General features: G+C 33.0%; 112 protein-coding genes and 1 pseudogene (1 of these 113 running past the window's edge). 50 read left to right on the forward strand and 63 right to left on the reverse strand.

From position 1 onward, the window contains the following. Nucleotides 1-207: 207 nt before the first annotated feature. The 5 genes from BLV84_RS08250 to BLV84_RS08270 form a co-directional block, all read right to left on the reverse strand. Entirely contained in the window at nt 208-639 is a 432-nt protein-coding gene (locus BLV84_RS08250; RefSeq protein WP_093244203.1) for a hypothetical protein, read from the reverse strand. Nucleotides 640-847: 208 nt separating this feature from the next. Continuing rightward, nucleotides 848-1,342 carry a hypothetical protein gene (locus BLV84_RS08255; protein ID WP_093244204.1) on the reverse strand — a complete coding sequence of 165 codons (495 nt, stop codon included), beginning with the start codon at nt 1,340-1,342 and terminating at the stop codon, nt 848-850. After that, on the reverse strand, nt 1,306-1,671 hold the full coding sequence (locus BLV84_RS08260) for a hypothetical protein (protein ID WP_143521341.1): 366 nt from the start codon (nt 1,669-1,671) through the stop codon (nt 1,306-1,308). The genes BLV84_RS08255 and BLV84_RS08260 overlap by 37 nt, the downstream gene beginning before the upstream one ends. A gap of 142 nt (nt 1,672-1,813) precedes the next feature. Continuing rightward, a complete protein-coding gene (locus tag BLV84_RS08265; RefSeq protein WP_093244206.1) occupies nt 1,814-3,352 on the reverse strand; it encodes a glycine--tRNA ligase in 1,539 nt (512 codons plus the stop codon). Nucleotides 3,353-3,430: 78 nt separating this feature from the next. After that, nucleotides 3,431-5,785 carry a S9 family peptidase gene (locus BLV84_RS08270; RefSeq protein WP_093244207.1) on the reverse strand — a complete coding sequence of 785 codons (2,355 nt, stop codon included), beginning with the start codon at nt 5,783-5,785 and terminating at the stop codon, nt 3,431-3,433. Between the two features lie 74 nt (nt 5,786-5,859). Between BLV84_RS08270 and BLV84_RS08275 the strand changes: the two genes are divergently transcribed. After that, entirely contained in the window at nt 5,860-6,726 is an 867-nt protein-coding gene (locus tag BLV84_RS08275; RefSeq protein ID WP_093244208.1) for a ChaN family lipoprotein, read from the forward strand. Nucleotides 6,727-7,188: 462 nt separating this feature from the next. Further along, nucleotides 7,189-8,676 carry a T9SS type A sorting domain-containing protein gene (locus tag BLV84_RS08280; RefSeq protein ID WP_159429407.1) on the forward strand — a complete coding sequence of 496 codons (1,488 nt, stop codon included), beginning with the start codon at nt 7,189-7,191 and terminating at the stop codon, nt 8,674-8,676. Between the two features lie 321 nt (nt 8,677-8,997). Here the strand turns inward: BLV84_RS08280 and BLV84_RS08290 are convergent, their stop codons facing one another. The 3 genes from BLV84_RS08290 to BLV84_RS08300 all read right to left on the reverse strand — a co-directional run bounded on the left by BLV84_RS08290 (nt 8,998) and on the right by BLV84_RS08300 (nt 11,441). Continuing rightward, a complete protein-coding gene (locus BLV84_RS08290) occupies nt 8,998-9,240 on the reverse strand; it encodes a hypothetical protein (protein ID WP_093244210.1) in 243 nt (80 codons plus the stop codon). 82 nt (nt 9,241-9,322) lie between these two features. Further along, nucleotides 9,323-10,492, reverse strand: coding sequence for a PepSY-associated TM helix domain-containing protein (locus BLV84_RS08295; RefSeq protein WP_093244211.1), 1,170 nt, complete (start codon nt 10,490-10,492; stop codon nt 9,323-9,325). Between the two features lie 178 nt (nt 10,493-10,670). Further along, nucleotides 10,671-11,441: a hypothetical protein gene (locus BLV84_RS08300; protein WP_093244212.1), complete on the reverse strand. Its 771-nt coding sequence runs from the start codon at nt 11,439-11,441 to the stop codon at nt 10,671-10,673. Between the two features lie 80 nt (nt 11,442-11,521). Here BLV84_RS08300 and BLV84_RS08305 point away from each other — a divergent pair, with 80 nt between their 5' ends. Continuing rightward, the gene (locus tag BLV84_RS08305) at nt 11,522-12,298 is read left to right on the forward strand and encodes an amidohydrolase (protein ID WP_093244213.1); all 777 of its coding nucleotides are present in this window, start codon (nt 11,522-11,524) and stop codon (nt 12,296-12,298) included. Here BLV84_RS08305 and BLV84_RS08310 read toward each other — a convergent pair. Together BLV84_RS08310 and BLV84_RS08315 are read right to left on the reverse strand one after the other, a co-directional pair. Continuing rightward, nucleotides 12,285-13,889 carry an Ig-like domain-containing domain gene (locus tag BLV84_RS08310; protein ID WP_093244214.1) on the reverse strand — a complete coding sequence of 535 codons (1,605 nt, stop codon included), beginning with the start codon at nt 13,887-13,889 and terminating at the stop codon, nt 12,285-12,287. The two genes, BLV84_RS08305 and BLV84_RS08310, sit on opposite strands and share 14 nt — an antisense overlap. A 36-nt stretch (nt 13,890-13,925) precedes the next feature. Beyond that, the gene (locus BLV84_RS08315; protein WP_093244215.1) at nt 13,926-14,603 is read right to left on the reverse strand and encodes a ComF family protein; all 678 of its coding nucleotides are present in this window, start codon (nt 14,601-14,603) and stop codon (nt 13,926-13,928) included. Nucleotides 14,604-14,778: 175 nt separating this feature from the next. Between BLV84_RS08315 and BLV84_RS08320 the strand changes: the two genes are divergently transcribed. The 7 genes from BLV84_RS08320 (at nt 14,779) to BLV84_RS08350 (ending at nt 19,622) form a co-directional block, all read left to right on the forward strand. Beyond that, on the forward strand, nt 14,779-16,176 hold the full coding sequence (locus BLV84_RS08320) for a M20/M25/M40 family metallo-hydrolase (protein WP_093244216.1): 1,398 nt from the start codon (nt 14,779-14,781) through the stop codon (nt 16,174-16,176). Nucleotides 16,177-16,301: 125 nt separating this feature from the next. Beyond that, nucleotides 16,302-16,712 (forward strand): BrxA/BrxB family bacilliredoxin, encoded by a 411-nt coding sequence (locus BLV84_RS08325; RefSeq protein WP_093244217.1) that lies wholly within the window; start codon nt 16,302-16,304, stop codon nt 16,710-16,712. Nucleotides 16,713-16,868: 156 nt separating this feature from the next. Next, nucleotides 16,869-17,615 carry a lysophospholipid acyltransferase family protein gene (locus tag BLV84_RS08330; RefSeq protein ID WP_093244218.1) on the forward strand — a complete coding sequence of 249 codons (747 nt, stop codon included), beginning with the start codon at nt 16,869-16,871 and terminating at the stop codon, nt 17,613-17,615. Further along, a complete protein-coding gene (gene hemF, locus BLV84_RS08335; RefSeq protein ID WP_093244219.1) occupies nt 17,612-18,541 on the forward strand; it encodes an oxygen-dependent coproporphyrinogen oxidase in 930 nt (309 codons plus the stop codon). Before BLV84_RS08330 ends, hemF begins: the two co-directional genes overlap by 4 nt. Nucleotides 18,542-18,643: 102 nt before the next feature. After that, the gene (locus tag BLV84_RS08340) at nt 18,644-18,982 is read left to right on the forward strand and encodes a YtxH domain-containing protein (protein ID WP_093244220.1); all 339 of its coding nucleotides are present in this window, start codon (nt 18,644-18,646) and stop codon (nt 18,980-18,982) included. 6 nt (nt 18,983-18,988) lie between these two features. Next, nucleotides 18,989-19,390, forward strand: coding sequence for a phage holin family protein (locus BLV84_RS08345; RefSeq protein WP_093244221.1), 402 nt, complete (start codon nt 18,989-18,991; stop codon nt 19,388-19,390). Nucleotides 19,391-19,400: 10 nt separating this feature from the next. Further along, nucleotides 19,401-19,622 (forward strand): DUF6327 family protein, encoded by a 222-nt coding sequence (locus tag BLV84_RS08350; RefSeq protein WP_093244222.1) that lies wholly within the window; start codon nt 19,401-19,403, stop codon nt 19,620-19,622. A 1-nt stretch (nt 19,623) separates the two neighbouring features. Here BLV84_RS08350 and BLV84_RS08355 read toward each other — a convergent pair whose 3' ends face one another. Continuing rightward, nucleotides 19,624-20,574, reverse strand: coding sequence for an SPFH domain-containing protein (locus BLV84_RS08355; RefSeq protein ID WP_093244223.1), 951 nt, complete (start codon nt 20,572-20,574; stop codon nt 19,624-19,626). Between the two features lie 66 nt (nt 20,575-20,640). After that, nucleotides 20,641-22,158, reverse strand: a complete 1,518-nt coding sequence (gene gltX, locus BLV84_RS08360) for a glutamate--tRNA ligase (protein WP_093244224.1) — start codon at nt 22,156-22,158, stop codon at nt 20,641-20,643. Nucleotides 22,159-22,348: 190 nt separating this feature from the next. On the opposite strand from gltX, the gene BLV84_RS08365 reads away from it, so the two are divergent. From BLV84_RS08365 to BLV84_RS08385, 5 genes are all read left to right on the forward strand, one after another. After that, complete coding sequence (locus tag BLV84_RS08365; RefSeq protein WP_093244225.1) at nt 22,349-25,750, forward strand: coiled-coil domain-containing protein; 3,402 nt, start codon at nt 22,349-22,351, stop codon at nt 25,748-25,750. Beyond that, nucleotides 25,743-26,165: an rRNA maturation RNase YbeY gene (ybeY, locus tag BLV84_RS08370; protein WP_192869876.1), complete on the forward strand. Its 423-nt coding sequence runs from the start codon at nt 25,743-25,745 to the stop codon at nt 26,163-26,165. Before BLV84_RS08365 ends, ybeY begins: the two co-directional genes overlap by 8 nt. A 5-nt stretch (nt 26,166-26,170) precedes the next feature. Beyond that, on the forward strand, nt 26,171-28,042 hold the full coding sequence (gene mnmG / locus BLV84_RS08375) for a tRNA uridine-5-carboxymethylaminomethyl(34) synthesis enzyme MnmG (RefSeq protein ID WP_093244227.1): 1,872 nt from the start codon (nt 26,171-26,173) through the stop codon (nt 28,040-28,042). A 30-nt stretch (nt 28,043-28,072) separates the two neighbouring features. Beyond that, nucleotides 28,073-28,879 carry a class I SAM-dependent methyltransferase gene (locus BLV84_RS08380; protein WP_159429408.1) on the forward strand — a complete coding sequence of 269 codons (807 nt, stop codon included), beginning with the start codon at nt 28,073-28,075 and terminating at the stop codon, nt 28,877-28,879. A gap of 195 nt (nt 28,880-29,074) precedes the next feature. After that, the gene (locus BLV84_RS08385; RefSeq protein ID WP_093244229.1) at nt 29,075-29,593 is read left to right on the forward strand and encodes an OmpH/Skp family outer membrane protein; all 519 of its coding nucleotides are present in this window, start codon (nt 29,075-29,077) and stop codon (nt 29,591-29,593) included. Nucleotides 29,594-29,645: 52 nt separating this feature from the next. On the opposite strand, the gene BLV84_RS08390 is transcribed toward BLV84_RS08385, so the two are convergent. Then, entirely contained in the window at nt 29,646-30,770 is a 1,125-nt protein-coding gene (locus BLV84_RS08390; RefSeq protein ID WP_093244230.1) for a DNA polymerase III subunit, read from the reverse strand. A gap of 92 nt (nt 30,771-30,862) precedes the next feature. Between BLV84_RS08390 and BLV84_RS08395 the strand changes: the two genes are divergently transcribed. The 3 genes from BLV84_RS08395 to BLV84_RS08405 all read left to right on the forward strand — a co-directional run bounded on the left by BLV84_RS08395 (nt 30,863) and on the right by BLV84_RS08405 (nt 34,128). Next, nucleotides 30,863-32,044 (forward strand): phosphoglycerate kinase, encoded by a 1,182-nt coding sequence (locus tag BLV84_RS08395; protein ID WP_093244231.1) that lies wholly within the window; start codon nt 30,863-30,865, stop codon nt 32,042-32,044. A gap of 115 nt (nt 32,045-32,159) precedes the next feature. Then, on the forward strand, nt 32,160-32,540 hold the full coding sequence (rnpA, locus tag BLV84_RS08400) for a ribonuclease P protein component (protein WP_093244232.1): 381 nt from the start codon (nt 32,160-32,162) through the stop codon (nt 32,538-32,540). Beyond that, entirely contained in the window at nt 32,515-34,128 is a 1,614-nt protein-coding gene (locus BLV84_RS08405; RefSeq protein WP_093244233.1) for a S41 family peptidase, read from the forward strand. The genes rnpA and BLV84_RS08405 overlap by 26 nt, the downstream gene beginning before the upstream one ends. Before the next feature lie 63 nt (nt 34,129-34,191). Here BLV84_RS08405 and BLV84_RS08410 read toward each other — a convergent pair whose 3' ends face one another. Together BLV84_RS08410 and BLV84_RS08415 are read right to left on the reverse strand one after the other, a co-directional pair. Then, nucleotides 34,192-34,869: a metal-dependent hydrolase gene (locus BLV84_RS08410; protein WP_093244234.1), complete on the reverse strand. Its 678-nt coding sequence runs from the start codon at nt 34,867-34,869 to the stop codon at nt 34,192-34,194. A gap of 51 nt (nt 34,870-34,920) precedes the next feature. Further along, entirely contained in the window at nt 34,921-35,373 is a 453-nt protein-coding gene (locus BLV84_RS08415; protein ID WP_093244235.1) for a 6-pyruvoyl trahydropterin synthase family protein, read from the reverse strand. Between the two features lie 158 nt (nt 35,374-35,531). Between BLV84_RS08415 and BLV84_RS08420 the strand changes: the two genes are divergently transcribed. Continuing rightward, entirely contained in the window at nt 35,532-36,176 is a 645-nt protein-coding gene (locus tag BLV84_RS08420; protein WP_093244236.1) for a 2OG-Fe(II) oxygenase, read from the forward strand. On the opposite strand, the gene BLV84_RS08425 is transcribed toward BLV84_RS08420, so the two are convergent. Continuing rightward, nucleotides 36,177-37,952 (reverse strand): ABC transporter ATP-binding protein, encoded by a 1,776-nt coding sequence (locus BLV84_RS08425; protein ID WP_093244237.1) that lies wholly within the window; start codon nt 37,950-37,952, stop codon nt 36,177-36,179. 165 nt (nt 37,953-38,117) lie between these two features. Here BLV84_RS08425 and BLV84_RS08430 point away from each other — a divergent pair, with 165 nt between their 5' ends. Further along, nucleotides 38,118-38,591 (forward strand): CBS domain-containing protein, encoded by a 474-nt coding sequence (locus tag BLV84_RS08430; protein WP_093244238.1) that lies wholly within the window; start codon nt 38,118-38,120, stop codon nt 38,589-38,591. Between the two features lie 8 nt (nt 38,592-38,599). On the opposite strand, the gene BLV84_RS08435 is transcribed toward BLV84_RS08430, so the two are convergent. Together BLV84_RS08435 and rnr are read right to left on the reverse strand one after the other, a co-directional pair. Next, nucleotides 38,600-39,508, reverse strand: coding sequence for a histone deacetylase family protein (locus BLV84_RS08435; protein WP_093244239.1), 909 nt, complete (start codon nt 39,506-39,508; stop codon nt 38,600-38,602). 18 nt (nt 39,509-39,526) lie between these two features. Continuing rightward, nucleotides 39,527-41,746, reverse strand: coding sequence for a ribonuclease R (gene rnr / locus BLV84_RS08440; RefSeq protein WP_093244240.1), 2,220 nt, complete (start codon nt 41,744-41,746; stop codon nt 39,527-39,529). A gap of 194 nt (nt 41,747-41,940) precedes the next feature. Between rnr and BLV84_RS12505 the strand changes: the two genes are divergently transcribed. The 7 genes from BLV84_RS12505 to BLV84_RS08470 all read left to right on the forward strand — a co-directional run bounded on the left by BLV84_RS12505 (nt 41,941) and on the right by BLV84_RS08470 (nt 46,690). Then, the gene (locus BLV84_RS12505) at nt 41,941-42,111 is read left to right on the forward strand and encodes a hypothetical protein (RefSeq protein WP_159429409.1); all 171 of its coding nucleotides are present in this window, start codon (nt 41,941-41,943) and stop codon (nt 42,109-42,111) included. Nucleotides 42,112-42,137: 26 nt separating this feature from the next. After that, nucleotides 42,138-42,380 carry a DUF2007 domain-containing protein gene (locus tag BLV84_RS08445; RefSeq protein ID WP_093244241.1) on the forward strand — a complete coding sequence of 81 codons (243 nt, stop codon included), beginning with the start codon at nt 42,138-42,140 and terminating at the stop codon, nt 42,378-42,380. 655 nt (nt 42,381-43,035) lie between these two features. Further along, nucleotides 43,036-43,467 (forward strand): ribose 5-phosphate isomerase B, encoded by a 432-nt coding sequence (gene rpiB / locus BLV84_RS08450; RefSeq protein WP_093244242.1) that lies wholly within the window; start codon nt 43,036-43,038, stop codon nt 43,465-43,467. Between the two features lie 13 nt (nt 43,468-43,480). Further along, nucleotides 43,481-44,383 (forward strand): cation diffusion facilitator family transporter, encoded by a 903-nt coding sequence (locus tag BLV84_RS08455; protein ID WP_093244363.1) that lies wholly within the window; start codon nt 43,481-43,483, stop codon nt 44,381-44,383. 2 nt (nt 44,384-44,385) lie between these two features. Next, complete coding sequence (locus BLV84_RS08460) at nt 44,386-44,835, forward strand: GNAT family N-acetyltransferase (RefSeq protein WP_093244243.1); 450 nt, start codon at nt 44,386-44,388, stop codon at nt 44,833-44,835. Next, a complete protein-coding gene (locus BLV84_RS08465; RefSeq protein ID WP_093244244.1) occupies nt 44,832-45,485 on the forward strand; it encodes an HD domain-containing protein in 654 nt (217 codons plus the stop codon). The genes BLV84_RS08460 and BLV84_RS08465 overlap by 4 nt, the downstream gene beginning before the upstream one ends. A gap of 86 nt (nt 45,486-45,571) precedes the next feature. Then, entirely contained in the window at nt 45,572-46,690 is a 1,119-nt protein-coding gene (locus BLV84_RS08470; protein WP_143521342.1) for a MauE/DoxX family redox-associated membrane protein, read from the forward strand. A gap of 81 nt (nt 46,691-46,771) precedes the next feature. Here BLV84_RS08470 and BLV84_RS08475 read toward each other — a convergent pair whose 3' ends face one another. The 5 genes and pseudogenes from BLV84_RS08475 to BLV84_RS08495 all read right to left on the reverse strand — a co-directional run bounded on the left by BLV84_RS08475 (nt 46,772) and on the right by BLV84_RS08495 (nt 51,251). Further along, complete coding sequence (locus BLV84_RS08475; RefSeq protein ID WP_093244246.1) at nt 46,772-48,310, reverse strand: S41 family peptidase; 1,539 nt, start codon at nt 48,308-48,310, stop codon at nt 46,772-46,774. Between the two features lie 24 nt (nt 48,311-48,334). Next, the gene (locus tag BLV84_RS12460) at nt 48,335-48,544 is read right to left on the reverse strand and encodes a hypothetical protein (protein ID WP_143521343.1); all 210 of its coding nucleotides are present in this window, start codon (nt 48,542-48,544) and stop codon (nt 48,335-48,337) included. Nucleotides 48,545-48,986: 442 nt separating this feature from the next. Beyond that, complete coding sequence (locus tag BLV84_RS08485; protein ID WP_093244247.1) at nt 48,987-49,541, reverse strand: hypothetical protein; 555 nt, start codon at nt 49,539-49,541, stop codon at nt 48,987-48,989. A 122-nt stretch (nt 49,542-49,663) separates the two neighbouring features. Next, nucleotides 49,664-50,111 (reverse strand): annotated as a pseudogene (locus tag BLV84_RS12610) (IS1595 family transposase); the annotation flags it as partial. A gap of 261 nt (nt 50,112-50,372) precedes the next feature. Continuing rightward, nucleotides 50,373-51,251 carry a type II toxin-antitoxin system death-on-curing family toxin gene (locus BLV84_RS08495; RefSeq protein ID WP_093244248.1) on the reverse strand — a complete coding sequence of 293 codons (879 nt, stop codon included), beginning with the start codon at nt 51,249-51,251 and terminating at the stop codon, nt 50,373-50,375. Nucleotides 51,252-51,572: 321 nt separating this feature from the next. On the opposite strand from BLV84_RS08495, the gene BLV84_RS08500 reads away from it, so the two are divergent. Further along, nucleotides 51,573-51,914, forward strand: a complete 342-nt coding sequence (locus BLV84_RS08500; protein ID WP_093244249.1) for a single-stranded DNA-binding protein — start codon at nt 51,573-51,575, stop codon at nt 51,912-51,914. Nucleotides 51,915-51,982: 68 nt separating this feature from the next. Here the strand turns inward: BLV84_RS08500 and BLV84_RS08505 are convergent, their stop codons facing one another. Both BLV84_RS08505 and trpS read right to left on the reverse strand, forming a co-directional pair. After that, nucleotides 51,983-52,987, reverse strand: a complete 1,005-nt coding sequence (locus tag BLV84_RS08505) for a LacI family DNA-binding transcriptional regulator (protein WP_093244250.1) — start codon at nt 52,985-52,987, stop codon at nt 51,983-51,985. 118 nt (nt 52,988-53,105) lie between these two features. Next, the gene (trpS, locus tag BLV84_RS08510) at nt 53,106-54,074 is read right to left on the reverse strand and encodes a tryptophan--tRNA ligase (RefSeq protein ID WP_093244251.1); all 969 of its coding nucleotides are present in this window, start codon (nt 54,072-54,074) and stop codon (nt 53,106-53,108) included. Between the two features lie 76 nt (nt 54,075-54,150). On the opposite strand from trpS, the gene BLV84_RS08515 reads away from it, so the two are divergent. Further along, the gene (locus tag BLV84_RS08515) at nt 54,151-54,888 is read left to right on the forward strand and encodes a lysophospholipid acyltransferase family protein (protein ID WP_093244252.1); all 738 of its coding nucleotides are present in this window, start codon (nt 54,151-54,153) and stop codon (nt 54,886-54,888) included. A gap of 21 nt (nt 54,889-54,909) precedes the next feature. Here the strand turns inward: BLV84_RS08515 and BLV84_RS08520 are convergent, their stop codons facing one another. From BLV84_RS08520 to BLV84_RS08530, 3 genes are all read right to left on the reverse strand, one after another. Next, entirely contained in the window at nt 54,910-55,671 is a 762-nt protein-coding gene (locus BLV84_RS08520) for a YebC/PmpR family DNA-binding transcriptional regulator (RefSeq protein ID WP_093244253.1), read from the reverse strand. 43 nt (nt 55,672-55,714) lie between these two features. Next, on the reverse strand, nt 55,715-56,758 hold the full coding sequence (locus BLV84_RS08525) for a ferredoxin--NADP reductase (protein WP_093244254.1): 1,044 nt from the start codon (nt 56,756-56,758) through the stop codon (nt 55,715-55,717). A 63-nt stretch (nt 56,759-56,821) separates the two neighbouring features. Then, a complete protein-coding gene (locus BLV84_RS08530) occupies nt 56,822-57,421 on the reverse strand; it encodes a hypothetical protein (protein WP_093244255.1) in 600 nt (199 codons plus the stop codon). 138 nt (nt 57,422-57,559) lie between these two features. On the opposite strand from BLV84_RS08530, the gene BLV84_RS08535 reads away from it, so the two are divergent. The 3 genes from BLV84_RS08535 (at nt 57,560) to BLV84_RS08545 (ending at nt 60,784) form a co-directional block, all read left to right on the forward strand. Then, nucleotides 57,560-58,963 carry a nicotinate phosphoribosyltransferase gene (locus BLV84_RS08535; protein ID WP_093244256.1) on the forward strand — a complete coding sequence of 468 codons (1,404 nt, stop codon included), beginning with the start codon at nt 57,560-57,562 and terminating at the stop codon, nt 58,961-58,963. 3 nt (nt 58,964-58,966) lie between these two features. Further along, nucleotides 58,967-59,557, forward strand: coding sequence for a bifunctional nicotinamidase/pyrazinamidase (gene pncA / locus BLV84_RS08540; RefSeq protein ID WP_093244364.1), 591 nt, complete (start codon nt 58,967-58,969; stop codon nt 59,555-59,557). A gap of 81 nt (nt 59,558-59,638) precedes the next feature. Then, nucleotides 59,639-60,784 carry a cystathionine gamma-synthase gene (locus BLV84_RS08545; protein WP_093244365.1) on the forward strand — a complete coding sequence of 382 codons (1,146 nt, stop codon included), beginning with the start codon at nt 59,639-59,641 and terminating at the stop codon, nt 60,782-60,784. Nucleotides 60,785-60,820: 36 nt separating this feature from the next. Here the strand turns inward: BLV84_RS08545 and BLV84_RS08550 are convergent, their stop codons facing one another. Next, complete coding sequence (locus BLV84_RS08550) at nt 60,821-61,240, reverse strand: CBS domain-containing protein (protein WP_093244257.1); 420 nt, start codon at nt 61,238-61,240, stop codon at nt 60,821-60,823. A 190-nt stretch (nt 61,241-61,430) separates the two neighbouring features. Here BLV84_RS08550 and BLV84_RS08555 point away from each other — a divergent pair, with 190 nt between their 5' ends. Together BLV84_RS08555 and BLV84_RS08560 are read left to right on the forward strand one after the other, a co-directional pair. Further along, a complete protein-coding gene (locus tag BLV84_RS08555) occupies nt 61,431-63,233 on the forward strand; it encodes a GNAT family N-acyltransferase (protein WP_093244258.1) in 1,803 nt (600 codons plus the stop codon). A 1-nt stretch (nt 63,234) separates the two neighbouring features. Then, the gene (locus BLV84_RS08560; protein ID WP_093244366.1) at nt 63,235-63,627 is read left to right on the forward strand and encodes an HIT family protein; all 393 of its coding nucleotides are present in this window, start codon (nt 63,235-63,237) and stop codon (nt 63,625-63,627) included. A gap of 63 nt (nt 63,628-63,690) precedes the next feature. Here the strand turns inward: BLV84_RS08560 and BLV84_RS08565 are convergent, their stop codons facing one another. From BLV84_RS08565 to BLV84_RS08590, 6 genes are all read right to left on the reverse strand, one after another. Then, nucleotides 63,691-66,009: a penicillin-binding protein 1A gene (locus BLV84_RS08565; protein ID WP_093244259.1), complete on the reverse strand. Its 2,319-nt coding sequence runs from the start codon at nt 66,007-66,009 to the stop codon at nt 63,691-63,693. Then, complete coding sequence (locus tag BLV84_RS08570; protein ID WP_093244260.1) at nt 65,999-66,508, reverse strand: gliding motility lipoprotein GldH; 510 nt, start codon at nt 66,506-66,508, stop codon at nt 65,999-66,001. Before BLV84_RS08570 ends, BLV84_RS08565 begins: the two co-directional genes overlap by 11 nt. After that, on the reverse strand, nt 66,495-67,763 hold the full coding sequence (locus BLV84_RS08575; protein WP_093244261.1) for a PSP1 domain-containing protein: 1,269 nt from the start codon (nt 67,761-67,763) through the stop codon (nt 66,495-66,497). Before BLV84_RS08575 ends, BLV84_RS08570 begins: the two co-directional genes overlap by 14 nt. Before the next feature lie 148 nt (nt 67,764-67,911). Continuing rightward, entirely contained in the window at nt 67,912-68,391 is a 480-nt protein-coding gene (locus BLV84_RS08580) for a regulatory protein RecX (RefSeq protein ID WP_093244262.1), read from the reverse strand. A gap of 75 nt (nt 68,392-68,466) precedes the next feature. Further along, complete coding sequence (locus tag BLV84_RS08585) at nt 68,467-70,008, reverse strand: Rne/Rng family ribonuclease (RefSeq protein WP_093244367.1); 1,542 nt, start codon at nt 70,006-70,008, stop codon at nt 68,467-68,469. Between the two features lie 251 nt (nt 70,009-70,259). Continuing rightward, the gene (locus tag BLV84_RS08590; RefSeq protein ID WP_093244263.1) at nt 70,260-70,550 is read right to left on the reverse strand and encodes an HU family DNA-binding protein; all 291 of its coding nucleotides are present in this window, start codon (nt 70,548-70,550) and stop codon (nt 70,260-70,262) included. A 126-nt stretch (nt 70,551-70,676) separates the two neighbouring features. On the opposite strand from BLV84_RS08590, the gene mutY reads away from it, so the two are divergent. From mutY to BLV84_RS08615, 5 genes are all read left to right on the forward strand, one after another. Then, on the forward strand, nt 70,677-71,732 hold the full coding sequence (gene mutY, locus BLV84_RS08595; RefSeq protein ID WP_093244264.1) for an A/G-specific adenine glycosylase: 1,056 nt from the start codon (nt 70,677-70,679) through the stop codon (nt 71,730-71,732). A gap of 37 nt (nt 71,733-71,769) precedes the next feature. Further along, nucleotides 71,770-72,219 (forward strand): single-stranded DNA-binding protein, encoded by a 450-nt coding sequence (locus tag BLV84_RS08600; protein ID WP_093244265.1) that lies wholly within the window; start codon nt 71,770-71,772, stop codon nt 72,217-72,219. Between the two features lie 22 nt (nt 72,220-72,241). Further along, a complete protein-coding gene (locus tag BLV84_RS08605; protein WP_093244266.1) occupies nt 72,242-73,561 on the forward strand; it encodes a gliding motility-associated protein GldE in 1,320 nt (439 codons plus the stop codon). Beyond that, nucleotides 73,551-74,120 (forward strand): gliding motility lipoprotein GldD, encoded by a 570-nt coding sequence (gene gldD, locus BLV84_RS08610; protein ID WP_093244267.1) that lies wholly within the window; start codon nt 73,551-73,553, stop codon nt 74,118-74,120. The genes BLV84_RS08605 and gldD overlap by 11 nt, the downstream gene beginning before the upstream one ends. 72 nt (nt 74,121-74,192) lie before the next feature. Beyond that, nucleotides 74,193-75,086: a DMT family transporter gene (locus tag BLV84_RS08615; protein ID WP_093244268.1), complete on the forward strand. Its 894-nt coding sequence runs from the start codon at nt 74,193-74,195 to the stop codon at nt 75,084-75,086. Nucleotides 75,087-75,155: 69 nt separating this feature from the next. Here BLV84_RS08615 and BLV84_RS08620 read toward each other — a convergent pair whose 3' ends face one another. Then, nucleotides 75,156-77,219 (reverse strand): M16 family metallopeptidase, encoded by a 2,064-nt coding sequence (locus BLV84_RS08620; protein WP_093244269.1) that lies wholly within the window; start codon nt 77,217-77,219, stop codon nt 75,156-75,158. A 5-nt stretch (nt 77,220-77,224) separates the two neighbouring features. Next, nucleotides 77,225-78,553, reverse strand: a complete 1,329-nt coding sequence (locus BLV84_RS08625; protein ID WP_093244270.1) for a M16 family metallopeptidase — start codon at nt 78,551-78,553, stop codon at nt 77,225-77,227. A gap of 179 nt (nt 78,554-78,732) precedes the next feature. On the opposite strand from BLV84_RS08625, the gene BLV84_RS08630 reads away from it, so the two are divergent. From BLV84_RS08630 to rpmA, 3 genes are all read left to right on the forward strand, one after another. Next, entirely contained in the window at nt 78,733-79,176 is a 444-nt protein-coding gene (locus tag BLV84_RS08630) for a DUF4199 family protein (RefSeq protein ID WP_093244271.1), read from the forward strand. A 66-nt stretch (nt 79,177-79,242) separates the two neighbouring features. Beyond that, nucleotides 79,243-79,734 (forward strand): 50S ribosomal protein L21, encoded by a 492-nt coding sequence (rplU, locus tag BLV84_RS08635; RefSeq protein ID WP_093244272.1) that lies wholly within the window; start codon nt 79,243-79,245, stop codon nt 79,732-79,734. A 17-nt stretch (nt 79,735-79,751) separates the two neighbouring features. Further along, complete coding sequence (gene rpmA / locus BLV84_RS08640) at nt 79,752-80,012, forward strand: 50S ribosomal protein L27 (protein WP_093244273.1); 261 nt, start codon at nt 79,752-79,754, stop codon at nt 80,010-80,012. A gap of 169 nt (nt 80,013-80,181) precedes the next feature. Here the strand turns inward: rpmA and BLV84_RS08645 are convergent, their stop codons facing one another. From BLV84_RS08645 to recA, 6 genes are all read right to left on the reverse strand, one after another. Further along, on the reverse strand, nt 80,182-80,619 hold the full coding sequence (locus tag BLV84_RS08645) for a hypothetical protein (RefSeq protein WP_093244274.1): 438 nt from the start codon (nt 80,617-80,619) through the stop codon (nt 80,182-80,184). A gap of 23 nt (nt 80,620-80,642) precedes the next feature. Continuing rightward, nucleotides 80,643-81,146: an acyl-CoA thioesterase gene (locus tag BLV84_RS08650; RefSeq protein ID WP_093244275.1), complete on the reverse strand. Its 504-nt coding sequence runs from the start codon at nt 81,144-81,146 to the stop codon at nt 80,643-80,645. 57 nt (nt 81,147-81,203) lie between these two features. Further along, nucleotides 81,204-82,163, reverse strand: coding sequence for an HU domain-containing protein (locus tag BLV84_RS08655; RefSeq protein WP_093244276.1), 960 nt, complete (start codon nt 82,161-82,163; stop codon nt 81,204-81,206). A gap of 54 nt (nt 82,164-82,217) precedes the next feature. Further along, nucleotides 82,218-83,477 (reverse strand): outer membrane beta-barrel protein, encoded by a 1,260-nt coding sequence (locus BLV84_RS08660; protein ID WP_143521344.1) that lies wholly within the window; start codon nt 83,475-83,477, stop codon nt 82,218-82,220. Beyond that, complete coding sequence (locus BLV84_RS08665) at nt 83,477-84,019, reverse strand: RNA polymerase sigma factor (protein ID WP_093244278.1); 543 nt, start codon at nt 84,017-84,019, stop codon at nt 83,477-83,479. Before BLV84_RS08665 ends, BLV84_RS08660 begins: the two co-directional genes overlap by 1 nt. A gap of 146 nt (nt 84,020-84,165) precedes the next feature. After that, complete coding sequence (gene recA / locus BLV84_RS08670) at nt 84,166-85,188, reverse strand: recombinase RecA (RefSeq protein ID WP_093244279.1); 1,023 nt, start codon at nt 85,186-85,188, stop codon at nt 84,166-84,168. 326 nt (nt 85,189-85,514) lie between these two features. On the opposite strand from recA, the gene trhO reads away from it, so the two are divergent. Further along, nucleotides 85,515-86,564: an oxygen-dependent tRNA uridine(34) hydroxylase TrhO gene (gene trhO, locus BLV84_RS08675; protein ID WP_093244280.1), complete on the forward strand. Its 1,050-nt coding sequence runs from the start codon at nt 85,515-85,517 to the stop codon at nt 86,562-86,564. 28 nt (nt 86,565-86,592) lie between these two features. Here trhO and rfbD read toward each other — a convergent pair whose 3' ends face one another. Genes rfbD through BLV84_RS08710 form a run of 7 tightly spaced genes read right to left on the reverse strand, consistent with a single transcriptional unit; the run spans nt 86,593 to nt 94,052 of the window. Next, nucleotides 86,593-87,438, reverse strand: coding sequence for a dTDP-4-dehydrorhamnose reductase (rfbD, locus tag BLV84_RS08680; protein ID WP_093244281.1), 846 nt, complete (start codon nt 87,436-87,438; stop codon nt 86,593-86,595). Further along, nucleotides 87,435-87,986 (reverse strand): dTDP-4-dehydrorhamnose 3,5-epimerase, encoded by a 552-nt coding sequence (gene rfbC / locus BLV84_RS08685; protein WP_093244282.1) that lies wholly within the window; start codon nt 87,984-87,986, stop codon nt 87,435-87,437. The genes rfbD and rfbC overlap by 4 nt, the downstream gene beginning before the upstream one ends. Beyond that, on the reverse strand, nt 87,983-88,999 hold the full coding sequence (gene rfbB, locus BLV84_RS08690) for a dTDP-glucose 4,6-dehydratase (protein ID WP_093244283.1): 1,017 nt from the start codon (nt 88,997-88,999) through the stop codon (nt 87,983-87,985). The genes rfbC and rfbB overlap by 4 nt, the downstream gene beginning before the upstream one ends. Further along, nucleotides 88,989-89,972 (reverse strand): copper transporter family protein, encoded by a 984-nt coding sequence (locus BLV84_RS08695; protein ID WP_093244284.1) that lies wholly within the window; start codon nt 89,970-89,972, stop codon nt 88,989-88,991. Before BLV84_RS08695 ends, rfbB begins: the two co-directional genes overlap by 11 nt. Beyond that, a complete protein-coding gene (locus BLV84_RS08700; protein WP_093244285.1) occupies nt 89,959-91,653 on the reverse strand; it encodes a DUF6909 family protein in 1,695 nt (564 codons plus the stop codon). Before BLV84_RS08700 ends, BLV84_RS08695 begins: the two co-directional genes overlap by 14 nt. Nucleotides 91,654-91,697: 44 nt before the next feature. Beyond that, the gene (locus BLV84_RS08705) at nt 91,698-93,176 is read right to left on the reverse strand and encodes a GH3 auxin-responsive promoter family protein (RefSeq protein ID WP_093244286.1); all 1,479 of its coding nucleotides are present in this window, start codon (nt 93,174-93,176) and stop codon (nt 91,698-91,700) included. A 3-nt stretch (nt 93,177-93,179) separates the two neighbouring features. Next, entirely contained in the window at nt 93,180-94,052 is an 873-nt protein-coding gene (locus BLV84_RS08710; protein ID WP_093244287.1) for a M23 family metallopeptidase, read from the reverse strand. A gap of 109 nt (nt 94,053-94,161) precedes the next feature. On the opposite strand from BLV84_RS08710, the gene BLV84_RS08715 reads away from it, so the two are divergent. Then, nucleotides 94,162-94,359, forward strand: coding sequence for a Sec-independent protein translocase subunit TatA/TatB (locus BLV84_RS08715; protein WP_093244288.1), 198 nt, complete (start codon nt 94,162-94,164; stop codon nt 94,357-94,359). A gap of 59 nt (nt 94,360-94,418) precedes the next feature. Here the strand turns inward: BLV84_RS08715 and BLV84_RS08720 are convergent, their stop codons facing one another. Continuing rightward, on the reverse strand, nt 94,419-95,174 hold the full coding sequence (locus BLV84_RS08720; RefSeq protein WP_093244289.1) for a UDP-2,3-diacylglucosamine diphosphatase: 756 nt from the start codon (nt 95,172-95,174) through the stop codon (nt 94,419-94,421). Between the two features lie 157 nt (nt 95,175-95,331). Here BLV84_RS08720 and BLV84_RS08725 point away from each other — a divergent pair, with 157 nt between their 5' ends. Continuing rightward, nucleotides 95,332-96,012, forward strand: coding sequence for a head GIN domain-containing protein (locus tag BLV84_RS08725; protein WP_093244290.1), 681 nt, complete (start codon nt 95,332-95,334; stop codon nt 96,010-96,012). On the opposite strand, the gene BLV84_RS08730 is transcribed toward BLV84_RS08725, so the two are convergent. Further along, nucleotides 96,005-96,925, reverse strand: coding sequence for a DUF6427 family protein (locus BLV84_RS08730; RefSeq protein WP_093244291.1), 921 nt, complete (start codon nt 96,923-96,925; stop codon nt 96,005-96,007). The two genes, BLV84_RS08725 and BLV84_RS08730, sit on opposite strands and share 8 nt — an antisense overlap. 45 nt (nt 96,926-96,970) lie before the next feature. Here BLV84_RS08730 and BLV84_RS08735 point away from each other — a divergent pair, with 45 nt between their 5' ends. Continuing rightward, the gene (locus BLV84_RS08735) at nt 96,971-97,219 is read left to right on the forward strand and encodes a DUF6341 family protein (RefSeq protein WP_093244292.1); all 249 of its coding nucleotides are present in this window, start codon (nt 96,971-96,973) and stop codon (nt 97,217-97,219) included. Here the strand turns inward: BLV84_RS08735 and purD are convergent. After that, the gene (gene purD / locus BLV84_RS08740; protein WP_093244293.1) at nt 97,211-98,491 is read right to left on the reverse strand and encodes a phosphoribosylamine--glycine ligase; all 1,281 of its coding nucleotides are present in this window, start codon (nt 98,489-98,491) and stop codon (nt 97,211-97,213) included. The genes BLV84_RS08735 and purD overlap by 9 nt on opposite strands. Before the next feature lie 89 nt (nt 98,492-98,580). Here purD and BLV84_RS08745 point away from each other — a divergent pair, with 89 nt between their 5' ends. From BLV84_RS08745 to BLV84_RS08755, 3 genes are read left to right on the forward strand one after another with little or no spacing between them, the layout of a single operon-like run. Next, nucleotides 98,581-99,918 (forward strand): AMP-binding protein, encoded by a 1,338-nt coding sequence (locus BLV84_RS08745; RefSeq protein ID WP_093244294.1) that lies wholly within the window; start codon nt 98,581-98,583, stop codon nt 99,916-99,918. A gap of 22 nt (nt 99,919-99,940) precedes the next feature. Beyond that, entirely contained in the window at nt 99,941-101,038 is a 1,098-nt protein-coding gene (wecB, locus tag BLV84_RS08750) for a non-hydrolyzing UDP-N-acetylglucosamine 2-epimerase (protein WP_093244368.1), read from the forward strand. Then, a complete protein-coding gene (locus BLV84_RS08755; RefSeq protein ID WP_093244295.1) occupies nt 101,028-102,215 on the forward strand; it encodes a glycosyltransferase family 4 protein in 1,188 nt (395 codons plus the stop codon). Before wecB ends, BLV84_RS08755 begins: the two co-directional genes overlap by 11 nt. Here BLV84_RS08755 and BLV84_RS08760 read toward each other — a convergent pair. From BLV84_RS08760 to BLV84_RS08780, 5 genes are read right to left on the reverse strand one after another with little or no spacing between them, the layout of a single operon-like run. After that, nucleotides 102,212-103,561, reverse strand: a complete 1,350-nt coding sequence (locus BLV84_RS08760; RefSeq protein ID WP_093244296.1) for an undecaprenyl-phosphate glucose phosphotransferase — start codon at nt 103,559-103,561, stop codon at nt 102,212-102,214. The genes BLV84_RS08755 and BLV84_RS08760 overlap by 4 nt on opposite strands. Before the next feature lie 4 nt (nt 103,562-103,565). After that, complete coding sequence (locus tag BLV84_RS08765; protein WP_093244297.1) at nt 103,566-104,555, reverse strand: UDP-glucuronic acid decarboxylase family protein; 990 nt, start codon at nt 104,553-104,555, stop codon at nt 103,566-103,568. Beyond that, on the reverse strand, nt 104,556-105,863 hold the full coding sequence (locus BLV84_RS08770) for a UDP-glucose dehydrogenase family protein (protein ID WP_093244298.1): 1,308 nt from the start codon (nt 105,861-105,863) through the stop codon (nt 104,556-104,558). Then, complete coding sequence (locus tag BLV84_RS08775; protein WP_093244299.1) at nt 105,860-106,990, reverse strand: glycosyltransferase; 1,131 nt, start codon at nt 106,988-106,990, stop codon at nt 105,860-105,862. The genes BLV84_RS08770 and BLV84_RS08775 overlap by 4 nt, the downstream gene beginning before the upstream one ends. Next, the gene (locus BLV84_RS08780) at nt 106,983-108,161 is read right to left on the reverse strand and encodes an O-antigen ligase family protein (RefSeq protein ID WP_093244300.1); all 1,179 of its coding nucleotides are present in this window, start codon (nt 108,159-108,161) and stop codon (nt 106,983-106,985) included. The genes BLV84_RS08775 and BLV84_RS08780 overlap by 8 nt, the downstream gene beginning before the upstream one ends. Nucleotides 108,162-108,283: 122 nt before the next feature. Between BLV84_RS08780 and BLV84_RS08785 the strand changes: the two genes are divergently transcribed. Beyond that, nucleotides 108,284-109,090, forward strand: coding sequence for a glycosyltransferase (locus tag BLV84_RS08785; protein WP_093244301.1), 807 nt, complete (start codon nt 108,284-108,286; stop codon nt 109,088-109,090). Between the two features lie 12 nt (nt 109,091-109,102). Here the strand turns inward: BLV84_RS08785 and BLV84_RS12510 are convergent, their stop codons facing one another. From BLV84_RS12510 to BLV84_RS08810, 5 genes are all read right to left on the reverse strand, one after another. After that, nucleotides 109,103-109,885, reverse strand: coding sequence for an O-antigen ligase family protein (locus tag BLV84_RS12510; protein ID WP_159429410.1), 783 nt, complete (start codon nt 109,883-109,885; stop codon nt 109,103-109,105). A 623-nt stretch (nt 109,886-110,508) separates the two neighbouring features. Next, nucleotides 110,509-111,732, reverse strand: coding sequence for a glycosyltransferase family 4 protein (locus tag BLV84_RS08795; RefSeq protein ID WP_093244303.1), 1,224 nt, complete (start codon nt 111,730-111,732; stop codon nt 110,509-110,511). 11 nt (nt 111,733-111,743) lie between these two features. Further along, the gene (locus tag BLV84_RS08800; RefSeq protein ID WP_093244304.1) at nt 111,744-113,051 is read right to left on the reverse strand and encodes a flippase; all 1,308 of its coding nucleotides are present in this window, start codon (nt 113,049-113,051) and stop codon (nt 111,744-111,746) included. 19 nt (nt 113,052-113,070) lie between these two features. Next, complete coding sequence (locus BLV84_RS08805) at nt 113,071-114,972, reverse strand: amidophosphoribosyltransferase (protein ID WP_093244305.1); 1,902 nt, start codon at nt 114,970-114,972, stop codon at nt 113,071-113,073. 41 nt (nt 114,973-115,013) lie between these two features. Beyond that, nucleotides 115,014-115,343 carry the 3' end of a PfkB family carbohydrate kinase gene (locus tag BLV84_RS08810; protein WP_093244306.1) on the reverse strand. The gene runs 594 nt beyond the window's last position, so 330 of the gene's 924 nt are visible here — the last part of the coding sequence; its start codon lies beyond the right edge, outside the window; it ends in the stop codon at nt 115,014-115,016.

Raw genomic sequence — 115,343 nt, forward strand, 5'->3', positions numbered from 1 at the left:
TGTGTGTGTGTAAATTAAACATTGACAGTATTATTTAAATTGTTAATAAAAAATAAATATATAGCAAATTTTGTTAAAAAAGCACAAATAAATAAATTATTTTCAAATAACCAACAAAAAAATCCCTCAACAGCTTGACTCTTGAGGGATTTTTATTTAATGTAAAATGATAAGCTACGCTTAAATGTTAATTAAATCTCTGTGATTCTACTTTTTAATAAAAACCATTTCAGGGCAATCCATACACAAATTATCATTTACAAACACAATATTTGAAGGTGTAAAATTTAAAAAATACTGACCTGCCTTAACTTTAAAATAATCTTCATCTCTATAACTATAAGAATGATATAAATTATATTTGAATAACTCTACCCTATTATTTATCATCATTTCAATGCTATCCTTTTTAAGAGTAAAACTCTTTAATCTTTGATTTTTTGTGTTTTGTGCATCATAATGACCCATATAATTAGTTAAAAAATCTTCTTGTATTTTATTTATATTTTTACTCTTTATAAGATTAAATTTAATTTCTTGAAGATGAGAATTTGTTAAATCTAAACTTTTTAGTTTTTCAATATCTATACTGTCTGATTGTGTAATAATGTTGACAAGTTTAAACTTTGGTATTTCCATTATCGAATCAATCTTATCATTACATGAAGAGTCTTTTATTTTCTTATCATTTTGACAACTTATTAGGAAAATGATACAAATACTGAAGTAAATTTTAGTTATTAACATTGTTGACTTGGATTATTATATTCTTGATTAATAATATCTATATAAACATTGTAAGATCTCTCCGATTCAAGTAAATGAGATGTAGATGTTTTCTTTTGTATTAACTGATACGCTTAAAATAACTTTCCTGCTCTTCAATTAAATAGGTTACGTACTTGCCGTTCTTATCATGAGGCGGGAAGATTTTACCCCATTTTTTTTGAAGTAAATTCAAATTTTTTCTATACCATTGTCTCCCCAGACTATCTAGATGTTTTAACTCGGTAAAATGATAATCCTGCAAATCTCTAATTTCTAAAGTTTCAGAATCTCCTTTATGAGGATAAAATAAAATTGCTTCTCCACATAAATTGAACTGTATGCCATTTTCTTTTTTCCATTTTAGTTTGTCTAAAATATCTGAATGTTGACAATTTTTGAAATAGTAAGAATAATCGAGATATAAGGTATCCTTCGGGATAACAATTTCCTGAGCAAAGCCCTTAAAACCTCCAAGTAAAAGAAAACTAATTAGGACAATTATTTGTCGTTGTAAAAATATACTGTTGCAAAGCTTAATTAGTATTCTACTGAACTCAATATCTTGATATCCCAACAACCGTTGATATCTTCTAAACATTCAAACTCTATGTAAACATTTTCAAAAGGTATAAAAACACCTACTTTGTAAAGTTCTTTATTGGATTTTATTTTCTTTAAAGCTCTGAGCACTAAAATATCTCGATATTCTTTATCAGCTGTCAAAGCTATATTTTGAAAGTTTTCACTTAATTCATTTTTATAAATTAAAGGAGCGTCTACATAAAGTGATATTTCTTTATGAGTAATTAGATTTATCATTAATTCTTCTTGACTAGTGTTTTGAACAATAAATGAGTTTGTTAGAAAAATCAATGCGTTAATCATTACAAATATAGTTTTCATAGGTTATGCCATTATTTTTCATTGAATTAACATAACATCAAAACATATACCAGTAAATTCATCACGCAATAAACCCAACAAAAAAATCCCTCAATAGCTTAACTCTTGAGGGATTTTTTTTTTAATGTAAAATAGTCTGTTTTTAAGACTCTAAAACAGTTCTAAAATCAACTTCTTTTTGAATAATTGCTTTTAAATCTTCTATCTTCACGCGTTGTTGCTCCATGCTATCGCGATGTCTGATGGTCACTGTGCCATCTTCTTTTGTGTCGTGGTCAACTGTGATACAGAAAGGTGTTCCCGCTGCGTCTTGACGACGATAACGACGACCTACTGCATCTTTTTCATCATAAATCACATTAAAATCCCACTGCAATTCTTTCATAATCTCTTTAGCAATTTCTGGTAAACCATCTCGCTTCAGTAATGGGAAAATCGCTGCTTTATGCGGTGCTAAAATCGGAGGAATTTTCAAAACGGTTCTGCTCTTTCCATCGCCTAAATCTTCATCTTGAAGTGCTGCTGAAAATACCGCCAAAAACATTCTGTCTAAACCGATTGAAGTTTCAACAACAAAAGGCGTATAGTTTTCTTTTAACTCAGGATCGTAAAACTGAAGTTTCTTTCCTGATAATTCTTCGTGCGCTTTTAAATCAAAGTCCGTACGTGAGTGAATGCCTTCAAGTTCTTTAAATCCGAATGGAAATTTAAACTCAATATCCGTCGCTGCGTTGGCGTAATGTGCTAAGTTTTCGTGATCGTGAAATCTGTAATTCTCTTCACCTAAACCTAATGATTGATGCCATTTGTAACGTGTTTCCTTCCAGTGTTCAAACCATTTTAGCTCTTCACCTGGTCTCACGAAATATTGCATTTCCATCTGTTCAAATTCACGCTGACGGAAAATAAATTGTCTTGCCACAATTTCATTACGGAACGCCTTCCCGATTTGCGCAATTCCGAAAGGAATTTTGTGTCGGCTTGTTTTCTGAACGTTTGCAAAATTCACAAAAATACCTTGTGCCGTTTCTGGACGTAAATATAAATCTGAAGCTGATTCTGCCGATGCGCCTAACTTTGTTCCGAACATTAAGTTGAACTGCTTCACATCTGTCCAATCTCGTGAACCGCTAGCGGGACAAGCGATTTCAAGTTCGTCAATCAAGTTTCTGACATCGACTAAATCACCATTGTTGAGCGATTCGCCAAGGCGTTCTAGTATTTCTTTAGATTGTTGACGATACTTCACCACACGTGGATGTGTTGAAACAAATTCTTGCTCGTCAAATTTATCTCCAAAACGTTTTTCGGCTTTTTTGATTTCTTTTTGCGCTTTTTGCTCTAGTTTTTCAACATAATCTTCCACCAAAACATCAGCGCGATAACGCTTTTTAGAATCTTTGTTATCAATCAACGGATCGTTAAATGCGTCAACATGTCCTGAAGCTTCCCAAGTTTTTGGGTGCATCAAAATTGCAGCATCAAGTCCCACAATTTCTTCATGCATTTGCACCATTGATTTCCACCAATAGTTTTTGATATTATTTTTGAGTTCAACACCATTTTGACCGTAGTCATAAACCGCGCTTAAACCATCATATATTTCACTTGATGAAAATATGTACCCATATTCCTTAGCATGGGAAATTACTTGTTTGAATTTGTCTTGTTCTTTTGCCATAGTGCAAAAATATAAAATTTAAAGATGTTGCGAACACCTTTTGAGGTGAATGCGAGTTTTAAAAAATCGACTGTAAACTTAATCTTTTTTACCGATAGTTTCTTGAAAGAGTTTTAAGATGCGTTTATACTCATCCGTCCAACTGCTTGGCTGAGTAAATCCGTGTCCTTCAACTGGATAAACGGCCATTTCCCAATCGTCTTTTCCGAGTTCAATTAAACGCTGAGATAAACGTACAACATCTTGAAAATGCACGTTTGTATCAACAATACCATGAGCAATCAGTAAACGATTCTTTAAACCTTCAGCAAAATAAATAGGTGAGGAGCGACGGTATGCAATCGGATCGAGATGTGGCTCGTTCAAAATATTTGATGTGTAAGCATGATTGTAATGCGCCCAATCTGTCACAGAACGCAAAGCCGCACCAGCTTGAAAAGTGTCTGGCGAATTGAACATTGCCATTAAAGTGATAAAACCGCCATAACTTCCGCCATAAATACCAAGTTTATCAGGGTTGATGCCATGTTCTTGCACAAGAAAATCAGCTGCGTCAATTTGGTCAGACAAATCTTTTCCGCCCATTTGTCTGTAAATTGCAGTTCGCCAATCGCGGCCATAACCTGCGCTGCCACGGTAATCAATATCTAAAACGGTGTAGCCTAAATCTGTTAGCAAATTATGAAACATATATTCTCTGAAGTAAGTTGACCACCATTTGTGCGCATTTTGTAAATAACCTGCGCCATGTACAAAAATAACAGCCGCATGCATATCTTTATCTGCATCTGGTTTATACAATCTTGCATAAGGTTTTTCGCCATCGCTGGCTTCAAACTGAATCAATTCAGGTTTTCTCCAGTTATAAGCTTGAAATTCTTTAGATTTCCCGTCTGTTAATTGCTCTGCTTTTGCATTTTTTTTATTGCGCTTTAAGTAAAGTTCCCAAGGTTGATTTTTTGAAGAAAAACGAATCGCTAAGTATTTTTCATCAGGCGATAAAGTCACTTCATTATTTCCTTCCATTGAAGTTAGCTTTATTTTATTTCCACCAGAAATTGGCATTTTATAAAAATGACGTTCACCAGGATGAACTTCTGATGATGTGAAATACCAATGCTTCTTATCATTTGAAAGTTGCGGATTAAAAACTTCAAACTCTCCTGAGGTTAAAGCTTTTTCTTTTTTTGAAGAAACATGATAAGTATAAAGATGAGAATAACCTGTTTGTTCTGATTGGTAGTAGATTGTTTGAGAATCAACCCAACCTAAAGTTCCGCCGTTGTAATATCCATTAATGCCTGGGCCACCAATCCACGCCTCATCATGTTGATGACTGATTGTTTTTAATTCACCTGAAGTTAAATCAATTTCACAAATCCAACGGTCTTTATTGTCTTGTGAGCGCACATCAACAACCGCATGTTTGTCATTTGGAGAGAAATAAACTTCAGAATAAGTGACAGCTCTTGGTTCTTTTTTCCAATCTCTGTCTGGATAATCCTTTGTGTAAGCTGGTAATCTATCGATTTCTGGAAGATTTGTCGGATCGATTTTCATCACAGAATCATTTGCTGTGTTGTATAAGTAAAGTGTTGTTTTGCGTTCTTGATCGCCAACTTTTGAGCGTGCATTTAAATTTTTGGTGTAACCAGAAGCATCAGCATAATTTGGAACGCCAGTATAATCTGAACCTGTTGGATTATAGGTTTGAAAGCTTAAATAATCAGCCTTATTGCTGACATTAAAATTGTAAGCTCTTGCTTTTCCTAAATAAAATTTCTTTTGATTTTCATCAAAATTATCGCGATACTCTTTTTGTTTTTCCTTTCTTTCTTCTGCTTTATTAACCTCAGCCAAAAGCTCCAGATTTTCATTTTTCAACCATTCTTCTCTTTCGCTTAAATTATTTTTATCGCTTGATTTTTTCCCTTTCTGTATAAAACTCAACTGATTGATTTGCGCTGTTTTTAAATTGTAAACATAAAGATTGGAATCCATCATAAATGAAATACGCTCGTCTGATATAAATTGAGGCGAAATAATAGATTTCCCTAAATTCAATAACATTTTTGATTCTCCACGACGAACGCCATAAAGCATCAATTGACCATTTTTTGTATAAACTTTTTCACGCTTCTTTGAATTATAATCGCCGCTTTGAGGAATGAGATGTCGCTTCTCATTTAAGCTGACTTTTTCAATGTGATTCTTCTTTTTTAAACTGATTTTATAAAGCGAATCTGAAATGTTTTTTTCAGGATTGTACTGAAAGTAAATCACATCAGATTGTTCATTCCATTGGATATTTGAAGGGAAGGTTCCCATCCAATTTGGGTCTTGCATAATTTTTTCGACTGTCAATTCAGATTGTGCGAAACCTAAAAATGACAAGAAGAAAGTTAAACTCAAAAATAATTGTTTTGTCTTCATCAAGTAATTGTTTTATGTCCTACGTAAAATCGCTAATTTAGCTAATCTTTTCACCTTATTAGAAACTTTTAGTTATGACTTTAAAACTTCGTTTGTGTTTAATATTAAGCCTCTTTTTTTCGATATCTTCTTTTGCACAACATAAAGCGGCCTACAAACTCGTTGATCAAACTGGAAAAGAAATCGCTTTCCAAGATATGATTGAAGTTTTGGAAGATGTTGATGTCGTTTTGTTTGGTGAGTTTCACGACAACCCAATTTCGCATTGGTTACAATATGAAGTTGTGAAAAGTCTGCATGACGAAAAAATCAATATCAAGCTTGGCGCAGAAATGTTTGAAGCTGATCAGCAAGAAGCTTTAAATGCTTATTTATCAGATGAATTTTCTGCTAAACAGCTGCAAGATTCCATTAAATTATGGCCGAATTATAAAACAGATTATAAACCTTTAGTTGATTTTGCTAAAACGAATTCTTTAGAATTTATCGCAACAAACATTCCGAGAAGATTTGCAAGTGATGTTTACAAAAAAGGCGGATTTAAAGCCTTAGACGAATTAAGTTCAAAACAAAAATCATGGATTGCACCTTTACCAGTTCCTTTTGATATTGAGTTGCGATCTTACCAAGATATGCTCAAAATGATGGGTGATCACGGCGGCGTTGATATCGTGAAAGCGCAAGCGATTAAAGATGCAACAATGGCGCATTTTACACTAACAGATCTTCTGCCTAATGAAGTTTTTATTCATTTTAACGGCAGTTATCATTCTAATTATTTTGAAGGGATTTTTTGGTATTTAAAACAATACAGAAAAGAAGTTCGCATCAAAACAATCACAACAGTAGAGCAGGAGCAACTCAAAAGGCTGGATGAAAAGAACAAAAACTTAGCCGATTACATCATCATCGTTGATGAAAATATGACAAAGACTTATTAAAGAAAATCAACAATCTGAAAATAATAAAGTGTTAAGCGAAGATGAACTTGATAAAGAAATGAGCAAATGCTTTTAAGAAGTTAGATAGTGATAAATAAATTCTTTTTTAAGAAAATCAAGATTCTTTATAATTTATCCTAAATTTTCTTTAAATTCATCACATAATACTCTATATAACAAACTATTATGAAACCAAAAAGAATAACCAATCGTCCGCTTTTTTCATATTTTATATTATTTTTAGCTATCATATTTAACTCACCTTCTTTTGCCCAAGAAAATCTACCTTTCCCCTACGACAGAGAGTGGGCGACCTACTATGGTGGCTACTGGCTTTGGTCTTTTGGGATAGCGGTAGATTCCCGTGAGAATATATACATACGATCCAACGTAACCGCTCCAAATGGTTTGACGGGAACGCCTGGCACCCATCAACCTAATTTTGCTGGCATGCAAGATGACATGCTTACAAAATTTGATACTGCTGGTAACCTTGTATGGTCCACTTATTTTGGAGGACCAGATGGTGAACATGAGGCTGGTGAACTGGTCATGGACGAAGAAAACAACATATATATAACAGGCTACACTAAGAGTAACACGAATATTGCTACGCCAGGGGCTCACCAAGAAAGCATTAACAACTCTTCTCCTGTTAACAATGGAAACGGCGATTGTTATATTGCAAAATTTGACACGAATGGTAACTTGGTTTGGGCAACCTATTTTGGTGGCGAAAATTTAGAGAAAATTCAAAGCATAAGCCTAAAAGATGGATTTTTTTATGTAGTTGGTGTTACACAATCTAGTACCAACATAGCCACTCCTGGTAGCTATCAATCAACTGTAAATCCGCAACCACCCGGAAGTATTCTATACACAGTACCGTTCATCGCTAAATTTAGTTTAGATGGTGACCTTATATGGAGCACTTATCATGGTCAGTTTGTAGATAGTTTGGGAGCGAATGCTGTTGGCATAGATGCCAATAACAATATTTATGTTGTAGGGCGCGCAAGACCTACTGCCGCTTACCTTACAACCGCAGGTGCCTACCAAACTGTAAATAATGGGGAAGGTGACTTAATGGTAACTAAATTTAATGAAAATGGAGACAAAATATGGTGTACCTATTATGGTGGCGAAGAAAATGACACTCCAAAAGATATAGTTATTGCCAACAACCATCTTTATATTACCGGATATACTGCAAGCTCAACTAATATTGCCACCACAGGTGTTCACCACGAAAACTTAACAGCACCCAACGATGCATTTCTGCTTAAAATGGATTTGGATGGTAATCCAAGTTGGGGCACTTATATGGGTAGCCAGGGTGCCAATTCCTTAACAATTGCCAAGTCAGTTTCTTATTCAGACAACAGCATTTGGATTTCTGGAGAAACTAATGCCACCAATGGTATTGCTAGTCTTGGTGCGCATCAAGAAAGTTATGGCGGTGGTGATAAAGATGCTTTTTTTGCAAAATTTGATGAGAATGGTCAACGCTTATGGGGAAGTTATTATGGTGGCGAAAAAAGAGAAACCAATTTTATTGCAAACCAAGGAGATAATTTTTACTTAGCTGGTCACAGTATGAGTACTACAGGAATTGCTACAGAAAGCGCTTACCAACCAAATATAGGAGCTGGTAATAATCCACAAAATGTGTATTTAGCTAAGTTTGTTCCAAAAACCCTGAGCACACCTTCAAACCAAGTTAAGGCTTTTTCAATCTATCCCAATCCAGCTGAAAAATACTTTCAAATTGGTGGCAACAATACTGGTGATTTAAAGATAAATGTTTACACAAGTACAGCAAGGCTAGTTAAAACATTTAACGCTGCAAAGCTTTACCAAAAATTAGAGTTAAACCTTGCTACTGGTGTTTATTTTATAGAAATTATGAGTAATGAAAACAAAGAAACTATTCGTTTGGTGGTCAAGTAAAAATCAAAGTAATTAAGACATCTTTTAATTAGAATTAAGCCAACACTTTCAATAACATTTTAGGATCTTGCCTATTATCCCAAAAAGCAGTGATTAAAATATGCTTTTCAGATATTTTGTAATAAATGCTAAAATTCCCTAATGATGCAACACGAGTCTCTTTAAAGTCGGTCTTTTTATAAATAAAAGGTGAAGTTGCTATTTGTTTCGTTCGTTCAGCTACAATTCTAATCAGTTTTTTTGAGAAAGATTTAGATTTATTGTGCTTGACCCAATATTCAAGGATTCCAACTTATTGAATATCCGCTGTACGTGTCCACTTTACAGTTCGTTGATCCATTCCAGATCTCTTATATCCATCTTTTCTTGAGAAATCAATCTTTCATTTTCGATATCTCTTTCGCTCAATTCTAACATGGCTTTTTGCTCTTGAGATAATTCGATAATTTCAGGATTTGATGAATTAGAGGAAATAAGTTGATCAAGAGCTACTAAAAAATCTTTATTTTCAATAGACATAATTTTGTCAATCAATTCGTTTTTTAAATTATCTATTGTCGCCATTTTTCTTGGAATTTATTCTAAATATCAGCAAATAATTTGAATTTATCCAATTTATTATTGTGGTATTCTTAGATATATAAAGTTAAAACTTCCTATGCCAATTCACTTTTAGATTTTGCTTCAACATTTTCTGGCGTTTAAGTTTAAGCTTGTTTGCAAAAATAATAGATCCCGTGATCGGCAAGCTTGTGGCGATGAGACAAGCCAAAAAGTAAATCCATTTTGAAAGCCAACCATAAATTTCACCTGTATGCAAAGCTTTGATGTGAGAAGCGATTTGGACATTTAAAGCATGATCTTTAAAAGCTTGTTTATAAAGAACCTCAGCATTTTGATCAATGATTAATTGGTCGTAAAACACTGGAGATAAACTTTCTGCATGGTATTTTCTGATTTTAAATACATCATTTTCAGTTGAAGGAAAATTGATATCAACATCGCCTGGAAAAGGAAATTCTGTTTTTGATTGTTGATAAATTTCATCAAAACTGACTGCTTCATCTTTAAGTGAAGTTGTTTTATAAGCTGATAACGCATTTCTATTAAACACTTTTTCACCTAAAACAAAGCTGTTTAAATCTCGGCACCATTCGAAAGACCAATTCAATCCTGTGAGCGCCATAATGATCAAAAATAGACTTGCGTAAAAACCTAAAGTGTTATGCAAATCATGGTTTAAACGTGAACTTTTGCCTTTGTATTTTATTTTTAAACCGCGTTTTAGTGATTTCCATCTGATGCGTTTTTTAGGAAACCAAAGAATCAATCCGCTGAAAGTCAGTATTAAAAAAATGAGAGTTGCAATCCCAACAATTGGTCGACCTATAGAAGAGTCGAATAGAAGCCAGCGGTGCATCTTAAAGAAAAACAACATCACAGCGTCTGCGAAAGTTTTTTGTGGCTTTAAAACTTCAGCCGTGTAAGGATTCACTTTAAAAATTTCGCCGCGGCGTTTTTCTGGTGAAGTTTTGATACGGAATTCGTAAGCTTTATCATCAGATTCGGGAATTTTCGCACTCTGAACTTCTCCAAATTTTTCCAACTTTGAAGACAAATTGTCTAGTGAAATCTTCTTTTGATCAGTGTTTTCAATGACAAGTTCTTCTTGAAAAAAAGCTCTAATTTCTTTATCAAAAACCAAAATTGTTCCGCTCAGACAAATCAAAAAAAGAATGAGACCACTTGCGATGCCAAGCCACAAATGAACATCGTTGGTGAACTTACGAAAAACAGAATCTTTATTTTTTTTCATAGAAAATGACAGTTCAAAATATAAAAAACAATCTCAAAATCAACGAAGTCTCGAAGAAGATTGACAAAATTTACTTTTTGAAACAGCTTACAATTTTTCGCAAAGATAGACTTTAAGTTAGAGATTAATAACTTGAAAAAGTGAAGGTGTTTTATTCATAAAACTTCCGAATTCCTGGTCATGTTCTTCTGTTCACAAATGCATGGTATGAAATTGCAAAACCAACAATAATCGCACAAACCAAAGCTGTAATTGCTAGTGTTCCTTCAGCGTTTTGATGTCTGATATAGATTGCAAAAAGCGCCCAAACACCAATGGCTGCATACTCTCGCATATTTCTGTAATAAACCATCCCAACATTGATAAGTGTTGCGATAACAATCATGATGATCGTCCAGTTTTGCTCTGAAAAAATAAAGTCACGAAATCCCGATTTGGTTAAAAAAGCTGCTGTGTTTGCAATGCTAGCAACAGTTAACCATCCTGAATAAAAACAAATCGGCCACCAATTAAAAGCTGCAAATTTAACTGGTGCGTCCCAGCGTTCCATGTTTGTATTGACAATAATTCTAAGCAATGAAAATAAAGCCAAAAACATAAAAATGACTGATAAACCTGTGTATTCATATAGCCATGCGATCACCCAAAATGAGGTCAACAAATTAGCGCTAACAAGCCAATACTTCATTTTTTTTACAAAATCTAAATCTGATTTTTTATAAAATGCTTGATAAAGCTGATAGACAGTCATCAGAATTAAAGCAATGTAAATTAAACCCCAAATCGCAAATGCATAAGGTGCTGGCGTAAAAAGATTTTGATATTCAGGTTCTTTACTTAAGCTCCCAATTGTATTGCCATTGAGCTTAAATGCTTGTGTGTAATAGCTGGTTGCAATTGCAAAAATAACACTCAAAAAATTGAATACTGCGAGTCGTTTTGTTTTCATAGTTTAAAGTTACATAATTTCATCAGTATTTGATATTGAAGAATAAAAATGTCATCTTTGATTAACAAAATTTGAAGTTTATGTCAACCTTAGCCGTGAGTTATTTACAAACAGATTTGATTTGGGAATCACCTGAAGAAAATCGTCAGAAATTTGAAAAATATATTGCTGAAGAAGCTGCCAAAACAAATTTAATTGTGCTTCAAGAAATGTTTACAACTGGTTTTTCTATGCATCCCGAAGGTATTGCTGAAGAAGTAGGACCGACATTATCATGGCTTCAAAATTTGGCTCAAAAACATGATGTTGCGATCACAGGAAGTGTGATGCTTAAAGAAAAAAAGAACTATTACAATCGTCTTTATTTTGTGAAATCTGATGGTGAAACGCATCAATATGATAAAAAGCATTTGTTCAGTTTAGCAAAAGAAGAACGCGCCTATACAGCGGGAAGCAAAAAATTGATTGTCGAATACAAAGGCTGGAAAATTTGTCCGTTAATTTGTTATGATTTGCGTTTTCCGGCTTGGTCTCGCAATCTTGAAGATTATGATCTTTTGCTTTACGTTGCCAATTGGCCCGAAAAAAGAATCACGGCTTGGGACGCTTTATTAAAAGCGCGAGCGATTGAAAACATGGCTTACGTTGTTGGCGTTAACCGAACAGGAAAAGATAATAATGATTTTCCTTACGTTGGGCATTCAGCAGTTTATGATTATTTAGGCGAAAGAATTAGCACACACGAGCTTGAAAATCCGCATGTTGTAGAACATTGTACACTTAACAAAAACAAACTTCAAGAAGCTAGAGAGAAATTTGGTTTTCTTAAAGATCGTGATGATTTTATTCTAAATTAATTTTTTCAACATAATCAAAAAAGGCTCTCACTTTTAGTGATTTTTTGACATAAATAAGCTCTTCAGGTTTTTGCTTTTTTAGGTAATTTCCTGAATCCCATTTACCATTTTCATTATCATCATAAATCACTCGGAAATAATATTCGCCAGGTTTAATGAATTTGAATTTAAATAAATTAGCCTCTTCATGGTAGAGACTTTGCTCTACGAAACCATTTTCGTCAACCATTTCTACAATCACTGGAAAACGGGCTATATTATTCACTGTTAAATCTATATTTCCAAAATCTGAATATGATCTTGTTTTGAAATTGTAATCTAAAGTATCATTTGTTTTTCCATAAAAATCAGTAATTGCGGCAGGTAAAAGCCTTAATTGATAGCGTTGTTTTTCATCTTTATCAAAGCTCACTTTTAATTGATTAAGTGTTTGATCAAGATCAATTTTCAGGTCAACAGGAATTGAATCTCTCGTTAGCATAGAAAATTTAGTCGTGTCAATTTCTTCAATAGGCGTATTGGCGCGTAAAGTAAAATCTTCAAAAAAACCAATTCCTCCAGTTGGATTGGCTACCAAACTCAAAGAATCTTCCTCTATTTGTTTAGGTCTTATTTCTAAAGTGTCGCGATAATTTTTGTTAGTGATTTCAAAAAGTAAAGAATCTTTTTCTACAAAAGGTTTATACCAATAGTGTAAAGTATCTTTTTCAAAATCTTTATAAACACGGTATTCATAATCAGCAGGCGCATCCGATATCAAATCGATTTGGGTGCTATCGAGCTTGCCTTCATAGCCAAATTCAAAGTGTAATTGAGAAACTTGTTTTGGCCGATTAGCTGAAAAATCAATTTCTGATTTGAAGACAGATAATTCAAACTCTTCTTCAGTTGGCAAGTCGATTTCCTTTTCTAAAAAATCAATTTTATCTGATTTTGGATTAAAGAGATAGTTGTTATTTTTATCGGAAATAGCAATGAGTTTATAACGGCCTTCTTTGATGTTTTCTACATTAAAATTAGAAACAGAATCTGTATAAGCAATATAAGTTGGTAATTCATTATAAATGATAGAATCATTAAAAGTGCCATCAATTTGATAGAGAAGCACTGAAATATTTTCGTCAGGCTCACGCTCAAAAGCGTCTCTCACATGACCTTTGACCTGAAGCGAATCAAGCTGATCTCCAGTAGAAAAAACATATTTAAAATAAGGTAAAATGTTGCCTTCATTATTATCCTGAACGCTTAAGCCAAAGTTGATGGTGTATGTTGTTTCTTTTTGAAGTGAATCAACAGGCATATCAATCGTAAAACTCTTGCTTGCCATACTCATCGGCATAATAGTTGGGCGTGGCTCAATAGGAGGTGAAAAGATGACTTGCTGGCGCGGATTGTCAAGTTTGACGAACTCATCAAAATTAATTCTGATTTCGTTTTTATTATAGTTAACACTGTAATTTGCAGGAGAAGAACCTACAAACACTGGCGGATCAAAATCTTCAGGACCACCATCTGGACGACCACGCTGAGCGCATGATAAAACTAAAACAGTGATGCCGAGACAAAATATAAAACGTTGTAAATCTTTCAAAACTCTGATATTTAATGCAAAGAAACAACATTTTCTTTATCTAGCTAAGCAGATCGTAAGGATGCTCAATTTTAAGTTTTTGATTCTGTTTAAAGCCAAATAGCAAGATTCAATCGTGGAGCCTGTTGTGATTAAATCATCAACCAAAACAACATGTTTATTGGCTAGCTTCTCAATATTTTTAAGGTAAAAACCACCTTCGATCATTTCAATTCTTGCCAATCTATTTTTAAAAACTTGAGACGCAGAGTTGGATTGTCGGTATAAAACATCATCTACATAATTGAGATTTAGTTTTTCTGAAATGACTTGACCAAAGCCGGCAATTTGATTGTAACCGCGTTGACGCATACGTTGCGGATGCAATGGAACTGGAACAATACAATCAAAATCGTATGATGCTTTCTGTGATAAAAGCAATTGCGCCATCCATTGACCTACAAAATTTCCAATATATTTTTGACCTCTATATTTTAAATTATGAATAAGCTGTTGTGCAGAAGTTCCTTTTTGAAAATAAAAAAGTGTTTTTGCAAATTTATAATTCACCCGACCGTAGAAAGTACTTTCAAAAGCAGATTTCTGTAATTCTTCAGGATAAATTGCCAAGTTGTGAATACAGTAAGTACACAGAACATTTTCAGCTTCTATAAGCTGGTGCTCACATGAAGCACAAAACCTTGGAAATAAGAAATCTACAAATTGATTTATCATCTTTAAATTTATATATTATTTTTGAAAAATCAAAGGTTTTACTTTTTCAGTCATCTGAATTTCAAGATCATGTGATTCTATTTGGTTAAAAACACATCAACTTATTCATTATATCAATATTTATCATTTGTGGTTGAAATAATTTTGTAATTTTCAGCACAAAAAATCATAAATCATGCGAATTCCCCAAATAACACTCTCAGCAATTATTATTTTAACAACACAGCTCTCAGTTTTTAGTCAAAACCAAACTAATTTTCAAAAAGACAGTACAATGCTGCGTCAAATTTTTGATGAAACACTTGAAAATGGAAGAGCTTATGAAGATTTAAGAAGTTTAACCAAAGATATCGGCGCAAGATTGGCCGGTTCTGCAAGTGCTGATATGGCTGTAGAATGGGGTTATAATAAACTTAATTCTTATGGTTTTGATAAAGTCTATAAACAAGAAATCGAAGTCCCGCATTGGGAGAGAGGCACAACTGAAAAAGCTTGGTACACCGATACTGATGGTAATATCCATCAGCTCAATATTTTAGCTTTAGGTGGTTCTGTTGCAACTGAAGGACCTTTACAAGCTGAATTAATTCACTTTAAAACACGAGAAGATTTACAGAATGCTAAAAAGAAGGATGTCAAAGGTAAAATCGTTTTCATCTCGCAGCCGATGGATCAGAAAATGATTGAAACTTTTGATGCTTACGGTGCTTGCTACCCTATAAGAGGATTGGGGGCTATTGATGCCGCCAATAAGAGCGCGAAAGCTGTTATTATTCGTTCTTTAAGTTTAAGCGAACATCCACATCCACATACAGGAACGATGCAATATGAAGATGGTGTGACTAAAATTCCTGCCGCAGCAATTTCGACAATGGACGCAACAGCATTGGAAAAACACATGATAACAACACGTGGCGTTACAAAATTGATGATTGAGATGAATTGTAAAACTTTTCCTCCAAAAAAGTCACATAACGTTATTGCGGAAATTACGGGAAGTGAAAACCCAAATCATATTATCACCGTTGGAGGCCACCTTGACTCATGGGATGTAGGTGAAGGTGCACATGATGATGGTGCCGGAATCGTTCATTCAATGGAAGCGGCGAGAACCTTAATGGCTTTAAATTATCAACCTAAAAACACAATTCGTGTCGTCTTTTTTATGAATGAAGAAAACGGAAATATGGGTGGCAAAACCTATGCTGAATTAATGGGACAAAGCAATGAAAAACACATTGCAGCGATTGAAAGTGACCGTGGTGGATTTACACCCAGAGGTTTCAGCCTTGATGGAAATGATAGACAATTAAAATTGTTACTTTCTTTTACAAAGCTTTTTGAACCTTACCTTTTACAGCAACTTGAAGAAGGCTATGGCGGTGTTGATATCACACCACTTAAATCTGAATTTAAAGACATTGCGCTTTTCGGTTTTGTCCCTGATAGTCAGCGTTATTTTGAAATTCACCATAACGCAAATGATGTTTTTGAAACGGTTAATAAACGTGAACTACACCTTGGTGCAGCAAGTATCTCTAGTTTGATTTACTTATTGGACAACTACTTATAAAAAGTAAATGATCATTTTCTTACTGATAAAGGACATAGCACTCCTTAATAAAAGTTAATGCATTCTTTGTCTCTTCATTTTATTTTATATTTGTAAAAAATTGTTGAACATAAAATTATCAAGATATGTATCCACCAGAACTGGTTAAACCAATGCAAGAAGAATTAACTAGCGTTGGCTTTAAAGAATTAAAATCTAAGGATGATGTAACTCAAGCCTTATCTCAAAAAGGAACAACATTAGTTCTCGTGAACTCAGTATGCGGTTGTGCAGCAGCAAATGCACGTCCAGGTGCAAAAATGTCAATCGAGAATGCTAAAAGCCCTGACCATTTAACAACTGTTTTTGCTGGAGTTGATAAAGAAGCAACTGATGAGGCACGTTCTCAAATGGTTCCATTTCCACCAAGTTCTCCATCTATTGCTTTGTTTAAAGACGGTGAACTTGTTCACATGTTAGAAAGACATCACATTGAAGGACGACCAGCTGAAATGATTGCTGATAACCTTAAAAGTGCTTATGAAGAGCATTGCTAAACACTAGCATTGTCTCAATTATTGTACTAAAAGCTGTTTCAAAACTTCAACTTTATTTTCTGAAGCTTCAGAAAAAACAAAGTATATATCTTTTTTCATTGAGATTTTAGATACGTTTGAAGTCTTTTGAAACAGCTTTTTATTTAGGTTTAGCTTATGAAGATTATCGCTTATTTTTTATCAGTTATTTTTTACCTTTTTTTTGGTCTAACCTTAGTCGTATTTCAAGGTATTCAATGGATATGTCTCAAATTCGGTTATCAAGCGCATAAAAAAAGTGTTGATGTTTTTAATTTCTTCCTGCTTGCTTGCTTAAAGTTTTTAGGAAATTATGTCTCTTTTGATAATCCTTATCAGTTTACAAAAGACAGGCCTCATCTAATCATTGCCAACCACCAAAGCATGTTTGATATTCCTCCTTTAATTTGGTATTTACAGAAATTACATCCGAAATTTATCAGTAAAAAAGAACTGGGTCAAGGTATTCCAGGTATTTCATTTAACCTTAAACATGGAGGTTCAGTTTTAATTGACAGAAATGATTCAGAACAAGCGTTAAAAGCAATTTCTCAGTTTTGTGAATACTTGAATGAAACAAAAAACTCAGCTGTTATTTTTCCTGAAGGCACACGAACCAAAACAGGATTGCCTAAAGAGTTTTCAAGAAATGGTTTAAGAACACTTTTTAAAAGTTGCCCTGAAGCTGTGGTTGTACCAGTAACTATAAACAACTCATGGTTGATGCAAAAGTGGGGCATGTTTCCGCTTGGTATTTTTGTCAACTTGAAATTTAAAGTTCATCAACCTTTAAAAATAGAAGATTATTCTTCACATGAAGTGCTTATCGATAAAATTGAAAACCAAATTACATCAGCCATTAATCATCCAAAACAAAATTCATGACTAAAAAAAAAGATATATCCTCTAAGAAAGATGAGTTTTATAATTACATCCAAAACTTACAAGATAAGATTACATCAAGCCTTGAGGAAATAGATGGAAAAGCCAATTTTCAGGAAGATTTATGGGAAAGAAAAGGCGGCGGTGGCGGTCGAACACGTGTCATAGAAAACGGTGATGTTTTCGAAAAAGGAGGCGTTAATATTTCTGCTGTTCACGGCGAATTACCTCAGTCTATGCAAAAGTATTTCAATGTTTCAGACTGCGATTTTTACGCATGTGGCTTAAGTTTAGTCATTCATCCTAAAAGTCCAATGGTGCCGACAGTGCATGCCAATTGGCGCTATTTTGAGATGTATAACAAAAAAGGAGAATTGATTGATCAGTGGTTTGGTGGTGGTCAAGATTTAACGCCTTATTATTTATTTGAAGAAGATGCAAAGCACTTTCATCAGGTTTGTAAAGATGCCTGCGACAAACACGATACAGAGTTTTATAAGCTTTATAAAGAAAAATGTGATTCTTATTTTTGGAACAGCCATAGAGATGAAGCCAGAGGGATAGGAGGTTTATTTTTTGATTATCTTAAACCTGTTTCAGGAAAATCAATTCATGATTGGTATAATTTTGTCACAGAAGTAGGCAATTCATTTATCGACACATATTTACCTATTGTCAAGAAGAGAAAAGAAATTGAATACACTCAAAAACAACGCGATTGGCAAGAAATTAGACGTGGCCGTTATGTTGAGTTTAACTTGGTTCATGATAAAGGCACTTTATTTGGTTTAAAAACAAATGGCCGTATTGAAAGTATCTTGATGAGTTTACCTCCTCATGTGCAGTGGCAATATGATTATCAAGTTGAAGAAGGCTCAGAAGAAGCCAAGCTTATTGAAGTTTTAAAAAATCCAAAAAACTGGGTTTAAATGTTAAATATTTAAAAACAGATTCTATTATTAACCCTGTATTAACAGAATTAAGGCAATCTATTCTTAAATTTGAGTAGAACAAACCTAAATATTTAAAAAATGTCAAACAACACAGGAAACACGATAATCGCTTTATTAACTGGTGCAACTATAGGTGCTGGATTAGGGCTTCTTTACGCACCGAAAAGTGGTAAAGAAACACGCAAGCAACTTAAAGATGATGCTGGTGAATTAAAGAAAAGTTTGGGAGATCAATATGAATCTGTCACTAATCACCTTTCTGATTTTACTGAAGAAACAAAAAAGAAAATTGAAGCTCAAATCAATTCTACTTTAAAATCAGCAAATTCTAAGACTGATGAAGTTATTGCTAACCTAGAAAGTGATCTTAAAGATTTGAGAAAGAAAAATGCTGATTTACAGAAAAAATTGAAGTAAAATTTTATGAAAGTAAACATAGGTCATCATTTTAGTGAGCTTTCAGAAGACACTAAGCTTTATATTCAAAAGTTAATTGAATATTACAAGTTAGATGCTTTCAAAAAATTAAGCAAAAGTTTGTCCACCTCAATGCATTTATTCATTGTAGGTGGCATTATTTTGCTTTTACTTTTATTTTTATCCATCGGTTTAGCTTTTCTCATTGGTAAAGAATTAGATAGTGTCTCTAATGGTTTTTTTATCGTTGGAGGAGCCTATTTAGTTTTCTTAATTATTTCTTTGCTTTTCGGTCAGAAATTTATTGACAAAGTCGTTTTAGGCTACATGGTTAGATTGATGAATAGTCATGATGAAATTGATATTAAAAGTTCATTAGACGAAGAGAAACCAAACGAAAAAGCATAATTTCACAATCATGAAGAACTATACATCATTTGAAGAAATTAATCGAGATTTAAAAATTAAAAAACTCGAAGCCGATATTCATAAACATAAAGCTAATCTTAACTTAACGTATTTGAAAAAAGGCTTGAGTTTTACAAATTTATTGTCAGAGCTGATGGCTATTTTTGGGCAAAAATACGTTTATAAAAAAGCTGGTTTTAAACTTCTTTACAAACTAGGAATCTTAAAGTAAATTAAGATTCCTTATTTTTTTCATCCAAAGCTTTTTGCTCTCTATTTTGTCTTTTCATTTCCTCGCCAATTTGGCTTGAAGCTCTAAATGATGTAATCATTTGGTTAAGCATTTCACTTCCCGCTTCTGGAGAATTTGGCATCAATATCAAGTTTGAATTATTCTTCTCACCAATCGATTGTAGGGTATCATAATGCTGCGTCACCACAATTAAAGCAGAGGCTTCTTGTGAGTTGATTCCCACATTATTCAGTACATCTACACTTTCTTCTAAACCACGTGCAATTTCACGTCTTTGATCTGCAATACCTTGTCCTTGTAAACGCTTGCTTTCCGCTTCAGCACGTGCCTTAGCAACAATCTTGATTCTATCAGCTTCGGCTTCATACTCAGCTGCCACTTTCTCACGTTCAGACGCATTAATTCTGTTCATTGATTCTTTAACCTTTTCATCAGGGTCAATATCAGTGACAAGTGTTTTTATGATATCATAGCCATAATCAAGCATCGCATCATTTAATTCTGCTTTTACTGCATTAGCAACATCATCTTTTCTTTCAAAAACGTTATCAAGCTTCATTTTAGGCACTTCAGCTCTTACAACATCAAATACATAAGATGTAATTTGCGCACCCGGACTTTCCAATTTATAAAAAGCATCATAAACATTAGATGCCATCACTTGATATTGCACAGAAACTTTAAGATGAACAAAAACATCGTCTTTGGTTTTTGTTTCTACAATCACATCAAGTTGCTGAATTTTTAAATTAATTCGGCCAGCAATTCTGTCAATAATAGGAATTTTAATTTGTAAGCCTGAATTTCTGATACTATTAAATCGGCCAAAGCGTTCAACGACGGCTGAGGTTTGTTGCTTTACTGTAAATATCCCTGAGAGGATGATAAATACAATAAAAATAATAATCGCAACGGTAATTACTTGTCCCATAATTTCTGTTTTTATTTTTCTAAAAATAAGATAAAAAACAAGAAGATATGAGACAAATATAATTTATTATGAAAAGTGGTTTATCGCTGTTTTAAGACGTTTAAGCGTTTCTTCTTGACCAATAGATGTTGCTATATGAAAAACACTAGGACCTTGCATAGCGCCGACCAAAGAAAGTCTGAGCGGCTGCATCACTTTACCAAAACCTAACTCATGTGATGTAATCCAGTTTTTTATTTCTTTTTCAAGATTTTCTTCAGAAAAATCTTTTAAACCTGATAAAAACTCGGCAAACTCAGTCATTAGTTCTGAAGTTGTTGTCTTCCAAGCTTTTTTAGAAGATTTTTTATTAAACTCGCTAGGAGCTACAAAGTAAAAAGAAGATAATTCCCAAAAATCATCAACAAAAACTGCGCGTTCTCTAATCGTTGAAACAACCTCCTTAACGTATTCTGTCTCTGTTTGAAGGTTTTTTTCTTTTAAAATTTCTTCATATTCTTTCACTAAAAAATCCAAATCAGCTTCTTGTAAATAATGTTGCTGAAACCATTTTAGTTTTTCAGGATCGAATTTAGCACCAGATTTATGGACGCGTTTTAACTCAAACCTGTCAATGAGCTCTTCTATTTTATAAAACTCCTTTTCAGTCGCATCATTCCAACCTAAAAGAGCTAAAGTATTAATAAGCGTTTCTGGTAAGTAGCCACCTTCACGGTAGCCCGCGGCTTCTGAACCAGTTTTCGGATCTTTCCATTCTAATGGAAAAACAGGAATTCCGAGTTTATCACCATCACGTTTACTTAATTTACCTTTACCATTTGGTTTTAAGATTAAAGGCAAATGCGCAAATTTTGGTGGCTCCCAGCCAAATGCTTCGTATAAGGCAACATGAAGTGGAAGAGAAGGCAACCATTCTTCACCACGGATCACGTGCGTGATTTCCATTAAATGATCATCAACAATGTTTGCCATGTGATAAGTTGGTAATCCATCCGCTTTAAAAAGAATTTTATCATCTAATACTGAAGTGTCAACTTCAATATGACCACGAATTTCATCTTTCAAAAATAATTTTTGAGCTGGTGATGTTTTAAACCGAATAACGTAAGCCTCATTTGCATCTAAACGTTTTTGTAAATCTTCACTAGAAAGCTTCAATGAATTGTCAAGACTCAGTCTATTTTGCGGACCATAAGCGAATTTTTCTCCATTTGCTTCAGCCTCTTCTCTTAATTTTTGAAGACTTTCAGTTGTATCGAAAGCATAATAAGCTCTGCCATTATTGATGAGTTCATCAACATAATTTTTATAAATGTCTTTACGTAAACTTTGTTTATAAGGACCAAATTCACCTTCTTTTCCTGGACCTTCATCGTAAGGGATTCCGCTCCAGTTCAAGCTTTCAACAATATAATCTTCGGCGCCTTCCACAAATCGATTTTGATCTGTATCTTCAATGCGCAAAACAAAAGTACCTTGATGCTTTTTTGCAAATAAATAATTATACAAAGCTGTTCTTAAACCGCCAATATGTAAAGGTCCCGTAGGGCTTGGCGCAAATCTGACGCGTACTGATGTTGACATGATGCTCTTTTTTTTACAAAGATAAAATTTATGCGATGTAATAAAATCATCCAGGCTTATACTTTAGCTTTTTAGTTCAAAATTTATTGATATTTTTATAAAAATAGATTTAATTCTAATCATGTTAAACTTAAGAAGCTTTTCAAGACAATAGAAATTGAATTTATACATTCGCAATTCAATCCATAAAATGCAGAATTACAAACTTATAGAGGAAAAGTTAGAGCAATTTATCAAGAAATATTATTTGAATCAATTGCTGCGTGGAAGCATTTTATTTTTAAGTATAAGTTTATTATTTCTCCTCATTTTACTCGGACTCGAATATTTTTTGTGGTCGGGCACAGGCTTCAGACTTTTTCTTTTCTGGTGTGCTCTTGGTATTTTAGTTGGGATTGCAGTTCCGTTAATTTTAATTCCAATTTTAAAGCTTTTCAAAATTTCAAAAGGAATTGATTATGAAAAAGCCTCGGAAATAATTGGTCAACATTTTAATGAAGTCAATGATAAGCTAACAAACATTCTGCAATTAAAAAATCAAAATGTTTCAAATGCTTTTATCGCAGCAAGCATTGAACAGAAATCACTAGAACTGAAACCGATCAAATTTCAATTAGCTGTCGATTTTAAAACAAATCTGAAATACGCCAAATTCGCGATTATTCCAATTCTGATATTTATTGCCATTTGGATTTCAGGGCAAGGAGAGGCTTTCAGCGAAAGCTACACCCGAATTCTAAATTACGATAAGGTTTATACGCCGCCAGCTGCTTTTAGAATTGACATTTTAAACGAAAAGTTAGAAGTTATCGCTGGAGAAGATTTTCTTGTTAAAGTAAAAACTGAAGGTAAAAGTGTTCCTGAAAAGATGTTTATCAACATGAATGGAAAGGATTTCCAGATGAATAAAACTGATGCTAATCAATTCGAATTTGTCTTAAATTCTGTGAGTGAAATGACAGATTTCTATTTAGAAGCCAACGAAGTTATTTCACAGAAACATCGAATTAAAGTCTTGAAAACACCCCAAATAACAAGCTTTGACATGTATTTTCAGTATCCAAAATATCTAAATAAAGCTGATGAAAAACAAAGTGGAACTGGCCACGCTCAATTACCTGAAGGGACGCGCATCAAGTGGGAGGTGCAAACTGAGTTTACTGATCATGTAAACTTTGAAACCAATGATACAACTTTGAATTTTTCAAAAAATCAAAAGCTTTTTGAGTATCAAAAAACTGCATCAAATGATTTTGATTATGCAATGACCACGTCAAACCCTTTGTTTAAAAATCACGAGCGATTATCATATAAAATCAATGTTATTAAGGATGAATTCCCTGAAATTAAAGTTCAAAAAAAGAAGGATAGCTTAGATGAAAAACAATCTTATTTCTATGGACAACTGAATGACGATTACGGTATTCAAAAATTGGAATTGGTTTATAGAGATCTCAAAACAGATTCAGTTTTTCAAAAAAACATTAAAATCTCACGAAACACTTATGCAGATTTTACTTATGCATTTCCAAATATCGATTTAAAACTTCAAGGCGGACACGCTTATTCTTACTACTTTAAAGTATATGATAATGATGCTGTTAATGGATCGAAGTCGAGAAGATCAAAGAGTTTTCAATTCAGAAAATTAACTCAAGACGAAGAAAAGGAAGACAATCTAAAGCGTCAAAAAGAATCGTTTTCTGAAATTAATAAATCACTGGAAAAATCAAAAGAAGAGCAGAAAACATTAAAGGAATTACAGCAACTTAATAAAGAAAAAAGCCAGCTTAATTATAACGATAAAGAGAAGATCAAGCAATTTTTACAGAGACAAAAACAGCAGCAAGAGCAGATGAAAAAGTTCAGTGAAAAACTGAAAGAAGATCTTCAAAATCTAGATAATAACTCTGATCAAAAACAAAAACTTGAAGAGAGATTAGAGAGCAATCAAGAACAACTTGAGAAAAATCAAAAGCTATTAGACGAGCTCGATAAAATAAAGGACAAAATTAGAACTGAAGATCTCGATAAAAAGCTTGAAGAATTTGACCAATCAAAACAAAAGCAAGAGAAAAACCTTGAGCAACTTCTTGAGTTAACTAAGCGTTTTTATGTTGAGGAAAAGCAAAAACAATTAGCAGATAAGCTTAAAAAATTGTCTGAAGAACAAAAAGAATTATCTGAATCTGAAGAAAATAATACTGAAAAGCAAAAAGATTTATCTGAGAAATTTGAGAAGCTTACAGAAGAACTTGATGAATTAGAAAAGCAAAATCAAGACTTAAAATCACCCATGGAATTAGGCAATGATGAAGCTATAGAGGAAGAGGTGAAAGAAGATCAAAAAGATGCAGAAGAAAACTTAGAAAAATCTGAATTTTCAGAAGAATCTGGCGAGGAAGAAAATTCTAAAAAAGAAAAGCAAAAAGCTTCTGAAAAACAAAAAAATGCAGCTGAGAAAATGCAGCAAATGTCTCAGAAAATGCAAAAATCCATGAGCAGTATGCAAATGGAACAAGAAGCAGAAGATGCAGAAATGTTGAGACAGATCTTGAACAATCTGATTATTTTTTCATTACAACAAGAAAACTTGATGGAAGAATTTCGAAACATTGAAAACTCAAATCCTTATTTCGCTAAACATTTAAGACGACAATCGGAATTAAGAGAAAATTTCAAGCATATTGATGATAGTTTATTTGCTTTATCTCAACGTAACATTATGATTACTGAATCTGTCAATAACAAGATAGAAGACATTAACTTCAACACAGAAAAAGCACTTGAGCGCTTAGCTGACAATAAAGTTCGTCGAGGGACTGCAAACCAGCAATACGTGATGAAAGATGCTAATAGCTTGGCGAATCTTCTAGCCAACGCACTTGATCAAATGCAGGACAAGATGTCTGGCTCAGGCTCTGGGCAAGGAAAGCCACAACAAGGCGAAAGTCAAGGAGATCAGCTTTCAGACATCATTAAATCTCACGAAGAGCTGAAAAAAGAAATGCAAAAAGGACAACAGGAAGGCCAAAAAGAAGGCGAAGGTAAAGAAGGAAAAAGTGGTGAGAAAAGTGGTGATCAACAGGGTTCTGAAAGTAAAGGCAACCAATCTGGTGGTGAAAAAGAGGGAAGTGAAGGAGAAGGCAAAAATGGAAAGCAGAAAGGAAATGCTGAACAGATGAGTTCAGAAATTTATGAAATCTTTAAAAGACAGCAAGAGCTTAGGCAAGAATTAGAAAACAGAATTGAGCGTTTAGGTCTAGAAGATAATAGCAAAGAATTAGAAAAAAGCTTAGATGAATTAGAAAATGAACTTCTAATGAATGGTTACAGCAACAAACTTTTAAAACAAATGGAAGATGTACAACATCAACTCTTGAAACTTAAAAAAGCAGCTAACCAACAGTCAAAAGAAGAGAAGCGTCAAGCTGAAGCAAACACAAAAACTTACGACAAGCAATCTGAACAGTGGAAGAAAAAATCTAAAGAATATTTTCAGAGTACTGAAATATTAAATAGACAACAATTACCTTTGCAAACTAAATATAAAGAGCTGATTAAAGCTTATTTCAATAATTTATATGATTGAATTTTACAGTGAGAACAATTTCTCTTTAGATGAAAAAGAAAAGCATCAAATTTGGATTGAAAACGTAATTAATTCTGAAGGCTTTAAGCTTGAAGAAATCACTTATATTTTTTGTGATGATAATTACCTTTTAAAGATTAATCAAGAGTTTTTAAAACATGATACTCTGACAGACATCATCACTTTTGACAATAGTTTTGGTCTGTCAGTTGCTGCTGAAATTTATATCAGTACAGAACGCGTTGATGAAAATGCGATTAAATTTGGTAATAAATTCACTGAAGAATTGAGAAGAGTGATGGTTCACGGCGTGCTTCATTGCATGAAAATCGATGACCATACAGATGAAGAGAAGCGCAAAATGCGCCAGAAAGAAAATGAAAAATTGCAAATGTTCCACGTGGAACAAAATTAAAAAAGATGTTTAACAAAGAGTACGATGTGATCGTTGTAGGTGGCGGACATGCAGGAAGCGAAGCAGCAGCAAGTGCTGCTAACATGGGTTGCAAAACATTATTAATCACAATGAATTTGCAAAACATAGCACAAATGTCATGCAATCCAGCAATGGGAGGAATCGCAAAAGGACAAATATTAAGAGAGATTGATGCGATGGGCGGTTATAGCGGAATTGTTTCTGATACTAGCGCAATTCAATTCAAAATGCTTAACAAATCAAAAGGTCCAGCGATGTGGAGTCCACGAGTGCAAAGTGATAGAATGATGTTTGCAGAGCATTGGAGATTAAAACTTGAGCAAACTAAAAATCTAGATTTTTATCAAGAAATGGTCAGCGGCTTAATTATAGAAAACAATAAGTTAATAGGAGTGAGAACATCATTGGGATTAGATGTCAAAGCGAAAAGCGTGATCCTAACCAACGGAACTTTTTTAAATGGATTAATCCACATTGGAACCAAAAATTTCGGAGGAGGAAGAGCAGGAGAAAGAGCCTCAACTGGTATCACAAAAGATCTTATAGATTTAGGTTTTGAAGCTGGAAGAATGAAAACAGGAACGCCTCCAAGAGTTGATGGAAGATCTTTAGATTTCTCTAAGATGATTGAACAGCCTGGCGATGAAATCCCTTCTAAATTTTCATTCTCAGATGAGACAAAACCTTTAATAAAACAGCGTTCTTGTCATATGACTTATACTTCGCCAGAAGTACATGAATTATTAAGACAAGGTTTTGACAGATCACCAATGTTCAATGGTTCAATTGAGAGCACAGGGCCAAGATATTGTCCAAGCATTGAAGACAAAATACATAGATTTGCAGATAAAGATAGACATCAAATGTTCATAGAACCTGAAGGTTGGAACACAGTTGAATATTATGTGAACGGCTTCTCAACATCATTACCGGAAGATATTCAGTTCAAAGCTTTAAAATCAGTCAAAGGATTTGAGAATGTGAAATTTTTCAGACCTGGTTATGCAATTGAATACGATTATTTTCCACCAACACAGCTTAAGCATACTTTAGAAACAAAATTGATCGATAACTTATATTTCGCAGGACAAATAAATGGAACAACTGGTTACGAGGAAGCGGCTTCTCAAGGTATGATGGCAGGAATAAATGCTGCGCTTAAAATTCAAGAAAAAGAAGAATTTATTCTTCAAAGAAATGAAGCATATATAGGCGTTTTAATTGATGATTTAATAACAAAAGGAACAGAAGAACCTTATAGAATGTTTACATCAAGAGCTGAATACAGAACCTTATTACGACAAGATAATGCTGATTTTAGATTGACAGAAAAAGCGTATCAAATAGGTTTAGCTTCTGAAGAAAGACTTCATAAAATGGAAAAGAAAAAGATTCAGTCAGAAAGATTTGTTGAATTCTTTAAAAATACGAGTGTCACGACAGCAGAAATAAATCCGATTCTCGAAAAGAACAAGTCACAAAAAGTTGATCAACAAGGCAAGATGTTTAAAATTTTTGCACGTCCAAATATCACGATGGATGATATGCTTCAAATTGACAGTGTAAAAGATTATGTTGATAATCACGAATTAGATTCTGAAACATTAGAACAAGTCGAAATCCAAGTTAAATATTCAGGTTATATCGCTAAAGAAAAACAAAACGCAGATAAACTCAATCGCTTAGAAAACATCAAGATTCCGCAAAACTTTGATTATTCACAATTAAAGTCAATGTCTTTTGAAGCTAGAGAAAAACTCAACGAAATTCAACCACGAACAGTGTCACAAGCCTCAAGAGTTTCAGGAGTCAATCCGAGTGATATTTCAGTCTTGTTAGTTCACATGGGACGCTAATGTTCCACGTGGAACATGAAATAAATGAGAATGAAGATAAAGGATTTCGCACATACAAAAGAAGAATTTAAACTAAAAAGAGTAGAGGAAGGTTTATATAAAACACAAAATCTTCCTCAAAATCTTGACCCTTATTATGATTTCGAAGAATACATTTCTCATGATGAAAGTAAAAAAGGAATAATTGGGAGAGTCTATGATGTAGTGAAAAAATTCATGTTTTACCAAAAATTGAATCTCATTAAAAAATACTCAAATGAGAATCCGAAGGTTTTAGATTACGGATGCGGAACTGGTGATTTCTTAGATTATTTAAATCAAAAAAAATATAAAGTAGAAGGTTTTGAACCTACACAAAAAGCCAATGAGATTGCTTCTAGAAAAAATTTAAAGATGCATTCAGATATCAATTCAATCATTGGAAAATTTGATGTTATCACCTTATTTCATGTTTTAGAACATGTTGAGGATATTGATTTTTTAATTAAAAGCTTAAAACAAAAACTAAATGAAAATGGAATCTTGATCATAGCAGTTCCAAATCATGAATCTAAAGATGCAAAAATTTATAAAGAATTTTGGGCTGCTTGGGATGTGCCTCGACACGTTTGGCATTTTTCAAAAAGTAGTTTGATAAGAAAAATAAAATCATATTCACTGAAGTTAATTTCAGTGAAACCTTTATTTTTTGATGCAATTTATATTTCAATAGTTTCTGAAAAATATAAACAAGGAAATTCTATCAAAGGGATTTTGAATGGTTTATATGCCAATTTACATGCATTAAAGACAAAATCATGGTCATCTCACATTTTTATCTTCAAAAAAGAAATTTAAGCCTTTATAAAGCGATCTAAGAGCTAATTATCTATAATCATAGTCATATAGATTCAATTTTAAATAAATCGCTTAAAACACAATTTATAAAGCATTTTTGTAATAAGTAATAATTATTAATAATAAAATATCTATAATTAAATCTTATTCATATATTTTAATGAATAAATGATACATTTGCGCAAAATCAAAAACATGAAAAAATTACTTTTTACAGCTCTCATTGCTGCAAGCTTAATATCTTGCCAAACAGAAAGCATGAAAACAGCTTACGTTGATAATTCAAGATTAGTTCAAGATTATCACAAAATGGAAAAAACTGAGGCTAAATTTGAAAAGAAAAATAAAGAACTCTCAGACGAATTAGATGCTGTAGCTCAAGAATTTCAAAAAGAGGTTCAAGAATTTCAAGCTAAAGCAAATTCAATGAGTAAAGCTAATCTTGAAAAGAGACAAAACGAATTGATGCAAAAGCAACAAATGTTACAGCAACAACAGCAACAAAAAAGTGAGCAGATGCGACAAGAAAGTGATGCTGCTATCAATGAAATCATTGATGATGTCAAAACTTACGTTTCAAATTACGGTGAAGAAAATGGCTATACTTATATTTTTGGTTCAAATGAATCAGCAAATATTATGTATGCTAAAAAAGGGCTTGATATTACTGATGAAGTTTTAAAATCTTTAAATGCAGAAGACTCTTTAAAATAAAAAGAGACTGACAAATCAATACTAAAAAAAGTAGTTTTTATAAATATGAAAGCTACTTTTTTTTGTGTAATAAACGCGTGAGTTCAAATGATAAATCTGAAAAAATCATTTTACCAGAACCGTTTCTCTCAACATAATAAAGCGCATCTTCAAGAGCCTTAAAAATGTCATTAATGTTGTGTCCTCCTATAAACTGTGCAAAACCTGAAAATTTAAATTTAGGATCATCAACTTTCAAGTAAACCAAATCTTTAGCATCATAATTAAATAACAAAGCTTGCCTGAAAAATTGAATACAATATTGTAAAAAACGTTTCTGTGTTTCTCTATTTTCTGAAGCCAATTCATCAGACCAATCGATCAAATCTTTAACAACATATTTATTCCCTTTAGCCCTAAAGGCAGATCTCACCCAACGGATAAAAAGAGTTTCAAATCTTTGCTCATCATCACTTTGTTGTGATAAATGTATAGCAGCAGTATAATCTCCATCAGCTTGATGTGCAATAGAAGAAGCTTTAGTTGCTTCTAAATTAAAGTTATTTTGCAAAGCAGAGGAAATATCAGCTTCACTTAAAGGTGGAAAATTCAAGCGTTGACATCGCGATTTTATCGTATCAAGAATTTGATCTTCTTGATTTGTTATCAAGATAAAAAAAGTATTTTGAGGTGGTTCCTCAATCAATTTCAACAACTTGTTAGCAGCTTGTGTATTTAAACGATCCGCACACCAAATAATCATCACTTTTGCTCCACCGTTAAAAGCTTTTAAAGATAAGTCTTTCGTTATCTGTGTGGCTTCATCTACATTAATTAAGCCTTGCTTTTTTTCAATACCAATATGCTTATACCAATCAAACAAATTTCCATAAGGTGAAACTTGAATAAAATCTCTCCATTGCGGTAATAAATCTTTACTTAATGGTTTTTTAGAAGACTTTGAAACACTATTGATCGGATAAACAAAATGAACATCTGGATGCTCAAGAACATTTACTTTTTGAGAATTCTTTTGTGAGTTTTCAATCAAAAGCCTTGCATACGCCAAAGCCATTGGTAATGTTCCATATCCATGCTCACCAACAAATAATTGTGCATGTGCAACACGTCTATTTTCAATAGAGTTTACCAAGTGATGCTTGATATGCTCAAGCCCTAAAATTTCATCAAAATTCATAGCGCTAAAATATTAAAATTGCGTTTAAATTCGGCTGAATAGCGCGCAAAATGAATTAAATAATTATTTTTGAGAAAACAACACATTTGTATATGAAAACAACAGAAGACTATAATTTTGATGGTAAAAAAGCGATTATTCGCGTTGATTTTAATGTTCCATTAAATAAAGACTTAGAGGTAACAGATATAAGTAGAATCGAAGCTGCAAAACCAACAATTATCAAAGTTTTAGAAGATGGTGGATCAGCAATTTTAATGTCGCATTTAGGAAGACCAAAAGGTGTTGAAGATAAATTTTCTCTTGAAAACATCGTTAACACAGTTTCTGATGTGATTGGTGTCAAAGTCAAATTTGTAAAAAATTGTATTGGAGATCAAGTAGAACAAGCTGCAGCAGAACTTAAAAGTGGTGAAGTCTTGATGCTCGAAAATCTACGTTTTCATGATGAAGAAAAAGCTGGAGATAAAGAATTTGCTCAAAGATTAGCTAAACTTGCTGATGTTTATATCAACGATGCATTTGGGACAGCTCATAGAGCGCATGCTTCAACGACTGTCATCGCACAATTTTTTGAAGACAAAATTGTTGGAAAACTTTTACAAAAAGAAATAGATAGTTTAGATAAAGTTCTTCATTCTAATGAAAAACCTGTCACAGCCATTATTGGTGGTGCAAAGGTTTCATCGAAAATAACTGTGATAGAAAACATTCTACCAAAAATTGATCATTTAATTATTGGCGGCGGAATGAGTTTTACTTTCATCAAGGCACAAGGTGGAAAGATTGGAAAATCTTTAGTTGAGGATGATAAATTAGATTTAGCGTTAAAAATTATCGACAAGGCAAAAGCTGAAAATGTAGAACTACATTTACCAGTTGATGTGATTTCAACAACAGATTTTAATAATGATGCTGAAACGCAAGTCGAAAAAAGCAATGCAATTTCTGATGATAGAATGGGACTTGATGTGGGTCCAGAAACCAATAAACTCTTTGCTGAAGTTATTAAAGAATCAAAAATCATTTTATGGAATGGTCCGTTAGGTGTTTTTGAAATGGATAACTTTAAAGAAGGAACAATTTCAATCGGTCAAGCGATTGGTGAAGCCACTGAAAACGGTTCTTTTTCTCTTGTCGGAGGTGGAGATAGCGTTGCTGCTGCCAAGAAATTTGACTTAGCAGATAAAATGAGTTACGTATCCACTGGTGGAGGCGCGATGCTTGAAATGCTTGAAGGCAAGTCTTTACCTGGGATTGAAGCTTTAAAATAATTAAAACATTTAAAATATTTGATAAAGCTCGGTCAATTGATCGGGCTTTAATTTTTTAAAGTCGTTCAACAACAACTTAAAATTTTCTTAGCATCTTTGTCAGAGATAAATAACTATGTCCACACAAGGTTTTCCAAAATCAGAACATCTTAAATCAAAAAAAGCGATTGATGAATTGTTTCTTAAAAAACATTCTGTCAAAGGCTATCCGATTCGTTTAATGTTTCATCAAAATGAAGAAGAATCGCATAAAGTTGGTTTTGTTGTTCCTAAAAGATTGATTCGTTTAGCGGTAAGTCGCAACAAGATTAAACGTCAATTACGGGAAGCTTATCGCTTGCAAAAACATCATATCGAAAAACTTCCACCTCAAAATATGATGTTTGTTTTGATTGGTAAAAAACCATTATCTTTTCAAGAAATAGAAGCTTGTGTTTTAAAATGTTTGACGAAATTAAAAGTAAAAGCAGATGAAAAAGAAAATCATATTAAGTAGTTTAACACTTGTCGTTATAGGGAGTTTGGCTTTTAAGTCAGTTAAAAATGACTTTTTTGAAATCGCTAAACAAATAGAGATTTTTACAAATTTGTATAAGGAAATCAACATGAATTATGTGGACGAAGTGAGTCCGTCAGAGCTTATGAACACTGCGATTACAGCAATGTTAGCAGATTTAGATCCTTATACCGTTTATTGGAATGAGCAACAAGTGATAGAAGGCCGAATTCGCAATCAAGGTGATTACGCAGGTATTGGCGCTCATATTGAAAGTTATGCTGATAAAATTTTAATCAAAAGTTTAGAAAAAAATTCTCCTGCAGATAAAGCAAATTTGAAAATAGGTGACGAAATTATAAAGATAGATGATATCAATATTTCAGAATACAGCGAAGATGCAGGCCAGCTTTTACAAGGTGAAACGGGTTCAGAAGTTGAAATTACTTTTACAAGAAACGGACAAAAGCAATCGACTGTTTTAGAAAGAGAAAAACATGAAAAAAATGCAGTTATATTTCATCAACTTTTAGAAGATAAGTCAGGCTATATCGTCTTAGATCAGTTTACGAAAACAGCTTCAGCAGAGGTTATTAAAGCTTTTAAAGAACTCAAAAGAGAAGGCGCAACACAAATTATTTTAGATTTAAGAAACAATCCAGGCGGTTTATTGTCTGAGGCGATAAACATCACAAATATTTTTGTTGATAAAGGCACAACTATCGTGACTACAAAATCTGTGATTGAAAAGTATAACAAAACTTATGTGACTCAAAATAAAGCTTTAGACACTGAAATTCCATTAGTTGTTCTCATAAACCATAAAAGTGCTTCGGCAAGCGAAATTGTTTCAGGAAGCTTACAAGATTTAGACCGAGCTGTTGTGATTGGCGGTAGAAGTTTTGGAAAAGGTCTTGTACAAAGACCAAAGAAATTAAACTACGGAACACAAGCTAAAATAACGATTTCACGCTACTATACACCAAGTGGAAGAAGCATCCAGGCACTCGATTATGTAGACGGTGTTGCTGTAAGAAAGAGCGAAAATTCATATCAAAAATTCAAAACCAGAAATGGGAGAGAAGTTTATAGCGGAGGTGGAATCTTACCAGATATTTTGATTAAAAGTGAATCAACAAACGCTTTGACTGAAGAATTGGAAAAAAATAATTTAATATTCGGTTTTGCAAATCAATTTTATGCGAAAAATACAGACATCAAAATCAATCAATTTCAAAATAAAAATTTGATATCTGACTTCAAAAGTTTAGTCAAAAACAGCGATTTCAAATTTGAATCTGAAACAGAAAAAGAACTTCAGAAACTAAAAGTTATTGCTGAAAAAGAAAAGATTTATCAAAGTATCACTAATGATTTTGAAGCTTTAAAAAAACAAATGAATAAAGCTGAAGAAACTTTATTCAATCAATCACAAGCTCAATTAAAATTGAGTTTAACCAAAGAAATCATTAAACGTTATACTTATAAAGAAGGCGTTTTTGAGTATCTTATCAAAAATGGTGAAAGTATTTCTAAAGCCAAAGAAATTTTAAATAATCAGAAAGCATATCAAAATATTTTAAAATAGATAATCAAAAAACGCTCTTGAATTCAAGAGCGTTTTTTGATTCTGTTTCAACTTAAGTGGAAGTTAAAAATCTAAAGTTTCACCGATCTCAAGAAGCATTAAATCTTTATCTTTTTCATAAAATTTACGTTTAGCTTCATCATGGTCAATTTCAATAAAACCAAATGTATCATAGTGATAACCTAGTATTTTATCACAATTTACAAAATCACTTGCAATGATGGCATCATCCACATTCATTGTAAAGTTATCGCCAATAGGTAAAATGGCTAAATCAAGTTTTGTGTGCAGCGGTATCAATTTCATATCCATTGTTAAAGCTGTATCACCAGCGATGTAGATATTTTTGTGTTCGCCTTCAATGACAAAACCTCCTGGTTGTCCGCCATAGCTTCCATCTGGAAAAGATGATGTATGAATAGCGTTTACATATTTCACTTTTCCAAAGTCAAAATTCCATGAACCACCATGATTCATCAGGTGAACTTCAAATCCTTTTTCTTCGTAGTAATTTGCGATTTCAAAATTAGAAACAATCACTGCATTTGTGCGTTTTTCAATGGCTTCAACATCCAAAATATGATCTTGATGTGCATGCGTTAGCAAGATATAATCTGCTTTTAGCTCATCAATATTGATATGAGAAGCCTTTTCGTTTCCTGTAATAAAAGGATCGACAAGAATATGAATATCTTGCATTTGCAAGCCTAAACTTGCATGTCCATAAAATGTAATTTTCATAAAGCTTTGTTTTGCCTATGAAATTACGAAATTTTAAAAAGAAAGAAAAAATTAAGCATTATCAGCTGCATACCATTCCGCAAAAGCAGTTCCTGTTTCGCGCAATTTTAAGCTGTGGAGTTCTAAATTTGAATCAAGTTTTGATTTTATTTTATCAGCAAAATCAATCACCATATTTTCGCTTGTTGGCTGATAATCAACCAAAACGACATTATGATTTGCTTTTTTCAAATCTTGAGCAAGCTCAATATGCGGCGTATTTTTATTGAGCATAATGGCATGATCAAGAACATCAACAACTTCTTTTTTGACAATTTTTTTAAGATCGCCAAAATCAATCACCATTCCGCATTTAACATTTGAAGTGTCAGTAATTGGTTCGCCAATCACACAAACATCGAGCTTATAACTATGTCCGTGAATGTTTTTGCACTTACCATCATAACCATATAAAGCATGCGCAGTTTCGAAAGTGAATTGCTTTGTAATTCTGATTTTTGCCATTGTTCTAAATTCTGCTGCAAAGATATGAAAATTGCTTCTGAGAAATTATGCAATATATATTGAAAGTTTAAAAACTGATTTTGATCATTTAATTGAAAATCATATTAAAATTAGATGTAATTTTGCATGCCTTTCAAAACAATTGGCTTGTCAAAAAAATGCAAGAAAGATTAATTTCTGATGATATCTTTGCTGGGTATAATCAGACCTATGAAACAATAATTGAAGATCTGCAAAACAAGCACTTTAGTGTTGTAGATCATTTCTTCCCTTCACATCTCATCATTTCATTACAAAAAGAAATTTTGATAAAATACCAAGCTGATGATTTAAAAAAAGCAGCTATTGGGAATAAAACAAATGAAATTATTGAAAAAGAAATTCGTGGAGATTTCATTCAATGGATTAATGAAAATAATGTGAATGATATTGAAAAAGAATATTTTGATAAAATAAATGACTTTGTGACTTACCTTAATAGAACTTGTTTTATGGGTATTTTACACAAAGAGTTTCATTACGCAGTTTATCCTAAAGGAACTTTTTATCAAAGACATTTAGATACATTTCAGAATGATCAACGCCGCAAATTATCTATGGTTCTCTATTTGAATGACGAAAATTGGACAATTGATAATGGTGGAGAACTCGTGATTTACACTAAAGAAAATAAAGCTGAAACCATCATTCCTTTACCAGGAAGATTAGTCATTTTTGAGAGTCAACTTTTAGAACATGAAGTTAAACCTGTTTTAAAAAACGAAAAGCGTCTTAGTATAACAGGTTGGCTTAAAACACGTTGATTAACGCTCAATCTGTAATTGATTAAGCTTTCTGTACAAACCATTATCTTTAGTAAGTAGATCTTGATGTGTTCCTTTTTCGATGATTTCACCTTGGTCAACAACAATAATCTGGTCTGCATTTTTGATGGTTGATAAACGGTGAGCTATGACAATTGAAGTTCTGTTTTTCATCAATTCATCAAGTGCATCTTGTACCAATTTTTCTGATTCAGAATCTAAAGAACTCGTTGCTTCATCAAGGATCAAGATTTTAGGATTTTTAAGGACAGCTCTTGCAATCGCAACACGCTGTCTTTGTCCGCCAGATAACTGAACGCCACGTTCGCCAACTAAAGTGCCATAATCATCAGGGAAAGACATGATAAAATCGTGTGCATTAGCTTTTTTAGCAGCATCAATAATTTCTTCTTTTGTGGCATCTGGTCTTCCATAAGCAATGTTTTCTAAAATGCTTCCGCCAAATAAAAAAACATCTTGCGGCACAACAGCCATTTGAGATCTGAGCTCATATAAATCAAAATTCTCTGATGCTTTTTGATCAAATAAAACTTGACCTGAATTAGGCTGATAAAAATTTAAAACCAAAGCAGCCATGGTTGATTTTCCTGAGCCACTCGGACCTGCAATCGCAACAGTTTCTCCTTTTTTAGCTTCAAAATTAATATTTTTTAAAACCTGAAAATCTGGTCTTGATGGATAAGAGAAATTAACATTTTTAAAAGCCAATTCTCCTGATAATTTTTGTTGAATTTCTTTTTCTTCAATCTCTTCAGGATACTCATCAATTAAATCAAAAACACGTTCAGTCGCACCAATTGCTTTTTGTATTTGCGCATACTGAATCGGTAAACCACCAATTGAAGCACCGACAAAAATTGTATATAAAATAAAAGTAATCAGCTCTGACTGCGTCAATTCACCAACATTCTGAAGTTTAACGGCATACCAGACTAGTAAAACAATGGCTCCAAAAATACAAAAGATGATAAACGATGAAAAAGCGCCCCTGGCCAAACCGCCTTTAATCGCTATCTTTTTTATAGAATTAACGGCTTTTTCATAACGTAAAATTTCAAAAAGTTCGTTTGTAAAAGCTTTGACATTCGCAATACCATGTAAAGTTTCGCCAACAATTGTGTTTGAATCAGCAACTTTATCTTGCGCTTGCTTAGATAATTTTTTAATGAAACGTCCAAAAAAAACAGCGACAATAGCAAACACAGGAATGGTTGCGATCATTAATAATGAAAGCTTGACAGAGGTAAAAAACAAAGCTGCAATTCCGCCGATAATGATAATCGTTTGGCGTAAAAATTCAGCTAAACCTGTGGTAAATGTATCTTGAATTTGAGAAATATCTGCAGCCACACGCGAATTGAGTTCATTCACTTGACGATTAGAAAAAAACTGCATCGGCATTTTAATCAAATTATTATACGTGTCTTGCCGAATGGCTGAAAGCATATTTTCAGTGACATTAACAAACAAAACAACTCTAAAAAATGAAAAAATAGCTTGTGCTGTAAATAAGACTAAAAGCAAAAGTCCCATTTTGTTTATTTCTTCCGAAGAGAAATCAGCAGTTTCAATTAAATCGCCCATCAGTTTAGGAAACAATAAAGCTGTTACACCTGTTAAGGCTAAAAAAATGACACCAATAATGAGTTTCCATTTATGAGGTCCGATGTAATTAAAGAGTCGGAGGGAACGTTTAAGATTTGAACTCGTTAGTTTAACTTTTGGAAGATCGTTGTCTTTTTTTCGCTTAGCCATAAATCGTTTATCCTAATTCGGTTACAAAGTTAGACTTTCATAATAATTAAAAGACTTAAGCTTTTCAAAAAATAAGCTAAATATATATTTGTAATTAAAAGTTATTTTATTATAAATAAATTTACTATTTTAATAAAATTATGTTTAATATTTAAAATATAAATCATGGCTATTAAGAATTTTAAAGGAAATCATGTTGGTGATGTTAATGAAAAAGCTGAAGAAATAAAAGTAAGAGATTGCATGTCGAAAAATATTATTTTGTTTCAAAAAGGGCAAAGCATTATTGAAGTTGTAGAAACTATTATGCGATACAGAATTTCAGGCGGACCTGTTGTTGATGAAAATGATAAACTTATCGGTGTTATTTCTGAAGGAGATTGTATCAAACAAATTTCTGATAGTCGTTATTATAATATGCCTATGGAACTCACATTAATTGAGGATTATATGACGAAAGGCATTGATACAATTTCGCCAGACACAAACTTATTTGATGCAGCTCAAAAATTTATCACATCAAAACACAGGCGTTTCCCAGTGGTTGAAAACGATAAAATTTTAGGTATCGTGAGTCAAAAAGATGTTTTAAGAACTGCATTAATGCTGAAAGGTTACAGTTGGAAACACGATTCTTAAATTTAATTTTAAAAGAAAATATCTTGAACTAATCTATAAGTATTTGTGTGCGCATTGATTATGTCTTTGATGTCTTTTGAATATCCACCGCCCATACTGATTTGTACTGGTAATTGATGCGTTTTAATGACATCAAGCACAAATTCATCACGAGCTTTACAACCATCAATTGTACAGCCTAATTTACCGAGTTTATCTGTTTTTAAAATATCAACACCTGATAGATAAAATATAAAATCAGGTTTGATATCTTCTACCAATCGCGGCAATGTTTCTTTAAGAATGGATAAATAGGTTGCATCGTCACAATCATTTTCAAGCGGAATATCAAGATCAGATTCTTCTTTTTTAAAAGGATAATTACTTTTTCCGTGCATTGAAAAAATAAAAACCCGTGGATCATTCTGAAAAATTTTTGCGGTTCCGTTTCCTTGATGCACATCAAGATCAACAACTAATATTTGTTCAATATCAGTTTCTTCAAGCAAATAATAAGCAGCTGTGGCTTGGTCGTTAATCATACAAAAGCCTTCACCATGACTTGTAAAGGCATGATGCGTTCCGCCGGCGATGTTCATACCAACGCCATTTTGAAGTGCATATTTTGTGGCTTGAACTGTACCATTGGTTATTAATCGCTCACGTTTGACTAAAGCTTCAGATAAAGGAAAACCAATTTTACGAACAGCTTTTCTGTCGAGTTCTACCGCATACATCGCATCGAGATAAGCATCTGTATGTGACATCCGAATGTATTTTTCTGTAGAATCTTTGATTTCAGGTTCAAAAAAATTTTCTTGGTCACAGATTCCTTCCAGCAAAAGTTGCTTTGGTATCAAATCATATTTTTCCATTGGAAACCTATGATTTTCTTTCAGCGGATGTTGATAGCTTGGATGAAAAGCAATTTTAAGCATTGAAAAATAAAAAGAAAGTTAGTCGATCTGAATTTCATCAGCAGCTCCTAAAAGTTCAAAATCAATATTTCTTTTGATTAAGTCTGCTTTTTTAACACGTACATAAACTTCATCACCAAGTTGATACATTGTTTTTGTACGCTTACCAATTACAGCGTAATGCTCTTCATTAAAAAGATAATGATCACCAGGAATATCACGTAATCTGACCATTCCTTCACATTTGTTTTCAATAATTTCAACAAAAATACCAAAATCAGTTACACCACTTATCACTCCTAAAAATTCAGAATCTTCATGATTTTGAATAAATTTAACCTGCATGTATTTAATAGAATCACGTTCAGCATTTGTTGCTAAATTCTCCATTTCGCTAGAATGTTTACATTTCACTTCATAATCAGTTGCGCTAGCAGATTTTTGGCCATCAAGATAGTGTTGTAACAATCTGTGCGTCATCACATCTGGATAACGACGAATAGGAGAGGTGAAGTGAGAATAATAATCGAATGATAAACCGTAGTGACCTATATTTTCTGTAGAATAATAAGCTTTGCTCATCGTTCTAATAGTTAATGTGTCAACAAGGTTTTGTTCCTTTTTACCTTTAACATCTTCAAGAAGCTTATTTAAAGATTTGGAAACTTGCTTCTGATTTTTAAAATTTAATGAGTAACCAAATTTAGAAACGACTGTGTTTAAAGTTTCTAATTTTTCTTCGTTAGGTTCATCATGACAACGATAAACAAAAGTCTTTTCAGGTTTTTGTTTACCAATAAATTCAGCAACTTTTCTGTTAGCTAAAAGCATAAACTCTTCAATCAATTTATTGGCATCTTCAGAAGTTTTAAAATAAACCCCTAGAGGGTTGTTGTCTTCATCAAGGTTAAAATTGACTTCAACTTTATCAAAGGACAAAGCGCCTTTTTGCATGCGTTCATTTCGCATAATTTTAGCAAGCCTGTCAAGTTCCAGAGTTGCTTCAAGTATGTCGTCTGAAACAGGATAAGCTTTTTTAGTTAAAGAAACATCAGCAGGAATTGTTTTGTCTTTGGTCGTGATTAAATGTTGCGCTTCTTCATAAGCAAACCTTGCGTTAGATTCCGTCACAGTTCTACCAAACCATTCGTTGACAACTTTGGCGTTTTTATCAAGTTCGAAAACAGCTGAAAAAGTATATTTTTCTTCGTTTGGACGAAGTGAACACGCATTATTAGATAGAATTTCTGGTAGCATCGGAACAACACGATCGACTAAATAAATAGATGTTGCACGGTTGTAAGCTTCTTCATCTAAAATAGTATCAGGTTGTAAATAGTGTGAAACATCAGCGATGTGAACACCAACTTCAAAATTTCCGTTTTCTAATTTCTGAAAACTCAGAGCATCATCAAAATCTTTAGCCGAGGCTGGATCGATTGTAAAAGTCAAAACATCACGCATGTCACGACGTTTCTTAATTTCTTTTTCTGAAATTTTCGTATCGATTTGGTTTGCGTATTCTTCAACTTCAGCTGAAAAATGCTCTGGCAAATTATATTCAGCTAAAATAGCGTGCATTTCAGTATTATGTTCACCAGGAACACCTAAGACTTCGACGATTTCACCATTAGGTGAATCAGAATTTTTGGACCATTTCGTCAATCGAACTTTAACCATTAAACCATCGTCTGCCCCATTAAAATCATCTTTTGAGACAAAGATGTCTGTGTACATTTTAGGATTCTGGACAACGACAAATCCAAATTTTTCTTGTTTTTGAAGCACTCCAATGTATTCATCTTTAAAACGTTCAATGATGGAAGTGACTTCTCCTTCGGATTTCTTTTCACGCTTTTTAAACACGAAAATCTCAACTTGATCGCCATCTAAAGCGTGATTAAGATTCTTATTTTCAACAAAAATGTCATCATCAAGTTCTTCAACGACAACATAAGCATCGCCACGTGTGGTCATATCAACTTTACCAGTAAAAATTGAATCAGCGGTGTTGAATTTGAAATGATATTCGTCCTTTTGAATCAACTCATTTTTAGCAGTCATTTGTCCTAATAATCTGATCAAACGATTTCTGGTCTTCGTGTCTTTCAACTCTAAAATTTCGGCAATTTGCTTAAAAGTGTATGTTTTATCTTTATTCTTTTGAAAAACTTCTAAGACTCTTTTCTTAAAATTTATGTTGGGTTGGCGTCTTTTGCCTTTATTTTTTTTTGTTTTACTCTTTTTGTTTTTACTCATGTGTCATATTAAAATCTTGGATAAATGTACTATTTAAATCATTCATCGGTAATTATTAAAATTAAATTTATGTAAAACTTGTAAGTCTTGTTAAATATTGTTAAAACAAAGATTCAATTACAAGCGAAATTATATTTATTTTTAACATAAATATTTGTTAAGTTTTTATTATCTTGCCTAAGTAATCAACTTCTATGTTCAAGTCAAAATCAATCATATTGTTTCTCATCATCATCACAATCATTGGTTTTGTGGTGGTTTTCTTGTACATTAACTTCATGTTGAATGCGCCAGTTGGAAGTGATAATATGATTAAATCTGCTGAAGAACTGACTTCTTATAAGATATATAAAGCAAATTATTAATTGCTTAAAAAGTATTATTTTTAGGCATGCTAAATTACATTAAAATTGCGACGTTCACTTATGCGCATGAATACAGCATTCTGCAACATTTGTTAGAGCAAGAATCCATTCGATTTTATTTTCAAAACGAAACAGTTTTAGGCGTCTTGCCTTTTTACTCAAACGCAATGGGTGGTATTTTCCTTAAAGTGCATCCAGAAGATGTTTTAGAAGCTAAGGAGATTATAGAACGGTACAAATCTAAGTCAAATTTAGATATCATCGAGTAATTTTCTTTTCAAATTTGATTTTAAGAAATTTCTAGAGATCAGACTTCTTTTACTTTTCTTTACACTTATCAACAACTTATATATAATTATTTTTCTTCTTTAAATTTTTAAAAAACTAAATAGTGATGATTATTGCGTGTTGAAATCCTTATAATTCATTTGCTATTTATTTTGTTTTTTCAATTCTTCATTTATAGGATGACATTTATTAATAAAATGTTAATATCTTCTTGTTGATTTTGAATGCTTTAGATGAATTTATCAACAAATAGGCTTTTTGATTTTAGATGTTTTTGTTAGAAAATTTCAGCTTGAAAGCTGTTGATAAACTGTCAATAACTGCTGAAAACTTTTTACTAAATACATGAGTTATCATTTGCTTTTGAAGAAAAAAATTGCTGATAGAATTCTATTTCATTTATCAAAAGAATCTTATTGTTTTTTACTTTAAAGTTATTCACAGTCTTGTTGAAAGTTAACTGCTTGAAAATCAATCTTCGTTATTGAGTTATTCACAGCTTATTTTTATATTATTTAATAATTTGATAATCAATTATTTAAACTGTTTATTTGTTCATCTTTATAGATATTATGATTCGTGGTTGATTATAAATATAACTTCGTATTTTTGTCTAACAACATAAAACAAAACAACATGACAATTGCAATTGGTAATGATCACGCAGGAACAACTTATAAAAATGAAGTTGTCACATATCTTGAAAAACAAGGGATAAAAGTTATTAATCACGGAACAAATAGTGATGACAGTGTCGATTATCCTGATTTTGTTCATCCTGTTGCTTCAGATGTGAGCAACAAAAAAGCTGATTTCGGCATCATTATTTGTGGTAGCGGAAATGGTGCAAATATGACAGCAAATAAACACCAAGATATCAGATCAGCTTTATGTTGGAATAAAGAAATTGTTGCTTTAGCGAGACAACATAACAATGCCAATGTGTTGAGCATTCCGGCAAGATTTGTTTCAGAAAATCAAGCCATTGACTTTGTCAAAGTTTTTTTAGAAACAGATTTTGAAGGCGGCCGTCACCAAAATCGTGTTGACAAAATCGCTTGCCAATAAAAGACTAACTATTATGTCACATCACCACCATCATACGCATCAGCGGATTACTAAAAATCTGATGCTTACCATATTTTTGAACATCGGGATTACTGTGGCTCAAATTATTGGTGGATTGATCAGCGGAAGTTTATCATTACTTTCAGATGCGCTGCATAATTTTACTGATGTGATTTCATTAATTATCAGTTATTCTGCTTCAAAATTTAGTAAAAAGAAAGCGACATTAAAATATACTTTTGGCTATAAACGTGCCGAAATTATCGCTGCTTTTATCAATGCTTCAACATTAATTGTTGTTGCTTTTATTTTGATTTATCATTCTATCGAAAGATTTATCAATCCGCAAGTCATCGAATCTACGCTCGTTATTTATATGTCGATTTTGGCAATTTTAGGAAATGGTTTTAGTGTGATTTTATTGCTAAAAGATAGAAAGCAAAATATGAATATCACTTCAGCTTTTGAGCATCTGTTTACAGATATGATGGCTTCAGTTGCCGTTTTGATTGGTGGAGTTTTAATGAAATATTATCAAATTTATTGGGTTGATAGCGTGCTGACATTTGCCATCGCGATTTATTTAATTATTGTGGGATACAAGCTTTTTAAAGATTCATTCAACGTTTTGATGTTATTTACGCCAAATGCTGTTGAAATCAAGGAAATTGTTGAACGTATTGATAATTTTGATCACGTCAAAAAAATGCATCATGTGCATGTATGGCAACTCAATGAAGAAGAAACACACTTAGAAGCTGAAATTGATTTTGATAAAGATTTAAAATTGAGTGAATTTGAAGTTATCTTGGAAAAAATAGAAAAATTATTGAATGAAGATTATGCGATTAATCATGTGACGATTCAACCAGAATTTGAGAAAGACGATGATAAAAATTTAATTGTACAAGACTAATTATGACGATAAAAATCAAAGATTTTAACCACTTAAGTTCTGCTCAGCTTTATACTATTTTAGCTTTGCGATCTGAAGTATTTGTTGTAGAACAAAACTGCCCTTACCAAGATATTGACAATTTAGATCAAGAGGCGCAACATGTCTGTTTTTATAAAAAAGGTGAATTGGTGGCTTACGCTAGAATATTACCAGCCGGAACTACTTTTGATAGCATAAGTATAGGTCGTTTTTTAGTTAAAAAAACACATCGTCAAAAGCATTTAGGACATGATTTGATACAGACTTGTCTAACTTTTATCAAAGAAAATTATTCCTCTTCTTTGATAAAAATATCCGCACAACAATATCTGATAGATTTCTATGCACAACACGGTTTTCAAACTGTGGGAGAAGGCTATCTTGAAGATGACATTCCACATATAGAAATGCATTACGAAAGAGAAGAATGAGTGAAGAAAATTTATTAAAAGAAACACGAGAATTCGTTAAAATACAACTGTCTCAAGCTGAATCTGGCCATGATTGGCATCACATCAAACGCGTCTATCATTTGGCTTTACATATTGCTAAACAAGAAAATTACTCAGATTTATTATTGATTAAACTCGGCGCATTATTACATGATATTGCTGATGCTAAATTTCATGATGGCGATGAGGAAATAGGACCCAAAATAGCACGAGAATTTCTTCAAAAACAAAATGTAAATCAAGAATTGATTGATGAAATCGCCTTGATTATCAAACATATTTCTTTTAAAAACGCATCTCAAGATTACGCTTCAAAAGCCTTAAAGATACTACAAGATGCTGACAGACTTGATGCCATTGGAGCGATAGGCATTGCGCGAACTTTTAATTATGGAGGTTATAAAAACAGAGAAATTTACAATCCAGATATTCCACCGCAACCAAATCAAACCAAGGCTGAATATAAAAAATCAACTGCACCAACAATCAATCATTTTTACGAGAAGCTTCTACTTTTAAAAGACAAAATGAATACCAAAACAGGCTTTGAAATGGCAAAAGAAAGACATGATTTTATGATGAATTTTCTTGGGCAATTTTATGAAGAGTGGAATTTTTCAGGCGAATAACTTCAATGAAATATGACTGGTGATGCTTAAGATGTTTATTTTTATAAGTCCGTAAATTGATATTCTACATCTTCTAAAAGAATAATTTGAAAAATAATTATCAAGTCAAATCTCTTTTGGCGATCAATAATCTTTCGTTGATCATCAGCATTCTCATGTCATTTAAACTATGGACGACGCAACGCGATTTTCCAGTGATTCCTGTTTTTGAGAGCTTACTTTCTTTTGAAGTGCTTAACGGCTATTTATTGGTTAGCTTACTTTTTGGCTGCTTGGTTGCTCTTATTTTTTACCCTAAACCTATTCTTGCATTACTCACATTAAGTTTCATTGTTTTGCTTTTGTTGCAAGATCAAATGCGTTGGCAAATCTGGGTCTATTTGCATAGCTTGATGATTGTCCCTTTTTTATATGCTAAATTGAGAAAGCAAGATCTGACTATCTTTATAGCTATTTTATTAATTGGCGTTTATTTTTGGGGAGGTGTACATAAATTAAATCCTCATTTTTTTGATTTGATTTTTCATCCGATGATGATTGATCTTTTCAACATTAATCTTAGTCGTTATCAATTTGTGGCTTATTTTATTCCTATTGCAGAAATTTTAATTGCGATTGGTTTTCTATTTAAATCAACACGAAAGCTATCATTTTACTCTGCTATTTTTACTCACCTTTTGATTATTCTTTGGCTTTCTCCGATGTATAGAGACTCTAATTGGATTATTTTTCCAATGAATATAGCGATGATTTATTTTTGTTATTTCTGCTTTTATAAAGGAGATATCAACTTTTTTAAATTTACTAATAAATCAAAATCTGAATATTTATTACCCGTTTTAGCATTACTCGTGATCACATTACCGCTGCTGAATAAGATTGAGAAATGGCCTTATTATTTTTCTTTCCATCTCTATTCTGGACAAGGAAAAAGCCTTTATATCATTAAAGATGAATCAGAATTTTTAGAAGAATCTGATGATTTTATCAAATCTTGTCAGATTGTGAAAGACTTCAATAATAAGGAAAGCATACGCGTTACGAATTGGTCGTATAATGAATTAAACGTTCCCATTCCGTTAGATGAAAGAAGCCTTGTTTTGCTTTTAGAGCATTTTTGTCAACGCTTTTCTGATCAAACTTTTATATTAAGCTTTGACATTCAGTCTCCAAAAGGTGATTATAAGATTATTGAGTGTGATTAAAATATGGGGTATTAGTTGATGGTGGAGATTCACTTTCAAGTTTTAATCTGCTTGAAATTAGCATCATTTTGTCGATAGAGATTACTCAATTATATTTTTAATAGTAAATTCTTTTTTAGCGTTTTTTCCTTTTAAATAAGCGTCCCAAGTTTGTGGAACTTCATGATCTGGCATAACTCCTCGCCCTTTTATTTCTGGAGAAACATTCATTTGAAAATGCACAATAGGAATTTTAATCTTAATTTTTGAATTTGGCAACTTTAAATATTCAGAATATCCACTCACGTTTCCTTCATAAGTTCCGCCGGTTTCTTCTCCGATAAATAATCCTCTGTTGGTCATTTTTACCATACTGGCAAATTCTGCTCCGCCAGAGAATGTTCGACCACTTGTGAGAACATATAAATTTTCTTTATAAATCAGGTCTTTTAAAGGTTTCCGATAGCCTAAATCTGAATAGTAATCGCTGTATAATGTCAAATCTCCTCTTTTGGCAATTCTGTCTTGAATGCGCCATTGATCTTCAATATAACCACCATCTTCCTTGTTTTTGTGATAAGGCTTAGGAAGCATTGTGACTTGCTTGTATTTCTGAATCACTTCTTCTGATAAGTAACTGAAAAGTAAATTTCCGTTTCCTTCTGTTCCTCCACCATTGGCTTGAATATCAATAATGAGATGCTTGATATTTAGGGAATCTATTTTTTTAAAATTCGATTGAAGGAACTTTTCATACTTGTCATCATGATCGCTAAAACTCGGAATGCTCAAATAAGCAATGGAATCCTGGATGTGCTCGAATTTGAATTGAACATAATCAAAAGTTATTGATTTGAGCTTTGCGTTTTTCCTTTTAAATTTTGCGTAGCGAACTGCAGGAATCTTAATCGTCTGTATTTTATCACTCCCGAACTCCTGAACTTGAAGTTCAAACTCTTTCTCTTTGCCGTAAACCAATCTATAAAGTAAGGAAAAATTTATTCCGCCAATCCATTCCTTTTTTGAAGTTTCATTAAATCCGTCTGTCGTAATCAAAGGATATAATCGATCAAGAATATGATTTACTTTTTTATGATTAACGGAAATGATTTTAGAACCTTTTTTGAGTTTACCTATGTCTTTTCCGTAGTTCTGGGTTATAATCAGGTTTCCTTCTAAAACTTTTACTGTCAATGGTAAAAAAGATTTTGAAAGTCCCAATTTTATCCTCGACCATTTAGGAATTATGATGGATGTATGTCCTTCATTTGTTAGGCTGATGAGGTATCTTAACTTTTGGTAAAACTCTAATTTGGTGTGAGGTGTATTTAAAGTATTTCGAACGCTATCAATTTTTGCATTTGTTTGATTTTGATCTGTATATTGATAAAGTCCTTGATGCTCTAATTTTAACTCTGTGACGAGAATATCAAAATCTTCTTTAAGTTTTTCTGGTTTTAGCTTTCTTTGAGCATTTCCCTCAAAAACAAAAAGCACTGTGATGATCAGTAAAAATATTTTCATGAGTTGTTTTGGTTTCTTTTTCATCAAGGGATTTAAATTTCTTGTCGGTATTTTAACTTCTATATCAAGTACTTTTTCTGTCAGAAAAATACAAAATTGAATAGTTATTAACTTCATTTTTGAAAAAATATAGGATAACGATTAGTATATGACAAGTAGATCAGTAGAAAGCGATAAACTATCAGTTTTGCTCTGAGCCAAAACGTCGCATTTTGTTTTTAATTTATTCTTTGTTGGATTGATTTTTAAGTCTAATATTTCAATCATCTCACAATCTACCGAATATGTAGCTCCTTCTCTAAAATAGCCTTTCATTCCAATTTTTATTCTATCGTAGTGATGTGATCTCATTTGATTGCATATAATTCACATCTTTGCAGTTCCTGTATTTGGAACTGGTCTGTCATTGTCAAGTAAAACAACTACTTTCTAAACTAAACACTCCACCTAGACTGTCCTTTTCTAAACCGAGTACATTTAAAACTTTAACATAAATACCAATACTAACAGAACTTTTACTTTTCTCGATGGAATATAACGTCCTTCTGTTAGTACATGCCAGTTATGCAACTTGATTTGCACTTAGTTTTGGTCTTAGAGGTGTTACTTTAATTGCTCGCCCATTTCTTCAACCAAACGTTCTAATATTATTAAAGTGCTGCAATATAATTGTAGGGTTTAAAACCTTAACTTGAAACCAATAAAATTTATAGAAAAACGGTAAATTCTGTTAACAAAAAGGGGAAAGCTTTTAAAAACTTTCCTCTTTTACTAAAAAATATAATCTTTTTAATTATTCTAAAATTAGATCTCCCTTATACTCAAATGAAAAATTCTTCCCAGTAGTTGTAATTCCTTCAAACGAAAACACATAATCTCCTTCATCTTTAGAAACGTGCAGAGTTCCAGATTTTAAAGTTTCACTGTTGCTACTTGCATCATCAGATCTGATAATGAAACCAGATCCAAAATATGTAAATATTCGAGGATCAGTATACGGCTCGTCATTTTGATTATATGAACCTACAGACACATCAGCAAAACTACTAGAAACTATTTGAAAAGTAATCATAGAAAAATCGAAGTCTTCTGGAATAATGTTTCCATTCTCCTGCTTTAGTTCTGTTGTGAAAAATTTAAGGTAATTATTATAGAGTCCATTCTCCTCAGGTTCATCCTCGTAAGGTTCAAGAACAGCCGATCTTAAATCTTGAACTACGCCACCCTCTACCTGTAGAGAGCCTTTAGCAAGTGTAGTATTATCAGTAGCTTCATCATCACTAGTGCTGCATGAAATTAAAAAAATTGTAATGCAAGCATAAAATAACCTCGAATAAACATTTTTCATTTCTAATATTTTAAATTTTTAATTTGCGAATGTAACCAAACCAAAATAAATGGTTATGCTATTTGTTTAAAATTCTTAAATGTCATAATTCGTCCCATCCCTGAATAGAACAAGGTTATAGTTTATAATTGCGTTGTTATTAATTTTTCATAGTAGGACTGGATTTCAGCAAAATGCTTTAGAAGCCCTGAGCCCATTGTCTGCTGTATAAAGACAATAAGGTTGCCTCATCTTGGTTTTATCTTTTCTTTTAGCAAATGGCAGTTCAAGTATTGCTGTAGGTATTTGGTTGAGACGCTCCAGAAGGTGCTGTCAATCCATTTTTTAATCCTGTTATGCGTTGAATTTAAATGCTGGACGTGAAATGCACCCCCTGACTCTTTCGGCCTTGGAAACATTTATAGGGCAAAATCCTACTTCGGCATCTTTGGCGAAGCCCTTGCAATTATGGTGGGAGTCACTGCATTCCAATGGCCTGGTCAATTTCGTTTTTTCCTATCCGTCCATGAATGGCCACGCCATGCTAAGGTCAATCCCGGACTTCCTGACCTGGGTAGCGATAACTGTTATTAAGGTGGGAACAGTGTGGGCACACTCCCAGCTTGTTGTCGAACTCGTGCCGGTGTGAGGCTTTAGCGGCAAAATCAGGACATTTTGATGAAACCTTCGATTTCCTTCAATAAACGCTCATGCTGGGAACCGGCAGTGAAAGAATTTATTCTTTTATCTTTTTTATTCTAAAGCTAAATCAAAAAGATTAGGCGGTGTCCGCAATCAAACTCAGACATTTAAGCCAACATTACTGATATTCACTGTTGGCAAATATTTTTTCTACGTTTTTGAAAGTCTATAAATTAGTTTTTTAAATGTTTTTATTTCAAAATCCAAAAAAGAGTCTTCGTTATAAAAGAATGTATTATCAACTCCATCAGCTTTTGTTAATTTGAAATCTCTTCTTAAAGCCTTTAATGTTCCTTTACCTATCGAAGATCTATTATTTCCTATAGAGTATTTCTTTTTATTCACAATTTTTGGAGACAATTTAAAACCTAAAAATTTATTTTCTTTTTCGATGTAAACTTCTAGGTTAGATCCATTTAAATTTAATTTAATGCCTTTATTTACAAGTATTTTTTTTAAATCGGATATTTTCACTTCTCCTTTAAGAGTAGTCTGTTTTGGTTTTGAGTTTTTTTTAATCCAAAAGCCTATATACCTAATAACTGTATTTAATTCCCAATTTTCATTATTTTTCTTTTCAGTTTTAGATCTAATAAAAGAATACTTTTTTCTATACTTTTTGCTGAAACCCCTGATATTAGAGTCAGCAATTGCAATAAGAAACTCGTATATTTCATCAGAGTTAAGCTGGGGATTTAAAACATAACCATTAACATATAAATGTTTAATCAACGCCAACAATCCAGCTCTTTTATTTCCATTATGGAAAGAATGATTTTTTATAATTCCATAAACAAGTGTGGCACAATTTGAATGATAATCGGGGTATTTATTAAAATCTCCAAAACCGGTGTTTTGGCGTTCTACTGCACTTTCCAACATTCCTTCGTTTTTAACACCTGGTGGTTCAACCGGATCCATTTCTTCAAGGAGATGAGTGCTCTGAGATAATAAGTTGTGTAAATCTATTATACATTCTTTGTTTAAAGTATATACTTTGCCATTTTGGCTTTTAAAACTACTGATCATTAAGACTTCTTATTTAAATATTCAAAAGGCAAATTTAACTTTATTTTAAGTTTTGAAGTAATTTTTAAAATCGCATATAATTAGCCCCTATCTTCCAAATATACAATATTTTGTTAAATACTATATTCATCAAATGTTAACATAAATCTTATCTATTTATCACTAATAAACGTTTACAAACGTATTTAAACGTAATTAACTATTTTTTAGACGATTATAACTTGCTTTGTGTTTCATCTTTGCCATGTCACTTAACAACTAAACCGTGGCAGATTCAGAAAGTCTGAGTCTTTAATTTATTTTTATTTAATATTTATCGTTATGAGCACTTTAAAAAATTCAGTACAGTTAATGGGTCATTTAGGAAAAGATCCAGAAGTTTTAAATTTAGATTCAGGCAAAAAACTCGTTAAGTTTTCGCTGGCTACAAATGACAATTACACCAAAAAAGATGGTGAGAAAGTCACCACAACAGATTGGCATCAAGTTGTTGCTTGGGGAAAAACAGCAGAGATTATCGAAAAATACGTCACTAAAGGCAAAGAGGTAATCGTGAGAGGAAAACTCTCAAACAGAAGTTACGAAACTAAAGAGGGCGAAAAACGCTACATCACTGAAGTCAATTGCCAAGAAATTGTGATGACCTCTGCTTCAAACCAATAGATTAAAATTTGTTATAAAATCTTAAAAGCCCTTTTTAAATAAAGGGCTTTTTTGTTTTTGATGAGATTTTAACTCGTCGCTTTTAGAGTTAATGAGGTTGACAATTTAATGGTTCTGTATTTGTGTTTTTGGTTTTTGTCTTCAATTCGCTCAATCAAAATTTCAGTGGCTGTTTTGCCGATTTCCTCAGGGTTTTGATCAATATAAGATAATTGTGGATAGGTTAAATAAGAGGTTTCTTTATCACCAAAACCAATAACAGCAATATCTTTTGGCACTTTAAAACCGAGATCTTTAGCAGCGTTGATCATCATGATGCCAGATGTATTATCAGCAGAGACGATTGCATCAATCTTCTGGGACAACAAAAATTTAATCATCGACTGATGTGGATTTTCAATCGAGGTAAGTTTGAGAATTTTGTTTTCATCAAAACTGATATCGCTTTCTTTTAAAGCTTTTTGGTAGCCTGATAAGCGCAATTGACCAATTTCTAAATTTGTGATATTACTGACAAAAGCAATATTTTTTCGACCGTTTTCAATCAATTGTTTTGTGGCTTCATACATCGAATGCTGATCGTCAATGATAATTTTATCACAGTCGAGTTTTTCTGTCACTCTATCAAATAACACAATAGGTTGATCTGCTCTTTTTAAGGTTTTGATGTGGTTGACATGTTCTTTAGCCAAGGTTTCTGCAGACAAAGACATGATGAATCCGTCCACACGACCGTTGGTTAAAACTTCTAAACTGCTGACTTCATTGGCATATTTTTCATGACTGATGCAAACAATGGTGTCGTAAGATTGTTGTCTTGCTGCTTTTTCGATACCAAAAAGAACTTTTGCAAAAAAGTGATTGAGAATATTTGGGATAATCACACCGATGGTTTTCGTCTGATTGTTTTTTAAACCCAACGCCATTTGGTTTGGCTTATAATTATATAATTCTGCAGCTTCTTTGACTCTCTTTTTGGTTTTAGCGCCAATATCATTGCTGTCGCTTAAAGCTTTTGAAACTGTAGAAATAGAGACATTAAGTAATTTGGCAAGCTCTTTTAAGGTTGTCATAAATACAATTAATTAACTTCTGTAAGATAGCATAAAAAGAAAAAAGTCACTTCATGTTGATGCATAAAAGTGACTTTTAAACTTAGATTTATAAAACTTATATCAAATATTTTATGATTTAATAACCGATCTTCTGGCGGACGCGTTGTAAAACTTCCGAACCAGTTTCTTGCGCTTTATCAGCGCCGATTTGTAGAAGCCTGTCTATTTCTGGCTTATCATTGATGTAACGTTCAAATAAAGCGCGTTCAACTTCATAAGTTGTTGTAATTAACTCAAACAATTCTTGCTTGGCATGGCCGTAACCAAAGTTCCCAGCGAGGTATTTTTGTTTTAAAGTTTCTGTTTGAGCTTCTGTCGCGATGAGTTTATAAATATTAAAAACATTGCAAGTTTCAGGGTTCTTTGGCTCTTCAAGTGGCGTGCTATCCGTTTCGATACTCATCACTTGTTTGCGTAATTTTTTATCACTTTGAAAAATATCGATGTAATTCCCTTTAGATTTACTCATTTTTGCACCATCAGTTCCAGGCACGTATTTGACGTTTTCAGTAATTCCGGCTTCAGGTAAAACAAAAGTTTCTCCATAATGTGCGTGAAAGCGTTCAGCCACATCTCTTGCCATTTCTATATGCTGTAATTGATCTTTCCCAACAGGAATTATTTTGGCATCGTAGAGCAAAATATCTGCAGCCATCAACATTGGGTAAGTAAATAATCCAGCGTTAACATCTTTAAGTCTATCCGCTTTATCTTTAAAAGAATGCGCTAAAGTTAAGCGCTGATAAGGAAACATGCAGTTGAGGTACCAAGTTAATTCTGTCACTTGAGGGACATCGCTTTGTCTGTAAAAGGTTGATTTATCAACATCTAAACCGAAAGCGAGCCAAGTTGCTGCAGTTGCATAAGTATTGTTTCTTAATGTTTCTGCATCTTTAATTAGTGTTAGGGTGTGAAGATTTGCAATAAACAAAAATGAATCTTCCTTTGATTTGTTTGCCATTTCGATAGCAGGTATAATCGCACCTAATAAATTACCTAAGTGAGGCGTGCCTGTACTTTGGACACCTGTAAGAATTCTTGACATTTGTATGAATTTTTATATACAGCAAAGGTAAAATTTTTCGCATTCTAATTCATATAGTTTACTAAATTTGGCATCTATGAAATGGATCAAAATTCCTTTTGTTATTTTATGGCGTTTGTGGTTTTATATTTTGGTGATTGTCCCCATCATCATTATGATGCCTGCTTTACTTGTTACGACAGCCAGAGAAAAATATTATAAATATGTTTACGCTATTGCGCGCTTGTGGGCAAAAATTGTGCTATTTGGTATGGGATTTATACCAAAAGTGACGCATAAAACGCAATTAGAAAAAGGCAAAAGTTATATGCTAACGGCTAATCATACCAGTATGATAGATATTATGATGATGTTTTACCTTTCAAAATATCCTTTTGTTTTTGTTGGAAAAAAAGAATTAGCACGTTTTCCAGTTTTCGGATTCTTCTATAAACGCAGCTGTATTTTGGTGGATAGAAAAAACGCAAAAAGCAGACATCAAGCTTTTAAAGAGGCTGAACGAAGACTAAGTCAAGGCACAAGTATTTGTATTTTTCCTGAAGGTGGCGTTCCTGATGATGTTTCAATTAAGCTAGATCGTTTTAAAAAAGGCGCTTTCCGATTAGCGCTTGAACATCAAATTCCGATTGTCCCGATTAGTTTTTTAGATAATAAAACAAAATTTCGTTATCAATTTTTAACAGGTCGCCCAGGAAAGTTAAGAGCTGTAGTTCATCCTTTGGTAGAGACAGAAGGAATGCCGTTAGACACAGCCTCAAAAAAAACTCTCGAAGACAAAACGCGTGCTGCCATCGAGAGTTCATTAATTTGGTAAAAGCATTTTTATTTAAAAAAATTAATCTTCTTCTTCTAGTTTTTCAATCAATTCATCGGTGATTTCAAGTGTATGATAAACGTTTTGAACATCGTCATCATCTTCAAATTTCTCGATGAGGTTCATGATTTGGATGGCATCATCAACAGCTAATTCTGTTGTGTTTAAAGGAATGCGTTCCAATTCAGCTTTTTTAGGTTCGATGTTGAGTTCTTCAAGTTTTTGTGACATTTTTCCAAAATCTGTAAATTCAGAGTAAACCATCAGGAATTCATCTTCATTTTCAAATGCTGTTGCGCCACCATCGATGAGTTCGAGCTCTAACTCTTCAAGATCATGTTCTAAATTTTCTTTCTCTATGGTAAAAACACCTTGGCGTTCAAAAAGAAATTCTAAAGAACCATTTGTTCCTAAATTCCCTCCGTTTTTAGAAAAAATAGATCTAACGGAAGCTACAGTTCTGTTGGTATTATCAGTTGTACATTCCACAAAAATAGCGATGCCATGAGGGCCATAACCTTCAAAAGAAACGATTTCGTAATGATCAGCATCAGCGCCAGAAGCTTTTTTGACGGCGCGCTGAATAGTGTCTTTAGGCATATTAACGCCCTTGGCATTAGCGATCGCGTTACGTAAAGTTGGGTTTGTATCTGGATCTGGTCCACCAAAATCTTTAACTGCAACGGATATTTCTTTAATCGCACGTGTAAATTCTTTAGCTCTTTTTTTGTCTTGGGCGCCTTTTCTGTGTTTGATATTCGCCCACTTACTATGTCCAGCCATGATAATTTTTATTAGAAATTAAACTTTTTAATGACTTTTTAATTTATATATCATCATAATCAATCGTGATTTTACCAGTTTTTGGTAAAGATTGACAAGTTAAGACTAATCCTTCATCTAAATCTTCATCCGTAAGAATTTGATTTTTAACCATTTCAACTTCACCTTCTGTTATTTTAGCAACACAACTACTGCAAATACCGCCTTTGCATGAATAAGGTGCATCAATATCTTGATCTAAAACGGCATTTAGCACACGCTCATCTTTTTGCATTGTAAATTCAAACTCTTCATCATCAAGTATAACTTTTATTTGTGTTGCGCCATCGTGTGCTTCAGTTGGTTTGGCATCTTCAGATGAAAAGAAAAGCTCGAAGTTTATTTTTTCTTCGGCGATATCATTTTCTAATAAAACATTTTTGACTTGATCAATCATTTCTTCAGGACCGCATAAAAAGTAGTTACTAAAGTCAATTGACTTGTATTTGTTTTTCACCACATAATTGATGGTTGGTTTTTCAATACGGCCAAAAGTTGCATTGTCTTCTTTAGTTTCGCTGTACACAAACTCAATGAAAAAACGTTCATTATACTTTTTTTGAAGTTCTAAAAGTTCATTGATGTAAATAGTACTTTCTGGTGATTTATTACCATATACCAAAACAAATTTAGTGTCATCATTGTCTTTTAAGCTATGTTTTATCATCGACATAATTGGCGTGATGCCGCTGCCTGCTGCAAAAGCAATGAAGTTTTTACTTTCTGAATTATCGGGTAATTTAAAGAAGCCTTCTGGCGGGTGCACATCTAAAGTGTCACCAGCTTTAAGTTCTGAATTAACGTAATTTGAAAAAACACCATTTTCAATGGCTTTCACCACTACTGATTTATTTTCAGTATTATGAGAGCTAATGGAGTAGGAGCGGCGCTCTGTGTTGCCGTTTAATGTTTTTTCAAATGTTAAATACTGACCTGCTTTATGTTTAAATTCTTCTTTTAGATTTTCAGGAATATCAAGCGTTAGTTCAACAGCTTTTGGTGTTTGTCTTTTTATTCCTTTAACTTTGATTGTATGAAAGTTTGACATTTATTAACGATTTTGAACAAAAATACAATCTTCGCTTTAATAAAGACTTAATTTAATAAATGATTAATGATCGCTTAATATTTGGTCATTTTTAATGGCAAAAACAGATTGATAATCCTTTGCTTCAATCTTATTTGATACATTATTAGTTGCAAAAGTAGGTAAGCTGAAACCTGTTTTGGTTTCACAGAAGCAAGGCAAATTTTCTTGATTAATTTCGATGAAATTATCAGCCGAAAAAATAACTGTTTCGTCAGATTTATCATGGCGATAGGTGACTTTAAAATCTTTAAAATTCAATTCACTTAAACACTCTATACCAATATGTTTAAAATCTTCTAAGAACGCATTTTCTTCAGATGAGATGTAAAAGAAATGCGCCTTTTCAAATTTGCTTTTAAACTCTTTGAGATTTTCAAGCGCTTCGTTGATGTGAAATCTTAATCCACCAAGAAATATAATTTGTTTGGGTTTATAATTTTTAATACAAGCTTCTAATTGAATTATTATTTTGAGTTTACCAAAATCAGCTAAGCGTTTATCTTCAGAAATTGAAGATTGATAAAATTCGAAGTTAGGAATTATCAAAGCTTTTTGTTTTTCGTCATAAATTGAGCCTGTATGATGTAGCTCTATGTCGGCATTCTTAAATTTGTAATTCAAAATATATGTTTTATAAGATGAAAACCTAAGATAAGACTTCCTAGTTGAGATATTGTTGAAGTGATCCCTAAATTTCATTTAAACTCTGTTTATATCTTTATAAATCTTTTATTTTTACATTCTTAACACAGATATCTAATGCAGAAAATAACAGCATCTTACACCGACTTTTACCAGCTCACAATGGCACAAGTCTATTTTTTAAATCAAAACCATGAAGATCAATCTGTTTTTGATTATTTTTTTAGAAAACTCCCTTTCCATAGTGGTTATGCTATCTTTTCTGGCCTTGAAGTTTTGATCGATATTTTAGAAGATTTTAAATTTACACCTGAAGAACTTCAGTTTTTAGAAAAACAAGGTTTCCATAAAGATTTCATCAATTATTTATCTGATTTTCAGTTTAATGGTGAAATAAAAAGTGTTCAGGAAGGTGATCTCATTTTCCCAACACGACCAGTTTTACAAGTGAAAGCAACAATTATTGAAGCACAAATAATAGAAACACTTGTGCTTAATATTTTAAATTTTCAAACTTTAATAGCAACAAAAGCAAGTCGTATCAGGTTAGCAGCTCCGCATGATACTTTAATCGATTTCGGAATGAGACGTGCACAAGCTACTGGTGCTTATTATGCCAGTCGAGCTGCCTACATTGGTGGCTTTGATGCAACGAGTAATGTGAAAGCTGCAACAGATTTTGGCATTCCCGTCTCAGGAACAATGGCGCATGCTTTTATACAATCTTATGAAAATGAGCTTGATGCTTTCCGTGATTTTGCTGAGGTGCATCCTGATAATTGTGTGTTACTGATAGATACTTATGATACTTTGAGAAGTGGTTTGCCTAATGCTATAAAAATCGCTAAAGAATTAGAAGCAAAGGGACACAAGTTAAAAGCCATTCGTTTAGATAGCGGAGATTTATCTTATCTCTCTAAAAGATGTCGCAAAATGCTAGATCAAGAAGGATTGAGCTATGTGAAAATCGCAGCTTCAAATCAGTTGGATGAACATGTGATTAAGAGTTTAAAAGATCAAAATGCTTCAATTGATGTCTATGGCGTCGGTACCAATTTAGTGATCGGAAATCCAGATGCAGCGCTTGATGGCGTTTATAAATTAGCTTTTGCTGATGGAAAACCACGCATCAAGTTATCCGAAAATGTTGCAAAATCAACTTTACCAAGTGAAAAACAAGTTTACCGCATTCGAAATCAGAAAAATGAAATGCTAGGTGCCGATATTATCACACAAGTTGATGAAACAAATATCGAAAAAATGCATCACCCGTTTGATTTGACAAAATCTACGACTTATCATAGCCACATTCTTGAACCGCTTTTAAAAACTGTGATGAAGGACGGAAAACGTTATGAAAAGAAAAAATCTTTAGCTAAAATTAAGGCTTACGCAGCCGAGCGTTTAAATGAACTTCCTGAAGAATATAAACGATTTTCAAATCCGCATATTTATAAAATTGGTGTTTCAACTGAACTTTTAGAAACCAGAGAAAAATTAAGAGAAACTTTAAAGAAATAAATGATGAAAACACTTGTATTGGTCGATGTTCAAAATGATTTTATGCCAGGCGGTTCGCTTGAAGTGAAAGAAGGAGATCAAATTGTCAGCGAAATCAATAAAATTATTCAAAACTATGATTTAGTTGTCGCTACTGTTGATTGGCATCCTGAAAACCATATGAGTTTTGCTTCTAATCATGTTGATAAAAATCCTTTTGATAGCATTGATTTTAAAGGAAGCAAGCAAACTTTATGGCCAAATCACTGTGTTCAAAATACTGAAGGTGCTGCTTTTCATCCTGATTTAAAACAAAGCTATATAGAAACAATTTTCAGAAAAGGAACAAATCCTGAACTTGATAGTTACAGCGGTTTTTATGATAATATGCATGAAAAATCAACAGGTTTGGCAGGTTATCTCAAAGAGAAAGGCGTGAGCGAATTCGATGTTTGTGGTTTGGCAGGAGATATTTGCGTTTATTTTACCATTAAAGATGCTTTAGATGAAGGCTTTAAAGTGAATGTGATTGAACAAGCTACAAAAGCTTTAGAACCTGTGACTTTTGAGAAACAGAAAGCTGAGCTTAAAGAGAAAGGTGTTTCTTATTTTTAATATTCTGTTAAACGAAACAGAATTAAAGCAAAATATGAATTGAGATATTTTTGATTTCTTAATTTGATGAAAATTAAGAACATGAAATTTAATACGAAAACAATTCATGGTGGTCAAGAAGATATTGATCCTGCTTATGGTTCAGTAATGCCACCGATTTATCAAACCTCAACATATAAACAAAGATCTCCTGGTGAGCATCAGGGTTATGAATATTCACGAAGCGCCAACCCAACGCGGACAGCTTTAGAAAAAGCCATTGCTTCTCTTGAAAATGGAAAACATGGTCTGGCTTTTGGCTCAGGTTTAGCAGCGATCGATGCCGTGATGAAGCTATTAAAACCAGGTGATGAGGTTATATCTACCAACGATTTATACGGCGGAACTTACCGTCTTTTTAATAGCATTTTTAAAAATTTTGGTATCAAGTTTCACTTTATTGGTATGTCAAATCCCGATGAGATTGAAAGTTATATCAACACAAATACAAAAATGATTTGGACAGAAACACCGACTAATCCGATGATGAATATTATCGATATTGAAAGTGTTGCTCAAATTTCAAAAAAGCATAATCTCAAGCTCGTTGTCGATAATACTTTTGCTACAGCTTATTTACAACAACCTCTTGATTTGGGTGCAGATATCGTGATGCATAGCGCTACAAAATACCTTGGCGGTCACAGTGATGTTGTGATGGGAACTTTGGCTGTAAAAGATGATGAACTTGCCGAAAAGCTTTACTTTATACAAAACTCAAGTGGCGGAATTGCAGGACCAATGGATAGTTTTTTGGTGTTGAGAGGTTTAAAAACACTTCACGTCAGAATGCAACGTCATTGCGAAAATGGTCGCGCTGTGGCAGAATATTTAGCTCAGCATCCAAAAGTTGACAAAGTTTATTGGCCAGGTTTTGAAACTCACCCAAACTATGATATTGCTAAAAAACAAATGAAAGATTTTGGTGGCATGGTTTCATTTACCACAAAAGGAAATAAACAAAGTGATGCAGTTCAGTTTGTAGAGAATTTAAAAGTCTTCACTTTAGCTGAATCTCTTGGAGGCGTTGAGTCTTTAGCTGGTCATCCCGCAAGTATGACGCATGCGTCCATACCAAAAGAAGAGCGTGAAAAAACGGGTGTTGTCGATTCCTTAATCAGATTAAGCGTTGGCATTGAAGATGAGGAAGACTTGATCGCGGATTTAAAGCAAGCTCTTGAAGCATAAAAAGTCAATCGCCATATTTCAGGCGATTGAGGTTTTTTAATATTGTTCAAGTAAATATTTGATGATGTCCGTTGTGGTTACTATTCCAACAATTTTATCATATTTAATGACAGGAAGTGCGTGAAATTCTTTTTTGGCAAATATTTCAGCAGCTTCTTTTATTGTCGTGTGTTCAGTCACAACTTCAACATTTTTGGTCATTACTTGTTCTAAAGTGAACATTTCGTAAACCGTTGTTTCAATCTCTTGGCCGTCATCATCAGTGGCATCAGCAAAAGAGATGCGCATCAAATCAGTGTAACTCAACATCCCGATAATTTTGTCGTTTTTAACAACAGGGATATGTCTGATTTTGTTTTTCTTAAAGAGCGATTCAGCTTTGCTTAAGCTGTCATTGACATTTAATTTAATTAAATTATCTGTCATTATTTTGGAGATTTTGTCTGTTGCTTCCATGGTTATGTTGTTAAGATTATTAATGTAAATTTCTGATAATAAATTAGTAAGTTACATGATTAAAGTCATTTTTAGATGACTTCTTAATTTGCTCATTCAAAGAGTCAAATTTGAATAATTACTTTTCAGTCACTTATAGAAATATACAAAAAAATAAAGTTTTATCTTTACAAATTGCAATTTACACTCTATGGCAATCATCAGTTCAAAGGATATTTCAGAAGCATTAAATTTTAACCGATTCGGTTATTTCGGTCAAGTGCTTGGCAATGTCGTTTTACAACTTACAAAACTCAATAAGCTTAACGATATTTATGATAAATACCGTGAGCTTGATGGTGTTGAGTTTATTGATGCTATACTGTTAGAAGTTGGAGCAGAATTTCACATTCCAGAAAAAGATTTTAAAAGAATTCCAAAAGAAGGCCCTTTTATCACGGTTTCAAACCATCCGCTTGGTGCGATTGATGGCCTTATTTTGCTTAAAATAATGCTTGAACAAAGACCAGATTATAAAGTTGTAGCAAATTTTTTATTACAAAAACTAGATCCTTTAAAGCCTTACGTCATGCCTGTTAACCCTTTTGAAGATAGGAAGGACGTAAAATCAAGTGTTTCAGGTCTGCGTGAAGCCCTAAAACACATCAAAGAAGGCAAGCCATTTGGTGTTTTCCCAGCAGGTGAAGTTTCTACTTTTAAAGAAGATAAAAAAATAGTTGATAAACCTTGGATGCCAGAGGCAATGAAACTTATACAAAGGGCAAATGTACCTGTTGTTCCTGTATATTTCCACGCTAAAAACAGTCCTGTCTTTTATAAATTAGCGAAAATCAATCCTAATTTACGAACTGCCAAATTACCAAGCGAAATGTTGTCTCGTCCTAAAAACAGACCGATTAACGTGCGTATTGGCAATCCTATTTCGCCCAAAGATTATCAAGAATATGAAGATCTAGAAGATTTCACAAATTACATGCGTCGCAAAACATATATGCTCGCGAATGCTTTTGAGAAAAAGAAATTAATTAGTCAAATCCCAACTCAGATCAAGCTTCCGAGAGCTCCACAAAATATTATTGAGGAAGTCGGCAAAGACTGTATTTTAGAAGAAATAGAAAAATGTAGAAATAAAAGTGACCGTTTATTACAAAGCAATAATTATGAAGTTTTTCTTTCAAGAACGGATCACATCCCGAATATCATTAGAGAAATTGGGCGTCAAAGAGAAATCACTTTTAGGTCAGTAGGTGAAGGGACAAACAAATCTATTGATCTCGATAAATATGATGAATATTATCATCACATGTTTTTGTGGGATAATAAAGCAGAGCGTATTGCAGGTGCTTATCGCATGGGTTTTGGGAAAGAAATTTATAAAAATCACGGAATTGATGGTTTTTACTTAAATGAATTATTTCGTTTTGAGCCTGAGCTTTACAAATTAATGAGCGAGTCTATTGAAATGGGACGCGCTTACATCATTAAAGATTATCAGCAAAAACCAATGCCTTTGTTTTTGCTTTGGCGTGGTATAGTGCATTGTACATTGCGCTTTCCTGATCATAAATATTTAATAGGAGGCGTGAGTATTAGTAATAAATTTTCAAACTTCTCAAAATCAATGATGATTGAGTTTATGAAATCAAATTATTACGATCCTTATGTTGCGCAATTTATTCGACCTAAGAAAGAGTTTAAAGTTAAGCTAAAAGATGCGGACAAAGATTTTGTTTTCGATGCGACAAAAGCTAACTTGAACAAGTTTGATAAAATTATTGATGAAATTGAACCAGACAATTTACGCTTACCCGTTTTGATTAAGAAATACATCAAACAAAATGCAAAAGTTGTCGCTTTTAACGTCGATCCGATGTTTAATAACTCAGTAGATGGCTTAATGTATATCAGAATATCAGATTTACCAGAAAGCACCGTCAAACCAGTTTTAGAAGAATTTCAAGCAGAACTTGAACAACAAAATAAAGAAAAATAATATGTCAATTTTCACAAAGATTATAAACGGAGATTTACCAGCCTATAAAGTTGCTGAAAATGATGATTTTTTAGCCTTTTTAGACATCAATCCTAATACAAAAGGTCACACACTTTGTATTCCCAAAAAAGAAGTTGATAAAATTTTTGACCTTGATGAAGACACTTACAATGCGTTGATGACATTCTCTAGAAAAGTCGCTTTGGCTTTACGCAAAACGGTTGAATGCAAGCGCATCGGCATGTCAGTCATTGGACTTGAAGTGCCACACGTCCATGTCCATTTAATTCCTTTACACAAAATGGAAGACACGAGGTTTGATAAAAAAGTCTCACTTTTTGAAGAGGAATTTAAAAAGTTAGCAAAAGAAATTCAGGATAATTTTGAGGCTTGATTGAATTATAAAGTACTTAAACTAAAAAGCCGAGATCAAATTTGAATCTCGGCTTTTGTGTATTTAAAAATCAATCTTGACTTCTTCAAATTCATTTTCTTCTCCTTCTTCATCTTCTTTTTCAAGATCATCGCAATCAATTTTGATGCTGAGGTTATCAGGTTTTTCAAAATCATCATCAGAGACAATAATGTCTTCATCTTTATACAAAGATTTCATGTACATTCCCCAAATTGGCAAAGCCATTGTTGCACCTTGACCATAAGTAATTGTCGGGAAACGAACTGATCTATCTTCACCACCAACCCAAACGCCAGTTGCTAAGTCAGGAACCATCCCGATAAACCAACCATCACTTTGGTTTTGTGTTGTTCCTGTTTTTCCTGCAATCGCATTTTTAAAATCGTAAGGATAACCAGTGACTGCACGTTGATAGTGCGGTAACTTTTTAATATAATCGAAATTTGAACGTAAACGACGTCCAGAACCAAAACGCGTCACACCTTCAAGTAAGTTGACAGTAACATAAGCTGATTCTTCATTAAGGACATCACGTGTTTCAGGTGTGTGTTGATAAAGTATAGTCCCGTTTTTATCTTCTATTCTTTCTATTAAAAAAGGCTCAACGTAAACACCTTTGTTAGCAAAAGTACTGTAAGCAGAAACCATTTCGTAAACTGAAATATCAGCAGAACCTAAAGCAATTGCGGCTACAGGGTCAATATTTCGGGTATCAATACCGAGTTTATTTAATAAACTGATGACATTTTCAGGTCCAGTTCTGTCAATCATTCTTGCTGTAATTGTGTTGATTGACTCAGCTAAAGCTCGTTTTAAAGTCTTGACTCCTCCATATTCATTACCTGCATTTCTTGGTGTCCAATCTTTTGTTACGCCATGTCTTCCTTTTGGAATGGTGTATTTTGTATTTGGCATTTCTAAGCATGGCGAATAATGAAGTTGATCAATGGCTGTTGCATAAACAAATGGTTTAAATGTTGACCCAACTTGTCGGCGCGCTTGCTTAACGTGTTCGTATTTAAAGTATTTGTAATTAATACCGCCAACCCAAGCTTTTACAGCACCGGTTTGTGGGCGCATTGACATCATCCCAGCGTTAAGGAATGATTTATAATAACGAATGGAATCTCTTGGTGTCATCAAAGTATCGATAGCGCCTTCCCATGAGAAAACTTTCATTTCACGCTTTTTATCAAAGCTTGCAAGTATTTCTTCCTCGTTGAAATCTTTCTTTTTCATCTCTTTGTAACGAGGTGAATTTTTGATTCCTCTATTGATAATGCGTTTGATTTCTTCTTTATTAACGCTTCTAAAGGGTGATGTCTTATTGTTTTTATTCTGTCTATTAAATTCTTTTTGAAGTTTTTCTAAATGTCTATCAACAGCTATTTCAGCATATTCTTGCATGCGGTAATCAATGGTTGTGTATATTTTTAAACCATCACTGTAAATATTATACTTCGTGTCATCTGGCTTAAAATTTTCTTCATCATTGATCCAATTTTTTAAGAAATCACGGACGTGCTCTCTGAAATAAGTTGCGATACCATCATCATGTTGCTCTGGTGAATAATCAGTAACAAGCTCTAACTGACGTAAAGAATCTCTTTCTTTTTCAGTGATAAAGCCGTTTTTTTCCATTTGCCCAAAAACGGTATTTCTTCTATTTAAAGCATTTTCTTTGAAGGTTTCGCGAAGCGGATTATGAGATATCGGATTTTTGAGCATTGCGACCAACACAGCCGACTCCTCAACTGTCAACTCTTGTGGTTCTTTGCTGAAATAAATTCGCGCTGCAGATCTCACCCCAACAGCTTGATATAAGAAATCAAATTTGTTGAGGTACATCGTGATAATTTCCTCTTTGGTGTATTGCTCTTCAAGCCTAACAGCGATAACCCATTCTTTTATTTTCTGAACACCACGTTCAAATTTGTTTTTATTTGTTACATCAGAGAAAAGCAACTTTGCTAATTGCTGGGTAATTGTGCTTGCGCCACCTTTTGTTCCTAGGTAAGCGACGGCTCTTAGAGTTCCTTTAGCATCAATACCTGAGTGAGAGTAAAATCGCTCATCTTCAGTTGCAATTAACGCTTGAATCAAGTGAGGAGGGATATCTTCATACTTAACTGGCGTTCTGTTTTCTTCGTAATATTTACCTAATGTTTTTCCATCTGCTGAAAGAACTTCAGTAGCTAAGTTAGTTTCAGGATTTTCTAATTCTTCAAAGGTTGGCATTTCACCAAAAAAGCCCCAACCTGCAAAAAGAAAGACGAAGACAACACACAGAATTCCAGCAGTAAAAATAGCCCAGAACCACAAGATGTATTTTTTGAAATTATTATTTTTTTTATCTGTCATTTTCTTGCTTGTGTTTTTCGATGCTTAAACCCACATCGGTAATTCCTTTTAAATTTTCGAGTCCTTTAACTTCTCCAAAAGCACGCATGGCTTGCTTGATATTAATTTTGTATTCACCAATTTCTGTGAATTTCACATTTTGTTTATACCACAATTTACTTGATTTGATACTGCTAAAACCTTCTCCCATAAACTCTCCATTAGGGTAAGCCATCTCGTACTCAAGTGTATCGACGATAACTTTTCCATTAGGGAAATTGATATCTGCGATGACAAATAAATTACTGAATTTATAGTCTTGATTATTTCTGATGTTAAAAAACAAATCATAATGATTGACTGTATCAGAAACCTCAACTTCAAATTCAGCAGTTTGTTCAGTTGGCCATCCATCATCATAAGATTTGACCTTTGAATAAAAAGTATCATTTGATTGGCATGCGTTAAATATGAAAATCATCATTAAAATAGATGCGAATAAAAATCTATTGCTTTTCATTATTTGACTTAGGTTTGTTTTGTTTTTTAGGTTTTCTGTGACGTGAACCTTGGCTTTTATTGTCTTTATTTGACTTTTGCGGATTCGATTTCTTTTGGTTTTTTTGACCTCTTGATTTTTGAGAAGCTGGTTTTTTCTTATTTGATCTTTTCTTTGGTCTGCGTTTAGGCTTATCAAAACGTGTTAAACTATCTTGATCAACTGAATTTTCGAAATTTGTCGATATTTCTGGCGTATCATCAACAAATTCTTCCAAGCTTGCGACGGGTTTACCCTCTTTCTCAGCTTTAATAATTTCCTGAACAGCTTTGGTGTCTATTTCAATCCAGTTGTTATACTCGCCTTCATAAGCGTACCATAATTTGAATTTGAAAATATCTATTTTCTGGCAAACTGCTTCTCCTTTTTTAGTGACTAATTTTTTGTCTTGTCTTGGGAAATCTTTTAAAGCATCTAAATATGAATCTAATTCATAATTTAAACAGCACTTTAATTTTCCACATTGCCCAGCTAATTTCAATGGATTTAAAGATAACTGTTGGTAACGCGCAGCTGCTGTTTTAACTGTTCTAAAATCAGTTAACCAAGTTGAGCAACATAGCTCGCGGCCACAAGAACCGATACCGCCAAGTCTTGCAGCTTCTTGTCTAAAGCCAATTTGCTTCATTTCAATTCGAATCTTAAATTCGTAAGCAAACTCCTTGATCAGCTGTCTAAAATCAACTCTGTCTTCGGCAGTGTAATAAAAAATAGCTTTTGATGCATCACCTTGAAATTCAACGTCACTAATTTTCATTTTAAGGTTAAGTCTGATGGCAATTTCTCTTGCACGCACCTTAACTGCGTCCTCTCTTTCTCTGGCTTTTTGCCAGATATCTATATCTTTTTGGTTAGCTTTTCTGTATATTTTTGCTAAATCAGGCTTGTAAGGATCTTCTTTTTTCTTACGCATTTGCACTTTTACAAGTTCTCCTGTAAGCGTGACAATGCCAATATCGTGACCTGGTGATGTTTCTGTAGCGACGATATCGCCAATTGATAATGTGAGTTTATCTGTATTTCTAAAAAACTCTTTACGTCCGTTTTTAAAGCGAACTTCAACAGCGTCAAAAGGTTCAGAACCTGCTGGAAGTTCTACATCTGATAACCAGTCAAAAACTGTCAATTTATTGCAAGAATCTACTCCACAATTTCCATTACTCTTGCATCCTTTGGGCAAACCATCACTTTTGCTAGCACAACTGCTACATCCCATATGTTTATATATTTAGAGCTTTTTGGCGTTATGCCTCAGCGTTTTGTTAGTATAATAATAATCGGTAAAGATATTAAAATATTGTCAGGGCAGATTTTTTTAGCTTTCTTATCACTAAATTTTTCTTATTTCATGAGCTTATTCGGGCTCATGAAGCTTGACAAAGCCTGTTGATTGTTTCGTAAATTAATGTGTTTTCATAACCGCGATAGGCAAGGTATTGATATATTTTCTGACGACTTTTTCGTGAACAATCTTGATTGAGTTGCTTGTATTTCTGTTCTGCAAGTTGATTAAGTGTTGCAATATAGTCTTGATCGTTGATTTCTTTTAAGGCCGTTTTGATATTAAAATGTGAAATTTTTCTGAATTTAAGTTCACGTGTAATTCTGAGACGTCCCCATTTTTTTATTCGAAATTTTCCTCTTGCAAAACTTTGAGAAAAACGTTCTTCATTTAAAAAATCATGTTTAATCAACTCATTAATAATGTGTGCTTTTGCCGTCTCATACATGCCTAACTGATCGAGTTTTTTCTCGACTTCTTGGTGGCAGCGATCTTGGTAAGCACAATATTGCATTGCTTTGGCAAGTGCTTCATCAACGGTTAAAGATTGTTCTTTCTTCATAGAATTCTCAAAGATAAGTTTTTTCTTTTTTGGGCATAAAAAAAGCCCAGTTGCATATAGCAAATGGGCTTTTATTTAGTATTTAATAGGATTTCCATCCTTATCGACAAAGTGATACTCTAAATATTGATGTGCATCACGTGGTTGTATTTTGATCCATTTTTTGAAATCAAGAAACCATTTTGTTCGCATTGATGGCGTTCCTTTAACAAGGTATGCCGCAACGAAAGGATGTGCTGTTAGAGTTACTTTTTTGTAACCTTTAGCAATTATCTTTTGTAAATCTGTATTTATTTTATTGATGATAACGATAGGCGCTTCAACTTCTCCGTCTCTATTCGGATTTTTTTCACGCGTTTTAATCGCGAGTTCTGGTCTGACACGCTGTCTGGTAATTTGGATTAATCCAAATTTACTAGGCGGTAAGATTTTGTGTTTAGCTCTATCATCACTCATTTCAGCTCTTAAATGATCGTAAAGTTTTTTACGATGTTCTGCATTGATCATGTCAATAAAGTCAACAACAATAATACCTCCCATATCACGTAGCCTGAGTTGGCGTGCGATTTCGGTAGCACTAATGAGGTTAACTTCTAAAGCTGTATCTGCTTGATTTTTTGCCTTGTTGCTTCTATTACCACTATTCACGTCAATAACGTGCATAGCCTCTGTATGCTCTATAACGAGATAAGCACCTTTTTTCATTGTGACAGTTTCTCCAAAAGAGGTTTTAATCTGTCTTTCAACATTATATTTTTCGTAAACAGGTACTTTAGAGTTGTAATGAGAAACGATTGATTCTTTCTCTGGTGATATTTCACCAACGTAATCTTTAATTTGTGAGTATAAGCTTTCATCATCAACAACAATAGAAGTAAATGAGTCGTTAAACAGATCTCTTAACATTGATGATGCTTTATTGAGTTCGCCAAGAACTTTATTAGGAGGTTGTACACGTTGTATTTTTTTACACATGCTTTGCCAGCGATTGAGTAGATTCTGTAAATCTTTATCAATATCGGCAACTTTTTTACCTTCGGCTACTGTACGAATAATAACGCTAAAGCCTTTCGGTTTAATGCTTTTAACAAGACGTTTAAGTCTGTTTTTCTCTTCTTTATCTTCTATCTTTTGTGAGATAGAAACTCTATCTGAGAAAGGAACCAGTACAATATAGCGACCTGCTAATGAGAGTTCACTACTAAGGCGAGGACCTTTGCTTGAAATTGGTTCTTTAACAACTTGTACGAGTACAGATTGATTTGGATTCAGTACATCTGTAATCACACCATCTTTGTCAATATCTTCTTCAAAGTTAAAATTTTTGAAGGTGTAATCTTTAAATTTTGGCGAGCTTGCTTTCTTAACAAATTTAAGTAATGTTTTGATTTGTGGACCTAAATCATGGTAGTGTAAAAATCCATCTTTTTCATAGCCAACATTGACGAATGCGGCATTGAGGCCAGAAAGTGCTTTTCTGACTTTGGCGAGGTAAATGTCACCAACTGCAATATTATTGTCACTAGACTCTTTGTGCAGTTCGATTAATCTTCCCTCTTTAAGCAAGGCAAAATCTACAGCGCCGGAACTTGATCTTATAATTAATTCCTTGTTCACGCTTTTAAATTTTGTTTCTAAGCTGTTCTGCTTAGAAAAATTAAACAATTATTGTAAGGATGTAGAAGTTTAGGTTTTAAACTTCGATGTCAAAGAACGTGTTGATAAAAGTAGAAAAAGTAGTTATTGAAAACTACTTTTTCTTGTGACGGTTAGCTCTGTTTCTCTTTTTTCTTTTGTGAGTTGCTACCTTATGTCTTTTTCTTTTTTTACCACTTGGCATAAGCTGTGTTTTTTTATTGATTAATAATTTATTTTACTTCAACTTTAGTTTTTACACCTTCTATGAAAACCTTTGCAGGTTTAAAAGCAGGAATGTTGTGTGCTGGTATCTTAATTGTTGTGTTCTTAGAGATGTTACGACCAGTTTTTTCTGCTCTTTTCTTGACAACAAAACTTCCGAAACCTCTCAAGTACACATTGTCTCCGCTCTCTAAAGAATCCTTTACTTCAGCCATAAAAGTTTCAACAGTAGCCTGTACTTCAGCTTTCTCTAAGCCTAACTTATCTGAAATATTAGCTACAATATCTGCTTTTGTCATAGTCTTTATATTTAAAAGTGTTTATTAAATTTGAGTTTGCAAATATACAGAATTAAATAACAATAAATAAATACAAAACGCTAAATAGTAGTGATATAAGCCATATTTTTGTTCGAAAATAAAAATTTGAACTTTTCTAAAGCGCTCATTAACTGGTATCATACGCATCACAGAGACTTGCCATGGCGTCATACAACGGCTGCTTACAATATTTGGTTGTCAGAGATTATGCTTCAACAAACGCAAGTTATAAAAGTGCTTGACTATTATCGCAATTTTTTAGAAAAATATCCAACCGTTCACGATTTATCAAGGGCTAGTGAAGATGAAGTCCTGAAAATGTGGCAAGGTTTAGGGTATTACTCCAGAGCAAGAAACTTGCACAAAACAGCTCAAACAGTGAGTGAAAACAATGGAGAATTCCCTGATACTTACAAAGAACTTAAAAAATTAAAAGGCATAGGTGATTATACGGCTGCTGCTATTTCGTCTTTTGCTTTTGGTGAAGCTCAGGCAGTGCTAGATGGTAATGTTTATCGTGTGTTAGCTAGATATTTAGGAATTGATTTACCCATAAACTCCACTGAAGGTGTCAAGCTATTTAAGGAAAAAGCAAAACAACTTTTGGATAAAGATAGACCAGCAGATCACAATCAGGCCATTATGGAGTTTGGTGCATTGCATTGTAAACCAAAGAAACCTAAGTGTGATTCATGTCCTTTACAAATTGATTGCGTCGCATATCAACAAAATAAAGTGAATGAACTTCCTGTAAAACTAAAAAAAGTGAAAGTTAGAAAGCGGTACCTTAATTATGTGATACTTCAAGATCAGAAAGAACATTTTTTACTTCAAAAACGAACTGAAAAAGATATTTGGCAAAATATGTTTGAGTTTCCTCTTTATGAATCTCAAAATAATCTTAATCAAGCGACAACTCAAAGTTTTAATTTAACTTTGCCAACTGAAAATTTAATACGCTTAACTGATCAGCCTATTAAACATCAATTAACGCATCAAAGCTTGTTTGTTCATTTTTGGAAGTTAGACTTGAGCGAATCTTTTAAAACATACCCAAATTTACTAGAAGATTATGAGGTTGTCACCAAAGAAGAACTTCTGGATTATGCAGTCCCAGTTTTGATTGCTAATTATATTCAGAAACACTTTTTTAAAGGATAAATCTTTTTTATTACATTTACATTTAAAATCAATTATTATGGCTGGGACACTCAATAAAGTTATGCTTATCGGACACACAGGAGATGACGTTAAAATGCATTATTTTGAAGGCGGTAATTCTATCGGAAGATTTCCGTTAGCTACCAATGAAGAATATGTTAATAAAGCAACAAATGAGCGTGTTAGCAATACGGAATGGCACAATGTTGTTGTTCGTAATAAAGCAGCCGAGATTTGTGAAAAATACCTCAAAAAAGGTGATAAGGTTTATATTGAAGGTCGCATCAAAACCAGAAAATGGCAAGATGATAAAGGCATGGACAGATATTCAACAGAAATTCATTGTTCAGAATTTACATTCTTGACGCCTAAAGGAGAGAGCGATCAAAGCTCTTCAGCTCCAGCCACTCAACCTAACCAGCAGAAACCAGCTTCACAACCTACTAAAGAAACGAAGGTTGAAGAAGAAGACGATCTGCCCTTTTAGTTCAATTTAAATCACACGTAATTTGGAACCTGACCCCTCGAGTTTGTTTATAAGTTTAGCCCTAGATGCTGGCGGTATATTTCAGCTTGTTCTCTTTTTTATATTATTGATATGCTCAGCTTTGGTTTCTGGATCAGAAGTAGCTTTGTTTTCTCTTAAGCCGACTGATTTTGATTACGAAAATATATCGGCTAAAGATCAAATTTTGATCAATCTTATCGATAGACCAAAAAAACTTTTAGCAACAATACTTATTGCTAATAACTTTATCAATATTGCTATTGTTTTGCTTTACAGTTCGTTTAGTGACGACTTAATGCAAAGTACCAACATCAGCTGGTTTGGCATTAATCTTAAATTGATAATTGATATCGGGATTGTGACTTTCCTGATTTTGCTTTTTGGTGAAATCTTGCCTAAAGTTTATGCCAACAGAAATAGTGTAGAGTTTGCACATTTTATGGCTTATCCATTAGCTGTTTTAGATAAAATATTTTCACCTTTAAGCATGCCAATGCGCTCAGTAACCTTGAAAATTCACCAGAAGTTTGGTAAACAAAAATCTCACTTAAGTGTTGATCAACTATCCCAAGCGCTTGAGCTAACCAACGAAGAAGAGACAACTGTTGATGAAAAAAAGATTTTGCAAGGCATTGTTTCTTTTGGAAATACCGATGCTAAGCAAGTCATGAAACCAAGACTTGATGTTTTTGCTTTGAGTTCTGATACGGATTACCAAGTTGTTTTGAATCAAATTGTTGAAAATGGTTATTCTCGAATTCCAGTTTATAAAGAAGATGTTGACAATATTATCGGGATTCTTTATGTGAAAGATTTGTTGCCTTACCGAGATCATGATGATTTTGAATGGCAGAGCTTGCTGAGAGAACCTTACTTTGTTCCTGAAAACAAAAAACTTGATGATTTATTAAACGATTTTAAGTCTCAGAAAAATCACTTAGCAATTGTTGTTGACGAGTACGGAGGCACAAGCGGATTGATTTCTCTTGAAGATATTATTGAAGAAATAGTCGGGGATATCAGTGATGAGTTTGATGATGAAGATTTGGTTTTTTCTAAAATTGATAATCATACTTTTGTTTTTGAAGGTAAAACTTCTCTGAAGGATTTCTACCGTATCTTTGATTTTGATGAAAATACGCAAACCGAATTTGAAACAGAGAAGGGTGAGTCAGAAACCTTAGCGGGTTTTGTTCTTGAAATTTCAAAAAGTTTACCCAAGAAAAATCAAACCATTCAGTTTTTACAATTTACTTTTACAATTGAAGTTGTTGATAATAGGCGTATTAAACAAATTAAAGTGAAACGAAATGAATCTTAAGCTTGTCTCTTTCTTATTATTGTTCGTTTTTTTGACGATGAGTTGTCAAACGGATGTGCAACCTAAAGCCAAGGCTTTTCTGGATTTAAATTATCCTGATAATAGTTATAAACAGCTTAATACAAACTGTCATTTTTACTTTGATGTTAATGAGTTAGTGAAGATTGATCAATCCAAAAATTACGATCAATGCTCATTTGATATCGTTTATCCTCAAATGGACGCGACCATATTTTTCTCTTATAAAAAAGTCAATAATAATTTGAGAGAATTATTGTCTGATGCTCAAAAGCTTCCCTTAAAACACACGATTAAAGCAGATGCGATAGAGGTTGATGTTTACTCAAACGATGAAACAAATACCTATGGAAACTTTTATGAAGTTGAGGGTGACGCAGCTTCTCAAGCTCAATTTTATTTAACTGACAGTGTCAACCACTTTGTGACAGCTTCTATTTATTTCAAAACACGTCCCAATTATGATTCCATTTTGCCAGCTGCAGCTTATCTCAAAAAGGATTTAAAACGAATGGTTGAGAGCTTAAGGTGGACGAAATAAGCCTTTAAATTTTAGTCAACTTTTATAAGGAAAGCTGAATAATTAAATTGATTTTTGCACAAAAATTTCAAAGTGCCAAATCAATATCTAAAATGGTTTTTCCTCATCACATTATCTTTGCTTTGGGGAAGCTCATTTATTCTTATTAAAAAATCTTTATTAGGTTTAACTCCAATACAATTGGGAGCAGTTCGTGTATTAATCACTGGTATAGTGCTAATTCTATTTGGCTTTAGGAAGCTCAAACAGCTCAATAAGCAACAATGGTTTTGGGTAGGTTTATCAGGCTTTATAGGGACGTTTTTTCCAAGTATTTTATTTGCTTATGCAGAAACAGAAATTGACAGTGCAATTGCTTCAATATTAAATTCAACTGTCCCTTTATTAGCGCTTATTGTTGGGTTGAGCTTTTTTGGAGCAGCTTTTATCAGGAAACAATTTATTGGTGTTTTCATCGGTTTAATAGGTTCTGTATTGCTCATTTTTGCTGGCGCATCACTTAATCCTGATCAGAATTATTGGTTTTCAATTTTACCTATTATCGCTTCTGTGATGTATGCTTTTAATGCAAATATTATTAAAAAATATCTTCAAAATGTATCAGCTTTAGGTATTGCAACGGGATCCTTTTTAATTTTAATTCCTGTTTCAATTATTGTTTTATTTGCAACTGATTTTTTTACTGCTGAAAAGTTGAAATCTCCTGAGACGCATCAAGCGCTTATTTATGTAAGCATTTTAGCTGTTTTAGGGACTGCTTTCGCAAAGATTATTTTTAATCGTTTAATACAGATTTCGAATCCTGTTTTTACAACTTCAGTGACTTACTTAATACCAATCATCGCTTTGTCTTGGGGGTTTTTAGATGGAGAGCAATTTAATATGATGCAATTTGGTGCAGGCTTAATCATTTTATTAGGTGTTTATCTTGCCAATAAAAAGAAGCGACTTAAAAATAGAGCTTAATTTTTAGCATAAAAAAAGCTGCTCTAAAAATTAATTTAGAGCAGCTGAATTATTTAAAGGATTTCAGATTTATTCGAAATCTTTATCAGAAACACCTTCGTTAACTTTAACTTCTTCAATGTTGATTTCAATCTCCATTGGTCCTACTTTTTGAGTTAATTTAAATGGAAACTTAATCCCTTTAACTTCCTTGTAGTCAGAGTAGTCAATTGTTGTTGTCGCTGTTTGCCCCATTTGCTCAACTGTTGTTGCAGTTTGGATTTTTAAACCAGTTTCAACACTATAAAACTCTTTAGTTGTTTCGTTGATTTTTACAGCATATGCATCTTGTCCATCAATGCTTTCAATTGCTACAAGTTCAACACCATCAGCGACATTTAATTCACGAACAGCACCAGCAATTTTTTTGTTTGCCATATTTTGCTCTTCAGTGTAATCCATACGTTGACCTTGAGCAACTTGGTAACCTTTTTCACCATCAAAAATCATTTTCTGTACTGTGTTTCCGCCCATTTTAAGCTCTACACTAGATTTCCCTGATTTGGTTCTTTTTTCTTGGTATTGAAAAGTTGCACCTGGTACAGTTGCATCACCTTTTAAGTAAACTGTGTTTACGTTTTCGGCTTTGTCTTTTCCTCCAATTGCTTTGATGTAATTTTGGTAAACACTAGCTGCATCAACACCTTCTGGAATTGGCTTAGTGAACTCTGGTTTATCAATTTTATTCGCTTTCTTATCATAGTACAATACTGGGACACGCTTGCCATCAACAGTTACTTTTTCTAAGTTTTCAACAACTTCAGAACCTTTACCAGTCACAATAATTCTTAAGTTATCAACTTTAAGATATTTATTTGCGACTCTTTTAATGTCAGCAACAGTTACAGCATTAATCTTCTCTAAGAAAGTTTCATAAAAATCTTCAGGAAGCTTTTTAGTTTTAATATTAAGTGCGTAGTTAGCCACAGTTGAAGGGTTTTCTAATTGCATCACAAAGCTACCAGCAAACTTTTTCTTAACGTCTTCTAACTTATCTTTATCAACGTCTTCAGTTCTGATACGTTTGATTTCTTTAACAAATTCAACAACTGAACTGTCAGTTACCGCATTTCTTACACCAGCTGAAGCTCTAAAGCGTGCAGCATATCTGCTACTGCCAATGCTTGATCTTGCGCCGTAGGTGTAACCTTTATCTTCTCTAAGATTCATGTTTAGGTAACTTCCGAAACTACCGCCAAGGATTTGGTTAGCAACAATAACTGGGAAATAGTCAGCATCACTCATCTTTAAGTCAACAGTGTTTTGAACGATAATTTGACTTTGAACAGCATTTGGCATATCAACAAAGTTGATTTGCGTGTATTGCGCATCACGAACTGCAGGAAGACTCTCACTTGGAGGTGTTTCTTCTTTCCAGTTCTTGAAATGTTCTTTTACTAACTTCTTTACTTCTTTTTTAGAAATATCTCCAACAACAACCATATATGCATTTTTTGGAGAGAAGTAGTTACGGTACATGTTTTTAACATCAGCTAAAGTAATAGACTCAACAGATTCTGGTGTTGTAAATTGTCCGTAAGGATGATTTTTCCCATAAGCTAAAGCAGATGATACACGACTACCAATAGCTTCTACGTTTTTTTCATTGCTTTTTAAACCTTCAATAAGTTTTGCTTTTTCAGATTCAAATTCTTCTTGAGAAAAAACTGGATTTAAAGCACCTTCAGCCATTAATTCCATCACACGAGGGAAGAATTTTGATAAAGAACTCGCGTAAGCACTTTCAGATCCGAAGCCAACTGAAGCGCCAAGAAAATCTATCTCTTCATTGAATTCGTCTTTAGAAATGTTTTTAGTACCAGTACCAAGTAAGCTAGAAACCAGGCTCGCTGTTCCAGGTTTATCAGCAGTGTAAGGTTTGTTGTCTATCATTAATCGCACAGAAACTCTTGGTAGCTTGTTGTTTTCAACAACTAATACTTCAAGCCCGTTGCTTAACGAGAATTGATCAGGCTCTCCAAGATTAATTTTTGGAGCTGGTCCTGGTTTAGGCATTGTCGATCTATCGATTTGTGCAGTCGCATTTGTTGCGATCAGACAAACTATAAATAGGGTTAAAATTTTAAATTTCATGTCTTTTATTTTTGTTCTTTATCTGATTCAGGTAAATAGTCTAAGTCTAAACGCTTGTTTTCTTGTAAGTATTTCTGAGCTACTTCTTGAATTTCTTCACGCGTAATACTTCTGTAGATTTCAATTTCTTCATTGATTAAATCTGTATCACCATATAATACATTGTAAGTTGCTAATGAACTTGCGATTCCTTGAATGCTTGAATTAGAACTTACAAATCTATTTTCAAATTTGTTTTGTAACTTCTGAAATTCTCTTTCTGAAATAAGTTCAGTTCTCAGTTTCTCAACTTCATCATCCATAATTTCAGCAAGCTTGTCTAAAGGAGTATCTCCCATAGGTAAAGCACCCATAACGTATGTTCCGTAATCTTCCATTGGTCTTGGGAAAGCTAAAACTTGTAATGCTACTTTTTCATCGTCAACCATTCTTTTATATAAACGTGAACTTTTACCGTCTGTCAAAATTGAAGAAATCATGCTCATAACGTAAGAATCACGGTGGCTCATACCAGGAATTCTGTAAACATGAACTTTTAAAGGAATTTGGATATTGCTATCGTATTCAGTTTTAACGATTGTCTCCTTAATTGGGTCTTCCTTAATATTAACTCTTTTGACCTCTGGTTTGCTTTTGATAGAACCAAAATAGTCTTGAACCATTTTTTTCATTTCGTTCTTTTCGAAATTACCAGCGACAACTAATGTTGCATTATTTGGGCCGTAGAATTTTTCAAAAAATGCTATAAATTCATCGAGTTGAGCAGCATTTAAATCATCCATCGTACCGATAACAGAGTTTTTGTAGGGGTGTTTTTTAAACAAATGCTTATTAATACCTGTTGCATATGCAACTTTACCATAAGGAGCGTTGTCAATTCTAGAACGTTTTTCTTCTTTAACGACTTCATTTTGTGTGTCAACACCAATTTGATTAATGATTGGGTGGAGCATACGCTCAGATTCCATCCATAAACCAATTTCAATAGCGTTAGAAGGGAAAGTTTCGTAGTAGAAAGTTCTGTCTTGTGATGTGTTTGCATTGTTGCTACCACCGTTGGCTGCAACGATGTTGAACCACTCACCACGTTCAATATTTTTTGTTCCTTCAAATAAAAGGTGCTCAAAAAAATGGGCAAAACCTGTACGTCCTTCTGTTTCGTCTTTTGAGCCAACGTGGTACATAACACCAACTGTTGCAACAGGAACAGTATTGTCTTGATGTAAAATGACATGTAAGCCATTGTCTAAATCATACTCTGTAAACTCTACTTGCTGAGCGAAAACAGGTATACTCATACAAAAAAGCAACAGTAAATTAAATGTTCTTTTCATTTTTAAATAATTTTAAATGTAAACTATAAGTTGATAAAATTTTAGATATGTTACAAATATCTATGTTTAATTTTGAACTAACCTGCTAAAGACATCTTAAATCTATAATTTTTATGTCTTAACAAGATATTTGAATATGTTTTACATTAATTTTTGTAATTTAACATAAAAATTAAACGATGAACAGAATTTCTATTTCAATCAGATACGGAACTGCACTCGCAGCATCACTTATTGCGTATTTCTTAATATTAAGTTTATTTGATGCACACACGCAAGCAGGTTTTAGTACATTTAATATGGTGATTACGGCCTTTGCGATTTATGACTCAATACGTTCGCGCAAACACGAGCTTCGAGAAAATTTTAAATATGAAAATGGAGTTGTTTCAGGATTGATCACAGGTATTTTTGGTACAATCTTATTTACTGTTTTTATGAGTATTTACACTTCGGAGTTAAATCCTGATTTTTTAGACAACTTAACAGGAATGATGTCCAAAAATTTAGATGTTAATCCATTGATGTTTTCATTTGTAGTTGCCATTATGGGCTTTGCGACAACAGTCGTGATGACTTTAACTTTTATGCAGCTTTTCAAAAAATCTATTCATAAAAAATAAAAATTCTTTGTGTTTATTTTAAAAGGCGTATATTTGCAAGCATTTTAAAATTTAAACATAAACACTATGTACGCAATCGTAGAGATAGCAGGGCAACAGTTCAAAGTAACTAAAGACCAAAAAGTGTTTGTACATCGTTTAAAAGAAGATGAAGGAGCTTCAATTAGCTTTGATAAAGTTCTTTTATTTAACGATGGCAGCACAACGACTCTTGGCGCCCCAGCTATAGATGGTGCAAAAGTTGACGCAAAAGTCCTTAAGCACTTGAAAGGAGACAAAGTTATTGTCTTCAAAAAGAAAAGAAGAAAAGGTTACAAAAAGAAAAACGGTCACAGACAATATTTGACTGAGATTCAGATTGAAGGTCTTTTCGGAAGTGGATCAAAATCATCATCAAAGAAAGCTGAGCCAAAAAAGGAAGAAGCTAAAAAAGATGACGGAAAACAAGACTTGAGTAAAAATACCGTTGCTGAATTAAAGGAAATGGCTAAGGCTCAAGGTTTAGAAGGTTATTCTTCATTGAAGAAAGCAGAATTAATTGAAGCTTTAAGCAAATAATTTAAAAACTTTTAGAGATGGCACATAAGAAAGGTGTAGGTAGTTCGAAGAACGGAAGAGAATCAGAATCGAAAAGATTAGGCGTAAAGATATTTGGTGGTCAAGCTGCTGTTGCAGGAAACATCATCGTTAGACAAAGAGGGACTAAACACAGACCTGGAACTAACGTTTACTTAGGAAAAGATCACACTTTACACGCTAAAGTTGATGGAATTGTGCAGTTTACAAAAACAAAAGGTGATAAATCTTATGTTTCTATTGAGCCTTTTGAGGCTTAAAAAGCGCACTTATATAATTTTTAAAAAGCCTGATGAAATTTTCATCAGGCTTTTTTTATCATTTCATTTCTTGAAATTCGTTCTGATTTTAAATCAAACCAAATTTTATAAACAAAAAATGCCTTTCATATGAAAGGCATTTTTATAAAATTTATGATCCATTAATTTCTTAAAACCATACGCTCCAAGGAATTCTAGACAACATCAGAATAAGCGCTAATGCGTAAAATATAGCAATCATTCTAAATTTCTTAGTTGAAGATAATTTTTTCTTGTGCTTGCTATATCCCATTGTAATCAAAACGATGGCAATAATCATTGTAAGCGGATGTTCAACAAGGTATAATCTTAATCCAGAATTTTTCATCACTTCTCCCATACCTTGTTCAGAAAATGCTGAAAAATATGGAGAGACAAAGTAAAGAACAATACCTATTAATAATTGAATGTGTGAAACAATCAATGTAAATAGTGAAATTCTGAAATCTTTAGCGCCATAAGGGCTTTTAGAAAGTGTTTTAATAATGGCGTTAAAGGTTGCCAATATTAAGATTAAGAGTACCAAATAGGCCCAATATGAATGGAGTATTTTAATAGCTTCTGACATTTTTTAGTTTTTGTTGATTATTATTATTCGAATATAGCTTTTAATTCTGTAGCATCTTTAGGATTCATTTTTCCGGCCAACACTAAACTGAGTTGTTTACGTCTCAATGCACCTTCAAAACGCTCTTTTTCTAAATCGGTTTGAGGTTCTATTTTTGGAACTGGAACTGGATTTCCAAGATCATCTACAGCAACAAATGTGTAAATTGCATCATTTGCCTTAGTGCGTCTTCCACTTTCTCTGTCTTCAATCCAAACATCAATAACAATTTCTAAAGATGTTTTAAAAGCTCGAGAGACTTTAGCTTCAACGGTTACAACACTTCCCAAAGGAATAGCTTTATTAAAAGCAACGTGGTTAACAGATGCTGTAACAACAATTCGTCTTGAGTGTCTTCGTGCTGCAATACTCGCCGCACGATCCATTCTTGCTAGAAGTTCACCGCCAAACAAATTGTTTAATGGATTGGTTTCACTAGGAAGCACCAAGTCCGTCATCACAGCTTTAGAATCTTCAGGATATCTCATTTAATTTTGATTTTCGACAAAGATAAGTCTTGTTTTATTAAGAGAATACTAAAATCTTTATTTTACGAGTAGCCAAGCGGATGGATTTTCTTGTTTGATTTTTCTTAAAAAGCTATTAGCTTTTGCTCTGCTGTTAAAGCTTGCATATGCAATCTGGTGAAGCTGATATTTATTTATTCCAACGTAAGTTGCTGCGTGGTTTTGTTTTTTGAGTTGTTTTATTTTCTTATGTGCGTTTGCCTCCACACGAAAAGCACCAGCAATGACATGATATTTACTCGTACTAATTTCTTGTTTAAAATCTTTGTTGTTTTGAGAATTATTTTCTTCAACTTCGTTTTCAACAATTATGGGTTGGAAGGCACTTTTTAAGCTAAAACTAGCTTCTTGAATTTCTTCTTGTAATATTTTTTCAGCTTTTTGTTGCTCGGCAATATTATGTGTTTCAACTTGGGTTTCATAGTAACTAAGACCTAAGATTGAAGCAATCCCTAAACCGATAAAACCAATTGCTGCGTACTTTAAATATCCAGAAGTTTTTGATTGACGCTCAGGTTTAATTTGCTTAATCTCATTTTGATCTCGAGAAGCTTCGGTTTTTTGCTTTTCAAAAGCTTTGATTGTCATACGCTCTAATCCAAAGGCATCGAGCAGGAAGTTTTGACCTTTATCAGCTTGGAAAGAGATTTGTTCATCTTGTCTGAAAGTTCCTAGACGATCTAACGAAACCACTTTACCTTCATGTAAGGCTAATTTAAGATCATCAACGAAGAAGTTCATTTTTGAAACAGCTTTTTGATATGTTATCTTTTCTTTAAAAGCAATATGTTTTGCAAGTAAACCATCATTGTTTTTGATTTGGGCATTGAACTGAAGACTTCTTTTAGGCGGTTCAATATGATGTATTTCAGTATTGATGACGGCAGATTCTCTTTTTGTCAAAAAAGCGCCAAAATCAGGGATAATCACACAATCATGCGTGTATAAAAGTTCAATGATGTAGTCTTCGATTCTCATAGAAACAAAAATAAGCTTATTTAAATCTTATAAAAATTTGTTGATGATATTTTTTTAAAATCTAAATTTCACCCCAGAAAAAAGCCCGAAATAATAAGGTTGAACATTTGTGGTTTCTACCTCAAATGTATTGATTTGGTATTTGAAATTAGGCTCTAAATTTAAAGACCATTTATCAGAAAAATTATAATCAACCCCAAAGCCTATATTGGCGGAGAAGCTAGTTTTATTAATGTTTGCAGTTTTCCCGACATAACTATTTAATGCTTCTGAGTGATAGCTCACTTGATTTTGATTAAGCAAAAGCGTACTCGTTCCAGCCATGATATGAAAACCGATTTCCTTATCGATTAATTTATATTCAACCTCAAGTGGTATTTCAATAAAGCCCATGTCTTGGCTGAGATATCCAGATGTTACATTTCCAGATGAATACTCTTCATAATTTGCTCTTTTTGCATCATAAGATGTGACATATTTTTGTTGAGAAGCAACTGTATTTTGAAGATTCGTTTTGTTATAGCTTGACATATTATAAGTTTGAACAATATCTTCAGTTTTATAATTCATATTCACTTGATTGATGCCTGTTCTAACACTTAATTTCGGAGTGACTTGATAGGCAAGCTTAACGCCATAAGACATATTGATATCACTTGTGTGAGCCTCATATTTTTGATTTAATGTATTAGAACCATTAAGTGAACTTGCATAGATAGGTGCAATTTGCGGATTTACCATCCAAGGGTTTTTAATTTCAGGGGAGTTTTCTGATTTTTGTTTTTTATGAAGATGATAATGATCAAACAATAGCATTGATGTCTCAAAATCAAAAGAGTTCTGAATGATTGATGCTGATTTGTAATTTAAAAAATCGGTATTAGTATTTTTTTCCTTTGTGCTGGCAAAATTTGCAATTTCAGAGGAAGTTTGATTTGAAAAATCATCGAAAATCAAGCTTAAATCTTGCCAAAGCGCTGATGAATAATCGGTTTCAGAATTATCAATAAAATGATTTTTCCAAAAATATTGATCATTTTTATAAATGATCTTACTCTGCGTGCCATATTTGTTTTCTGTAAAAGCAGAAGATGATGTTTTGAAATTTTGATAAAAAGCGCCTAAACCAAAAATGATAAGTCCTGAAGTGACAACAGCCGCATATTTTAATAAAACCAAGAAAGGGAAGAATCTTTTCTTTTTGGTTGTCAATTTCTTTTCAATCTGATGCCATGTTGAATGGGGAGGTTGAGCTTCAAAATCTTGAAAAGCCTCTTGAAAAACACGATCGATATGTTTTTTTGACTCACTCATCAAGCTTGTTTTTGAGATTTTAAGTTTTGTTTGTTTTCAACATCTTTTCTCAAAATTTCTCTGGCACGAGATAAATTAGATTTTGAAGTTCCAATACTGATATCCAATTCATCAGCAACTTCTTGATGTGAGTAACCGTCTAAAACATAAAGATTGAAAACTAATCTATATCGGTTTGGCAAATTTTGAATACAACTAAGGAGTTCATCTAAATTTAGATTTTTATCATCAACATTTGATTTTTTCTCATCAGGAATATTTGTGTGGATGAGCTCATAAACCTTTTGCTTTTTGTATTTCTGCAAGGCTGTGTTGATCAATATACGTTTCATCCAACCTTCAAAAGAGCCTTTAAATTTATATTGATGTATTTTTTCAAATATATTGATAAAAGCATCCTGCAAATTATCCTGAGCTTCAGGATAATTGCGGGAGTACTTTAAAGCAATTCCAAAAAACTTAGGCGCATAAATATTATAAAGCTCTTTTTGAGCTTCAGTATTATGATTCTTGCACTTTTTAATAAGTTTTTTGAGTAGCATTTTAGATGTTCACAGTCAATAATTGATATACCCGCACTTTTCAGATATAGAATTGAGAAGTGCTTATTTCTTAAAGATATGATAAAAAAATCAGATAATCTTAACTACTAGATAATGAACAAGACTAAAGGTTGCGTCAAACCTTATTAAGATTCTTCTTTTGAAATTTTAATCGCTTCTAAAATTTTAGCTTCAAGTTCATCCATCAATTCAGGGTTGTCCTTTAAAAGCATTTTGACAGCATCACGACCTTGCCCTAGTTTTGTGTCACCATAACTGAACCAAGAACCTGCTTTTTTTACGATCTCGTAATCAACGCCAATATCAATGATCTCACCAACTTTTGAAATTCCTTCTCCGTACATAATGTCAAACTCTGACATTTTGAAAGGTGGTGCAACTTTATTTTTAACAACTTTTACACGGGTTTTATTCCCCATAACTTCGCTGTTGCTATTTTTTATTTGTGTAGATCGACGAATGTCTAATCTTACTGAAGAGTAAAATTTCAATGCGTTACCACCAGTTGTAGTTTCCGGGTTACCGAACATCACACCAATTTTTTCTCTCAATTGGTTAATGAAAATCACTGTACATTTTGATTTACTAATTGACGCTGTTAATTTACGGAGTGCTTGAGACATTAATCTTGCATGTAACCCCATTTTTGAATCACCCATTTCACCCTCAATTTCACTTTTAGGTGTCAGTGCAGCAACGGAGTCAACAACCACAATATCAATAGCACCTGAGCGAATCAAGTTATCAGCAATCTCTAAAGCTTGCTCACCATGATCAGGTTGAGAGATTATTAAATCATCTATATCAACACCAAGTTTTTGAGCATAAGTGCGATCAAATGCATGCTCAGCGTCAATGAAAGCTGCAATTCCACCAGCTTTTTGTGCCTCAGCGATTGCGTGTAAAGTTAAAGTTGTTTTACCTGAAGATTCAGGGCCGAAAATCTCAATCACTCGTCCACGTGGATAGCCGCCAACGCCTAAAGCCAAATCTAAACCAAGTGATCCTGAAGAAATTGCGTCAATATCCTCAACGGCTTGATCGCTCATCTTCATCACAGTTCCTTTTCCGTATGTCTTGTCTAACTTATCTAAAGTGAGCTTTAATGCTTTTAGCTTAGCTTCCTTTTCATTATTTTCCTTTGCCATAATTCTTTCTTTTGATGTAAAAATACTATTTAATTCAATAATATTTTATTTTAACGCAACCATTTTGAGATAGACTCATCTTCTAGGTGGGCAGTTCAAACCTTACTTAATTGCTCACCATGGGAACCAATTTATTTTGGTAGACGGTTGGCTAGTTTTTGAAAACACTAAAAACTAAGCAAGTATATGTTATTATCCAATAACGAGTTAGCCACTAGAAAAAGTCCTGAAGATCAGGACTTTTTTCATTTTTATATTTTTTTATTCAGAAGTGTTTATCTTTGCACTTTATTAAAACTTTCTTTTAACTTTTAAATTAGTATAGCATGCAACTGTACAATAAACTAAGTGCCAAAGAAAGGGAAGCTCTTCTTGATGAAGCTGGCGAAGAACGCTTAACACTTTCCTTTTATAAATATGCGAAAATTGGCAATCCGCAACTTTTCAGAAACTATCTTTTTATCGCGTGGGATGCACTTGATGTGTTGGGCAGAATTTATGTTGCTCACGAAGGCATCAATGCTCAACTTTCTGTGCCTGCCAAAAAATTTGAAAAATTCAAGTCCTTTTTAGATAGCATTTATTTTCTAGAAAATGTGAGACTCAATATTGCGATTGAGCAAGATGATAAGTCCTTTTTGAAATTAAAACTCAAAGTGAGACCGAAAATTGTTGCTGATGGTTTGAATGATGACACTTTTGATGTGACTGACAAAGGCGTTCACGTTGATGCTGATCGTTTTAATGAATTGATTGAAGACCCAAACACTGTTTTGGTTGATATGCGAAATCACTATGAAAGTGAAATCGGTCATTTCAAAAATGCAGTCACACCTGATGTTGATACGTTTAGAGATTCTCTCGATATAATTGAAGCTGACTTAAGTGAGCATAAAGAAGACAAAAACCTTGTGATGTATTGCACAGGAGGTATTCGTTGTGAAAAAGCTAGTGCTTATTATAAACATAAAGGCTTTAAAAATGTTTTTCAGTTAGAAGGTGGGATTATTGAATATGCCCGACAAATTGAAAATAAAGGCTTAGAAAATAAATTTTTAGGCAAAAATTTTGTTTTTGATCATAGACGAAGCGAACAGATTTCTAATGAAGTTATTGCCAAATGTCACCAATGTGGTGAAGCTTGTGATACACATGTGAATTGTGCAAATGAAGCTTGTCATTTGCTTTTTATACAATGTAAAAGCTGCGCAGAAAAAATGGAAAATTGTTGCTCTGAAGCTTGCCAAGAAGTAATTCAATTGCCTTATGAAGAACAAAAAAGACTTCGTGCAGGCAAAAAGAATAGCAATAAAATCTTTAAAAAAGGCCGTTCACCTGTATTGAAATATAAATCAATGCCAGCTGAAACAGCTTAATTATAAACAGGCATTATAGGTTTAAATTTTAGCCAATTTCAGTAATGAGGTTGGCTAAACTTTTGTCCCAACTTTTGATTTGATAATTAAAATTCTTGATCAATTTAGATTTATCAAGCGTTGAGTTTTGAGGTCTTTTGGCTTTTGTTTTAAAATGATCGACAGCTGAAACTTGGATATCAGAATGATAAAGTGATTTGATTTCTAGAGTAAAATCATACCAGGTTAAGCTTCCTAAGTTGCTGAAGTGATAAACACCATAAGCTTTAGATTTATTTGAAATAAGCCATAAAATAAAATCTGCCAAATCATTGGCATTTGTCGGTGTGCCTTTTTGTTCAGTGGTAATTTTGACTTCTTCAGCGTTTTGGTCAATTTGAGACTTGATAAATGTGAAAAAATTCTTTCCAAATTCAGAATATAACCATGAAGTCCTGATGATAAAGTGCTCTTTTAAAGATTTTTTAATCAGCTCTTCTCCTTTTAATTTTGATGCACCATAAACATTTATTGGTTGTGTCTCATCTACCTCAAGATAAGCAGTTTCTTTTTCTCCATCAAAAACATAATCCGTTGAAGGATGAATTAAAACGACTTGATTTTTCTGGCAAACTTTAGCTAAATTTTCAGCAGCTCTTGCATTGACTAAAAACGCTTTCTCAATTTCTGTTTCAGCAGCTTCAACATTCGTGTAAGCTGCGCAGTTGATGCAATAATCAAATTCATTTTCTTGAAAGAAAGATTCAACAGCAGCGTGATTTGTTAAATCTAAACTTGATGAATTTTGAAAAATGAAATCAGCCTTGATTTGTTTTTCTTTCTTTTGAAAAACTTGCCCCAATTGACCGTTGGCACCTGTGACGAGAACTTTCATATTTCTTCTAAAAATTCAGATAAACTCGGGTTTGAAGCATCTTTTTCTGAAATGATACGATCTTTTTCAGGAATTTGCCAATCGATGTTGAGGTCTTTATCAGCAAAATAAATTCCGCGTTCAGCATTTTTATCGTAGTAGGTATCACATTTATAGGCAAAAATAACCTCTTCTGAAAGGCAAGAAAAACCATGCGCACAACCTTTTGGGACAAAAAGCTGATGATTGTTTTCATCGTTTAAAAGATAGCTAAATTTTTGCTTAAAAGTAGGAGAGTCGGGACGTAAATCAACGACAACATCTAGGACTTCGCCTTTGACAACTCTGACTAGTTTGGCTTGTGACTTTTCTCCAATTTGAAAATGTAAACCTCTGATGGATCCGTAGTAAGAGGTTGATTGATTGTCTTGAACGAAATTAATTTCTTGTTCCAGCACTTCCTCAAGGATGTTTAACCTGAAAGTTTCCATAAAAGATCCGCGGTCATCTTTAAAAATTCTTGGCTTAATGATTAAACAATCTTTTAATTTTGTTCTTTCAATAATCATGAAGTTCTATATTTTTTGAGATACCACTCAATTGTTTTTTTTATGCCAGATTCAAAATTCTCTTCAGCCTTCCAGCCTAATTGATTTTCTATTTTCGAGGCATCGATGGCATATCTAAAATCGTGGCCAGGTCTGTCGTTGACAAACTCGATTTGATCTTTATAAGACTTATTGTTTTCTTTAGGGAAAATGTCGTCTAAAATTTCACAAATTTCGTTAGCGATATAGAGGTTATTTCTCTCGTTTCTTCCGCCAATATTATAAGTTTCTCCAAGTTCTCCTTTGTCAATTACAAGCTGAATCCCTTTGCAATGGTCAGTGACATAAAGCCAATCTCTGATGTTTTGACCATCACCATAAATAGGGATGACTTCATTATTTAGAGCTTTACGAATAATTGTTGGTATTAACTTTTCATCATGTTGATTAGGACCGTAATTATTTGAACAATTTGTTGTCACAACAGGCATGTTGTAGGTGTGGTAATAACTTCTGACCAAAAAATCTGAAGAAGCTTTTGACGCACTATATGGACTGTTTGGAGCGTAGGGAGTTGTTTCTTCAAACAAACCTTCATCACCTAAAGTGCCGTAAACTTCATCGGTAGAAACATGTAAAAACCTTGCATTTTTGAAATTAGGTTTCAATTGATCAGGACCCTCCATCCACAATTGGTAAGCTTCGTTTAATAAATTAAAGGTTCCTGTAATGTTTGTGTCAATAAACGCTGTAGGATTTGTAATCGAGTTATCTACATGTGACTCCGCAGCAAAATGAATCACTTGCGTAAATTCATATTTTTCAAAAAGCTGATTTAATAAATTTTTGTCACAAATATCACCTTCAATAAAAGTGTAATTTTCATGATCAGAAATTTTAATATTTTTTTGATTACCAGCGTAAGTAAGCTTATCTAAATTAACGAAATGATATTTTCCAAGAGGGACAAATGTGTTGATAAAATTGCTCCCAATAAAACCAGCTCCGCCTGTGACAAGGATGTTATCTTTCATTTTCGTAATGTTTTGCTTTTCTGTTAAGGTAAATTACAAATCTAATCCCTAAGTATAAAAAGATAAGTAAAACAGGAATTGTGATTATTTCTTTTGATAGTGTTGGCTCTTCAAATTCAGCAGTTTTAGGCTCATCGATAGGAGAAATGAAGTCTTTTTGCTTCGTTAATCTTTCTTCTAATCTGTTGATTGCGTATCTAAGTTCTTTTTTTTCAGATAAAATTTGACCAACATTTAGGTTGTTTTCTGAGCTATAGAAAGTAGAATTTCCTGGGTTCTTTTGATTGAGATTGGTGTTGTAAGATTTTAAAATTGTATCGATTTGTTGTATACTTTCTCTATTAGATTGAATAGATTCTTTTATATTTTTAATTTCAGTTTGGTGAATTTCCGCATAGGATTTATTCTCTAAGAGTCTTTCTCTAAAAGCTTCAAAAAAATGAGTCACATCAAAACCTTCGGGATGTTTGATCTTTATCTTGTGTAATTCAGAACTTCTCAATACGATTTGCATTAAGTCTTCTTGTGAGTATGCGCCTTCTTCTTTTAAAAGCGTGATGTATTCTTTTTCTTCATTAGATAGGTTGGTCACCCGTTCTAAAGGTTTTACCTCTAAGCTGATCATTTTTAAGGTATCAGCATCTATTTTGAATTCTTTGGCAAGGATTTCAAATCTATTTTTAATTTCCCAGTTGACTTCATTGACAGATTTGTAAAGGTAATCTTGACTGCCATAAAAGCTATGTAAAGTGACAGATGACTCATTATATTTCTTAGAAGAACTTTGAAGGAAATATCCAATAACAGCTCCAATGACAATTAGAGAGATTAGTATGATTGCATTTCTTTTAAGAAAAACAATGAGCATTAAAAATAGCTCTCCTATTTTATTAAAACCTCTTTTTATAAGCTTGAAAAGGTCACCCAAGTCAATCTCTTCGCTTTGGTTATTGTTGTAACTATTCTCTTGCATCTTTAAAAATTTGGTTAAGTATTTTCTCAGTAATTAAATATGTTGGTTTAACACCTGTTGTGCCTAAGCCACCTGAAGCTAATGTTGATCCAGTTTCAAGAGGGTTATCACTTGCGTAATAAGCGTATCTTACTTTTACATCTCTTTTAATATTGCCTCTTAATTTTGAAGCAGCTTGTATTGCTTTTTGGTAATGAGCACCTTCCATTTCGAGGCCAATCACTCTCCATGTTGAATCGTGGAAAAATTTTAAAAGATCTTTATTTTGTAATGAAGTTCCTAAAACTGTAATCATTGCACCATCAAACACCTTTAAACCTTGGCCTTCTAAATCTGATTTTAAAAGCTCATTTTTAAAAGGATAATTATCTGCTGTTCCTTCAAATAGGTGTGCATTTGGTATCATAATATCTCCTTTTCCTCCTTCTAAAATACCTGCTTTTCCCATCAGAGAAACTGAATCAACATTCATGTGATATGTTTTTTCATCTTCAGCGGTGTATGGTTTTAAAAGCTCATCTATTGTTTCATAGGCTTGCTCACCAAAAGCATAATCCATCACAATAATAACGGGTGCATTTTCAGTTGAACCTATTTTGAAATTATCTTCTGGGTGATTGATTTTAGCTGTATCGAAAACTTGGACATTGATGTTTGTTCCACTAGTATCTTTCAAATAATATGCACCTTTTGATGAAGCTTCTTTGTGAACTTGATTTCTTATGTCTTGGTTATCATCATTACTCAAAGCTTCGTAAACCTCAAAGCGTTTCTTTTTTTTGCACATTTCTTTTAACGCAATTGGTGCAAAAAGTGTGTTCATCACACTATGCATATTCGCACTGATGATGTGGATCGGTCTATCAAATAGACCCTTTTCCCAAAGTGTACTTTTTATTTTCTGTGCCCAGACTTCACCATGAATGTGATGACCTAATCGCTCTCTTAAAACTGGACTAAACGTAATTGTTCTTTTTTCCTCTTGAATGATTTCGCGTAAGGCTAGCCGACCAAGATTATAAATAAGATGCAAAAATTTATCAGGATTTGAAGGTGTTGCAAATTTATCATAAACATTCATCAACTCTTCAAATGTGCGACCTAAAATATTGCCTGTATGCGTAATTGCAATTTCTCTATCTTTCTGACTCAGTGGGTCTCCATCTTTTATAAAACTTTCAAGCTTGCGCCAATCACGTGAAACATTTGATTCTTTATCAATGATAATGTATTTCATGATTTTGTGCGACTCAATGAATAAGAAAGTGAGATGCGTTAAAATATCATATATTTCAGAGCGTCCTCTTGTAATTTCTATATTCATTTGCTCATCGTCAATACGATAACAATTACGGCGCCTTTTAGCAGGTATGATTGCTTTAAAGTGAGAATCAGTATAGCCTTCATCACTGGTTAAGTTAATGAAGCGACACTCTTCAATACCTTCAGGTAAACGTTCAATAACATATAGAAGTCCATTGAGTTCAATTTTATCTTCGGCAATTGTTCCGTAAATTTCTGGTCTTAAAGTCAAAAGTGCTTCGCGAAGCGTTTCCCCCGAAACTCCCATAGGTTTATAAAAACCTCTGATAAAAAGATGACGCATTGTGATATACATGCGCTCAATTGCATTTGTACTCTCTTGTGCTCTATTTCTTCCTGTATGTATGATATTTCTCATTATATTTTTAATTGGTAAAAGTAAAGAATTAAAATCTGATTCAATTATAACTTATCTGCAATGTTTCTATCGTTAGACAAGCGTGGAACTTTGTTTTGACCGCCCAATTTACCTAAACTTTTCATATATTTTGAAAAACTATTTTTAGGTAAACAAGTTATCTTTAAGCAAGCCAGCATTTGTCCTTCTCTTAAATCTTTATAATATGAGTTTTGCTTTTGTAAATTTTGATCGATAGTTTCAGCAAATTTATTAAGATTTGTTGGATTTTGATCAAACTCTATCAGCCATTCATGATGTGCCAAACCTTCTTTTGGATGTAATTGAGGTGCTACTGTAAATTCAGTAATTTGTATATTAAAATCTTTTTGTGCTTCTTTTAAAGCGTGCTCAACTTCTTTAGCTATGACGTGTTCTCCAAAGGCTGAAGTAAAATGTTTAATACGACCAGAAACAATAACTCTGTAAGGTGATGTGTTTGTGAACATAACAGTATCACCTAGATTATAGCGCCATAAACCAGCTGTTGTTGAAATAATCATGACGTAATTGACATCAATTTCAACATCTTTAATGGTGTAAATTTTTGGTGATTCGTCAAAGAACTCATCTGCTTTGATAAATTCATAAAAAATACCAGAATCAAGTTGAAGTAGCATTCCATTTGCTTCTTGTGAATCTTGAAATGCAAAAAAACCTTCAGATGCAGGATATAACTCGATACTTGATATTTTTCTGCCGATTAAGGCTTCAAATTTTGAGCGATAGGGTTCATAATTAACACCACCATAGATAAAAAGTTCTAGGTTAGGATATAATTCACCGATTTTTTTCCCTGTTTGTTCTTCCAGTTTTTCAAAATAATTTTGAACCCAAGAAGGAATTCCACCCATCACCGTCATATCTTGATCAACGGTTTCATCAATGACTTTCTGCAATTTGGTTTCCCAATCTTCAATGCAATTTGTTTCCCAGCTCGGTAAACGATTACGTTGTAAATAATTAGGGACAAAATGAGCTGAAATTCCTGATAATCTACCAAGCTTAACACCGTTTTTTTCTTCTAGTTTTGGACTGCCTTGTAGAAAAATCATTTTACCGTCAACAAATCTAGAACTGCCAGTTTCAGCAATATAGCATAAAATCGCATTTCTGGCTGCATCGATATGCGTTGGCATCGATTCTTTGGTGAGTGGTATATATTTAGCACCGCTTGTTGTGCCTGATGTTTTGGCAAAGTACAAAGGTTTTCCTGGCCAAAGTATAGATTCTTCACCTGCGACCATGCGATCCACATAAGTTTTTAAAGCTTCGTAATCACGAATAGGAACACGCTCTTGAAAATCTTTAAAGTTTTGAATTCTATCAAATTGATGGTCTTTTCCGAAAACAGTATTTTTAGCTTTAGAGATTAAATTATTAAAAACATCTTGCTGTGTCTTGACAGGTTTGTCAATCCATTTTTGCATTTTGTTTCTTGTATATTTTGCAAATATTTTGGCGGCAAAGGATTTTAAGGACATACTTTAATCTTCAAATGTTATATAATCACGCGGATTGACAGGGTAACCGTCAACCCATAATTCAAAATGTAAATGTGTTCCCGTGGTCAGTTCGCCGGTATTTCCAGCAATAGCAATGACCTCACCAGTTTTCACTAAGTCACCTTGTGATTTTAAAAGTTCTGCATTGTGTTTATAGGCGGAAATCAATCCGAAACTGTGTTCAATAATCAGTACATAACCCGTATTTGGCGTCCAGTCGGAGAAAATGACTGTGCCGTCTGCAGTCGCTTTAATTGGTGTATCTTTTTCTGTCACAATATCAACAGCGTAATGCTTGATATCAACATCATATTCAGCTGAAATCCGACCATTAACTGGCGGAAAAAGATTCATTTGTGTTTGTCTGACTGCGCTTTCTAGTAAATTAAACTTATCTTTCTTTTCAACTTCATCTCTTAATTCCTTTTCTTCTTGTGAAGCAGAAAAGTCAACATTATCAGGTGAGATATTGTTTGTATTTAAAATCGTGTCACTCTGTTGATCAATATCACTCACTTCACCTGTCAGTACTTTCCTGATGGATTTATAATAAGCATTATTGCGATCAACAACGCTTTCTAAAGAATCAACTTGCATTGTCAAACGCGTCGCTTTCTCTTTTAAAGCACTTGATGAATAACCAGGAATATATTCTCGTAATGGTGTGAAAGCGATTAATAGGATTGTTAAAGTAATAAGTAGAAAAGTTGATAAAGCTGTTAAGCTAATAACATTGAGCCTTGTGAGCTTAAAAGAGATTTTTTCTTCAAAAGTGTTTTCATTTAAAATGACCAATCGGTACTTATGAATCAGCTTTTGAGATAACTTTCTTTCTGTCTTTTTCTTTTTTGCCATAACAACTTCTACTTACTCTAGATAGCATCAAGCAAATTTATGATAGTTTTTGTTGTCTAAACCCTTGTTTTATATTTTTATTATTAATTTTGCATTAGAATTTTAACCAATGCATATGTTACATGTTATTTTAGGAATGGTCGGACCTTGGCAATGGGTGATTATTGGCATCGCGATTTTATTACTTTTCGGTGGCAAAAAAATCCCTGAATTAATGAGAGGTTTAGGAAGTGGAATTAAAGAATTTAAAGACGCTTCTAAAGATGATGAAAAGGGATCAGATGATGGTTCGAAAACTTTGAAATAAAAGAGAAATTCCCAAAGCGGAATATGATATAAACCTAAGTCTTATCGGCTTAGGTTTTTTTATTTCCAATTTTTAAGCTCAAAGCTTTCACCATCAAAAACGCCGTAAGTGTAATGCACAATCCAGTCACCAAGATTATGGTAAACTGAGTTTTGACCAATTTCAATTTTCATGGGTAAGTGGCGATGACCAAATATGAAATAGTCATAATGCTTTTCTTCTAATTTACGTTTTGCATAAAGCGCAAGCCACTCGTTTTCTTCTCCTAAAAACTTAGCATCTTCATCCCCAGAAATGAGTTTGTTTTTAACAGAAAGGTGTTTAGCAAGTCTGACACCAATGTCAGGATGAAGCCAACGGTAAAGCCATTTTGAAAAAGGATTTGTAAATACTTTTTTCATTCGCTTGTAACCAATATCGCCGGGTCCCAAACCATCGCCGTGACCTATTAAAAATCTTTTGTTGTTATATAAAAACTCTTGTGGTTTATGAAAAACTTCAATGCCAAGTTCTTTTTGAAAGTAGTCATCCATCCATAAATCATGATTACCAACAAAAAAGAAAATAGGAATTCCGCTATCAGCTATTTCAGCAAGCTTACCTAATGTTCTTGTAAATCCTTTTGGAACAACTTCTTTATATTCAAACCAAAAGTCAAACAAGTCACCCAACAGAAATATGGCAGCCGCGTCTTTTTTGGCTTCATCTAAAAAAGAAACAAATTTCTTTTCGCGAATTAAGCTTTCTTCATGTGTAGGAGCGCCCAAATGATTATCAGACGCAAAATATATTTTCTTTCCTTCAGGAATTTGCATAGTTCAAAATCAATTGTCAAATATACTGAAAGCAAAACTTTTGTTTTACAAATTTTAAAAACAAAGTTGAATCATTCACTTTCAATTTTATAAAGCTAAAAAAATTCTAAAAGAAGTCAATCTCCTTATCTACTCTCATATCTTTGTTAGAAAAAACATGAAAGCACATTTTTTATATATCTGCCTTTTTGTGGCAAGCATTGTCTCAGCGCAAGACAGAACAGAAACAATCGAGGGGAGTTTTAATAAAATAAAAATCGCGAACAAGGTTGACGTTGATCTTGTTCCTTACGCAAGTGAGAATAAAATTGAAATTTCGGGTTATGATGCTGATGAGGTTATCATTAAGGTTAAACAAGGCGAACTTGTTGTAAAACTGCCTATCGATGAAGTTTTTTCTGACTCTGACACCAAAATAAAACTTTATATTAAAGATTTTACGAGCTTAAATCTTAACAATGGTGCTGATGTTGAAATAACATCTCAAATTAAACAAAAGGAAATTTCGCTTGAAGCCTCAGAAGGTAGTTTTTTATCTGCGGATTTAGATGTTAAAACAGCAAGATTAAAGGCTGTAACCGGATCTGAAATGCATGTTTACGGAGAATCTAAAAATCAATATGTCACTGTTAAAACGGGAGGAATTTTTATAGGGAAATCTTTTAAAACAGAAAAAACAGATGTCAAAGTGAGTTATGGGGGAACAGCTGAAGTTTATGCAACTCATTCTTGTAAAGCAAAAACGACTGCTGGTGGTGAGATAGAAATATATGGAAATCCTAAAAAAGTTGATCAAAAAACGAAGTTAGGCGGATCTATTGATTTGATGTCTAAATAAAATGTAAGCCAATAGCTGCAAGAATTAGCAACCAAATAAAAATTTCTTTCCATAAAGTTTTGAGCTGTTTGAGCTCTAAAAAATTACCTGTAATAACTGCCAGTGGCATGATTAGGAAAAACGACTGAGAGAAATTTTCGTTAACATTAAAAATTAAAGCAAAGGCAAATAGTGCATAAGCAACAGCAAAAAGCGAAAGGCTTCTTTGCATATTGAGTTTTAATCCTGTGTAAATTTTTGGAAGGAAAAATAACAGAAACAAACTCAGAATAATTAAGAAATAAATCCTGATTTGTTCATGCGAGCTATAATTAAGCTCAGGTTGTAATACAAAATCTGGAAGTCTGCTAATGTAGCTCTCAGACGTTGAAAACACCAACATCTTAAAAGTGTAATGTAAAACTAAAGCAGCAGTAAACCCTAAAAATGGTAAAATATAAAACCTGAAATTATCTGAAGCATAGAAAAGTACAGCTATAATCGCTAAGATCAAAACCAAGATGCTCGGTGGCCAAAATAGGCTGCTAAAGAAACACCAGAAACCAACATCAAAAACTTTTTTTTTCAAATCGATATTTGAGTGCATGCTCAGCATTCTTCTAAAAGCAAATAAATTAAACATTAATGCTAAGCTCATATTGATGTTTGATAGTGTTTCAGGAAAAATCATCAAATAAAGTAATAAACAAAAAATACTGTAATTACTCGACTTTTGAAAGTTATTTTTATGAATAATAAACCTCATCAAAAAGATGTTGAACACAATAATGGCAAGGTTTAAAGCCAAATTAGCAATACCCATTTCTGGCAAATTATCTGTCAGAAAATGCTGTGAAATGTAATACGCAACAAGTAGAATTAGCGTTAAAAAAAGAGGAATTGGTTTAGATTGCTTAAAAAACCTTGTTAGCATAGTTCAAATTGTTATTTTTGCAATATAATTTAATATCAACTGATCATGAAAGATTTTTTTGAGGCAATACAATCTTTATTTGAAGATGTACTTTTTTTACCATTTGACGCTTTAAGAACACTTGAGGCTTCTACTTGGTGGGGGGCAAATGCGATTAACTGGCTTTTTATTTTAATCACTGCTGTTGCATTTGTTTATTGGATGATGAAACTTCGCGATTATGACGATACAAAAGAGGAAAGAAAAGATGTGAAAGCACATCCTTTCTTAGGTAAAAATGCCGAGTTAGATTAAATCTTTCCCGATATCTTTTCTATAAAACATCTTATCGAAACTGATTTTTTCAGTTGCTCGATAAGATTTTTTTATGGCTTTTTTAAAGTCATTATCAAAAGCAGTTACTGCAATCACACGGCCACCATTAGTCAAGATCGAATCTCCTTCTTGCTTTGTTCCAGCATGACAGATAAAAACATCCTCATCATCAATTTTATCTAAACCATTTATTTCTTTTCCTTTTTCGTAAGCTTCAGGATAACCACCAGAAACTAACATAACAGTTGCAGCACTTTGAGAACTAACTTCCAGATTAACAGTAGATAATTCTTCAGAACTTGTTTTCTCTAAAAGTTCAACTAAATCTGATTTTAAACGAGGAATAACGACTTCAGTTTCAGGGTCGCCCATTCTTACATTATATTCAATCACGTAAGGCTCATCATCAACTTTCATTAAGCCGATAAATACAAAACCTTTGTAATCTATTTCTTCTTTTGCTAAACCATCAATCGTTGGTTTTATAATTCTGTTTTCCACCTTCTGCATAAAATCCTTATCAGCAAAAGGAACAGGAGAAATGGCACCCATACCGCCAGTATTAAGGCCAGTATCATTTTCGCCAATACGTTTGTAATCTTTTGCATTTGGGAGCGTGATGTAATTTTTGCCGTCCGTCAAAACAAAAACGCTGAGTTCGATACCATCCAGAAATTCTTCAATCACTACTTTTTCTGAAGCTTTTCCAAATTTATCATGTGTGAGCATTTGCTCGAGTTCATCTTGCGCTGTTTTGAGATCATCAATAATCAACACACCTTTTCCGCCAGCCAATCCATCAGCTTTTAAAACAAAAGGCGGTTTTAAAGTTTCCAGAAAATCTTTACCAGCCGCTAAACTTTCTTTAGAAAAACTTTGATAAGCAGCTGTTGGAATTTTGTGGCTAAACATAAACTCTTTAGCGCGTTCTTTACTGCCTTCAAGCAAAGCACCTCTTTTGGAAGGGCCGATAATCATTAAATCTTTGAATTCAGGTTTGGCGTCAAAAAAATCTTTAATGCCATTCACAAGTGGCGCTTCTGGGCCAACGATTAACATATTGATTTGATGCTTCTTGATGTGCTCAGCAATGGCTTCAAAATCATTAACATCACAATTGATATTTGTAGCAATTTGAGTTGTGCCAGCATTACCAGGTGCAACAAATAATGCGTTGCAACGGGGACTTTCATAAAGTTTTTGTGCAATTGTGTGTTCTCGACCACCGCTTCCTAAAAGTAGAATATTCATGATTTTTATTGACTAAGATTACAGCTTCAAAAATAATTGTTTGTAAATTGCCAAACTAATCAATTGATGAGAAAATTCTCTGTTTATTTATGTCAAATATCCTTTCTGAAACTTATATCAAGTTGCTTAATAATATCATCTTGCCAATTGGCGATAAAGCCTTTGGTGGTGATTATATAAAGCATCTAAAGGAATGGAATCAGTTTGATTTAAAAAGCTCTGATGAGCTGGCTGAAATACAAAGGGCGCGACTTTCTGAAATTTTGACACATGCTCATGAGACAGTTCCTTTTTATAAAAATAAAATTGATAAAAGCTTTACAGATCCATATCAAACTTTAAAAAAATTACCTGTATTAAGTAAAACTTTGTTGACTGAAAAAAGAGAAGAGCTTGTTTCAGATCAGTTTTCAGAAGATGAACTTTCAAAAAACTTCAGTAGTGGGAGCACAGGTGTTCAGTCTTATAGTTACTCATTACCAAAAGATGTTTTTTTAAATCAAGCTATACAAAGACATTGGTTTTTATGGACAGGTTACCGCCAAGGTGACCCTGTAATGCAGTTTGGTATTTCGCCACAGCGCACATTAGTCAAAAAACTAAAAGATATTTTCTTTAATGCCACATATGTCAATGCTTTTTCTATTTCTGAAGAAGATTGTAAACAGCTTTATTTAAAATTAAAAAAGAAGAAAATACAATTCATGATTGGTTATCCTTCAGCTATTTATCAGCTGGCTAAATGGATGAAAGAAAACGATAAAAAACATCAGATTAAATCGATTATTTCATTAGGTGATAAATTATTTTCACATTACGAGAAATTGTTTCAAGATGTTTTTAATAAGCCTTTAGTTATGGATACTTACGGATGTGCAGAAGGCTTTTTAATAGCAGCAAGGTTAGATCATCCTTATTATTATATAAGTTCGCCTCATGTTGTTGTCGAGATTGTTGATGATGAAGGGAACGAAGTTAAAGATGGCGAAATGGGACATGTTTTACTAACTTCCTTAACCAATTATGCACAGCCGTTTTTGAGATATAAACTCGGAGATTTAGCTGTTAGATTACCAAAAAATGAATATCCTGAATCACCTCAATTCAATTATCCATTATTGAAAAAAATTGTAGGTAGAGAAACAGATGCTATACATACACCAACAAATATTAGTTTAACAGTACATAGCTTTACCGGAATTTTTGAGTATTACGAAGAAATTGTACAATTTAAAGTTATACAAACGACTAAAGAAAATCTTTTGATTGAATACATCTCTGAAGAACAAATTGATTTAATCATTAAAGAGATAAAGAAGAAATTAGATAAACTCACGCAAAACTCGATGAAAATTGATTTTGAAAGAGTCGAAAAGATTTCGGCAATGAAATCTGGAAAACCACAAATTATTGAAAAAAGAATTTAAAAAAATCCTAAACATAACCAACATGCTTAAAATCACAATTATCGCAGGTGCAAGACCAAACTTCATGAAAATTGCACCGATTATAGAAGCTATTAAAAACGCTAAAAACAAAGGTAAACAAATCGATTATCGACTTGTGCACACAGGTCAGCATTATGATAAAAAACTGAGCGATACTTTTTTTGAAGAACTCAATATTCCGCATCCAGACATTAACCTTGAGGTTAAAAGCGGAACACAAGCTGAGCAAACAGCACAAATCATGACAAAGTTTGAAGCTGAATTAACCAAGAATCCAGCTGATTTAGTGCTTGTTGTTGGTGATGTCACATCAACTATGGCATGTGCAATTGTGGCCAAAAAAATGCATGTTGATGTCGCTCACGTTGAAGGCGGTATTCGCTCTGGAGATATGAAAATGCCAGAAGAGGTGAACCGAATTGTGACCGATAGTATTACTGATTATTTCTTTACAACAACAGATTTGGCTAACGAAAATTTATTGTCATCAGGTAAATCTAAATCACAATTATTCTTGGTGGGTAACGTGATGATAGATACTTTATTTAAGAACTTAAATAGACTTGAAAAACCAAAATTTTGGGATGAACTTGGCTTAGATGAAAAATCATATTATGTGATGACTTTGCACAGACCATCAAATGTTGATGAGGAAGAACAGTTAAGATCCTTAATTTCTAAAATCGTTGAAAAGTCTGAAGGCAAGCCGATTATATTTCCTGTACATCCGAGAACAAAAAAGCTATTACAAAACTTAGAGCTTAATTTTGAAAACCTGCATTATGTCGAGCCACAAGGTTATTTAAACTTTATTTATTTAATTAAAAATGCTTTTGCGGTGCTGACAGATTCTGGTGGAATTACTGAAGAAACAACAATGCTTAATGTGCCTTGTATGACGTTTAGAGATTCGACTGAAAGACCTGAAACATGTGAAATTGGCTCAAATGAGCTGGTTGGTTCAGATATTTCTAAAATAGAAAAAGCATTTGAGCGACTGAATTCAGGAAAATGGAAGCAAGCCTCAGCACCAGCGTTATGGGATGGTGAAGCAGCAGAAAGAATCGTTAAGGATGTGTTGAAGATTTATGGGAAGTAAAAATAAAGATATTTTAATAGTTTCAAATTATTTTCCGCCAGAGACAGGCGCTGCCTCAAATCGTATTTTTTCTTTGGCGGAAAAGCTTTCTAAGCATCAATATAATGTAAAAGTAATCTCTCCTTTACCTAACTATCCACATGGTAAAGTTTTGAAAACTTATCGAGGTAAATTTAAAGTTAAAGAAACTTTTAAAAGTATTGACGTAACTAGGCTTTTTGTTGTTGCGAGTAAATCTAGCAATAAAATAATCAGGTTACTTTCTTCTTTGAGTTTCGCAATCACATTATTTTTTTATATCCTTTTTGCTAAGACTCCAAATCGATTTATTATTCAGTGTTCACCGCTTTTTGTTGGCTTTCTTGCCGTACTAGCATGTAAACTGAAAAATAAAGAAATCATCTTAAATGTTTCTGATTTGTGGCCTTTAGCGGGTTTGGAAATGGGAATATTAAACGATGGTTTCTATTATCGCATACTCCAAAAAATGGAATCTTTCATTTATAAAAATTCAAAAAAAATAATTGGACAATCGAATGAGATTTTGTCACATATTAAGAGAACGGCTAATTGCGATGATAAGTTCTTATTTTTATATAGAAATTTTCCTCAATTTAAAAGACCTGAACTTGTTTCTTCAAGCCATACAAGTTCTACTCGGTTTAGAATTGTTTATGCTGGATTAATAGGCGTTGCACAAGGCATTGAAACTATTTGCAAAGAAGTTAATTTTCCTTCTCAAATGGAGTTTCATATTTATGGAGATGGCCCAATGACTCAAGATTTAAAAGAGTACATTAATAATAAAGAAAATATTTTTTATCACGGTAGCTTAAAACGAGAAGAACTTCATCATATATTAATGACTTATGATGCTACTTTGATTCCTCTTAAGAATAGAATATTTGGATCAGTTCCTTCAAAAATTTTTGAGTATGCAAAATTAGGCTTACCTATAATTTATTTTTCCGATGGAGAGGGAGCAAATATTGTTGAAGATTTAAATTTAGGTGTAGCTATTAGAGAAATTAATTATCAATTATTAGAAAACCAATTCATAAAAATACTAAACCAAAAGGAGGTTTTGCCTTCTAAGAAAGAAGTTCTTGAAATAGCTGAACATCATTTTAATTTAGAAAAGCAGTTTAATGATTTTGATAGAAATTGTCTAAATTAATAAGCTTTCTTATCACCTTTTAAGGCATTAAAAACAGTGAGGAAAATCACCTTAATATCGATTAATAAAGACCAGTTTTCGAGATAATAAATATCATATTTTACACGATTGATGATGTCATGCTCTGTTTCAACCTCACCTCTGTAGCCACTTACTTGTGCTAGGCCAGTAATTCCTGGTTTGATAAAATGCCTTACCATAAATTTATCGACACGCTCGGCATACATATTGGTATGGCTCACCATGTGGGGACGAGGGCCAACAACACTCATATCGCCTAACAAAACATTGTAAAATTGGGGAAGTTCATCTATACTGGTTTTACGCATAAACTTTCCGATTTTTGTAATACGCTTATCATTTTTACGGACCTGATGGATATCTGCCTCTAAGTTAGGTCTCATTGAGCGGTATTTATAGCAATAAAATTCTTGGTAGTTACGGCCATTTCTTTTTTGTTTAAAGAAAACAGGGCCTTTTGATTCTAATTTAATCAAAATAGCTAATAAAGGCGTCAACCAAGATAAAATAAATACGAGAACAAAAACACTTAAAATAAGATCAAAGACTCTTTTTGTGACGCGGTTAAAAGATTCGTCAATAGGGATTTTCCTTAATGAAATAATAGGCAAAACACCATAATAATCATATTTAATTTGTTTACTGTAAACCTCTTTGTTATCAGGTATAAATTTTAAAACACGTAAATTATTATCTGCAAAATCTATGAGTTCATTGATGTTATCATCAGAAAGTTTTGAGATTGAGGCATACAGTTCATCAATGTCGTGATTGAGAACATACTCGAAAATTTCACTCATTTCCGTTTTTTCATTCACTTGAAAAACCTTTTGACAATGATAGCCATAATCTGGATTGTCTTGGAAGAATTTATATAGCTGATGTGTTCTAAATGTTTGACCAATAATGATGGTTCGTCTGTGATTTCCACCTAAGTTTCTTCTATATTTCTTAAGAAGGTAGTGAATAGAAAGTTTGACGATCAAAATGATTAACATTGTAAAGCCAGCATAGTTGAAAATATCACGAGGCTTGATGTCTATTTGGTTTTTGTAACCAAAAAATGCAAAAACAGCGAGGGTGAAAATTAAAGCTTGTAAAATACTTAAGGATAATATCTTAGTCACTTTAGTAAAACGATAAATCTCATAAAATCCAGTGCGTAATGAAATAAATAACCAGGCAATGATTAAATAAATTGAAAGGGCAAAAAAATCACTTAATTTTAAATTGATAAAAAAGGCGAATAAAATAGTAATCCCGATATCAATTGTATATGAAATGGGTCTTAAGTAACCAGAATATCTGCCGATTCGATTTCTCATTTACTTAACGTCTAATGTGGTCTGAGAAATCTTTGTGTTCGCTTTTTTCAAGATCTTCCTTTGATAAAGATTTGAAGTATTCATAGGTTTTTTGCATGCCATCAGCACGATCAACTTTTGGTTCCCAATCTAGAATTTCTTTAGCTAAGCTAATATCAGGTTGTCTTTGTTGAGGATCATTGACGGGTAAATCCTTATAGATTACTTTTTGATCAGTCCCAGTTAGTTTGATAATTTCTTGTGCGAAATCAGAAATTGTGATTTCATGTGGGTTTCCAATATTCACAGGTTCTACATAATCACTTAATAGTAACCTATAAATGCCTTCAACCTGATCGTCAACAAAACAGAATGAACGTGTTTGAGAGCCATCGCCAAAAACTGTTAAGTCTTCGCCACGTAAAGCTTGACCAATGAATGCAGGAATCACACGACCATCATTCAATCGCATGCGTGGGCCATAAGTATTAAAAATACGGACAATGCGAGTCTCTAATCCATGAAAACGATTGTAAGCCATTGTGATAGATTCCTGAAAACGCTTAGCTTCATCGTAAACACCACGTGGGCCAATGGTGTTGACATTACCGTAATAATCCTCAGTTTGTGGATGCACAAGCGGATCGCCATAAACTTCAGAAGTACTTGCAATTAAGATTCTAGCGTCTTTTTGTTTAGCGAGGCCCAATAAATTATGTGTTCCTAAAGATCCTACTTTTAAAGTTTGAATCGGAATTTTGAGATAATCAATCGGACTTGCAGGAGAAGCAAAATGCAGGATGTAATCTAAATCACCGGCAACATGTACAAACTTTGTGACATCGTGATTATGAAATTCAAAATTTTCAAGCGGAAATAAATGCTCAATATTTTTGATGTTTCCAGTAATCAGGTTATCCATCGCAATGACGTGATAACCTTCTTTTATAAAACGATCACACAGGTGAGAGCCTAAAAATCCTGCAGCACCCGTGATTAAAATTTTCTTTTTCATCTAAACGTGTTTTCTACCTATAGAGCTGTATCTAAATCCAGCTTCCGTCATTTCTTCAATTTCATATAAGTTTCGCCCATCAAAGATAACAGGAGATTTCATTTCAGCCTTGAGTTTTTTGAAATCTGGTGTTCTAAAAATGCTCCATTCTGTACAAATCAAAAGGGCATCAACATCTTTTGAAGCTTCATACATGCCTTCACAGTAAGAAATCTGATCACCAATTTGAGATTTCACATTTGGCATCGCTTCAGGATCGAAAGCTGTAACCTCAGCACCAGCTTCAGTGAGTTTATCAATCATATATAAAGAAGGCGCTTCCCTGATATCATCAGTTTCTGGTTTAAATGATAAGCCCCAAAGTCCGATTTTCTTTCCTTTAAGATCACCCATAAAGTGATTTTTCATTTCTGGGAAAAGAATTGTTTTTTGAGCTTCATTCACTTGAACGACAGCATCTAATATTTTGAACTGATGGTTAACATCTTGTCCTGATTTATGTAAAGCTTTGACATCTTTAGGAAAACATGAACCGCCGTAACCAATGCCTGGAAATAAAAACCTTTTTCCGATACGAGAATCAGTTCCCATCCCGATACGCACTTTATCAACATCAGCACCCACAATTTGGCAGTAATTGGCAATCTCATTCATGAACGTAATTTTAGTAGCCAAGAATGAGTTGGAAGCATATTTTGTAAGTTCGGCTGACTTTTCATCCATAAAGATAATTGGATTGCCAGATCGTACAAAAGGTTTGTAAAGTCTGTGCATCAAGTCTTCCGCTTTTTTACTTGATGTCCCAATGACGATGCGTTCAGGTTTCAAGAAATCTTCAACGGCATAACCTTCACGTAAAAATTCAGGATTTGAAACCACATCAAACTCTGAAGAACAAAATTTTGAAATTGTTTGTTCAACTTTTTCAGCAGTGCCAACAGGGACAGTACTTTTATCAACAATTACTTTATAGTCTTTAATATATTTACCGATATCTTCAGCAACGCCCAAAACGTATTTAAGATCTGCAGAACCATCTTCATCTTCAGGTGTAGGTAATGCCAAAAATATAATTTCGCCATGGTCAAGACCTTCGTGAAGTGAAGTTGTGAAGCTTAATCTGCCAGCGTCAATATTTCGATCAAAAAGTACATCGAGTTGAGGTTCATAAATCGGGATTTCGCCATTTTTCATGCGTTCAACTTTCTTTTGGTCGATGTCAACACATATGACATCGTTTCCATTTTCAGCGAGACAAGTTCCTGTAACAAGGCCAACATAGCCAGTACCTACAACAGTTATTTTCATTTTTTAAGGTTATTTAGGTAAATTCTTTCTAAAGATTGAATTGTATTATTAATATTAAAATTTGAATTAAAACGTTGATATGCGTTTTCTTCAAATTGTTTTTTTAATTCGTTGTCGCTTAAAAGAAGTTCTATTTTCTGATTGAACTCTTTGATATTGTTGTCAAAAATAACAAATCCATTATGATTATCTTTAATCAAATCACGATTACCGTCAGCATCAGTCACTACACATGCTTTTTTAAGAGCGAGCGCCTCAATAATAGAGTAAGGCAAACCTTCATAACGAGCCGTTGATATATAGAGCTGTGACTTTTTAATAATGTGAAATATATCCTCTCTTTCAGTCCATTCTAAAAGACTGATGTTTTTTGATAAATTATATTTCTTGATCAATTTTTTAATGGTCTCAAGGTTGGGAGAGTGGAAACCGACTCCCATTAAAACAAGATGAATTTGAGAATTTTTCTTTTTTAATTCAGCTAAAATTTCAATCATCAACTCAATATTTTTCTGAAATGATGGTCGTCCTACCGAACAAATATATTCATCTGGCCATGTTTTACGAATACTTAAAGGCTTGATTTCATCAATAGGCTTAATTGAATTATTAAAAATTAAAGCTTTTTCTGTTTCATAGCCAACTTCATTAATCGCTCTATTTTGCTCAGAAGTAGAAGAAGCTAATATTTTATTATTAAGTTTTGAAAATACCTTTTCAATAGTTAAAAAAGCACTTTTTTTAATTTTAGAATTAACACTTAAAAAAGAGTAGGCTTGAGGCGTGTGTAAAATAGGTATTTTTTTGAAATGTCCGACCAATTTACCTAAAATACCACCTTTAGCACTGTGTGCGTGAATTAAATCTGGTTTCTCTTCTTTTACAATTTTTTGAAGATCCTTTAATGCTTTTAAATCATTTAAAGGACTTATATTTCTAATAATTGTACAGTTATATGTTTTAATCTTAGCATGGTTTGCATCGTAAAAAGCCCTATCAGTGTCTGTTTTTCCTTTAACGACAACAGATTCAAACTTATTAGGGTCTAAGTTTGAAAGAATTAAACGTAATGAAACATCAACGCCGCCTACTGAATGTAAAACATGTAAGATTTTGACTTTACTCATTTCTGGGTTTTGAATATAAAGCTGCAAAAATAGCGAAAAAATAACGACCTAATTGTCGATGTATTACATTTTCAACTATGAAAAATGCTAAAAACATGATTAAGATTATTTTCATCTCAAAACTAATGTTTTTAAGCAATAAAGGAATTAAAAAACTAAGAATTAAAAATATAACTGAAAAAATACCACCCAACATCAAATAATCTAAAAACTGATTGTGTGTATTAAAACCTTCATTAATATAATAATTGCGTTTATCATCTTGCTCAATTTCGTTAGCATAACAGTTTTTAAGCTTGTTTTCAGTTATATCAAAACTTGGTGTTCCCCATAAAATATTTTCTTCAATAATGTTGTAGGTACATGGCCAAATAATAAAACGCGGTTCGTATGCTTTAACACGAATCATAAGCTTATCATAATCTTTATCAAGATGTATTCGCTTCATAAAATTATCACTTAAGCTAAGAAAAAAGCCTAAAATGATCACTAAAACAAGTCCAATTCCTAAAGATTTTTTAAAGCCAAAAGGACTGTTTTTAATCGCATAAATAAAGAACAAAAGCATGCAAAGAATGATGGCCAGCCTTGCTGAAACGTAAATATTAAAAGCTGTGAAACAAATAGCTAACAAATAATATTTTGGTTTTATAGCAGCTTTTTTTAAGGCGATAAAAGTGGCTAAAGCAAATGCAAAGCCTAAGTAAGGTCGCTCTAATATCAATAATTCATTAACGAGTTCTCCATTGGCTAAAGAGAAATCAGGATTATCAAAATATTCAAATAAAATAATCAAACACGTGATTAATAAAGTTATGCTTGAACCTAATAAAAATGCATTTTCCGCTTGTTTAATTTTGCTGACTTGATAGAATAGGATGAATAAGACTAAAACTAAAAAATGCTTAGATAACTTATTAAAATCAGAGATAATAGTCCCTTGAGAAATCGCAGATAATATGATGACAGTAACAGCGGCAGCAAAAAAAATAAAAAATGGTGATTTGATAAAGCTTATATCCTTTTTATGAAAAACTATAGAGAGTATAAAAGGAATTAGTAATATATTGGGTAGTGCGGTTGATAATAAAAGAGTTGAGATTAATAAAACAGCAATTGAATTATTATCAAAAAAACGAATTGCTTTTATGTTTTTTAACCATTTTCTCACAAAAATCAAAATTACATTTTATTTAATGAATTATCTAATTAATATTGCCACTTGAGTAGTGATACTTTCTCAAAAGAGCTTTACTACAATAACAATTTAAAGATAAATATCAACGATTTAAAATGAGTTATACACAAGATATTGTTGTTTTAATACCGCATTACAATAACCCAAATGGACTTTTGAGGAGTGTTGAATCAGTTGATGATTTTGAGAATAAGGTCTTGATTTTAATCGTAGATGATGGTAGCACAAAAAGCCAAATAGATGAAAGCCAGATATTAGCTTGCACAAGCGCTAAAGTTAATTTTTTGTATCTCAAAGCAAATTCAGGTATTGAAAATGCTTTAAACTATGGTTTAAATTATATTCAAAATAATTTAGCTCATATTAAATACATCTCACGTTTAGACTGTGATGATATTTGTGTTAATAATAGATTTGAAAAACAATATCAGTATTTAGAAAGTCATCAAGAAATTGATTTTATAGGTTCTTATGTTAAGTTTGTTAATCTTAATCGACAACTTATTTTCAATTTAAAATTACCAATCACTAATGCAAAAATCAAGAAGAAAATGTATTTCAATGCGATGTTTATTCATCCAGCTATTTTTTTTAGAAAAGAAGTTTTAGATCAATCTGGGCTTTATCCAGTAAACAGGAAGGCCGCAGAAGATTATGCTTTTTTCTTTAATGTGATAAAAAACAATAGAGTTGCAAATATTCCCGAATATTTAGTTGAGTGCGTTGTCGATCCAGATGGGATCTCTGGTAAACAAAGAAAGAAACAAGTGCTAAGCAGAATTCAAGTTATTTTAGACAATTTCTATTTTGGATATTATCCAATCATGGGATTAATACGAAGTTTCATATTGCTTATTATCCCTCGCAAAACATTAAATGTTTTAAAAAGTAAATTGAAATAAAGAACTAGACATTTACTCTTCCTCTTTAGATTTTATCTTATTTAGTTTTAGAAAAGTGAATTTATTTCTGGTCACATAAAGTAGCAGTGCCAAATTAATCCAGAAACCAAATACTCTAAAAGTATCAATTTGCACCCAGTTGATGATAAGACCAACCATTGATATAAGGATCACCATCCCGATAATTTGATTTTCGTTTTTTTGTCGAATCAGTTTAATACACGTGAAAATGATTAAGCATAAAAAGCTGGAAAATAATAAAAAACCAACAATACCCGTTTCAGCAAGTAATCTTAAATATAAATTATAACCTGGCGGAAAGTTAGGATGGTCTGGGTTCAGGTACATTAATCTAAATTCCCAATTATCTTCTACAGCCCAACTTGGGTAATGCCTTCGAGACTCATAAGCCTGTTGCCCAAAACCGACACCGCTAACAGGATTTTCTAAAAAAACTTGACCTAAAGCATATTGGATACCAAATCTAGTTTTATTAGAAATACTGTGTGTGCCGTCATTAACACCAAATGAAGTTGCCTTCTCAACAATATATTCAGAAATTTCTTGACCTTTATAAACACCAATTGCCATTACGGCAACAAGGCCAACAATACCGATACGAATTAAAATATGCTGGAAGTTTTTTTTATGTGCTAAAAAGAGTAAAAATATAAAAGCTTGAGTGAAAATGATTACCAATGCAGATCTTGAATCAGAAAACAAAGCAAACACGAGTACTAATAGGGCAGGAATGTATTTTTTAAAACCTTTTCCTGTTAGTATGTAACTGAACATCCAGCCAGCAGTTGTAAGAAGAAAAGAAGAAAAAGCAGGAGGCTCGTGTGTCAGAGATGAAATTCTTAAGTTAGTTGTATCAATAATAACATTAACAAAAGGTAAATAGTCGAAAAAATTTAAAATGGGTTTAAATTGAGATATGCCGAGTTTTATGTAAGCGATTTCTAAAAAAGCATAGACTGAAACAAAACAAAAACTAATAAAAAAAACTTTTCTAATATTTAAAAAAAGCCTTTTGTTATCTTTCTTATGAAATGCGTTATAAAAGGTTAGCAAGAATATGATAGCTGACATCACTAGCGCACCATACTGCCGAATAAATCGCATAACCCCATTAAGGCCTTTGAATTTATAGTCCAATATATTGGGTAGATTTATAACAGTTGAAAGAATAAACCAAATTAAAACAAGGAGTAAAGACCAAAATATCGGATTTCTATAAGGAACCACTAACCGCCCTTTCAGAGTAATTTTAAAAAAGAAAATTCCACTAGCTATTAAAAAGAATATCGTTGATGATTCTTTGGCAAACTCTCCTAAAAAAGGAAGACCACCCCAAGAATTAAAAGGGATAAAGAATATGCCAAGTAATACAAAAAAAAATATTATTTGCTTTAAATTCATTCTTTCGTAATGCTTTGTTTGTAAAACTCAATATGTTGTTTTGCTATTATATTGATATCAAATTTATCTTTAACATAATTAATACCGTTCTTGGAAAGATTAGATTGTAAGGTCTCATCTTTTAAAACTTTTAAAATCAATTCAGCAAGCTGCTCAAAATCTTTCTTTTTATGAATTAAAATAGGAGCTTCAGTTATTTTTTTATTTTCGCTATACCAAGTTTTGGTAAAAATCTCACTTCCAATAGTTGGGCAACCTAACATCATTGACTCAACAGGCGCTAATCCAAAAGTTTCAGTATGTGATGGGAAGATAGCAACTTTAGCTTTACGGTAATTTTCAAATAATTCTGTTTGGGTCAAATGTCCAGTAAAAACAATTCTGTTTTTATATTTGCTTTTAATAAATCTAGTAAATTTTTGCTTGATACCTTTTCCACAAATTTTCAATACAATATCATCATGGCTATCACACACAGAATTCCATGATTTTAATAATGTTTCTATTCCCTTATTTTCAACTAAAGACCCTGAAAATATGGCAAAGTTTTCCTTATTTGTGTTTAATTTTTTGGTGTTAAGAATTTTTAATCCGTTGAATATTTCAGTAGTCTTATTCAAGTCTAAATCGTAATATTTCTTTATTTTACTGGTTGTGTGAGGGCTTAGTGAAATAATTTGATCAGAATAATCGAGCAAACTTTGTTCAAATTGAAATTCATTTTTTGATAAACTTTTACAACGTTCTAATCTAAGGAAATTGATGCTTCCATGAAGTTTTTCAACTTTAAAGATATTGGTCTGTGGCCAAACTTTTTTAAGCTTTTGAAAGTTAATGTGAGAGTAAGCAAATCTAAAATCTGGAAATTCAATAACATTTATTTTTTTTTCTTCAATTAATTGTTCTAAAAACAAATTATGATTTTGCCACACCTTCTTAACACCCCAGAAATCAATCTTCATGAGTTTATTAATTCCTTTATAAATTAATGATTCTCTGTTTAAAAAAGGAAGTTTAATACCATGTTTAAATCTCCATATTTCAACACCATTAATTTTTTCATATTCTTTTCCACCTAAAGATTTTGCATTTATACCAACAACATAAACATTGTGTTTTTTTTTCACCAACTCTTCGGCCAAAATTTTAACTGCTGAACCAATACCGCCATGACTAACGGGCGGGTACTCATCACAGATGAAACAAATACTTAGTTGCATTTAATAATAAATTATTTAAAGGTGTAATACGATGTTATATTCATTCGCTTTTTTAAATATATAGCACTGCCAATATTCCAGAACAACATACTAATTACTGTTGCAGTTGCAGCACCCAATCCTCCATAGCGTGGCGTAAGAGCGAAAGTTAATATTAAATTTATGATAAAAGCAATAAAAACAAAATTTTGAAGTACTTTTTGCTTGCCAATCATTTGTAAGATAATTCCCACAGAGCCTGAAAAAGAATTAACAAACTGACCAACACAAAAAATAATGAGTATTTGGCTACCTGTTTCAAAATCTTCACCAAATAAACTTAGCAAATACTTATGGAAAGTCAACATAACGATAACAATAATTGTGCTGATGATGAAATTCAATTTTGTAGAAAAAGCAATGAGCTTTTTATAATTAGTTTCATCATTGTCAGCATAGCTTCTGGCTATTTTTGGTGCTAAAATAGAGTTTATGGCTTGTAAACTAAAAGTTGTTAAGGCTGCTAATTTTAAACTCACATTATAAATCCCAATTTCTGTATTTGATTCATAAACACCTAAAACTTGAGTGTCAGTTAAGCCTAATAAAATTAAAATAGAAGAAGATAACAGCATCGGAAAAGACTCTTTAACAAATGCTATTGATTTTGTTTTGCTTTTAATTTCAATACCAGAAATACTTTTAAAAACCATTGATAGTCCTATAATTGCGGATATGATGACACCCCAGAAGTGAGCCTTGACAATATTTAAAGGGATTTTTTCAAAGAAGTATGAAATAAAAATCACAAGTAATAAACTGAATAAAAAACGACTTGGATTATTAAGAAAAGCGAATGCATTATTTCTTTTTTTTGCTCTAAGGAAGCTTGCACTTATCATTGCAATATTCCAAAAAGGAATTGCGAATAAAATCCATGGTAAATATTCTAGTAATTCAGGTTTAGGTTCTTGATAAAATTTTAAAACGATGACATCACTAAAGTAGTAAACAACCCATGCAAGAAATGAGCTTGCAAAAAATGAAATCCCTAAAGATTTAAAAAAAATTCCTGCTTCTGAATCATGTTTATCTTGTGAAAAAAACTTAACAATATTTGTATCTAAACCTAAACGTCCAAATTCGCTGATAATCAAAAACATGGATAAGCCTAATGCGATTAATCCATAAATGTCAGCTCCGTAAGTATTTGAAACGTAAAATATAAATAAATAACCAACGACCGCTCCAAGAATTCTAAACACTAAAAAAGAAAATCCCTTTGACAGGATTTCTTTTTGGTCGGTGTCGCCCAATATTTTTTGGATACGTTTTTTCATCTTTTGAGTTACAACTTAATTAGTAAGCGCGGTCTTCTTTACCTTCATAGAAATTCATAAACGCTCGATTCACAACCTTATTGCCTCCTGGCGTTGGGTAATTACCTGTGAAATACCAGTCACCTAAATTCTTAGGGCAAGCTTCATGCAAGTTTTCTACACTTTGATAAATGACTTCAACTTCTGTTGAAATACTATCATCGCTTAATAAAGTTGCAATCTTACTCGAAATTTCTGAGGCAGAGAAATATTGATAAAATTCTTTCACATGATTTTCAACCTCAGCGCTTGGTAAATCTTTTTGAGCCACACATTTTTTGTAAATTGACTCAATAACTTCTTCATAAGTGCCACGTTCTCTGTGCAATGCTTTTGCAGCTTTAAAGGCAACAAAATCATCGATACGTGCCATATCAATTCCGTAACAATCAGGGTAACGAATTTGTGGCGCCGAAGAAACGATAATGATTTTTTTAGGATTTAATCGATCCAACATTTTCAAAATACTTTTCTTTAATGTCGTTCCACGAACGATACTGTCATCAATCACTACTAAATTATCTGTTGGTTTAACAACACCATAAGTCACGTCATAAACATGAGCAACCAAATCGTCACGACTGCTATCTTCTGTGATAAATGTGCGGAGCTTAGCATCTTTAACAGCAATTTTTTCTGTGCGCAAACGATGGGCTAATATTTCAGATAATCGCTCATCAGTCAGATTTTCTTTTTCTTTTAAAATCGCTTGATTCTTCTGGCGGTTAAGCTCATCTTGAGCAGCTTCAACCATGCCATAAAATGATGTTTCGGCTGTATTTGGAATAAATGAAAACACTGAATTGATGGTGTCAAAATCTATCGCTTTTAAAACTTCAGGCATTAATAATGATCCTAGTTTTTTTCTTTCAGTATAAATTTCAGCATCGCTTCCGCGTGAGAAATAAATACGTTCAAAGGAACAAGCTTTTCTTTCTTTAGCTTCGATGATTTGTTTAAAGTAAACTTCACCATTTTTTTGAGTAATAATGGCTTGTCCTGGCTTTAATTCTTTAACATCATCATAAGCTACATTAAAAGCTGTTTGTATTACAGGGCGCTCTGAAGCTGTTACAACAATTTCATCATCCATATAATAGTAAGCTGGCCTGATGCCATTTGGATCACGCAAAACAAAAGCATCGCCATGCCCAAGCATGCCTGCCATAACATAGCCGCCATCCCAATCTTTTGATGCTTTTCGTAAAATTTTATGGACTTTAATTTGCTCAACAATATGCGGTGAAGCTTGTTGCTTGTTAAAGCCTTTTGATTTTAATTTCTTATAAAGTTTTTCAACTTCACTATCTAGAAAATGACCGATTTTTTCCATCACAGTAATGGTATCGGCTTTTTCTTTAGGATGTTGGCCAAGGCTAACAAGTTTATCAAAAAGTTCATTAACATTGGTGAGGTTAAAATTCCCAGCAACGATAAGGTTTCTGTGCATCCAGTTATTTTGTCTTAAAAACGGATGAACATTTTCGATGCTATTTTTCCCAAAAGTTCCGTATCTCACATGGCCTAAATAAAGTTCGCCGAGATAAGGTAGATTTTCTTTTTGTAATTCAGCACTTTTTAGCCATTCAGGATTTTCTTTTAAACCTTGATTGATGCGGTTATTGACTTTCTCAAAAATATCTTGAATCGGTTGCGCAGCGTTTGATCGGACACGGCTGATGTAACGATTGCCAGGTTCGACATCAAGCTTAATGCTGGCTAAACCTGCACCATCTTGACCACGATTGTGCTGCTTTTCCATCATCAAATACATTTTATTGATACCATAAAATGCTGTTCCGTATTTCTCCTTGTAATAGCTGAGTGGTTTGAGCAATCTGAGTTGCGCAATTCCACATTCATGTTTTATTAGTTCGCTCATAGCTGCACAAAAAAGCCCCGAAATTTCAGGGCTTAAATTATTTAAGTAAGATTTATTTCAAATTGTGTTAGCGATTTAAATTCTTTTAATCGCCCATTGATTTCTTCAATATCAAGATTTTTCATTCTTTCTGTGCCAAATTTTTCAACACAAAAGGAAGCTAAGTTCGAGCCATAAACAATGGCTTTTTTCATATTTTCAAAAGACGTATCTTTTGTTTCAGCTAAATATCCTGCAAATCCTCCCGCAAATGTATCGCCTGCACCTGTTGGATCAAAAACCTCTTCTAAAGGCAAGGCAGGAGCAAAGAAAATTTCATCATCATGAAAAAGCAAAGCGCCGTGTTCTCCCTTTTTGATAACTACATATTT

This window comes from Psychroflexus halocasei (assembly GCF_900107595.1).
In the GTDB taxonomy this organism is placed as follows: domain Bacteria; phylum Bacteroidota; class Bacteroidia; order Flavobacteriales; family Flavobacteriaceae; genus Psychroflexus; species Psychroflexus halocasei.

Bases quoted from the DNA above. Each gene is read 5' to 3' on its own strand.
- BLV84_RS08250 (WP_093244203.1), bottom strand. From the start codon at position 639: ATGGAAATACCAAAGTTTAAACTTGTCAACATTATTACACAATCAGAC.
- BLV84_RS08260 (WP_143521341.1), bottom strand. From the start codon at position 1,671: ATGAAAACTATATTTGTAATGATTAACGCATTGATTTTTCTAACAAAC.
- BLV84_RS08265 (WP_093244206.1), bottom strand. From the start codon at position 3,352: ATGGCAAAAGAACAAGACAAATTCAAACAAGTAATTTCCCATGCTAAG.
- BLV84_RS08270 (WP_093244207.1), bottom strand. From the start codon at position 5,785: ATGAAGACAAAACAATTATTTTTGAGTTTAACTTTCTTCTTGTCATTT.
- BLV84_RS08275 (WP_093244208.1), top strand. From the start codon at position 5,860: ATGACTTTAAAACTTCGTTTGTGTTTAATATTAAGCCTCTTTTTTTCG.
- BLV84_RS08280 (WP_159429407.1), top strand. From the start codon at position 7,189: ATGCTTACAAAATTTGATACTGCTGGTAACCTTGTATGGTCCACTTAT.
- BLV84_RS08290 (WP_093244210.1), bottom strand. From the start codon at position 9,240: ATGGCGACAATAGATAATTTAAAAAACGAATTGATTGACAAAATTATG.
- BLV84_RS08295 (WP_093244211.1), bottom strand. From the start codon at position 10,492: ATGAAAAAAAATAAAGATTCTGTTTTTCGTAAGTTCACCAACGATGTT.
- BLV84_RS08300 (WP_093244212.1), bottom strand. From the start codon at position 11,441: ATGAAAACAAAACGACTCGCAGTATTCAATTTTTTGAGTGTTATTTTT.
- BLV84_RS08305 (WP_093244213.1), top strand. From the start codon at position 11,522: ATGTCAACCTTAGCCGTGAGTTATTTACAAACAGATTTGATTTGGGAA.
- BLV84_RS08315 (WP_093244215.1), bottom strand. From the start codon at position 14,603: ATGATAAATCAATTTGTAGATTTCTTATTTCCAAGGTTTTGTGCTTCA.
- BLV84_RS08320 (WP_093244216.1), top strand. From the start codon at position 14,779: ATGCGAATTCCCCAAATAACACTCTCAGCAATTATTATTTTAACAACA.
- BLV84_RS08325 (WP_093244217.1), top strand. From the start codon at position 16,302: ATGTATCCACCAGAACTGGTTAAACCAATGCAAGAAGAATTAACTAGC.
- BLV84_RS08330 (WP_093244218.1), top strand. From the start codon at position 16,869: ATGAAGATTATCGCTTATTTTTTATCAGTTATTTTTTACCTTTTTTTT.
- hemF (WP_093244219.1), top strand. From the start codon at position 17,612: ATGACTAAAAAAAAAGATATATCCTCTAAGAAAGATGAGTTTTATAAT.
- BLV84_RS08340 (WP_093244220.1), top strand. From the start codon at position 18,644: ATGTCAAACAACACAGGAAACACGATAATCGCTTTATTAACTGGTGCA.
- BLV84_RS08345 (WP_093244221.1), top strand. From the start codon at position 18,989: ATGAAAGTAAACATAGGTCATCATTTTAGTGAGCTTTCAGAAGACACT.
- BLV84_RS08350 (WP_093244222.1), top strand. From the start codon at position 19,401: ATGAAGAACTATACATCATTTGAAGAAATTAATCGAGATTTAAAAATT.
- BLV84_RS08355 (WP_093244223.1), bottom strand. From the start codon at position 20,574: ATGGGACAAGTAATTACCGTTGCGATTATTATTTTTATTGTATTTATC.
- gltX (WP_093244224.1), bottom strand. From the start codon at position 22,158: ATGTCAACATCAGTACGCGTCAGATTTGCGCCAAGCCCTACGGGACCT.
- BLV84_RS08365 (WP_093244225.1), top strand. From the start codon at position 22,349: ATGCAGAATTACAAACTTATAGAGGAAAAGTTAGAGCAATTTATCAAG.
- ybeY (WP_192869876.1), top strand. From the start codon at position 25,743: ATGATTGAATTTTACAGTGAGAACAATTTCTCTTTAGATGAAAAAGAA.
- mnmG (WP_093244227.1), top strand. From the start codon at position 26,171: ATGTTTAACAAAGAGTACGATGTGATCGTTGTAGGTGGCGGACATGCA.
- BLV84_RS08380 (WP_159429408.1), top strand. From the start codon at position 28,073: ATGAAGATAAAGGATTTCGCACATACAAAAGAAGAATTTAAACTAAAA.
- BLV84_RS08385 (WP_093244229.1), top strand. From the start codon at position 29,075: ATGAAAAAATTACTTTTTACAGCTCTCATTGCTGCAAGCTTAATATCT.
- BLV84_RS08390 (WP_093244230.1), bottom strand. From the start codon at position 30,770: ATGAATTTTGATGAAATTTTAGGGCTTGAGCATATCAAGCATCACTTG.
- BLV84_RS08395 (WP_093244231.1), top strand. From the start codon at position 30,863: ATGAAAACAACAGAAGACTATAATTTTGATGGTAAAAAAGCGATTATT.
- rnpA (WP_093244232.1), top strand. From the start codon at position 32,160: ATGTCCACACAAGGTTTTCCAAAATCAGAACATCTTAAATCAAAAAAA.
- BLV84_RS08405 (WP_093244233.1), top strand. From the start codon at position 32,515: ATGAAAAAGAAAATCATATTAAGTAGTTTAACACTTGTCGTTATAGGG.
- BLV84_RS08410 (WP_093244234.1), bottom strand. From the start codon at position 34,869: ATGAAAATTACATTTTATGGACATGCAAGTTTAGGCTTGCAAATGCAA.
- BLV84_RS08415 (WP_093244235.1), bottom strand. From the start codon at position 35,373: ATGGCAAAAATCAGAATTACAAAGCAATTCACTTTCGAAACTGCGCAT.
- BLV84_RS08420 (WP_093244236.1), top strand. From the start codon at position 35,532: ATGCAAGAAAGATTAATTTCTGATGATATCTTTGCTGGGTATAATCAG.
- BLV84_RS08425 (WP_093244237.1), bottom strand. From the start codon at position 37,952: ATGGCTAAGCGAAAAAAAGACAACGATCTTCCAAAAGTTAAACTAACG.
- BLV84_RS08430 (WP_093244238.1), top strand. From the start codon at position 38,118: ATGGCTATTAAGAATTTTAAAGGAAATCATGTTGGTGATGTTAATGAA.
- BLV84_RS08435 (WP_093244239.1), bottom strand. From the start codon at position 39,508: ATGCTTAAAATTGCTTTTCATCCAAGCTATCAACATCCGCTGAAAGAA.
- rnr (WP_093244240.1), bottom strand. From the start codon at position 41,746: ATGAGTAAAAACAAAAAGAGTAAAACAAAAAAAAATAAAGGCAAAAGA.
- BLV84_RS12505 (WP_159429409.1), top strand. From the start codon at position 41,941: ATGTTCAAGTCAAAATCAATCATATTGTTTCTCATCATCATCACAATC.
- BLV84_RS08445 (WP_093244241.1), top strand. From the start codon at position 42,138: ATGCTAAATTACATTAAAATTGCGACGTTCACTTATGCGCATGAATAC.
- rpiB (WP_093244242.1), top strand. From the start codon at position 43,036: ATGACAATTGCAATTGGTAATGATCACGCAGGAACAACTTATAAAAAT.
- BLV84_RS08455 (WP_093244363.1), top strand. From the start codon at position 43,481: ATGTCACATCACCACCATCATACGCATCAGCGGATTACTAAAAATCTG.
- BLV84_RS08460 (WP_093244243.1), top strand. From the start codon at position 44,386: ATGACGATAAAAATCAAAGATTTTAACCACTTAAGTTCTGCTCAGCTT.
- BLV84_RS08465 (WP_093244244.1), top strand. From the start codon at position 44,832: ATGAGTGAAGAAAATTTATTAAAAGAAACACGAGAATTCGTTAAAATA.
- BLV84_RS08475 (WP_093244246.1), bottom strand. From the start codon at position 48,310: ATGAAGTTAATAACTATTCAATTTTGTATTTTTCTGACAGAAAAAGTA.
- BLV84_RS12460 (WP_143521343.1), bottom strand. From the start codon at position 48,544: ATGAGATCACATCACTACGATAGAATAAAAATTGGAATGAAAGGCTAT.
- BLV84_RS08485 (WP_093244247.1), bottom strand. From the start codon at position 49,541: ATGAAAAATGTTTATTCGAGGTTATTTTATGCTTGCATTACAATTTTT.
- BLV84_RS08495 (WP_093244248.1), bottom strand. From the start codon at position 51,251: ATGATCAGTAGTTTTAAAAGCCAAAATGGCAAAGTATATACTTTAAAC.
- BLV84_RS08500 (WP_093244249.1), top strand. From the start codon at position 51,573: ATGAGCACTTTAAAAAATTCAGTACAGTTAATGGGTCATTTAGGAAAA.
- BLV84_RS08505 (WP_093244250.1), bottom strand. From the start codon at position 52,987: ATGACAACCTTAAAAGAGCTTGCCAAATTACTTAATGTCTCTATTTCT.
- trpS (WP_093244251.1), bottom strand. From the start codon at position 54,074: ATGTCAAGAATTCTTACAGGTGTCCAAAGTACAGGCACGCCTCACTTA.
- BLV84_RS08515 (WP_093244252.1), top strand. From the start codon at position 54,151: ATGAAATGGATCAAAATTCCTTTTGTTATTTTATGGCGTTTGTGGTTT.
- BLV84_RS08520 (WP_093244253.1), bottom strand. From the start codon at position 55,671: ATGGCTGGACATAGTAAGTGGGCGAATATCAAACACAGAAAAGGCGCC.
- BLV84_RS08525 (WP_093244254.1), bottom strand. From the start codon at position 56,758: ATGTCAAACTTTCATACAATCAAAGTTAAAGGAATAAAAAGACAAACA.
- BLV84_RS08535 (WP_093244256.1), top strand. From the start codon at position 57,560: ATGCAGAAAATAACAGCATCTTACACCGACTTTTACCAGCTCACAATG.
- pncA (WP_093244364.1), top strand. From the start codon at position 58,967: ATGAAAACACTTGTATTGGTCGATGTTCAAAATGATTTTATGCCAGGC.
- BLV84_RS08545 (WP_093244365.1), top strand. From the start codon at position 59,639: ATGAAATTTAATACGAAAACAATTCATGGTGGTCAAGAAGATATTGAT.
- BLV84_RS08550 (WP_093244257.1), bottom strand. From the start codon at position 61,240: ATGGAAGCAACAGACAAAATCTCCAAAATAATGACAGATAATTTAATT.
- BLV84_RS08555 (WP_093244258.1), top strand. From the start codon at position 61,431: ATGGCAATCATCAGTTCAAAGGATATTTCAGAAGCATTAAATTTTAAC.
- BLV84_RS08560 (WP_093244366.1), top strand. From the start codon at position 63,235: ATGTCAATTTTCACAAAGATTATAAACGGAGATTTACCAGCCTATAAA.
- BLV84_RS08565 (WP_093244259.1), bottom strand. From the start codon at position 66,009: ATGACAGATAAAAAAAATAATAATTTCAAAAAATACATCTTGTGGTTC.
- BLV84_RS08570 (WP_093244260.1), bottom strand. From the start codon at position 66,508: ATGAAAAGCAATAGATTTTTATTCGCATCTATTTTAATGATGATTTTC.
- BLV84_RS08575 (WP_093244261.1), bottom strand. From the start codon at position 67,763: ATGGGATGTAGCAGTTGTGCTAGCAAAAGTGATGGTTTGCCCAAAGGA.
- BLV84_RS08580 (WP_093244262.1), bottom strand. From the start codon at position 68,391: ATGAAGAAAGAACAATCTTTAACCGTTGATGAAGCACTTGCCAAAGCA.
- BLV84_RS08590 (WP_093244263.1), bottom strand. From the start codon at position 70,550: ATGACAAAAGCAGATATTGTAGCTAATATTTCAGATAAGTTAGGCTTA.
- BLV84_RS08600 (WP_093244265.1), top strand. From the start codon at position 71,770: ATGGCTGGGACACTCAATAAAGTTATGCTTATCGGACACACAGGAGAT.
- gldD (WP_093244267.1), top strand. From the start codon at position 73,551: ATGAATCTTAAGCTTGTCTCTTTCTTATTATTGTTCGTTTTTTTGACG.
- BLV84_RS08620 (WP_093244269.1), bottom strand. From the start codon at position 77,219: ATGAAATTTAAAATTTTAACCCTATTTATAGTTTGTCTGATCGCAACA.
- BLV84_RS08625 (WP_093244270.1), bottom strand. From the start codon at position 78,553: ATGAAAAGAACATTTAATTTACTGTTGCTTTTTTGTATGAGTATACCT.
- BLV84_RS08630 (WP_093244271.1), top strand. From the start codon at position 78,733: ATGAACAGAATTTCTATTTCAATCAGATACGGAACTGCACTCGCAGCA.
- rplU (WP_093244272.1), top strand. From the start codon at position 79,243: ATGTACGCAATCGTAGAGATAGCAGGGCAACAGTTCAAAGTAACTAAA.
- rpmA (WP_093244273.1), top strand. From the start codon at position 79,752: ATGGCACATAAGAAAGGTGTAGGTAGTTCGAAGAACGGAAGAGAATCA.
- BLV84_RS08645 (WP_093244274.1), bottom strand. From the start codon at position 80,619: ATGTCAGAAGCTATTAAAATACTCCATTCATATTGGGCCTATTTGGTA.
- BLV84_RS08650 (WP_093244275.1), bottom strand. From the start codon at position 81,146: ATGAGATATCCTGAAGATTCTAAAGCTGTGATGACGGACTTGGTGCTT.
- BLV84_RS08655 (WP_093244276.1), bottom strand. From the start codon at position 82,163: ATGAGAATCGAAGACTACATCATTGAACTTTTATACACGCATGATTGT.
- BLV84_RS08660 (WP_143521344.1), bottom strand. From the start codon at position 83,477: ATGAGTGAGTCAAAAAAACATATCGATCGTGTTTTTCAAGAGGCTTTT.
- BLV84_RS08665 (WP_093244278.1), bottom strand. From the start codon at position 84,019: ATGCTACTCAAAAAACTTATTAAAAAGTGCAAGAATCATAATACTGAA.
- recA (WP_093244279.1), bottom strand. From the start codon at position 85,188: ATGGCAAAGGAAAATAATGAAAAGGAAGCTAAGCTAAAAGCATTAAAG.
- trhO (WP_093244280.1), top strand. From the start codon at position 85,515: ATGCAACTGTACAATAAACTAAGTGCCAAAGAAAGGGAAGCTCTTCTT.
- rfbD (WP_093244281.1), bottom strand. From the start codon at position 87,438: ATGAAAGTTCTCGTCACAGGTGCCAACGGTCAATTGGGGCAAGTTTTT.
- rfbC (WP_093244282.1), bottom strand. From the start codon at position 87,986: ATGATTATTGAAAGAACAAAATTAAAAGATTGTTTAATCATTAAGCCA.
- rfbB (WP_093244283.1), bottom strand. From the start codon at position 88,999: ATGAAAGATAACATCCTTGTCACAGGCGGAGCTGGTTTTATTGGGAGC.
- BLV84_RS08695 (WP_093244284.1), bottom strand. From the start codon at position 89,972: ATGCAAGAGAATAGTTACAACAATAACCAAAGCGAAGAGATTGACTTG.
- BLV84_RS08700 (WP_093244285.1), bottom strand. From the start codon at position 91,653: ATGAGAAATATCATACATACAGGAAGAAATAGAGCACAAGAGAGTACA.
- BLV84_RS08705 (WP_093244286.1), bottom strand. From the start codon at position 93,176: ATGTCCTTAAAATCCTTTGCCGCCAAAATATTTGCAAAATATACAAGA.
- BLV84_RS08710 (WP_093244287.1), bottom strand. From the start codon at position 94,052: ATGGCAAAAAAGAAAAAGACAGAAAGAAAGTTATCTCAAAAGCTGATT.
- BLV84_RS08715 (WP_093244288.1), top strand. From the start codon at position 94,162: ATGCATATGTTACATGTTATTTTAGGAATGGTCGGACCTTGGCAATGG.
- BLV84_RS08720 (WP_093244289.1), bottom strand. From the start codon at position 95,174: ATGCAAATTCCTGAAGGAAAGAAAATATATTTTGCGTCTGATAATCAT.
- BLV84_RS08725 (WP_093244290.1), top strand. From the start codon at position 95,332: ATGAAAGCACATTTTTTATATATCTGCCTTTTTGTGGCAAGCATTGTC.
- BLV84_RS08730 (WP_093244291.1), bottom strand. From the start codon at position 96,925: ATGCTAACAAGGTTTTTTAAGCAATCTAAACCAATTCCTCTTTTTTTA.
- BLV84_RS08735 (WP_093244292.1), top strand. From the start codon at position 96,971: ATGAAAGATTTTTTTGAGGCAATACAATCTTTATTTGAAGATGTACTT.
- purD (WP_093244293.1), bottom strand. From the start codon at position 98,491: ATGAATATTCTACTTTTAGGAAGCGGTGGTCGAGAACACACAATTGCA.
- BLV84_RS08745 (WP_093244294.1), top strand. From the start codon at position 98,581: ATGTCAAATATCCTTTCTGAAACTTATATCAAGTTGCTTAATAATATC.
- wecB (WP_093244368.1), top strand. From the start codon at position 99,941: ATGCTTAAAATCACAATTATCGCAGGTGCAAGACCAAACTTCATGAAA.
- BLV84_RS08755 (WP_093244295.1), top strand. From the start codon at position 101,028: ATGGGAAGTAAAAATAAAGATATTTTAATAGTTTCAAATTATTTTCCG.
- BLV84_RS08760 (WP_093244296.1), bottom strand. From the start codon at position 103,561: ATGAGAAATCGAATCGGCAGATATTCTGGTTACTTAAGACCCATTTCA.
- BLV84_RS08765 (WP_093244297.1), bottom strand. From the start codon at position 104,555: ATGAAAAAGAAAATTTTAATCACGGGTGCTGCAGGATTTTTAGGCTCT.
- BLV84_RS08770 (WP_093244298.1), bottom strand. From the start codon at position 105,863: ATGAAAATAACTGTTGTAGGTACTGGCTATGTTGGCCTTGTTACAGGA.
- BLV84_RS08775 (WP_093244299.1), bottom strand. From the start codon at position 106,990: ATGAGTAAAGTCAAAATCTTACATGTTTTACATTCAGTAGGCGGCGTT.
- BLV84_RS08785 (WP_093244301.1), top strand. From the start codon at position 108,284: ATGAGTTATACACAAGATATTGTTGTTTTAATACCGCATTACAATAAC.
- BLV84_RS12510 (WP_159429410.1), bottom strand. From the start codon at position 109,885: ATGTTCAGTTACATACTAACAGGAAAAGGTTTTAAAAAATACATTCCT.
- BLV84_RS08795 (WP_093244303.1), bottom strand. From the start codon at position 111,732: ATGCAACTAAGTATTTGTTTCATCTGTGATGAGTACCCGCCCGTTAGT.
- BLV84_RS08800 (WP_093244304.1), bottom strand. From the start codon at position 113,051: ATGAAAAAACGTATCCAAAAAATATTGGGCGACACCGACCAAAAAGAA.
- BLV84_RS08805 (WP_093244305.1), bottom strand. From the start codon at position 114,972: ATGAGCGAACTAATAAAACATGAATGTGGAATTGCGCAACTCAGATTG.